A 115,343-nucleotide genomic window follows, 5' to 3' on the forward strand; every position below is an offset into this window, starting at 1 on the left:
GCAGCCCTTTCGCGACACAAGGCCGCTCCTACAGGGACCGCATCAGGCTCTGAATTGGCCAAGGCTAGCCCGCAACTGCGCCGCCAAGTCATCCAGCACCTTGCTACTGGCCGTGGTCTGCATCACCACTTCAGCCGAGCGCTCAGCCTGAGCATGGATAGTCTCCACACGCCCACGCACTGCCTGCGCCCCGCTCGCCTGCTGCTCGGCCGCCCGGGTGGCCAGGCCGATGGCTGCGTGCACCTGCTCCACCGCTGCCTGCACCGACTGCTGGCGGCGCTCGTTGTCACGCAGCACCAGCAAGCCTTCGCTGGCCTTGAGACCCGCCTGGCTGATGGTGGCGACGGCTTCCTTGGCGCCCTTCTGCAGCGCGGCGATATGCGCCTGGATATCACCCGTGGAACTTTGCGTCTTGCTCGCCAGCGCCCGCACCTCATCGGCCACCACGGCAAATCCGCGCCCGGTTTCGCCAGCACGGGCGGCTTCGATGGCCGCGTTCAAGGCCAGCAGGTTGGTCTGTTCGGCGATGCCGTGGATAACCGTCAGCACCACTTCGATCTGCTCGCTCTGCTTGGCTAGGCGCTCGATCACCTGGGAGCCGGCCTCCACCTGCCCGGCCAGGTTCTCGATCAAACCGGCTAGCTGGGTTGATGTGCGGCTGTTCTCGTCAGTTGCCTGGCGGATATCCACCACCTGCTGCAGGGCTGCCTGCATCGCGTGGCTTTCAGCCTGGGCCTCGTCGGCCATGCTTGACAGGTCGCGCAGGCTGGCCGCCACTTCATCGCGTTGCAGCGCAGCGGCAGCATCGGCGCCGGCATTGCGCTGGGCCATTGCGCCAATCTCAACGCCGGTACGCTGCGCCACCTCGCCGGCCTCGCGCACGATGGGCTGCAGCTTGTCGACAAAGCGGTTCACCGCCGAGGCCATGTCGCCGATTTCATCGCGGCTGTCGAGCAGCACGCGCTTGGTCAGGTCGCCTTCACCGGCAGCGAGGTCGTCGAGTGCAGCGATCAGCAGGCGCAGCTTGCTCAACACCCGCCGGCCAAGCACCACGGCTACCACCAGCAGCACCCCTAGGCCGACCAGCACCAGCCCCAGGCCGATGCGCCAACGCAGCTCTGCAGCAGCATCGCGAACCGTCTGCGCTGTATTGGCCTGCATCGCGGCGGCGCTGCCCTGGGCCTTTTCCAAACGCTCGCGCAGGGTGTTGCCACTCTCGGCCGCAGCACCGACCAGGCTGTCACCGACCAGTTGCTCGCCACTGGTGATAAGGGCGGCGAAGCGCTGGTCGAGCGCCTTGAGCTCCTGGTCGATGCCAGCCGTGGAAACACCCATCACCACCTTGCCGATTTCCGCACCATTGGGGCTGATCGAGGCCTCGACGAAGTACACCGCCGGGTCCCGCCGTGCCGCGTCGATCACCTTGTCCAGCGCACGCTCGCCCTGACCTTTTTCCATCAACGCCTGGTTGATCGGGTTCTGCCGGTTCAGGTAGCGGGTAAGGTGCTGGCCCTGAGCGTCGTCGTAAACCACAAACAGCACGTTGGGGTTGCGCTGGGCGCGGCGCGCGAAGTCGGAGAGCACCGGCACATCGTTGTCCCAGATCGCCCGCGGTGCGACCGACGCCAGCAGCTCGGCCATATCGTTGGCGGAGTCCTTGAGGTTCTTCTCCAGCGTGCTGCGCAGCTGCTGCTGCTCGCTTTGCAGGCGTGCCGACAAACCTGCACTCAGGCGCTGGCGGGTGCTGCTGGAGAGGCCGTCGAGGCCTGAGCGCACATCTTGCCCGGCTTGCTCCAACTCACTGGCGAGTTGGCGGCTGTCATTGCCCAGGCGTTCACCCAGGTCGGCTTCCAGGGCGGTGACCGTGCTTCGGGTAAGCGCAACGGCGACCAGCACCTGCACCAAAAGAGCGATACCAAGGGCAACAAACACAGGCCGCAAAAGGCGGCTTCGTAACAGTGAGAGGATGGCAGACACGGTGTAACCCTCGTGTTTTCTGGCGCCACTATTTTGATGGCATCTTCAGAAACTTCTTACAGCAAGGGTTGTGCCGGGGGCAGCAGGGAAATGTGCCAAGGTCTAGCAATGAGGTTGCCCGCACGGGCCTCTTCGCGGGTGAACCCGCTCCCACATGGACCGCGCAGGTCCTGAGGACTGTGCAGGACCTGTGGGAGCGGGTTTACCCGCGAAAGGGCCGGGACAGGCATACCCCACAAATGAAAACGCCGCAGCCCCTTTCAGGGCCACGGCGTCAGATCAGCCTGGAAGGCAGATCAGGCGAACGGATGACGCAGCACGATGGTCTCGTTGCGGTCCGGGCCGGTGGAGATGATGTCGATCGGCGCGCCGATCAGCTCTTCGATGCGCTTGATGTAGGCGCGAGCGTTGGCTGGCAGTTCTTCCAGGGTTTTCACGCCCAGGGTCGACTCGCTCCAGCCTGGCATCTCTTCGTACACCGGCTCAAGGCCGATGTAGCTGTCGGCATCGGAAGGCGCGTCGATGACGGCACCGTTCTCGTTCTTGTAGCCAACGCAGATGTTGATGGTTTCCAGGCCATCCAGTACGTCCAGCTTGGTCAGGCAGATGCCCGAGATGCTGTTGACGTCGATGGCGCGACGCAGGATCACGGCATCGAACCAGCCGCAACGGCGCGCACGGCCGGTGGTGGAGCCGAACTCATGGCCACGCTTGGCCAGGGTAGCGCCAGTCTCGTCGAACAGTTCGGTCGGGAACGGACCGGAACCTACGCGAGTGGTGTAGGCCTTGGTGATACCCAGGATGTAGTCCAGGTACATCGGGCCAACGCCAGAACCAGTGGAGATACCGCCAGCGGTGGTGTTGGAGCTGGTGACGTACGGGTAGGTACCGTGGTCGATGTCCAGCAGCGAGCCCTGGGCACCTTCGAACATGATGTCCTTGCCAGCGCGACGCAGGTTGTGCAGCTCGGCGGTGACGTCGAGCATCATCGGCTTGAGCTGTTCGGCGTAGGCCATGCATTCGTCCAGGGTCTGCTGGAAGTCGATGGCCGGCTCTTTGTAGTAGTTCACCAGCTGGAAGTTGTGGTAGTCCAGCAGCTCACCCAGCTTGGCGGCGAAACGCTCGCGGTGGAACAGGTCGCCCACGCGCAGGCCGCGGCGTGCGACCTTGTCTTCGTAGGCTGGGCCGATACCACGGCCGGTGGTGCCGATCTTGGCTTCGCCGCGGGCTTTTTCGCGGGCCTGGTCCAGGGCAACGTGGTACGACAGGATCAGCGGTGCAGCCGGGCTGATGCGCAGACGCTCGCGCACCGGTACGCCCTTCTCTTCCAGCTTGGTGATTTCACGCATCAGGGCATCCGGGGCAACGACCACGCCGTTGCCGATCAGGCACTGTACGCCTTCACGCAGGATGCCGGACGGAATCAGGTGCAGAACGGTCTTTTCACCGTTGATCACCAGGGTGTGACCCGCGTTGTGGCCACCCTGGTAGCGCACTACGGCGGCAGCATGTTCGGTCAGCAGATCGACGATCTTGCCTTTGCCCTCATCACCCCACTGGGTGCCCAGGACGACGACATTCTTACCCATTACATTGGTCCTCATTCACGCAAACTTGGTTGCCGGCCTACTGCCGGCGCAGAAACTCACTGGGCCAGCGGCAGAACCTGCCAGCGCCCGTCTTGCTGAATCAATTGCCGATCACAATCCGCCTCGAGAGCAGCACTCAACGGCTGGCCAGGCAGGGCCTGGACCACACGCTGGCCCTCGTTGCGCAACTGGCAGACTTGCTGCCAGAGGGCCGCGTCGCCACTGTCCGGCATCCAGATGCCGCCAGTTGGCAATACGACCTCCGCTCGCCCCAGTGTGACCAGGGTCTTCAAATCCGTGGAGAAACCGGTGGCCGGGCGGGCCCGGCCGAAATCGGCGCCGATGTCGTCATAGCGCCCGCCCTGGGCGATCGATTGGCCTTCGCCCGGCACGAACACGGCGAACACCACGCCTGTGTGATAGTGGTAACCGCGCAGCTCGCCGAGGTCGAAGTACAGCGGCAGGTCCGGGAAGCGCGACGCCAGGCGATCGGCGATCGCCAGCAGGTCGTCCAGCGCCGCCAGCACGCTGGCCGGGGCTCGGCCCAGGCGCACGCGGGCTTCGGCCAGCACTTCGCGACCACCGCACAGTTCCACCAGCGCGCGCAGCATATTGCCCAGGTCCTTCGGCAGGTCGGCGGTCAGCACCTGAACCTCATCAACGGCCTTGCGCTGCAGCGCGTCGAACAGCTGCTGCTCGACCGCGCCGGACAGGCCGGCAGCACGGGCCAGGCCGCGGTAGATACCGACGTGGCCCAGGTCCATGTGCACATCCGGCACATCGGTCAGCTGCAGCGTGGCAAGCATCAGGCTGATGACTTCAACATCGCTGGTGGGGCTGGCATCGCCGTACAGCTCGGCACCCAGCTGGATCGGGCTGCGCGAGGTGGACAGGGCACGCGGCTGGGCGTGCAGCACGCTGCCGGCATAGCACAGGCGGCTCGGGCCTTCACGGCGCAGGGTGTGGGCGTCAATGCGCGCCACCTGCGGGGTGAAGTCGGCGCGGAAGCCCATCAGGCGACCGGACTGCGGGTCTACTACCTTGAAGGTGCGCTGATCCAGGTCCTGGCCGGCGCCGGTGAGCAGCGACTCCAGGTACTCGATATGCGGGGTGACGACCAGCTCGTAGCCCCAACTCTGGAACAGGTCCAACACCTGGCGGCGCGCGATCTCGATGCGCGCGGCCTCAGGTGGCAGTACTTCCTCGATGCCATCTGGCAGCAGCCAGCGGTCTACCGTTGCCATTACGCCATTTCCCCTCTGGTCCGGGCGGCTTGCCAGCAGGCGAGCCGTCAGTAAAGCCGGTATCGCGCACAGCAGCGGGCAGCACTGATCCCAGCGCAGCCACCGTACCCGACACCCTCGAATTGCCTTGCGACCTGACCAATCCGCCAACTGGCGGTTTGCCAATCAACCTTGCAGACGCAAAAAAGCCGGGAAATTTCCCGGCTGCCTCATCATACACCCCTTTTCATTCAGGATGCACCCCGCCTGGCGTTTTAGCTGCCAGGCGGGGCGCCGCTGCATGAAAATCAGGGCCTGAGCATCACGGCCTGCTCTTGTCCAGGAAGCGGAAGAACTCGTTCTTCGGATCCAGGACCAGCACGTCGCTCTTGCTCGAGAAGCTCTCGCGGTACGCCTGCAGACTACGGTAGAACGCATAGAAATCAGCGTCCTGGGTGTAGGCCTTGGCGTAGATGGCAGCCGCCTGGGCATCGCCGTCACCGCGGGTTTCCTCTGCTTCGCGATAGGCCTCAGCCAGCAGTACGCGGCGCTGACGATCGGCATCGGCACGGATACCTTCAGCCAGCTCGTTACCCTTGGCGCGGTGCTCACGGGCTTCACGTTCACGCTCGGTGCTCATGCGATCGAACACGCTGCGGTTAACTTCCTTCGGCAGGTCGATGGCCTTGACGCGCACGTCGACCACCTCGATACCCAGCTCCTTGGCGGCCATGCGGTTCAGTGAAGAAGTGATGTCAGCCATCAGCGCGTCACGTTCACCGGAAACCACTTCGTGCAGGGTACGTTTACCGAACTGGTCACGCAGGCCGCTTTCCAGACGACGCGACAGACGCTCGTCGGCGATCTGTTTCATGCCGGATGTGGCGGTGTAGAAACGTTCGGCGTCCTTGACGCGCCACTTGGCGTAGGCGTCGACCATCACCGCTTTCTTCTCCAGAGTCAGGAACCGCTGGGTCGGGGCGTCGAGGGTCATCAGGCGGGCGTCGAACTTGCGCACCTGGTTCACGTACGGAATCTTCACGTGCATGCCCGGCTGTACATCCGCCTGGACTACCTTACCGAAGCGCAGCAATACCGCACGCTCGGTCTGGGACACGATGTAGAAGCTGTTCCAGGCCACGATGGCCAGGACCACGGCGGCGATCAGGGCGATCAGCGATCTGTTGCTCATCAGCGGCTCTCCCTAGTACGCAGCGGCTGCTGTTGCTGTTGCAGGTCCTGCGCCGCACGGGCGGCCGCATCGTTGACCGATGGCGACACGCTGGTGGTCGGCGCGGACGGGTTGCGGCTGCCTTCGACCATCTTGTCCAGCGGCAGGTAGAGCAGGTTGTTCTGCCCGTCCTTGGTTGCCACCATGACCTTGCTCGAATTGCTGTAGACCTCTTGCATGGTCTCCAGGTACAGGCGCTGACGGGTCACGTCAGGTGCCTTGCGGTACTCGGCGACCAGCTTGGTGAAGCGATCGGCCTCACCCTTCGCGCGGGCAATGACTTCGTCGCGGTAACCGTTGGCGTCCTCGATGATGCGCTGGGCCTGACCGCGGGCTTCCGGAACCACGCCATTGGCGTAGGACTCGGCCTGGTTGCGGGCACGCTGCTCGTCTTCACGGGCTCGGATCACGTCGTCGAAGGCTTCCTGCACTTCACGCGGGGCTGCCGCGCTCTGTACGTTGACCTGGGTAACGCTGATACCGGTGCGGTAAGTATCGAGGAAACGCTGCAGACGTTCGCGGATATCCACGGCCATCTGTTCACGGCCTTCGGTCAGCACCTGGTCCATCGAGGTGGAACCCACCACGTGGCGCAAGGCACTGTCGGTCGCGTGCTGCAGGCTGACCTCAGGCTGGTCGACGTTGAGCACGAAGTCCTGCAGGTTGCTGATCTTGTACTGGACGGTCAGCGGTACCTCGACGATGTTCTCGTCTTCGGTCAGCATCTGGCCCTGCTTGGTATAGGCACGCTCGCGCGTGACGTTCTCCATGTACTTGCGATCGATCGGCGGGAAGTAGATGTTCAGGCCGGGACCGACCGTCTCATAGTACTTGCCGAAGCGCAGCACCACGGCCTGCTCCTGCTCGTCCACCACGTACACCGCGCTGTACAGCCAGATTGCAGCCAGCACCGCCAGGCCGATGCCCAGCAAGCCCAGGCCACCGCCCTTGCCGATATTGCGGTCGCTGCCGCCACGTTTCTTGCCGCTGCCGAACATGCCGTTCAGGCTGTCCTGCAATTTGCGGAAGGCCTCGTCCAGGTCCGGTGGACCTTTCTTGTCACCACCGCCGCCACCGCCATTCCGGCGACCGCCCCAGGGATCCTGATTGTTCGAGTTGCCACCCGGCTCGTTCCAAGCCATAGCGCTCTCCATCTGATAAAGCAAAGACGCGCCCACGGCGCGCCGTCCAATGCTACAGAATGCCTGTCACTGCTGCCCGGCGACCTCGACGAGCATTTATTGCAAAGTGTGTTGCTCGACAAACACTTGCGGCTCCATGCCTTCGCGGCTGACCAGGCGATTCAGTTCGACCATGGGCAGTCGCACGCTCAGCAGGCTGCGCCCTTCTTCATCATGCTCTTCACTCTGCACGGCACCCAAGGCAAAGAATTGCGCGCGCAAGCGGGCAAAACGCTGCTCCAGACACAGGGTACCGACAAACAGATCATCCCCCAGCAACTCGGCAATCGCCTGGCCGACCAGCTCCAGGCCACGCCCATCGCGTGCCGATACCCAGACCCGTTCCGGCTTGCCATCGGCATTGCGCTGGATCTGCGGCTCGACATCTTCGAGCAAGTCGAGTTTGTTATACACCTCGAGGATCGGCAACCCTTCGGCACCAATCTCGCCCAACACCGCCAGCACCTGCTCGATCTGCTCCATGCGCTCCGGCTCATGGGCGTCGATCACATGCAGCAACAAGTCGGAGTTGCTCGACTCTTCGAGCGTAGCCCGAAATGCCTCGACCAGCTTGTGCGGCAGGTGGCGAATGAAGCCCACGGTGTCGGCCAGCACGATCGGCCCCAGGTCGTTCAGCTCGAGCCGGCGCAGGGTCGGGTCGAGGGTGGCGAACAGCTGGTCCGCAGCATACACCTCGGATTCTGTCAGGGCGTTGAACAGCGTGGACTTGCCGGCGTTGGTATAACCCACCAGCGATACCGACGGAATGTCCGCACGCTTGCGCCCGCGGCGTGCCTGCTCGCGCTGGCTGCGCACCTTCTCCAGGCGTGACTTGATCTGGCGAATGCGCACCCGCAACAGGCGGCGGTCGGTTTCCAGCTGGGTTTCACCCGGGCCGCGCAGGCCGATACCACCCTTCTGTCGCTCAAGGTGGGTCCAGCCGCGCACCAGCCGCGTGCTCATGTGCTCGAGCTGGGCCAGTTCGACCTGCAGCTTGCCTTCATGGGTACGCGCCCGTTGGGCGAAAATATCGAGGATCAGCCCGGTGCGGTCGAGCACACGACACTCGAACACACGTTCGAGGTTGCGCTCCTGACTGGGCGTGAGGGTGTGATTGAAAATCACCAGGTCTACCTGCTCGGCATGGACCAGGTCGTGCAACTCTTCGACCTTGCCACTGCCAATCAGGTATTTGGCGGAAGGCTGATGCCTTGCCACCGTGACCAGCGAGACGATGTCGGCACCGGCCGACAATGCCAGCTCCTGAAACTCCTGCGGGTCTTCGCGCGCCTCAGGGTTCTGACCTTCCAAGTGAACGAGCAACGCCCGCTCACCACCACCGTGGCGCTCAAAGAACAATGCAGGCTCCTATCAGGCGTTGCCTGGCTCGCTGTCGCCGTGTTCGGAATCGGACGGGCTTGGCAGACGAACCGGACGGGCAGGAACCACGGTCGAAATGGCGTGCTTGTAGACCATCTGGCTGACGGTGTTCTTCAGCAGTACCACGAACTGGTCGAACGACTCGATCGAACCCTGCAGTTTGATGCCGTTGACCAGATAGATGGATACCGGGACCTTTTCTTTTCTCAAGGTGTTCAAGTAAGGGTCTTGTAGCGAATGCCCTTTTGACATATGCCGCACTCCTGTAAGGATAAATAATAGAAAATCAAGAAAATCGATAAATTAGGCCGCCCCTTCGCAAGAATAGACGGCAATCAGCAGGGACTCAGCTCAATATGGAGATGGCCCCAAGGTATTTCAAGGTGCGGGACAGATTGTCGCAGGCCAGGCTGTCAAGCCAGTGTACTTCAGGCCAGCCACGCAACCAGGTGAACTGCCGCTTGGCCAGCTGCCTGGTGGCAATGATACCGCGTTCACGCATCTCATTCTCAGTCAGCTTGCCGTCCAGGTAATCCCAGACCTGCCGATACCCCACTGCCCGTATAGACGGCAGCCCGGCGTGCAAGTCACTTCTGGCTCGCAGCGATCGGACCTCGTCGACGAAGCCCTGTTCCAGCATCTGTGAAAATCGTAACGCAATTCGCTGATGCAAAATGTGACGATCTGTAGGAGCAATCGCCAAACTCGCGACAGTATAGGGCAAATGTCCGCCAGCGCCTGCGTCTGCGCCGCGACTTTCCGCGAATTGACGCTGTCGATGTGCCGTCATGCTCTCGCCACTCACCCGGTAAACCTCCAACGCCCTGATTAATCGCTGCGGGTCGTTGGGGTGGATACGCGCCGCCGACTCAGGGTCAACCTCGGCCAACTGGCGGTGCAACTCGGCCAGCCCCAGCGCTTCGGCCTGGGCTTCCAGCTCGGCACGCACCGCGGCATCGGCCGCCGGCATGTCGGCCAGGCCATCGATCAACGCCTTGTAATAGAGCATGGTGCCGCCCACCAGCAGCGGGATCTTGCCGCGCGCGGTGATCTCGGCCATGGCCTCCAGGGCATCGGCACGGAACTGCGCAGCCGAATAGCTTTCGGCCGGGTCGCGAATGTCGATCAGCCGGTGCGGGTGGGCGGCGAGGATTTCTTTGGAGGGCTTGGCCGAACCGATGTCCATGCCGCGGTAGACCAGCGCCGAATCGACGCTGATCAGCTCGCACGGCAGTACTTTGGTCAGCTCGATGGCCAGGTCGGTCTTGCCGGCCGCCGTCGGGCCCATCAGGAATATTGCAGGGGGCTTGCCGCTCATTTCATCGACCGCGCAGGAAGAGTTTGTCCAGGTCGTCCAGGCCCATCTGGGTCCAGGTGGGGCGACCATGGTTGCACTGGCCGCTGCGCTCGGTGTTTTCCATGTCACGCAGCAGGGCGTTCATCTCGGGGATCGCCAGGCGCCGGTTGGCGCGCACGGCACCGTGACAGGCCATGGTACCGAGCAGCTCGTTGAGGTGCGCCTGGATACGGTCGCTGGTGCCGTATTCCATGAGGTCGGCGAGCACATCCTGCACCAGTCGGTTGGCCTCGGCCTGCTTGAGCAAAGCCGGGATCTGGCGGATAGCCAAGGTCTCGGGGCCCAGACGTTGCAGTTCGAAACCCAGCCGTTGGAACCACTGCGCGTGCTCTTCGGCGCAGTCTGCTTCACGCTGGCTCAGGGCCAGGGTCTCGGGCACCAGCAGCGGCTGGCCGCTGAGGCCCTCGCTGGCCATGGCCACCTTGAGGCGCTCGTACATGATGCGCTCGTGAGCGGCGTGCATGTCTACCAGCACCAGGCCAATGGCATTCTCGGCCAGGATGTAGATACCCTTGAGCTGCGCCAACGCGTAGCCCAGCGGGGGAATGTCGCCCTGGCTTTCAGGCAGCGTCGTCGGCACCGCGCCTTCATCCAGCGGTTTGTAGAACTCGCGATACACCGCCTGCGCCTCGGCGGCCGGCAGCGGCTGCGAGGGGCGCGGCGTGTACTGGTACTGGTAACCCGCACCACTACCACCGCTGGAGAATGACTGCTGCGGGCCACGTGGCTGCTCGAGCACCGGCGAGGCAAGGCGCATTTCGCCCTGGGGGCCGAACTCACCGGCCTGCTGGCCCGTGGCGCGGACCACTTCGGGTACGGCAGCTGGCGCCGCCAACTGGTCTTCCGGACGCACATCGGCCAGGGCGCGATGCAGGGTGCCATACAAGAAGTCGTGCACCGAGCGCCCCTCGCGGAAACGCACTTCGTGCTTGGTCGGGTGCACGTTGACGTCGACGCCGTTGGGCTCCAGCTCCAGGAACAGCACAAAAGTCGGGTGCCGACCATTGAACAGCACGTCGCGGTAGGCCTGGCGCACGGCGTGGGCGACCAGCTTGTCGCGCACCGCACGGCCGTTGACGAAGAAGTACTGCAGGTCTGCCTGGCTGCGCGAGAACGTCGGCAGGCCGACCCAGCCCCAAAGGCGCAGGCCGTTGCGTTCCACGTCGATCGGCAGCGCCTGCTCCATGAAGCCCGGGCCGCAGATGGCGCCCACCCGCCGCGCACGGGCGGTTTCATCGTGGGCCTCGTGCAGGCTGAGGATGCTCTTGCCGTTGTGGCGCAGGTGGAAGCCGACATCGAAGCGCGCCAGCGCCAGGCGCCGTATCACTTCCTGCAGGTGATCGAATTCGGTTTTCTCGGCCTTGAGGAACTTGCGCCGGGCCGGGGTATTGAAGAACAGGTCGCGCACTTCCACCGAAGTACCCACCGGGTGCGCCGCCGGCTGCACCCGCGGGGTCATGTCCCGGCCTTCGGTTTCCACCTGCCAGGCCTCGGTAGCGCTGGCGGTACGCGAGGTCAGGGTCAGGCGCGCCACCGAGCTGATCGAGGCCAGGGCCTCACCACGAAAGCCCAGGCTCAAGACCCCTTCCAGATCCTCCAACTCACGGATCTTGCTGGTGGCGTGACGGGCCAGGGCCAGCGGCAGGTCGTCGGCGGAGATGCCGCTGCCATCGTCTCGCACTCGCAGCAGCTTGACCCCGCCCTGCTCAACTTCCACGTCGATACGCCGGGCGCCGGAGTCCAGGCTGTTCTCCAGCAACTCTTTGGCGACAGAGGCCGGCCGCTCGACAACCTCGCCGGCGGCAATCTGGTTGGCCAGCCGCGGGCTGAGCAGCTGGATGCGCGAACCGCCACTCATTGCGAGGCCAACGTGGTAGCAGGGATATCGAGGCGCTGGCCGACCTTCAGCTCATCGGTCTTGAGGCTGTTGGTGCTGCGCAGGCTGGTGATGCTGACCTGGTAGCGAACGGCAAGCATCGCCAGGGTCTCGCCAGGGCGCACCGTGTGCTCACGCGGGCCAGCGGCGATCTTGCCGGTATCGCGCAGCCAGGCGATGTAGGTGCCTGGCGGCGGGTTCTGCTGGAAGTACTGGCGCACACCGGTATGGATCGAACGGGCCAGGGCCTGCTGATGGCTGGCGGTGGCCAGCTTGGCAGCTTCGTTGTTGTTCGAGATGAACCCGGTTTCAACGAGGATCGACGGAATATCCGGCGACTTCAGCACCATGAAGCCGGCCTGTTCCACCCGCTGCTTGTGCAGGGAGGTAATGCGGCCCATGTTGCCCAGCACCTTCTGCCCGACATTGAGGCTGGAGCTGAGCGTGGCGGTCATCGACAGGTCGAGCAGCACGCCGGCCAGCATGCGGTCCTTGTCGTCGAGGCTGACGTTACCGGCACCACCGATCAGGTCGGAACGGTTTTCAGTGTCGGCCAGCCAGCGCGCGGTCTCGGAGGTAGCGCCGCGGTCGGACAATGCGAACACCGAGGCGCCAAAGGCGGCGCGGGACGGCGCGGCGTCGGCATGGATCGAGATGAACAGGTCGGCGCCCTTCTTGCGGGCGATTTCCGTGCGCTTGCGCAGTGGGATGAAGTAGTCGCCGGTACGGGTCAGCTCGGCCCGGAAGCCTTTTTCGCTGTTGATCTGGCGCTGCAGTTCCTTGGCGATCTGCAGCACGATGTCTTTTTCATGCTGGCCACGCGAGCCGGACGCACCCGGGTCTTCGCCGCCGTGACCGGCGTCGATGGCAACCACGATGTCACGCTTGCCGTTGGGAACCGGCGGCAGCTTGATGGCAGGCTGGGCCGGGGTCACCGGTACTGCTGGCGTGGTTGCAGGCGTTGGTGCCGGAGTCGGGGCCGGAGTCGGCGCGCTGGCCGCGATGGCGTCAGCCTCCTGATCGTACAGGTCGACCACCAGCCGGTTGCCGTACTGGGCATTGGGCGCCAGGGTGAAGCTTTTTGGGGTGACCGACTTTTTCAGGTCGACCACCACGCGCAGGTCGGTCGGGGTGCGCTGAGCCGAACGCACGCTGCTGATCGGCGTATTGGAGGTAGCCACGTTCAGTGGCGCGGCCAAGGTCGCGCCATTGATGTCGATAACCAGGCGATCAGGTGCGCTCAGGGTGAAGACGCTGTGCTGCACGGGGCCAGACAGGTCGAAGACCAGCCGCGTGTTGTCCGGCGCGCGCCACAGGCGCATGCTCTTGACTTGAGTGACGGCCAGAGCGTCAACGGTCACCGTTGTCAGCAGCAGCCCAACGATGGCGACCAGTGCGCGTATGCGCATACCTACCCCACTTACTGTTTATAGTGTTCGGCCAGTGCCACGCACCAGGCCTCGCCGCGAGCCCCCTGCGGCGAAAGGTTCAGCGAGCGTCCGCCCGCTTGGGGGCTTATGGTAATGGTCAGGTCGGGCTTTGGCAAAACGCCCGCACCCTTTTGTGGCCATTCGAACAGGCACAGCGGGTCGCCCTCGAAATAGTCACGAATGCCCATGAACTCCAGCTCTTCCGGATCGACCAGGCGATACAGGTCGAAATGGAACGCCCGCACCTCACCGATCTCGTAAGGCTCGACTACGGTGAAGGTCGGACTTTTCACTGCACCAGTATGGCCCAGGCCACGAATCAGGCCACGCGACAGCGTGGTTTTGCCCGCGCCCAGGTCACCTTCCAGAAAAATCACGCCGTGACCGCTGGTCACCTCGGCCAGTTGTGCGCCGAATTTGACCGTGGCCGCTTCATCGGCCAGAAACAGGTTTAAGCCAGACACGCAGAATGCTCCTCCAACAACTCACGAATGACCGGCGCCAGATCGCTGGCAGCCAGGCCTCTACCTTTTACGCCCAGACGCTCGCCGGCACAGGCGTGCAGCCATACCCCCAGCCCCGCGGCATGCCAGGCATCCAGGCCTTGGGCCAACAGCGCCGCCAGCACGCCGGTCAGCACATCGCCCAGGCCGGCACCGGCCATGGCCGGGTGGCCACGTTCGCACAACAGCAGTTGCCCGGCCGGGTCGGCTACCAGAGTGCCGGCCCCCTTGAGCACGCAGACGCTGTTGTAACGCCGCGCCAGCTTGCGTGCAGCGCCCGGGCGATCCGCCTGTACAGCCTCGGTGGAAATGCCCAGCAGCCGCGCTGCCTCCCCTGGGTGCGGGGTAAGGATGCTGCCACTGGGCAGGGCCAGCGGGGTGCGCGCCAGCAAGTTCAGGGCATCGGCGTCCCACACCTGTGGGCGCTCGGCATTGGCCACCGCCGACAGCAGGCTGCGACCCCAGGCCGCCTGCCCCAGGCCTGGGCCGACCACCAGCACCGAAGCGCGCTCCAGCACGCCCATCAGCTGGTTGGCCGAAGTGGCGCCCAGGCACATGACCTCGGGCAGGCGCGCCAGGCTGGCAGTCACGTGTTCAGGCCGGGTCGCCACGCTGACCAGCCCCGCGCCACAGCGCAGGGCGGCCTCGGCACTGAGCAGCACCGCGCCGCCGGTACCGAGGTCGCCACCGACCACCAGTACATGGCCGAAGTCGCCTTTATGGGCATGCGCATGCCGTGCCGGCAGGTGCGCGACAGTCACGCTGCTGAGCAATTGAGGGGTATGGCTGGGGTGTTTGGTCTGCGGCATGGGGTCAAAGGCTCCAATGTCTGGCAGAATTATACGCACCTGAGCCCGTATTGCCTTGCCCATCCATGTCCGCCTGTACGCCTGACCTCGCCCAACTGGCCCAATCCATCAAGATTTGGGGCCAAGAACTCGGTTTTGCCCATGTTGGCATCGCCGGGGTAGACCTTGGCGAACACGAACACCATTTGCAGCGCTGGCTCGACGCCGGCTACCAGGGCGAGATGGATTACCTGGGTGCCCACGGCAGCAAGCGTGCACACCCAGAGCAACTGATCCCTGGCACGGTACGCGTGGTATCGCTGCGCATGGACTACCTGCCGGGCGACACACAGATGGCGCAGCGCCTGGCACAGCCCGAAAAAGCCTACGTATCGCGCTACGCCCTGGGCCGGGATTACCACAAGCTGGTGCGCAAGCGCGTGCAGTTCCTGGCCGATCGCATTCAGGAAGCCATCGGCCCGTTCGGCTACCGCGCCTTCGTCGACAGCGCTCCTGTGCTGGAAAAGGCCCTGGCCGAGCAGGCCGGGCTGGGCTGGATCGGCAAGAACACCCTGCTGCTCAACCGCAAGGCGGGCAGTTATTTCTTCCTCGCCGAGCTTTTCGTCGACCTGCCGCTGCCGGTGGACGAAGCCACCACCAGCGAACATTGCGGGCGCTGCCAGGCCTGCCTGGACATCTGCCCGACCCAGGCCTTCGTCGGGCCGTACGTGCTGGATGCTCGGCGCTGCATCTCCTACCTGACCATCGAACTGCGGGGGCCGATCCCCGTCGAGTTGCGTTCGAAGATGGGCAACCGGGTGTTCGGTTGCGATGACTGCCAGATCGTCTGCCCGTGGAACCGCTTTGCCAGGCACAGCCAGGAGCAGGACTTCCAGCCACGGCACGGGCTGGAGAATGCCGAGTTGGCGGAGATGTTCCTGTGGGATGAAAGGACCTTCCTGCGCAAGACCGAAGGCGGGCCATTGCGCCGGGCCGGGTATGAGCGCTGGTTGCGCAACCTGGCGGTGGGGCTTGGCAATGCGCCATCGACAATCCCGGTGATCGAAGCGCTGAAGGCGCGGCGCGAGGATGCCTCGGAGCTGGTAAGGGAGCATGTGGAGTGGGCGCTGGCGCAGCACGGCATTTCGTAGCCCCCCTGAGGTAGATTGCCCAGCCCTTTGGGCTGCGTTATCGCACAGATAACTGAATTCGCAAGCGATCCTCGTACCCTGTGGGAGCGGCTTTAGCCGCGAAGAATCCAACGCGGTGCATGGCACCGGCTACGCCGGTGTTCGCGGCTAAAGCCGCTCCCACAGGGGTCGCATGTCAAGGCTACTGCTGGTCGTTGTAGTGGAACTTGGGCATTTCCCAATGGAACCGAATCGCCAGCAACCGCACCAGGAACCCGCCAAACAAGGTCAGCAGCATCGCCTGCTCCGCCGGCACCTTGAAATACACGCACCCCAGGTAGAACCACGCCGCGGCAAACGACACGCTGGCGTACAGCTCGCGGCGGAACACCAAGGGAATGTCGTTGCAGAAGATATCCCGCAGGATCCCGCCGAATACCCCGGTGATCACCCCGCTGATCGACGCCACCAGCATGCCCTGCCCCATCTCCAGCGCAGTCATGCAGCCGATCAGGGTAAAGGCCACCAACCCCAGGGCATCGAGCACCAGGAACAACGAGCGCAGGCGGCGCATCATTGGCGCGATGAAGATGGTCAGCAGCGCCGCACAGCTGGTCAGCACCAGATATTCAGGATGCTTCACCCAGGTCAGCGGGTAATGCCCGAGAAGCACGTCACGCACCGAGCCGCCACCCAGGGCGGTGACGCAGGCAATCAGCACCACGCCGAACCAGTCCATGCCGCGGCGGCCTGCAGACAACGCGCCGGTCATGGCTTCGGCGGTGATGGCGATGAGGTAGAGCATCAACAACATGGTGCGGGGTCCGTGCGGGCGTGCGAGAAAGGCGCGCAGTCTAACCAGTTGCCCATGGCACCAAAAGAGGGCGCAGATACAATATCTGCGCCTTTTCGGCTCACACCTTGATGAAGTGCTCGCGATAGTGGCGCAGTTCGGCGATCGATTCGCGGATGTCGTCCAGCGCCAGGTGGGTGTTGCCCTTCTTGAAGCTGTCGCGCACATCAGGTGCCCAGCGTGCAGCCAGTTCCTTCAGGGTCGAAACATCGAGATTGCGGTAATGGAAGTAGTTTTCCAGGTTGCGCATGTGTCGGTACAGGAAACGGCGGTCCTGGCAGATGCTGTTGCCACAGATCGGGGACTTGCCTTTCGGTACCCACTGCTCGAGGAAGGCAATGGTCTGCGCCTCGGCTTCGGCCATGCCGACCTTGCTCTCGCGAACGCGCTGGGTCAGGCCCGAAGCGCCATGGGTGCGGGTGTTCCACTCGTCCATGCGCGCCAGCACTTCGTCACTGTGGTGGATGGCAATCACCGGCCCTTCGGCCAGGGTGTTCAGTTCGCTATCAGTGACGATGGTGGCCATCTCGATGATGACGTCGCTGTCCGGATCCAGGCCGGTCATTTCCAGGTCGATCCAGATCAGGTTCTGTGGGTTTTGCATGCGGGGGCTCCTCGTATAGGCCGTCATAGTAGCGTAGTGGCCAAGGCACGCCCATTCACAGTGCGAAGGTAAGCCAAATGGTCCGGCGCCTGGCGTGCTAAACTGCCTGCCGTTTTCAACCTGCCCCCACGCACGGAACCTTCATGGCCAAACGCCAGCTCAATCGCCGCCAGAACTGGCGCATCGAAAAAATCCAGAACGAGCGCGCCGCGCGTGCGGCCAAACGTGAACAGCACGTGCTGCAGGAACTGGAGGGTGGCGACCTTGGGCCAGAGCAGTTGGGCCTGGTGATTGCGCACTTCGGTGTGCAGGTAGAAGTGGAAGCCCAGGACGGCGAAGCCGCAGGCCAGGTGTTCCGTTGCCACTTGCGCGCCAACCTGCCGGCGCTGGTTACCGGCGACCGTGTGGTATGGCGGGCGGGCAACCAGGGCATTGGCGTGATCGTCGCGCAGATGCCGCGCAGCACCGAGCTGTGCCGGCCTAACAACCACGGCCAGCTGAAGCCGGTGGCGGCCAACGTCGACCTGATCGTGATCGTCTTTGCCCCCGCGCCCGAACCACACCCCAACCTGATCGACCGTTACCTGGTGGCCGCGGAGCACGCCGGCATTCGCCCGCTGCTGCTGCTGAACAAGGCCGACCTGATCAACGAAGAGAACGGCCCGGGCCTGCATGCGCTGCTGGAGGTTTACCGCGAGCTCGGCTACCCGCTGCTCGAGGTCTCGGCACATCACGGTGACGGCATGCAACGCCTGCAGCAGATGCTCGACGGCCACATCAGCGTGTTCGTCGGCCAGTCGGGGGTGGGCAAGTCGTCGCTGGTCAACAGCCTGCTGCCGGAGGCCGGCACCCGTGTCGGCGACCTGTCGGAATGGTCTGGCCAGGGTACCCACACCACCACCACCGCGCGGCTGTACCACTTCCCCAATGGTGGCGACCTGATCGACTCGCCGGGCATCCGCGAGTTCGGCCTGGGTCATGTCAGCCGCAGTGATGTGGAGGATGGTTTCATCGAGTTCCGCGACCTGTTCGGCACCTGCCGCTTCCGCGACTGCAAGCATGATCGCGAACCAGGCTGTGCGCTGCTCAAGGCGCTGGACGAGGGGCGTATAAAGCAGCAACGGATGAACAGCTACCGCTCGATCATTGCCAGTTTGCCGGAAGACGCTTACTGACCGCTTGCACCCCAGGTTCTGCACAAGACTCGAGGGCTACGCCAATCCTGTGGGAGCGGGCGTGCCCGCGAAGCAGGCACCTCGGTGGTTGGCACGGGCTTCGCCCGTGTTCGCGGGCAAGCCCGCTCCCACAGGGTACGCGCTGGCTTCAGCTACAGCGCGATCCTGCAAGGTTTACTGGTCCTTGGCCTCATCCATCTTCAGCGTCCCCTCTTCGAAGATGTTCAGCTTCTGGCGCAATTCACGCGGCTGCATGGGGGCCTGCCCGGCCTCCCCTGGCGCCGCCGGTGCCGCAGCGGCCGGCGGCGCGGGCTCGGCAGCCGGTGCTTCCGGCGCGCCCTGCTCGCCTTCGATATTGCGCTGGGCTTTTTTGGTCAGCACGATGATGTCGATGCGGCGGTTGACCGGGTTGAACGGGTCCTTGCGGTCGAACAGCGACGACGAGGCATAACCCACCACCCGCGCCACCTGGCCATCCGGGTAGCCGCCGGCCACCAGTGCACGGCGCGCGGCGTTGGCGCGGTTGGCCGACAATTCCCAGTTGCCGAACTCGCCACTGCCGGCATAGGGCTTGGCGTCGGTGTGGCCACTGATGCTGATCTTGTTCGGCACCGCCTTGATGGTGTCTGCCATCGCCAGCAGGATGTCCTCGAAGTACGGCTGCAGGCGCGCGCTGCCAATGTCGAACATCGGCCGGTTCTCGGCGTCCATGATCTGGATCCGCAGGCCGTCCTGGGTGATCTCGAACAGGATCTGGTCCTTGAACTTCTGCAGTTGCGGGTTCTCTTCCACCTTGTTCTGCAGTTCCTGCAGCAGCAACTCCAGACGCTCACGCTCGACCTGCTCGGCCATGGTCTCCACCTGGTCCTTGTCCAGCTGAATGCTGGTATCAGGCGTCGGCTCCGACTTGGCTTCGGGGTTGATGGTCTTTTCCGGCGCCAGCTGAGGCGAGCCGCCCAGGTCGATGACGTAGGGCGTTCCGCTTTCCGAGAAGCCGATCGGGTCCTTGAAGTAGCCGGCAATGGCGATCTTCTGTTCCGGGGTGGCCGTGGACAACAGCCACAGCACCAGGAAGAACGCCATCATCGCCGTGGCGAAGTCGGCGAAGGCGATTTTCCAGGCGCCGCCGTGGTGGCCGCCGCCAAAGCGCTTGACGCGCTTGACGATGATGGGCTGATTGTTCTCCATGACTCAGCGACCGCGAACCGCTTGTTCCAGTTCGGCGAAGCTTGGGCGGTGCTTGGGGTACAGCACCTTGCGCCCGAACTCGACCGCCAGCGAAGGCGGCATGCCCGAGGCCGAGGCCACCAGCGAAGCCTTGATCGATTCGTAGAGGTTCAGCTCTTCCTTGGCATCGTGCTCCAGGCACTTGGCCAACGGGCCGAAGAAACCGTAGGCCGCCAGAATACCGAAGAAGGTACCCACCAGTGCCGCACCCACATGGAGGCCGATGGAGGCCTGGTCGCCATCGCCGAGCGAGGCCATGGTCACCACGATACCCAGTACCGCCGCAACGATACCGAAGCCGGGCATGCCGTCGGCGATGCCGGTCACCGCATGGGACGGGTGCTCCAATTCTTCCTTCATGCTCAGCAGTTCCATGTCGAACAGGCCCTCGAGTTCGTGCGGGGCCATGTTGCCGGTGGACATGATGCGCAGATAGTCGCAGACGAACGCGGTCATGCGCTCATCGGCCAGCACCGTCGGGTACTTGGCGAAGATCGGGCTGGCGGCGGCATCCTCGATATCGGCCTCGATGGCCATCATGCCTTCGCGCCGGCTCTTGTTGAGAATTTCGTACACCAGGCCCAGCACTTCCAGGTAGAAGGCGTGAGTGAAGCGCGAGCCGAACATCTTCATCGACTTCTTGATGACGTGCATGGTCATGTGGCCAGGGTTGGCCTGCAGGAATGCACCAAAGGCCGCACCGCCGATGATCAGTACTTCGAACGGCTGGATCAGTGCCGCGATCTTGCCGTGGGAAAGCACGTATCCGCCGAGCACGCTCGCGAATACGACGATGATGCCGATAATTTTAGCCATAGGTTCAAAGCACTTGCTGTCGTGGTCAGGGGAAGAGACGGGAGCTTTAAAACTCTTCTTCTACTTATCGGCAGAACTGCGCCAGACTATAGCCACTCAATGCGAAAAGCCAGTTCGGACTGATGTCAAAATGCCAATTGAAACCAAGGTGCCCGCTCAGGCTCCACGTACGCTAGAGGCCTGGGTAAAGCTGCTCGAGAGTGTTCGCATCCCCGTGCCGAAGCACAGCTACGACCGGGTCATGGCCGCCATCCACGATAGCCGCCGCTCGCTGCGCGATATCGCCGAACTGATGCAGGATAGCCCGGCGCTGGTGCTGTCGGTGATGCGCGAAGCCAATCACCCCACCAATGCCAGCCTGGCCGAGCCCGCCGAAAGCCTGGAAGTCGCCCTCAACCGCCTGGGCCTGGAGCGCAGCGAACAGCTGCTCAAGCGCCTGCCAGCAGTGCCCGTCGAAGAGATCCCGCCGGTACTGTGCCAGTTCCAGCTGATCAGCCAGCACGCCTCGCAGCAGGCCAACGGCCTGTTCGCAAGCCGCCTGGCACGGCTGTGGCAGGAAATCCACTGGGGCAGCCTGTTGTTCCTGTCGCCACTCTGGCCGCTGGCGCTGGCCTACCCCAAGCTGCTCGATACCTGGGAGCTGCGGGTTATCCACAAGGGCGAAGACGCCGCCCATGTCGAGGAAGAACTGTTTGGCGTGCGCATCATGGAGCTGTGCCAGACCATGGCGGAGTACTGGCGCCTGCCACAATGGGTGACCCAGGGTTACCGCCTACTGCTGGAAGAGCGCGAACAACTGGCCCAGGTGCTCAGTATCGCCCGCGACCCGGACCTGCTCAGCCAGCAACACCGCCTGGACGCCGAGCCTGGCCTGCGCCGCTGGTTCAACCAGCCGGCCAACACCGTGCTGCTGGCAAACAACCTGGCCCTGGCGGCACAAGTGGGCTGGGACAACCCGCACCTGTTGCGCTGGCAGCTGCTGACCGCACTGTACCTGCAGACCTCGCTGGACGACGTGCAGCAGCAGGTGCACCAGCAGGCTGCGGCCAGCGCCCGCCGCCATGCCCAGCATGCCTTGTTCCACCCGGCCGAAGCGCTGATCTGGCCCTGGCACCAGCGCCGTCCGCACCCAGACATGCTGGCTCCGCCACCTCCCACAAGCGACGAACTGGCGCGCTGGCGCAAGCTGTGCCAAGACCTTCTGGCCCAGCCCAGCCCGTTCACCAACAGCGTGCACCTGGCCACGCAGGTTATCGAGGCCCTTCTGGCCTCTGGCATGCAGCGGATACTGCTGCTGAGCCTGGACAAGGCCAACGACCAGCTGCGCGTGCAGCAGATGGCCGGCCTGCCCAAGGAAGCCGGGGCGCTGGTACTGCCGGTGGCGCAGAACAAACTGCTGCAAAAGCTGCTGGCCAAGGCCGGGCAATTGCGTATCACCCCGGAAAACCACAGCCAGTTCTCGGCCCTGCTGCCGGCCCCGCTGCGTGCCTTGTTCCGCAGCGAGCACGTGCTGCTACGCTCGCTGGCGGTGGCGGACCAGGTGCTGATGCTGATGGTGGCTGACCAAGGCTGCCGGCCGCTGGCCGATATCAGCGTGCAAGCCTTCGGCAAGACCGCACAGTGCACCGAACGGGCGCTGTCGGTGTTTGCCAACCGCAAGGCCTGAGCCTTGCGCTACAATCGCCCCTCTTTCCACACTGGAGACCGTGGATGACTGACTTTTCCGGCCTGCCCCTGGTGATCGAAGCCGCGGACCTGCTGCCGCGCCTGGATTCGCCACAGCTGATCCTGGTCGACCTGAGCAGCGCCAACCGCTATGTCAGCGGGCATATCCCCGGCGCACGCTTTGTCGAAGGCAAGCGTACTCAGCTCGGCCAGCCGCCTGCGCCCGGCTTGCTGCCGGCCCAGGCCGATCTGGAGAAGCTGTTCAGTGAACTCGGCCACCGCGAGGATGCGGTGTATGTGGTGTACGACGATGAAGGTGGCGGCTGGGCCGGGCGCTTCATCTGGCTGCTCGATGTGATCGGCCACAAGCGCTATCACTACCTGAACGGCGGCATCCAGGCTTGGCCGGCCGACAAGCTCTCCACCGAAGCGCCCGCCAGAGCTAATACCCCCGTGCAGCTGCGCATCGACACGGCACCCACAGCCACCCGAGAGTACCTGCAAAGCCGCCTGGGCGCGGAAGATCTGGTCATCTGGGATGCTCGTGGCCCGCAGGAATTCCGCGGCGAGAAAGTACTGGCAGCCAGGGGCGGCCACATTCCCGGCGCGATCAACTTCGAGTGGACGTCCGGCATGGACCTCAATGACCACCTGCGCATACGCAAGGACATCGCCGAAGTCCTGCAGAAACTGGGCATCACTCCTGACAAGGAAGTCATTACCCACTGCCAATCCCACCGTCGCTCCGGTTTCACCTACCTGGTGGCCAAGGCCCTCGGCTATCCACGGGTCAAGGCCTACGCCGGCTCGTGGAGCGAATGGGGCAACCACCCGGACACGCCTGTAGAAGTCTAAGGAACCTGCATGAAATCCCGTTTGTTCATCATCAGCCAGTACCTGCTGCCGCACCACTTGCTGTCGCGGCTGGCCGGCTGCATAGCCGAGTGCCGCGTGCGCTGGTTCAAGAATGCCTTCACCGCCTGGTTCGCCAAGCGTTACCAGGTCAACATGAGCGAAGCGCTGGTCGAGGACCTGAGCGCCTACGAGCACTTCAATGCATTCTTCACCCGCGCCCTTAAGCCGGGTGCCCGCCCGCTGGACGAGACTCCGGGCGCCATCCTGTGCCCCGCCGACGGTGCCGTCAGCCAGCTTGGCCCGATCGAGCACGGCCGCATCTTCCAGGCCAAGGGCCACGGTTTCAGCGCGCAGGAGCTGCTGGGCGGTGACCCGGCCATGGCCGCGCCGTTCATGGGCGGCGAGTTCGCCACCATCTACCTGTCGCCCAAGGACTACCACCGCGTGCACATGCCGCTGGCCGGTACCCTGCGTGAAATGGTCTACGTGCCGGGCCGCCTGTTCTCGGTCAACCAGACCACTGCAGAGAACGTCCCCGAGCTGTTCGCCCGCAACGAGCGCGTGGTCTGCCTGTTCGATACCGAGCGCGGGCCGATGGCCGTGGTGCTGGTGGGCGCGATGATCGTCGCTTCGATCGAAACCGTGTGGGCCGGGCTGGTGACGCCACCCAAGCGTGAACTGAAGACCTTCCGCTACGACGAAGCCAGCCGTGCGCCGATCCACCTGGAGAAAGGTGCCGAACTAGGCCGCTTCAAGCTGGGGTCGACTGCTATCGTGCTGTTCGGGCCGGAGCAGGTGAAGTGGGCGGAGAACCTGGGGGCTGGTTCCGCGGTGCGCATGGGCCAGCAGTTGGCGGCGCCTGTGCAGGCTTGATTGCCTGATGGAACCTGGGGCCGCTTTGCGGCCCTTTCGCGACATAAGGCCGCTCCTACAGGAGATATGCGATTCCCTGTAGGAGCGGCCTTGTGTCGCGAAAGGGCTGCGAAGCAGCCCCAAATTTGCAGATCAGCCGCGCGCGTCGCGGTCACGCAGGCCCAGCAGATACAACACCCCATCCAGCCCTAGGGTAGAAATCGCCTGCTTGGCCGACTGGCGCACCAGCGGCTTGGCGCGGAACGCCACTCCCAGGCCGGCCAGCGACAGCATCGGCAGGTCGTTGGCACCGTCACCAACGGCAATGGTCTGCTCCAGCTGCAAGCCTTCTTCGCTGGCCAGCTTCTGCAGCAGCTCGGCCTTGCGCTGGGCATCGACGATCGGCTCCACAGCCACGCCGGTCACCTTGCCATCGACCACTTCCAGCTCGTTGGCGAACACATAGTCGATGCCCAGGCGCGCCTGCACCTGGCGGGCAAAGTAAGTGAAGCCACCGGACAGGATCGCCGTCTTGTAACCCAGGCGCTTGAGCTCGGCAAACAGATTCTCGGCACCTTCAGTCAGACGCAGCGACGCCCCGATCTCATCCAACACGCCCACATCCAGGCCCTTGAGCAGCGCCATGCGCTCCTTGAAGCTGGCGCGGAAGTCCAGCTCGCCGCGCATCGCGCGCTCGGTGATGGCGGCAACCTGCTCACCCACGCCAGCGGCCTTTGCCAGTTCGTCGATGACCTCGGCTTCGATCAGCGTCGAGTCCATGTCGAAGACCGCCAGGCGACGGTTGCGGCGGAACAGGTCGTCCTTCTGGAAGGCAATGTCGATGCTCAGCTCTTCGGCCAGGGCGAAGAAGTCGGCACGCAGAGCCTCGGCATCGCTCGGCACGCCGCGCACAGAGATCTCGATGGCCGCCTTGCCCTTGTCGGTCTCGGCATCCAGCGCCACACGGGCCGACAGGCGCTCGATGCGCTCGATGGTCAGGCCGTACCGGCTGATCACCGCACTCACCCGCTGCAGTTGCTCTGGAGTGATCTTGCGGCTGAGCAAGGTGACGATGTGGCGCGCCTCGCCCTGGCCATCGGCCCAGTGCTGGTAGTCCGCCTCGGAAATCGGCGTGTAGCGGGCCTGCAGGTTCAGTTCGTGGGCCTTGGCCTGCACGCTCTGCAGCAGGGAGGTGGCCACTTCGTTGTCCGGGATATCGACCAGGATGCCGAACGACAAGGTACCGTGCATGACTGCCAGGCCAATGTCGAGGATGCTCACACCGCCCTGCAGCAGGACGCCGGTGATAGCCGCAGTGAGACCGGGACGGTCCTCACCGGTGATGTTGATCAGGACGATTTCGCGCACAACCTGGCTCCGACTTCGATGAAAAATGCGCATTCTACCGATTTTCCGTGACCGTCGGGCGCCAACGATACTTTGCCGACAAAACCCGGCTCGCTATACTGCCCCACACTTTCATGCCATTAAGAGCCGAGCTCAGTGAACCGGCCCACGCCCGTCAAAGCAGACAACTTCTTCCTGATGATCTATCGCGCCCTGAGTCAACGTCGCGTGCCGCTGGCACTACGCATCGCCTGCACCAACATTTTCCTGGTGGCGCTGGCGTTGGTGATCTACGCCTGCGTGATGGGCCTGCAGTTCAAGCAGGCCATGCACGAGCAGGCCGATGCCCTGGGCCAGAGCCTGACCACCCAGACCGCCACCTCGGCGACCGAGTTGCTGGTGGCCAACGACATCCTCAGCCTCAACGTTCTGCTCGGCAACCTGGTGAAAAACCCACTGGTGGCCCATGCGGCGATCTACAGCGTGGACAACCGCATCCTCGCGGAAGCCGGCCAGCGCCCGCGCAACAGCCTGCTGGGCGAGGCCGAAGGCCTGTACCAGACCAAGATCACCTTCCAGGACGTGACCGCCGGGCAACTGCGCATCAGCCTGGACATGAGCCAGTTCCAGCAGCCGATGCTGATCAGTCTGCAGAGCATGGGCATCCTTGCCGCCATCCTGCTGGTGCTGGCGCTGACCCTGAGCCTGCGCCAGGGCCGCTTCATCACCCTGCCGTTGCTGCAGCTGCGGGTGTGGCTGCGCGACCCGCAACCCTATACCCCGGCCACCGACCGCCAGGACGAGATCGGCGACATCGCCCGCCAGCTGCACGCGCGCCTGGCCCCGCCGCCGCCACCTGAGCCGGAGCCCGAAGAAGAAGAAGAAGAAGAAGACGAGCAGTTCGACGACTTGCACGACGCTGCCCCGGCAGTCAAGGTCGCACCGCGCGCCAAGCTTGCCGCCCAGGCGGACGAGGATGACGATGAAGCCTTCGCCGGCCTGCTGGACGACGAAAGCGCGCCCAAGGTTGCCGTGGTCGAATCCGACGAGCCGCAGCACAGCGCCGTGCTTGCCGTGCAACTGGGCTCGCAGGAGCAGCTGCGTCGCCTGCCGCGCACGCGCCTGACCGAACTGACCGAGCGCTACCGCGATTGCCTGGAGCATGCCGCCTCACTCTACGACGGTGAAACTCACACGCTCAACGACGGCAGCACCCTGGTGCTGTTCCACAGCCGCGACTGCGGCGAGGACTACCTGACCAACGCCATCTGCTGCGGCGAGCTGTTGCGCGCCTTGGGCCATGCCCTGCAGATCGAGGTAGCGGACAGCGGCATTACCCTGCAGCTGCAGCTGGGCCTTGCCCTGGGTAACGACCTGCAAGGGCTGGAGCTGGTAGACCTGCTGATGGCCGAAAAGGCCCAGGACGCTCTGGCACTGTCGCAGCACAGTCGCAACTTGTTGCTGGTAGAACGGCAGATCAGCGATGACACGCTGATTCGCCAGCGCGCCCGCATTCGCCCGATTGCCAGCCCCGAGGGTGCCTGCTGCGTGGAGCGCCTGATGGAACCCTACCCGTCGATGCTGGAGCGGCAGTTGGCGCGGATGCACGAACGCCGGGCCTGATACCGGGCTGGCTTCTTCGCGGGTAAACCCGCTCCCACAGGGCCTGCACCAACCTGTGGGAGCGGGTTCACCCGCGAGAGACCAGCACATACAGTACAAAAACTGCAGATACGAAAAAGCCCGCAATGATGCGGGCTTTTTCGTATCTGGCAGTTAGATCAGAACCGGTAGACTTCCATATCGGTTCGAATCGGCGCAGCCATCGGGATCTTGGATTTCTCAGGCGTCTTCTTCACCTGCACCGGAGCAGCCGATTTTTTAGGCGACTCTTCGGCAATCGCCGGCTGGTTAGCCAGAGGCTTGACCGCTGTGCTCAGCTGTTCGGCCAGTTTCTGAAGCAACTGGCCCTGGGCCTGCACCTGCGACGCCTCGCTGCCCGCGTGTGGCTGTTCGAGGTGAACGATGCGGTTGTCACGCACATGGCCACGACGGTCCAACAGGCGCCACTGGGCATCCAGGACGGCCGGCTGGTCCTTGCCCGAGTCCAGGCGAGTGATCGACAGCAGCACTTGTACATCCGGGTTGAACCCGGCAGCCGCCGGGGCCAGCACCACGCGCTGGCTGTCCAGGCGCCAGGCGAGCTGGCGCACCAGCAGCTGGTCGATATCCGACGAAAGGCTGCCGGCCCAACGACCGTCGGTCGCCGAACTCAGGCTGCCATCGGCCTGACGCTGCAGGAACGTCTCACGTTGCAGGTAATCGGCAACCGATACCGGGCCGAGCACCACGGCCATGCCCGCACTCTGCGAAGGCTGGCCAGGATCACCACTGTCGAGCTGGTACAGGGCAACCGGCTGATGCATGGTGCACCCGCCAAGGCCCAGCAGGCCAGTCATCAACAGCGCAAATGGAAGGCGCAGAAATTTCATCATCCCATCCAGGCGGTCGCCAAAAGGCCAACCGCAGTGATACACATAAATTCAAACGGGCACACGGCCACGCCGGCACCGCAAGGGCCATATCATCCGCGAAATAACCGTCCGACTCCAGCATTTCTGCCCGGAACGACGCTGAAATTGCCGCTCCAGACATTTCAACCGCTTACGCCGGCACTTCCACCTGCAACCCATCGACCCGCTGGAACCCGCGTGGCAGCTTGCTGCCGCGCCGTCCGCGCTCGCCCTTGTAATGCTCCAGGTCGTCCGCTTTCAGAGATAGGGTACGCTTGCCGGCTTGCAATACAAGCGTCGCGCCATCTGCAATCACGGCCAGATCGGTAACAAATTCTTCACGGCTCGCCACACGGTCGCCCGGCACCCCGATAATCTTGTTGCCCTTGCCTTTGCCCAACTGAGGTAGGTCGCTGACCTTGAATACCAGCAGACGTCCTTCGGTGGTAACCGCCGCCAGCCAGTCCTGCTCGCGGTTGGCCACCGGCCGCGGGGTCATGACCTTGGCACCGTTGGGCAGGCTGAGCAAGCCCTTGCCGGCCTTGTTCTTGGCCTGCAGGTCTTCACCCTTGACCACGAAGCCATAGCCGGCGTCCGAAGCCACCACGTACAGCGCATCGTCGTCCGGCAACAGCACGCACTCGAAGGTGGCCCCCGGTGGGGGCGTCAGGCGGCCGGTCAGCGGTTCGCCCTGACCACGCGCCGACGGCAGGCTGTGAGCGGCCAGCGAGTAGCTGCGGCCAGTGGAGTCGATAAGCACGGCAAATTGGTTGGAGCGCCCGGCGGCTGCGGCCTTGAAGCCATCGCCGGCCTTGTACGACAGGCCGGTGGCATCAATGTCGTGGCCCTTGGCGCAGCGCACCCAGCCCTTCTCCGACAGCACAACGGTAACCGGCTCGGTCGGCATCAGCTCGTTTTCCGACAGCGCCTTGGCCTCGGCACGCTCGACGATCGGCGAGCGGCGGTCGTCGCCATAGGTTTCAGCATCCTTGATCAGCTCGCTGCGTACCAGCTTGCGCAGCTTGGCATCGCTGCCCAGCAGGGCGAGCAGCTTGGCCTGCTCCTTCAGCAATTCATCCTGCTCGCCGCGGATCTTCATCTCTTCCAGGCGTGCCAGCTGCCGCAGGCGGGTTTCGAGAATGTAGTCGGCCTGGATTTCGGTCAGGTCGAAACGGGCGATCAGGGCCTGCTTGGGCTGGTCTTCGGTACGGATGATGTGGATAACTTCATCCAGGTTGAGGAACGCGGTCAGCAAACCTTCCAACAGGTGCAAGCGCTTCTCCACCTTGTCCAGGCGGTGCTGCAGGCGGCGACGGACGGTAGCGGTACGGAACTCCAGCCATTCCAGCAGCAGCGCTCGCAGGTTCTTCAGCTGTGGCCGGCCGTCCAGGCCGATGATGTTGACGTTGACCCGGTAGCTGCTCTCCAGGTCGGTCGTGGCAAACAGGTGCTGCATCAGCTCATCGGCATCCACACGGTTGGAGCGCGGGATGATGACGATGCGGCACGGGTTCTCGTGGTCCGACTCGTCACGCAGGTCGGCGACCATAGGCAGCTTCTTGGCCTGCATCTGCGCAGCGATCTGCTCCAGCACCTTGGCCCCGGAGACCTGGTGCGGCAGCGCGGTGACGACGATGTCGCCATCCTCGACGCGGTAGACGCCGCGCATACGGATGGAGCCGCGACCGCTTTCGTACATCTTGAGGATTTCTGCCCGCGGTGTGACGATCTCGGCCTCGGTCGGGTAGTCCGGTCCCTGGATGTGCTCGCACAGCTGCTCGATGGTGGCCTTGGGCTCGTCGAGCAGGCGCACACAGGCCGTGGCCACTTCACGCAGGTTGTGCGGCGGTACGTCAGTGGCCATGCCCACGGCGATACCAGTGGTGCCGTTGAGCAGGATGTTGGGCAGGCGCGCAGGCAGCACGGCCGGCTCCTGCAGGGTGCCGTCGAAGTTTGGCACCCAGTCCACGGTGCCCTGGCCGACTTCGCTGAGCAGCACTTCGGCGTAGCGCGAAAGACGCGCTTCGGTATAACGCATGGCGGCGAACGACTTCGGATCGTCTGGCGCACCCCAGTTGCCCTGGCCGTCGACCAGGGTATAGCGGTAGCTGAACGGCTGGGCCATCAGCACCATGGCCTCGTAGCAGGCCGAGTCGCCGTGGGGGTGGAACTTGCCGAGCACGTCACCGACGGTACGCGCCGACTTCTTGTGCTTGGCATCGGCATCGAGCCCCAACTCGCTCATGGCGTAGACGATGCGTCGCTGCACCGGCTTCAGGCCATCGCCGATGTGCGGCAAGGCGCGGTCCATGATCACGTACATGGAGTAGTTGAGGTAGGCCTGTTCGGTGAAGTCAGCCAGCGAGCGGCGTTCTACGCCATCCAGGCTGAGTTCCAGTGAGTCGCTCATGCGGGCCTCGTCATTTCAGGTTCTGGCGCAGCAGCATGGTGCCGCCGCGCTGGGTAAATTCAAGTTGTTTCAGGGCACTCATGCCCAGCAATACGGTCTGCCCGTCCAGGCCCGGCACCACGATGGCGCGCACGTCCCGCAGGTGGATATCCCCCAGCTGCAGGCTGGCCAGGCGCGTGCGGTAGCCTTCGGTACGGCCGTTGGCGGTACTGAGCTGCACCGGGCTGCCACGCTCCAGGCCCAGCTCGCGGCCCAGCGCCTCCGGGATGGCCACGTCGGTGGCACCTGTGTCGAGCATGAAATGCACCACCTGGCCATTGATTGCGCCATCCATCACGAAGTGGCCCTGGCCGTTGCCCAGCAGGCGCACCTCGATAAAGCCTTCGCCATGCGACGACTGCACCTGGGCATTGGGGTTGCGCTGGCTGTCTTCCCATTGGCCGAAGAAACGCGTGGCAAGGAACAGCGCCGCCGCCCAGGCGACGATCATCAATACCTTGCCAGCCCGCTTGCCCGGTGCCTGGCTCATGGCTTGGCGCTCCATCCGCCTTCCGGCGCATCGAAGCGCCAGACGATCGGGCGTGCTTCGCCATCGGCGCGGGCGCCGTTGTTGTTGTCCACGCCTATCCAGGCGCCCTTGGCATCGATCACCAGGGCCTCGGCCAGACCGAACGGCTGCTGGTAGCGACGCGACTCGACCAGGGCATCGGCAGCGAACGACCAGCAGCGCTCGACCATGCCGCTGTCGGTATCCCGACGACAGACGCGGTAGGCATTGCGTTCGAGAGTGAACAGCTTGCCTTCGAACCAGGCCAGGTCGGCGAAGTCGCGCGACAGTGCCTGGGCATTGGGCATCTGTGCCGGTTGCATTTCGACCCCTGCCTCGCTCAGCAACACGCAGCTGCGGCCGCAGGTCCACACCGACTGCTGGCGCTCGATGGCCACCAGGCCACGGCGCTCGCGCTCGGCGGCCAGCCACAGGCGGTCACCCGCCGGGTTGATCGCCAGGCCTTCGAACAAGGCGTTGAAGTTCAGCAGCATGCCGCTGGCCCGGGCCTGACGAACCATGGCCGGGTCGATCTTCAACCAGTCCGCCTCGCCTTCCAGCGGCAGTTGCAGCACAGCGGCATGAGCTTCGCTGACCAGGTACAGGTTGCCCGCCTGGTCACAGCTGATGCCTTCGAAATCCAGCTCGCCACCACGAATATACGACGCCGCCCAGTTGCGCGACTTCAGGCCCCACGGCAGGCCACTTTCCGGCACCGCTGGCGGGGTGAAGGTGAGCGGCTGCGCGCGCCAGGTCGGGTTTTGCTGGTCGAAGCGGTAGATGCGGTCGTCGTCGCGGTCGGATACGCCCCACAGCCCGCCCCGGCATTCCACCAGGCCAGACAGGTTGCCACCGCGCATGCCTTCGATCGGGTGCTCGGCGCTCAGCTTCAACTCTGGCCAGTTGCCCGCCAGGCTCGGCAGGGCAACCAGCGCCAGGCAGGCAGCCAGAAGCCGCCGAATCAAACCATGACCTCGGCCAGGTTGCCCTTGGTTTCCAGCCAGCTCTTGCGGTCGCCCGCGCGCTTCTTGGCCAGCAGCTTGTCCATCAGCTCGCAGGTGGCCTGCACGTCGTCCAGGGTCAGTTGCACCAGGCGCCGGGTATTCGGGTCCATGGTGGTCTCGCGCAGCTGTGGCGGGTTCATCTCGCCCAGGCCCTTGAAGCGGGTGACCTGTGGCTTGCCGCGCTTCTTCTCGGCAACCAGACGATCGAGGATACCGTCACGCTCGGCCTCGTCGAGGGCGTAGTAGATTTCCTTGCCCAGGTCGATGCGGTACAGCGGCGGCATGGCCACGTACACATGCCCGGCCTCGACCAGGGCGCGGAAGTGCTGGACAAACAGTGCGCACAGCAGCGTGGCGATGTGCAGGCCGTCGGAGTCGGCGTCGGCGAGGATGCAGATCTTGCCGTAGCGCAGCTGCGCAAGGTCGGTGGCCCCCGGGTCGACGCCAATGGCCACGGCGATGTTGTGCACTTCCTGGCTGGCCAGGACTTCGCCACCATCCACTTCCCAAGTGTTGAGGATCTTGCCACGCAGCGGCAGGATCGCCTGGAATTCCTTGTCGCGAGCCTGCTTGGCCGAGCCACCGGCCGAGTCACCCTCGACCAGGAACAGTTCGGCGCGCATCGGGTCCTGGCCGGCGCAATCGGCCAGTTTGCCGGGAAGTGCCGGGCCCTGGGTTATGCGCTTGCGCTCGACCTTCTTGCTGGCCTTCAGGCGGCGCCCGGCGTTGCTGATGGCCAGCTCCGCCAGTTGCATGCCCAGCTCGGGGTGGGCGTTGAGCCACAGGCTGAACGCGTCCTTGACCACGCCGGAAACGAAGGCAGCCGCCTCGCGCGACGACAGGCGCTCCTTGGTCTGCCCGGAGAACTGCGGGTCCTGCATCTTCATCGACAGCACGAAGGTGATGCGCTCCCAGACGTCTTCCGGCGCCAGCTTCACGCCGCGCGGCAGCAGGTTGCGGAACTCGCAGAATTCACGCATGGCATCCAGCAGGCCCTGGCGCAGGCCGTTGACATGGGTGCCGCCTTGGGCAGTAGGGATCAGGTTGACGTAGCTTTCCTGGATGCTGTCGCCGCCTTCTGGCAGCCACAGCAAGGCCCAGTCCACCGCCTCCTTGTTACCGGCCAGGCTGCCGCAGAACGGCTCGTCGGGCAGGCGCTGGAACTCATTTACGGAATCGACCAGGTAGGAGCGCAGGCCGTCCTCGTAGTGCCATTCGACCTTCTCGCCGCTGGCCTTGTCCTCGAAGCTGACCAGCAGGCCCGGGCACAGCACGGCCTTGGCCTTGAGCACATGCTTGAGGCGGCTGATGGAGAATTTCGGCGAATCGAAGTACTTGGGGTCGGGGCTAAAGTACACGCTGGTGCCGGTATTGCGCTTGCCAACCGTGCCGACCACTTCCAGCTCGCTGGCCTTGAAGCCATCGGCGAAGGTCATCTGGTATTCGTTGCCGTCACGTTTGACGCGTACGCGCACCTGGGTCGACAGGGCGTTGACCACAGAGATGCCCACGCCGTGAAGGCCACCAGAGAACTGATAGTTCTTGTTGGAGAACTTGCCGCCGGCGTGCAGCTTGGTGAGGATCAGCTCGACCCCGGACACGCCCTCTTCCGGGTGGATGTCCACCGGCATGCCGCGGCCATCATCGCTGACTTCCAGCGAGTGGTCGGCATGGAGGATGACCTGCACCGAACGGGCGTGACCAGCCAGGGCTTCGTCGACACTGTTGTCGATGACTTCCTGGGCCAGGTGGTTGGGGCGGCTGGTATCGGTGTACATGCCCGGCCGCTTGCGGACCGGGTCAAGGCCCGAGAGGACTTCGATGGCGTCTGCGTTATAGGCGCTAGCGCTGGGAGTGGCCATAGGGTCTCGTCGTCAGTCTGGTGAATGCAAAAAAGTCAAAATACAGAAAAATCGAGCGCTGCGTACTGCCCACGGGCAATGCCGGCGAAGGCCAGCAGTGCTGGCAGGCGCTCGGCGAAGCCCTGGAAGCTGTGGTCGCCACCGGCCTGGATGCGCAGGGCACAAGCACGGTAATAGCGCTCGGCATGGCGATAGTCCAGGGTTTCATCGGCGGTCTGCAGCCACACTTGATAGCGGCTGGCATCCACCGGGGCTGGTACCTCAAGCTCGGCCAGGGCCTGCACATGATCGTGGGTCAGCTCCCACGCTTCACCGGTGTAGTGATTGTGCTGGGTGCCCAGGTAGCCGTCGAAATGCTTGTGCGGTGTTACCGCCGGGTTCACCAGCAAGGCCTTGAGGCCGTGGCGCTCGGCCAGATAGGTGGCATAGTAGCCGCCGAGCGAACTACCTACCAACAATGGTGCGCCCAGTTCGGCGATGGCAGCTTCGAGCTGGGCGATGGCCTGCCGTGGGTGGTGGTGCAAGGCGGGCACCCGCAGTTGGGCCGACAGGCCCAGTTGCTGCATCACGGCCTCGAGTTGGCGCGCCTTGGTCGAAAGTGGCGAGCTGTTGAAGCCATGGATATAGAGGATGGAACCCGACATGCTGCCCCCGGAATCTGTGGCTTCGCGCCCGGTGATATGGGCGCAGGGACGCGCAGTGTAGCGCGTTCGCCGGGTTTTGGCGCCGCACAGGGGTTTTAGCAACAAATTCTTCAACAGCTTTGGGAGTGCCGGGGGCGCTTTGCGCCCCTATCGCGACACAAGGCCGCTCCCACAGAAGATCGCGTACCCCTGTGGGAGCGGCCTGGTGTCGCGATAGGGCTGCGCAGCGGCCCCAAAATCCTCAATAACCAGGGCTATCGAAGTCGAGCTTCACTTCGAAGTCCAGCGCCCGCTCCACCCCGGTCTCCAACCGCCCGTCGGCGTGCAGGCGCAGCCAGCGGTATCCAGGCTGCTCCTCACTCACCTTGAAATCCTCGCTGCGCGCCGCGAACTGGATGCAGGTCGACGGAGTGGCCAGCAGGCGACGGCCGTCGCGCACTTCATCCCATTCCTGGTGCACATGCCCCCACAGCAGCGCCCGCACCTGTGGATAACCCTCGACGATATCGAACAGCGCCTGGGCATTGCGCAAGCCGATCGGCGCAATCCAGGCACAGCCGATATCCACCGGCTGATGGTGGAAGCACACCAGGCAATGCCGTTCACCCGCCTCTCGCAAGGCCGTTTCCAGCACTGCCAGCTGGTCATCCTCCAGCAGCCCATGCGTCGCCCCGGGTACGGCCGTGTTGAGCATGACGATGCGCCACGCACCGATATCGGTCACCGCCTGTACCAGCTCCGGTGCCACTTGCGCCATGACTCGGGCCTCGTCATGGTTGCCAGGCAACCAGCGGGTGGGCACGGCAAACGGTGCGGTCAGCTCACGGAATGCTTCATAGGACGCCACACTGGCGTCCTGGGACAGGTCGCCAGTGCACAGCAGCAGGTCGACAAGCGGTTGCTCCCGCCGCACCTGGGCCACTACATGGCGCAGGCTGTCACGGGTCTTGAGGCCCAGCATGCTGCCGGCCGGGTCGGCGAACAGGTGGGCATCGGTCAGTTGCACCACATGCACGGGGCGCGATTGGTCTGGCTGCGGCAACGGCCGTCTCCTCGAACGGATTCAGCGCGAATTATGGCTGTACAACGGGTGCGAGCAAACACCCGTACCCAAACCACGTCACAATTCAGCGAACGCTTGCCAGCTCGTGGCCACAGGCCAGGCAATGGCTCAGCCATTCACCGAGGAACAGGTTGAGCTGGGCCTTTTCGTCCGGCTGGTGCATGGCTTCGTTGGGGTAGGGGTATATGCTGCGCAGGCGTCGGGTGTGTTCGGCACTGACCACTTCGGCCATGCGCGCATCGTGGTACACCTGCACTTCCAGGTGCGGTACCGGCAACCACGGCAGGCTGTGCTCCTGGCGCACGTGCAGGGTGGTGGTGTACGGGCAGGCCAGCACCACGTCGAGCACCAGCACGCCAAGCATCTGGTCGCCCTGGGTCATGCCGATGCGGCGCGAGCTCTGGGTGGTGCGCATGTCGGGCAACAGGCGCATCAGCCGGGCGTAGTTGGCCTCGCAGGCTGCCTGCAGCCCGACCAGGTCGACCCGATAACGCTCGCGCAGCAGGTTCACTTCCACATACCTCGTACTTCATCACGGTTCAGCGCCAGCCATTGCAGGCCGATGATGGTCGCCGCGTTGCAAATGCGCCCGTCGCGCACCGCTTGCATGGCATCCTCGAACGACCACACGCGCACGCGAATGTCCTCGCCCTCTTCTTCCAGGCCATGCAGGCCGCCCGCCCCTTCACTGCTGCAACGGCCGAGGAACAAGTGAACGTATTCGTCACTGCCGCCGGGCGACGGGAAGTAACGGGTCATCGGCCACAGGGCGCTGAAGGCCAGGCCGGCTTCTTCTTCGGCTTCGCGGTGGGCGACTTCCTCGGGTTGTTCGTCCTTGTCGATAAGCCCTGCCACCATCTCGATCAGCCAGGGGTTGTCGACCTTGTCCAGTGCACCGACGCGGAACTGCTCGATCAGCACCACTTCATCGCGCAACGGGTCGTACGGCAGCACGCACACCGCATCATGGCGCACGAACAGTTCGCGGCTGATCTCGCGGCCCATGCCCCCGGCAAACAACTCGTGGCGCAGGCGTACCTTGTCGAGCTTGTAAAAGCCCTGGAAGCAGTTGGCCCGTTCAATGATTTCGAAGCCCTTGGGCACTGAGTTCAACGCGTCTGACATGGAAATCCTCATTACCTCGAATACCGCATCGCGCCATCCTACTCTGCACGCCTGCCGGTTTCACCCCTTTCCGGCAACCGTTCGCGCACTCGGGACAGCGCGCCTTCTCTCTGTTAGCTTAGTGGCGAACTGAAGGCCGCGCAGACGGTCAAAGGCCGACTTTTCCCTGTTCTGCAAGGATCCTCATGACACTTGTCAAACTGACTTCCGTGGCTGTGCTGGCCCTGGCCCTGGGTGCCTGCCAAAGCCTGTTCACGCCCAACTACCGGGCGCCGCTCGAGGTCAAGCGCGATGCCTGGGAGCATGTCAAACCCGGCTGCAGCGAAAGCGACTGCCCGCTGGTGAACATCGACATGATCCACTTCCCGGCCTTGCCCAAGCTCGATGGCATCGTCGAGAAACGCCTGCTGCAACTGACCGAAGACAACCAGCGCGGCAACGCACCGACCACCCTGCAAGCCTACGAGCAGCAGTACCTGGCCAGTGCCGACAAGCGCAACAGCAGCTACCTGCAGGCCAAGGTACGCGAGCAGCATGACGGACTGGTGATCATCGAATTGTCCAGCTACCTGGACAGCGGCGGCGCCCACGGCATGCCCGGGCGTGGCTTCATCAACTATTCGCGCAAGCTGGACAAGGTGCTGACCCTGCAGGACATGCTGGTGCCCGGCCAGGAAGACACCTTCTGGAAAACCGTCGAGGAATCGCACCGCGCCTGGCTGATCAGCGTAGGCATGGACAAGGATGCCGAGTTCATCAAGACCTGGCCGTTCAAGCAGTCGCCGCACGTCGCCCTGACGTACGGCGCGGTGGTGGTCAAGTACGAGGTCTATACCATCGCGCCCTACTCCATGGGCCACGTGGAGTTGAAGATCCCCTACCCGCGCCTGAATGGCGTGCTCAAGCCCGAGCTGTTTCCCGGCCGCGGCTGAAGCTCAGCAGCCCGTGCAGTAGCCCTGCCAGCAGCAATGCCGGCAGGGTCGCACCCAGGTCCGGCGCTTGCGCGGCGATCAGATGGTACGCGGCAACGCCCACCGCCCAGGCCAGCAGTGCCTGCCAGTGCAAGCCATGCACCTGTGCTGGCAAGCGGCGGCGACGGATCACGTAATGGTCCATCAATACCACACCGAACAGCGGTGCAAACACCGAGCCGATCAGCAGCAGGAAGTTCTCGTACTGTGCCAGTGGCGCCAGCAAGGCGATCAGCGTGCACAGCACGCCAATGGCCAGCGCCAGGTGCTCGACCTTCAGGCGCACCAGCACGCCGGTGGAAACGGCCGCCGAGTGAATGTCGGCAAAAGCCTTTTCCGACTCGTCCAGCAGAATCAGCAGCAGTGGAATGCCCATGCCGGCGCCCGCCAGGGCCAGCAGCAGGGCGTTGGCTTCGCCACTGTCGGCAAAGGCCAGGGTGTAACCCACGCCCAGGCTCATCAGCCAGGTGTTGCCGATGAAGTAACCCAGCACCGTACCACCGAATACATGTTTGCCGTTACGGGCAAAACGCGAGTAGTCGGCGATCAGCGGCAACCAGGACAGCGGCATGGCGATGGCGATGTCGAAACCCACAGCCAGCGACATCGATCCGTCGCCGGCGCGGTTCCACAGTGCCGCAAGGTCAGCCTTGGCGAACAGGTTCCAGGTCAGCCACAGGCAAGCGCCCAGCAGCAGCCAGATACCCCAAGTGCGCAGCACCTTGCGCACGAACGCCAGCGGCCCACCGACTGCGAGCAAGGTGGCCAGGGCGCCGAAGCACAGGGTCCAGAGCACAGGGCTGTTCCAGGCGCTGGCTTCGCCGAACGCCCGCGTGCCCAGCAGGCTGGCGGCATCGCGCATGACGATGATCTCGAACGCGCCCCAGCCCACCAGTTGCAGCAGGTTGAGCAGCGCCGGCAAGCGAGCGCCATGGCCACCCAGGCTCAGTTTCAGCGTGCCCATGGCCGACAGGCCGGTATCGCTGCCGATGACACCGGCAGCCCCCAGCAGCAGCACACCCACACCGGTGCCCAGGGCGACGGCCAGCACCGCGCCAGCAAGGCCCAGGCCAGGGGCCAGCATGGCGCCGACCTGCAGCACCATCAGGCCGATGCCGAGGGAGAACCATAGCGAGAACAGGTCGCGGGCGCCGAAGATGCGCTGGGCGGTGGGTACCGGGTGGTCGGGGGAGAATTGGCTGGGGGTGGTCATGCTTTGACACTCGGCAAGGTATTGGATTGGACGCGATCGCTGTAGGAGCGGCCTTGTGTCGCGAAAGGGCCGCAAAGCGGCCCCAGGTTTTCAGCTTCGCGGCTGAAATTTCCGGGGCCGCTTCGTGGCCCATCGCGACACAAGGCCGCTCCTACAGGGGTCAGCGCTGCGACTTAGACTTTGTGATACAGCTGGCTGCCTTCCTGGCGGAACCGCTCGGCCTGCTCACGCATGCCTTGCTCGACCGTCACATCCACGGTTTCGATCTTGGCGGCGTATTCACGCACTTCCTGGGTGATCTTCATCGAGCAGAACTTCGGCCCGCACATCGAGCAGAAGTGCGCGACCTTGGCCGATTCCTTAGGCAGGGTCTCGTCGTGGTAGGCACGGGCAGTGTCCGGGTCCAGGCCGAGGTTGAACTGGTCTTCCCAACGGAACTCGAAGCGTGCCTTGGACAAGGCGTTGTCACGAATCTGCGCACCCGGGTGGCCCTTGGCAAGGTCGGCGGCATGAGCGGCGATCTTGTAGGTGATGATGCCGGTCTTCACGTCATCCTTGTTTGGCAGGCCCAGGTGTTCCTTGGGCGTGACGTAGCAGAGCATCGCGCAACCGAACCAGCCGATCATAGCCGCACCAATGCCCGAGGTGATGTGGTCGTAGCCAGGAGCGATATCGGTGGTCAGCGGGCCGAGGGTGTAGAACGGCGCCTCGTCGCAGCATTCCAGCTGCTTGTCCATGTTCTCCTTGATCAGTTGCATCGGCACGTGGCCGGGGCCTTCGATCATGCACTGCACGTCGTGCTTCCAGGCGATCTTGGTCAGCTCGCCGAGGGTCTCCAGTTCACCGAACTGCGCGGCATCGTTGGCGTCGGCAATCGAGCCGGGGCGCAGGCCGTCGCCCAGCGAGAAGCTGACGTCGTAGGCCTTCATGATTTCGCAGATTTCTTCGAAGTGGGTGTAAAGGAAGTTTTCCTTGTGGTGTGCCAGGCACCACTTGGCCATGATCGAGCCACCACGGCTGACGATACCGGTGACACGCTTGGCAGTCAGCGGCACATAACGCAGCAGTACGCCGGCATGGATGGTGAAGTAGTCCACGCCCTGCTCGGCCTGCTCGATCAGGGTGTCACGGAACAGCTCCCAGGTCAGGTCCTCGGCCACGCCGTTGACTTTTTCCAGGGCCTGGTAGATCGGCACGGTACCAATCGGCACCGGCGAGTTGCGGATGATCCACTCACGGGTTTCGTGAATGTGCTTGCCGGTGGACAGATCCATGACCGTGTCCGAACCCCAGCGGATGCCCCAGGTCAGCTTGGCCACTTCTTCCTCGATCGAGGAACCCAGGGCGCTGTTGCCGATGTTGCCGTTGATCTTCACCAGGAAGTTGCGGCCGATGATCATCGGTTCCACTTCCGGGTGGTTGATGTTGGCTGGGATGATCGCGCGGCCACGGGCGATTTCCTGGCGGACGAACTCAGGAGTGATTTCTTTCGGGATGTTGGCCCCGAAGCTATGGCCGGCGTGCTGCTCGTCAAGCAGACCAGCGGCACGTGCCTCTTGCAGCTTCATGTTTTCGCGGATGGCCACGTACTCCATCTCGGCAGTGATGATGCCTTGGCGGGCATAGTGCATCTGCGAGACGTTGGCACCAGCCTTGGCCCGACGCGGGTTGCGCACGTGGGCGAAACGCAGCTTGGCCAGTTCGGCATCGTTCAGGCGCTGCTGGCCGAAGTCGGAGCTCAGGCCGGCCAGGCGCTCGGTGTCACCGCGTGCCTCGATCCACGCCGAACGCACATCGGCCAGGCCCTTGCGCACGTCGATGACAACGTTGGGGTCGGTGTACGGGCCGGAAGTATCGTAGACCAGCACCGGGGCATTGGACTCGCCACCGAAATCGGTAGGGGTGTCGTCCAGGCTGATTTCACGCATGGGCACGCGGATGTCCGGGCGCGAGCCTTCGACATACACCTTGCGCGAACGCGGGAATGGTTGCACGGACTGCTGATCGACTTGTGCCGATTCGCTGAGGTTGATCGCTTTTTCTTGTTTGGTCATCACAGGCTCTCCAGACGGCTTCCTAGCAGTGGAATGTCGGGGTGAACCTGAAAGGCGCGGACGCACCCTTGATGGGTGCAGTGCCGGATATGGGGGTGCCTGAAGCTGCATGCAGCTGCGACATTCCCGGACCTGGCACAAGAGGCTCCCCGGGAAGGCGAGCAATCTTGTTCCCTACGCAGGCGCTAACCTGATCAGGTTCAACGGGATCCGCAACTTTGCGATCTCAGCCTTTGCTTCAAGGCACCCCGACAAGAACATGCGCAGTCTAGACTGGAGTGGTCGGCAAAGCCAAGCAGGTAAATGCGCGGATGATGAAAGGCACCCCGAGCGATTGTTGCCGGGTGCGCATGGCACTACACTGGCCCGTCGCTCGATACTCAACAGTTCAGTAATTAAATTTCGTACAAGGATTGCCTCTATGCTGCGCAAACTCTCACTGGCAATAGCCGTGTCTTGTGCGTCCAACGGAGTGGTCTGGGCAGCGGACGTGCCCACTACAGTGAAAACCGACCTGGTCAGCGTCTATCAGGAAGCGGTCGACAACAACGCTGACCTGGCTGCGGCCCGCGCCGATTACGGCGCCCGCCGCGAAGTGGTACCGCAGGCTCGCGCCGGGTTGCTGCCTAACCTGTCGGCCGGTGCCGAAATGCTGAACACCCGCACCAAGCTGGACGAACCATCGGCCACCAGCAACCGCAGCGGCAACACCTGGAGCGCAACCCTGGCGCAACCTATATTCCGCGCTGATCGCTGGTTCCAGTTGCAGGCGGCCGAGGCGGTCAACGAACAGGCGGCGCTGGAGCTGTCGGCGACCGAGCAGAACCTGATTCTGCAAACCGCACAGAACTACTTCGCCGTGCTCCGTGCCCAGGACAACCTGGCCGCGACCAAGGCCGAGGAAGCGGCCTTCAAGCGCCAGCTGGACCAGTCCAACGAACGATTCGACGTCGGCCTCTCCGACAAGACCGACGTGCTGCAATCCCAGGCCAGCTACGACACGGCGCGGGCCAACCGAATCATTGCCGAGCGCCAGGTACAGGATGCCTTCGAGGCCCTGGTGACCCTGACCAACCGGGAATACACGTCGATTCAAGGCGTGGTCCATACCTTGCCAGTGCAGGTGCCTACGCCCAACGACGCCAAGGCCTGGGTCGAAACCGCCGGGCGCCAGAACCTCAACCTGCTGGCCACCAACCACGCGGTCGTCGCTGCCGAGGAAACCCTGCGCCAGCGCAAGGCCGGCCACGCGCCGACCCTTGACGCAGTTGCCAAGTACCAGAAGGGTGACAACGACAACTTCGGTTTCACCAACCCCGCGCCGGCCCCCGTTACGCGCTATAGCGGCGACGTCGAGCAGACCAGCATCGGCCTGCAGTTGAACATCCCGATCTACAGCGGCGGCCTGACCAGTTCGCAGGTGCGCGAGGCCTACCAGCGCCTGAGCCAGACCGAGCAGCAGCGTGAAAGCCTGCGCCGCCAGGTGGTGGAAAACACCCGCAACCTGCACCGCGCAGTGAATACCGACGTGGAACAGGTGCAGGCGCGCAAGCAGTCGATCATCTCCAACCAGAGCGCGCTGGAAGCCACCGAGATCGGCTACCAGGTGGGTACCCGCAATATCGTCGACGTGCTTGACGCCCAGCGTCAGCTGTACACCTCGGTGCGCGACTACAACAACAGCCGCTATGACTACATTCTCGACAACCTGAGCCTCAAGCAGGCAGCCGGAACCTTGAGCCCGCAGGACCTGCAGGACCTCAAGCGGTACCTCAAACCGGACTACAACCCGGACAAGGACTTCCTGCCGCCGGACCTGGCGGCTGCAGCGGCGAAGAACTTCGAGCGTCGCCCCTGAGATAGGGATGTATTTTCCGCAGGGTGGGTTGCTTTTGATGGCCTCATCGCCGGCAAGCCAGCTTCCACAGGTTCTCCAATGGCCTTAAGCCTCGTGCAGTACCTGTGGGAGCTGGCTTGCCGGCGATGAGGCCAGAAAATCCAACACCAGACTCAGCGGATAAGTGCACCCAGGCCATCGAGCAAGCGCTGCAATGCCCCTTGATTGGCCCGCATTACCGCCCTGCCCGCCTCGCCCATGCGCTGCGCGTCCTGCGGCAATTCGACCAGCCGCCGCACCGCTTCGGCCAGCCCCTCGGCATCATCCACCTGCTGCAACGCCCCCGCCTCGCGCAGCATCGCGCTGATTTCAAGGAAGTTGAACACATGCGGCCCCATCAGCACCGGCAAGGCCAGCGCCGCGGGCTCCAGCGGGTTGTGCCCGCCGGTCGCCACCAGGCTGCCACCGACAAAGGCAATGTCGGCCAGGGCATAGAGGAACAGCAGTTCGCCCATGGTATCGCCGAGCAATACGCGAGTCTGCGCATCAACCGGCGTGCCGGCAGAGCGCCGCACGGTGGTGAACTGTTCGCTGCACAGCGCATGCACCGCAGCGAATCGCTCGGGGTGGCGCGGCACCAGGATCAGCAGGGCATCACCATGCACCTGCAACAATTGCCGATGTGCCTGCAGGATCAACGCATCTTCACCTTCGTGGGTGCTGGCCGCGATCCACACCGGGCGCTGTGCAGCCCCCCACTGTTCACGCAATGCCTTGGCACGCGGCAACAGTTGCTCATCGATCTTCAGGTCGAACTTGATCGAACCGGTGACCTGTACGCAATCCGGACGCGCGCCCAGGTCACGGAAGCGCTGGGCCTCGGTTTCGGTCTGCACGGCAATCAGGCTCATCTCGGCCAGCATCGGCCGGGTCAGCCTGGCAAAGCGCCCATAGCCACGGGCCGAGCGCTCAGACAAGCGTGCGTTTGCCAGCGCTACCGGAATGCCGCGCTTCGCACACTGGTGGATGTGGTTGGGCCACAGCTCGGTTTCCATGATGATGCCCAGCTTCGGCCGCACATGGTCGAGAAAGCGCCCTGCCGCCCAAGGCAGGTCGTAGGGCAGGTAGCAATGCTGCACGCGTGGTTCGTCGGCGAACATGGCACGAATGCGCTCTGAACCGGTCGGGGTCATGCAGGTAAGCGTGATTGGCATTTCCGGGTAGGCCTTGAGCAAGGCGCGCACCATCGGTGCCGCCGCAATGCTCTCGCCCACCGATACCGCATGCACCCAGATGCCGCCCCGGCGCATGGCCGGCAGCCTGAAAGCAAAGCGCTCGCCAATGCGTTGACCATAGGCCGGCGCCTTGCGCGCGCGCAGGTACAGGCGCAGCGCAACCAGCGGCAGGCCCAGGTGAAACAACAAGGTATAGAGAGTTCTGTTCATGGCCGCGGAGTTTACCCGATCGCGCGCAGGTGCACCGCAAAGCGCTCGGCCAGCCATTGCGCGGCAGGCCCCAGCGGCTCGTCACGACGCCAAGCCAGTTCCACCACCAAGGCCGGTGGCCGCCACTCGCTATCCAGTTCGACCATGTGCGCTTGGTAGGTCGGGTACTGCACCACGTGCCGCGGCAGCCAGGCCCAGCCCAGGCCGCGCATCAGCAGTTCGGCCATGGCGTAGAAGCTGTCGGCGCGCCATACCTGCGGGCTGATCGCTTCGCCGCCGGGGTAGCCGCTTTGCTGCGGGGCAATCAGCAATTGCCGGTGGCGCGCCAGTTGCTGCCGGGTAACCCGGCCTTCGCCGGCGAGCGGGTGACCGACCGCGCACACCGTGACCATTTCCACACTGCCCAGGGCGCGCCGCTCCAGCGAGGCCGGGATGCTCTCGTGGTGGAAGAACAGTCCAAGATCGGCGCGCCGCTCCACCAGCTTGCGCGCCACATCGCCCTGGGCACCGCTGGCCAGCTGCACCTCCAGGAACGGGTAGCGGCTGGCCAGCTCGTCGAGGCTGTCAATGACCGGCTGATAGGGCATGGCTTCGTCCTGGGCGACCCGCAACAAGGCCTCCTGCCCGCGCATCAGCGCCAACGCACGGCCATCCAGGCGCTCGCACTGGCGCAACAGTTCGCGGGTATCTTCCAACAGGGCGCTGCCGTTCTCGGTCAGCTTGGGTTGCCGGCCACTGCTGCGCTCGAACAAGGTTACCCCCAGGTCGGTTTCGAGCAGGGCGATCGCGCTGCTGATTGCCGACTGGGCCTTGCGCTGCTCGCGGGCCACGGCAGAGAACGAGCGCAGTTCTGCAACGCGCAGGAAAGTACGCAACTGGTCAAGATTCCAATGCTCGGCCATCGTCCTATCTCTCATAGTGATAGGTAATGACTTTACCCCATTCGGGGTGGGACTAGAATCTGCGGCCAGTTAACGGAGGATCTCGCCATGAATGCCTACACCTACCTCGCCATCGCCATCTGCGCCGAAGTCATCGCCACCGCTTCCATGAAAGCGGTGAAAGGCTTGAGCACGCCCTTGCCGTTGCTGCTGATGGTGGTTGGTTACGGCATTGCTTTCTGGATGCTGACCCTGGTGGTGCGCAGCATTCCGGTGGGGATCGCCTATGCCATCTGGTCGGGGCTGGGGATTGTGCTGATCAGTGTGGCAGCGCTGGTGATCTATGGGCAGAAGCTGGATGTGCCAGCGATGCTGGGGATGGCCATGATTGTGGGTGGGGTGGTGGTGATTCAGCTGTTTTCGAAGACTGCTGGGCATTGAGTCCGCCTGTACGGGCCTCATCGCCGGCAAGTCAACTCCCACAGAGTTGATGCAGCCGCAGGGTCAACACCATCCCTGTGGGAGCTGGCTTGCCGGCGATAGGGCCATCACAGGTATACCCTGTATACTTGCCAGCTGTCCCAGTCTTCGAGGTACCGCCATGCCATCTGCCATTTCCACTGACGTGCTGATCGTCGGCGCCGGGGTCGCAGGCCTCTGGCTCAATGCCCGCCTGCGCCGGCTGGGCTACTCGACAGTACTGGTGGAACGCGCCAGCCTTGGCGGCGAGCAGACCATCAAGTCTCAGGGCATCATCCATGGCGGCACCAAGTACGCCCTGCATGGCGCCCTCACCGGCGCTTCGGAAGCCATCGCCGACATGCCGCGACGCTGGCGCGAAGCGCTGAGCGGCAGCGGCGAGCTGGACCTGACCCGCACTCGCCTGCTGTCCGACGCCCATTACCTGTGGTCGCCTGGCACCCTGGCCGGCAACCTCACCAGTTTCTTCGCCAGCAAGGCCGTGCGCGGCCGGGTCGACCAGGTGAAGGGCGAGCAACTTCCGCCCGCGCTGCAGGACCGCGCCTTCAAGGGCAAGGTCTATCGCCTGGCCGAGCTGGTCATCGACGTGCCCAGCCTGCTGGCCAACCTGGCCGAGCTGGCAGGCGACAGCCTGCTGGCCGGTGAGCACATCGAGCCGCTGCGCGAGGGTGAAGACCTGGTTGGCCTGCGCGTCGAGGAGCGCGACATCCGCGCCCAGCGTATCGTGCTCAGCGCCGGCGCCGGCACCGAGCAGCTGCTGCATGCCCTGGGCCTGAACCAGCCAGCCATGCAGACACGCCCGCTGCATATGGTGATGGCCAAGGGTGCCAACCTGAAACCGCTTTACGCCCATTGCCTGGGTGGCGGGCCAAAACCACGGGTGACGGTTACCACCCACCCGGCCGCCGATGGCCAGTGGGTCTGGTACCTGGGCGGCGACCTGGCCGAAGCCGAAGGCGTTGCCCGCGAGCCGGCTGCGCAAATCGCCGCGGCACAGAAAGAAATCGCCAGCCTGCTGCCATGGGTCGACCAGAGCCAGGTGCGCTGGGCCACCCTGCGGGTCGACCGAGCGGAACCGGCGCAATCTGGCCTGGTACGCCCGGACAACGCCTTCCTCGCCGACCAGCAACGCCTGCTGGTCGGCTGGCCAACCAAGCTGGCCCTGGCACCGGACTTCAGCGACCGGGTCATCAGCCACCTGGAGCGCGACGGTATCCGCCCACAGGCGCAGGCCGACCTGGCTGACCTGCCACGCCCACCGCTGGGCGTACCGGCCTGGGAGCAACTACTGCCATGAGCCTGCCGACCCTGCACGACTTCCATCGCCCCTTGGGCAGCACCGGCTTCAAGGTTTCGCCGCTCGGCCTGGGCACGGTCAAGCTGGGCCGCGACCAGGGCGTGAAGTACCCTACCGGTTTCACCATCCCCGGCGACGACGAAGCCCGCCTGCTGCTGGCCCAGGCCCGCGAGCTGGGTATCAACCTGATCGACACCGCCCCAGCCTACGGCCGCAGCGAAGAACGCCTGGGCACGCTACTGCGCGGCCAGCGCGATGAATGGGTGATCGTCAGCAAGGTTGGCGAAGAGTTCGACAACGGCCAATCGCACTTCGATTTCAGCGCCGCCCATACCCGCCGCTCGGTGGAGCGAAGCCTGCGGCGCCTGGAAACCGACCGCATCGAATTGGTGCTGGTGCATTCGGACGGCAACGACCTGGCGATCCTCGAACAGCAGGAGGTTTACCAGACCCTTGCCGAGCTCAAGCAGGAGGGCAAGATCCTCGGCTTCGGCCTGTCTGGCAAGACCGTCGCCGGCGGCCTGAAGGCACTGGAGCAAGGCGACTGCGCCATGGTCACCTACAACCTCAACGAACAGGCAGAACGCCCGGTGCTGGACTACGCTGCCGAACACGGCAAGGCCATCCTGGTGAAGAAGGCACTGGCCAGTGGGCATATCTGCCTTGCCCCGGGCGTTGACCCGGTACAAGCCAGTTTCGAGCTGCTGTTCGCCCACCCGGGCGTGAGCAGTGCTATCGTCGGCACCATCAATCCGTTGCACCTGGCCCACAACGTGGCCACCGTCGCCCGTATTCTGGGCCAGCATTGAGTTGCCCCAGGCCCATGGGCCTGGACTGACCCGACGCAAGGAGGAGCCTCGTGGCGCGAACGCTGATCCGCAAGAACCCGAGCAACTTCAAGACACTACCGCTACATGTCGAGGCCACGCCCGAAGGTCTGATTTACCAGAGCATCGGGATGCCGCTGAACTTTGCCCAGATCCAACAACGGCGCAAGGCTATCCAGCTGCCCGACGTGCAGCGCTTCGTGGTCGAACTGGCCAACCTTGGCGTGTCGGTACGGCTGACCCTGCATTGGCAGAACCGCGATTACTGGGTGCTGGTACGTCAGCGCCGGCAAGACCGTGGCGATGTGGTGCTGAAACTGATTTCCGGCTATGTGCCGGCGCAGGAGCTGAACCTGCCATTGCACACGGCCGTGCAGGAAGTGGCCGAGGAATGCTTGCTGGAAACCCCGGAAGGCTGGCTGGGCGGGCGTTTCAACGACACCTGGTTGCCGGTGCCCTACGCTGCCGCCCTGCACTACCGCGAAACGCCGCACTTCGTGCTGGCCCCGGAGTCGGGTGCCGCGCGCCCGGTGCACTGCGGCAAGCTGATGCTGCTGGAACGGCCGCGGGCGTATGTGCACTTGCCCACCGCCTCGCTGCAACTGATCTACGACATGCGCCTGCAAGTACCCCGGGACGCCAAGAAGCTCAGCCTGTTCCACGTTGATGAGCGGCTGGAGGGCGACCAACTGGTGGCGCGGCTAAATCGCAAACGACCAGACCTGTACCTGATGCCATTGAAGGACGGCCAGCCACTGGCTGAGCTGTATACCGTGAAGAAGGACGAACTGGTGCCGGCAAGCACGCGCGGGCTGTACCTGGCCGAAAGTTTTGCCCGGCAGGATGGCTGGGTGGTCACGGACGAGCGGGTGCGCTGGAAGGATTGGGTGAAGCAGCAGGGATTGGTGGAGAACAAGCCGGTGCGGGCTTCACACCTGCAGCGGTTTGGCGACAAGGCGCGAGAACTGCTGGAGCGGGCGCGTACTTCGCTGCACAAGTAAGATTCCGAGGCCTGTGCCGCCCCTGTAGGAGCAGCCTTGTGCTGCGAAGAGGCCGGTAGAGCTAAAGAAATGCTTTGCCCTACCGGCCTCTTCGCAGCACAAGGCTGCTCCTACAGGTAATGAGGCAGCCTCAGAGGCTCGATCAGTTCTTGCGAATCTTCTCGACGATTGCTGTAGTCGAGCTGTTCTCGACCAGCCCCAGCACCTTCACGGTACCGCCATAGGCCTTGACGATATCGGCACCCACCACCTGGTCGATACCATAGTCGCCACCCTTGACCAGCACGTCCGGCTTGACCTGGCTCAGCAGGTTCTCCGGTGTACCCTCGGGGAAGCTGATGACCCAGTCCACCGCCCCCAGCCCGGCCAGTACGGCCATGCGCCGGTCGACGCTGTTGATCGGCCGGCCCGGCCCTTTCAGGCGGCTGACCGAGGCATCGTCGTTGACCGCGACGATCAGGCGATCGCCCTGGGCCCGCGCCTGCTCCAGATAGGTGACATGCCCGGCATGCAGGATGTCGAAGCAGCCGTTGGTGAAGACGATCTTCTCTTTGTGCGCTCGCGCGTCATCAATGGCCAGCAGCAGTTGCTCCAGGCCCAGCACGCCCCGCTCGGAGCCTTCCTCACGCTGGATCGCCCGGCGCAGCTCGGGGGCGCTGATCGCAGCCGTACCCAGCTTGCCGACCACGATGCCCGCTGCCAGATTGGCCAGGGCCACCGCGTGGGGCAGGTCCTCGCCGGCAGCGATGGCCGCGGCGAGTGTGGAAATGACGGTATCACCGGCACCGGTCACATCGAACACTTCACGCGCCCGCGCCGGTAGGTGCAGGGCCGGCTGGCCGCTGCGCAGCAGGGTCATGCCGTGCTCGCCACGTGTCACCAGCAAGGCGCCCAGGTCCAGGTCCTGCAGCAGCTGCAAGCCCTTGGCTACCAGCTCGGCCTCATCGGCGCAACGGCCGACAATGGTCTCGAACTCGCTGAGGTTGGGAGTGATCAGGCTGGCGCCACGGTAGATGGAAAAATCCTTGCCCTTGGGGTCGGCCAGCACCGGAATGCCCTTGGCCCGCGCGGCCTGGATCAGGCTCTGGTGGTTTTTCAGTGCGCCCTTGCCGTAGTCGGACAGGACCAGCACCTTGACGCCCTCGAGCAGGCTGTCGACCTCCGCACCCAGCGACAGCGGGTCGGTGGCGAATGGCTCTTCGAAATCGATGCGCAGCAACTGCTGGTGACGGCTCATGACCCGCAGCTTGACGATGGTCGGCTGATGCGCGATGCGCTGGAACACCGAGCGCACGCCTGCAGCTTGCAGGCTGTTGGCCAGGCTGTCGGCGGCCTCATCCTGGCCGGTGACGCCAATCAGCGAAGCCGGTGCACCCAGGGCGGCGATGTTCAAGGCAACGTTGGCCGCGCCGCCGGGGCGATCCTCGATCTGATCGACCTTGACCACCGGGACTGGCGCTTCAGGCGAGATACGCGAAGTACCGCCATGCCAGTAGCGGTCGAGCATGACATCGCCGACCACCAGTACCGGGGCTTGATCGAAACGCGGCATGGACAACTTCATGGGCAACCCATATGGAAATAATGAACAGGGGCAGGATATTAGCACAGGGTAGACGACGGCTTTATGGCCAGATCACCCCAGGAAAATTCCCGTGACAATCGGGGCCGCGATGGCCCCGATCAACGAGGGTTCAGGTGATATCGGCCTTGGCCGGCTCATCCAGGCCCATGGCATGCAGGCGGGCATAATGGCCATTGGCCGCAAGCAGCTCGGCATGGGTGCCGCGCTCGACCAGGCGCCCCTGGTCCATGACCAGGATCTGGTCAGCTTTCTCGATGGTCGACAGACGGTGGGCGATCACCAGCGTGGTACGGCCCTGCATCACATGGTCCAGGGCAGCCTGGATATGCCGCTCGGACTCGGTATCCAGCGCCGAAGTGGCTTCGTCGAGGATCAGCAGCGGCGCATTCTTCAGCAGTGCCCTGGCAATCGCCAGACGCTGGCGCTGACCGCCGGAGAGCAGTACGCCGTTCTCACCCACTTCGGTATCGAAGCCTTTCGGCAGCCGGTCGACGAACTCCTTGGCATAGGCATCGGCCGCAGCGGCTTCGATGTCGGCGCGCGGGGCGCCGGCCAGGTCGCCATAGGCGATGTTGTTGGCCACGGTATCGTTGAACAGGGTGACATGCTGGGTCACCTGCGAAACGTGGCGACGCAGGTTGCGCAGGCGATAGTTCTCGATCTCCACGCCATCGAGCAGGATCTGCCCCTGGTCGTGGTGATAGAAGCGTGGTATCAGCGCGGCAAGCGTAGACTTGCCACTGCCGGAGCGGCCGACCAGTGCAATCATCTGCCCTGGCTCGGCTACGAAGCTGATATCGCTCAGCACCTCACGCTCGGTACCCGGGTAGGTGAAGCTGAGGTTGCGCACTTCCAGGCGCCCCTCCACCCGCTCCTTCTCGACGGTACCGGTATCCACTTCAGGCTCTTCGTCCAGTTGCTCGAAGATGCTTTCGGCGCCGGCCAGGCCCTTCTGGATGGTCGAGCTGACTTCCGAAAGCTGACGTATCGGCTTGGGCAACAGGCCGGCGGCGGTGATGTAAGCCACCAGATCACCGGCAGTGGAATCACCGCGCAGGAACAGCACCAGGAACATCAGCGCGGCCATGGCGGTGTAGATCACCAGCTGCAGCATCGGCGTGTACAGCGAGCCGGTCTTGGTCATGTGCAACTGCTTGTCGGTATTGCTCTGGCTGGCCTTGCCGAAACGCTGCTCCTCGTAGGCCTCGCCGCCGAAGCTGCGCACCACGCGGTAGCCCTGGATGGTTTCCGAGGCGACATGGGTGACGTCGCCCATGGCTACCTGGATTTTTTTGCTCTGCTTGCGGAATTTCTTGCTGGCGACGCTGACCATCACCGCGATTACCGGCAGGATGGCGACCATCACGAGGGTCAGGTGCCAGTTCATCCACAGCAGGTAACCAAACAGGAACACCACGGTCAGGCCTTCGCGGATCACCACCTTGATCGCATCGGTCGCAGCACCAGTGACCATGGTCACGTTGAAGGTGATGCGCGAGATCAGGTGCCCGGAGTTGTGGTTGTCGAAGTAGCGGTTAGGCAGCACCAGCAGCTTGTTGAACAGTTCCACACGCAGGTCGTGCACCAGGCACAGGGAAACCTTGGCCAGGAAGTAGTTGCCGAGGAACGAGCCCAGGCCCTGCCACGCGGCGATCAGGATGATCAGCAACGGCACCGCCTGCAGCAGTTGCAGGTCGCGCAGGTAGGGGACGTTTGGGAACAACACCGCTTCGGGGTTGCTCAGCCCATCTACGAAATACTTCAGGATCCCGGCCAGCATCGGCTGGGTCGAGGCAAAGATCACGAAACCGATGATGCTCAGCAGGAAAATGCCGACATAGGGTTTCACATAGCTCAGCAGCCGGAAGTAGATCTTCAGGCTGGAGGTGTGTTCCGCCGGTCGCGGTGTTTCGGCCATTATCAAGCTCGCTGTTCAGGTTGAACCGGAAATTTTACCACAGGCATCATTTTCGGCACTCCCCCATGGCAGCAACATGGCCAGGCCCACGGGCAGCCAGCTGATGAACCATTCGGCACGTGGCGTACCAGTGAGGCTGGCGGCATCGAACTGCATGGCCAGGGTGGAGTACACCCAGAAACCGAGCAGGATCTTGCCGAACAACGTGCCACGTGCGCGGACGATTTCGCCCAGGGTGTACAGCCACACCATGACCCACAGCAGCATGCCGGGCAGGCCCAACTCCACTGCGATGTGGGTGAACATGTTGTGGGTGTGGTCGAAGTGCTTGCCCACTGCACTGACGTCGTAGGCAGCGCCCAGGCCAAGGCCGGTCCAGGGATGTGCGGCGATCATGTCGACCACGGCGTGGAAGATTTCCGGCCGGTAGGACGAACCGCGCTGGGCGATCAGGTCGTACACGAGATAGAAGGCCAGGCAGGTGGCAATGGCCGCCAGCACGGCAAAAACCCGGCTGTGGCGGTCACGGAACCACAACGGGGCCAGGATCACGGTGAGCACCAGGGCCAGGATTGCCCCACGGCTCTGGCTGAGCATGGCAAACAAACCCAGACACACCAGCGCCACCAGCCACAACAACTGCAGGCCACGTTGCCGCGGCGGCTCGTAAAGCAGGAAGAGCACGGCCGAACCGATGACATAGGCGCCCAGGATCGGGTGCGATATCTCGCCGATGCCCTCCAGCCGGGCCAGCAATGGCATGCCCAGCACGCCGTAGAAATGGATTACCGAGACCAATGCGGCAACGGCCAGCAAGGCGCTGCCGGCCAGCAACAGTTGACGAATGCGGGCCTGGCCAAGCTGGCCCAGCAGCGGGAACGCCAGCAGGAATACCAGGATGTAGAGCAGGCGCTTGGCCTCGCGCCCCGGGTTTTCTGCGGCCGACCAGACCAGGCTGAGCCCGCTCCACGCCAGCAGCAGCAACACACTCCCCCACAAGGCCGGCTGACGCCGCCAGGCCTGCACTATTACCTGCCTTGCGGACCACGCCATTACCAGCGTCGGCAACCACAGGAACAGCACCAGGCCTTGCTGATAGACCTTGTTGCTCGGTGCCAGGGCAATCGCTGCCAGGAACCAGACCAGACCAAACCCCAACCAGGCTTGCGCCCAGTTTTTTTGATACAACATCCTTTCCCCCGATGAATCAAAGACACCATCCAATGGTGCTACAACATTATTTTCGGCATTATTGCCGGTCATTCTGTTCGCCCGACGACAAGGCTCTATTCATGCAATGCTCCCGGCTCCCCCAGGTCGACTTCGATCAGCTGACACAAGGCGCACAGGTGCTTGAGGCAGATAGCCATGGCGCCAAAGTCTACCTGCTCGCGGATGGTAATTTCCTCAAGGTTTTTCGTAGGAAGCGGCTGATTTCATCTGCACTGCTGCGCCCGTACTCGCAGCGCTTCGTCGACAACGCCGCACGCCTTGCACAGCTGGGCATCCCCACCCTGGAGGTAATCAGCCAGCACAAGCTCGACCTGCCAGGGCGTACCGCCGTGCTGTACCGCCCGCTGCCAGGGCGAACCTTGCTGCAGATGTCGCGCGATGAGGGTTTCAGCTGGGACACCTACCTGCCGCGCCTGATCGAACTGATTCGCCAGTTGCATCGCAGCGGCGTGTACTTCCGCTCGTTGCACCTGGGTAATGTGGTGGTCACCCCCGACCAGCAACTGGGCCTGATCGACGTTGCCGACATGCGCTTCCTGCGCCCGCCGCTGTCGGCGCGCATGATTCGGCGCAATGTGCAGCATATGGTGCGTTATATCGAGCGGGAGAACCTGGGTGACCGGTTCCCCCTTGCCGCCTTCGAGGCAGCCCTGCTGGCACGCTGAGCGTCAACTGCGCAGCAGGCTTTGCGAGCCATTGCAGAATGCTTGCCAGGCCCGCTCCGGGGCCAGCGCCTGGCGCTGCCGGGCAGCTACCGCCGGGGCACCGAGCACCGAGCAACGCTCGATCGCCTCGGCCCAGGCATTTTCATTGGCAACGGGCAGGTAGCCACCGGTGTCCTGCAACTGCTCGCGGAACACCTGCAGGTCGCTGCATACCACCGGCACGTCGGCCATGACCGCCTCCTGCACCACCAGCCCCAGGCCTTCGGAGCGCGAAGGCACCAATAGCCAGTCGAATGCCCGGTACAGCTGCTGCAGGTCGTCTCGGTGACCACTCAGGTGAACACGACCAGCCAGGCCAAGCGCGTCGATACGAGCCTGCAGCACCGCACGCAGAGGGCCTTCGCCGATGATTGCCAATTGCAGGTCCGACTGGCGCGCACTGGCCTTGGCGAACGCCTCGATCAGCATCTCGAAACCTTTGCTCTCCACCAGCCGCCCGACCGCGCCCAGCATTACCCCTGCTACCTGTGGCAACTGCAGGGCCTGCCTGGCTGCGTCCCGACTCAACAACGGTTCGGCGAAAGCCAGCGGGTCAAGGGCCATGCGCAAGGTCCGCACTGGCCTGCCCAGGTCGTGTTCGAGTGACGTGGCAAGTGTCTGTGAAACGGCGGCGATGCTCAGACGCTCGGCCGGAAACATGCGCAGCAGGCGAACATCGCTGGCACTCAGGCGCGTCTTGCCGTGGAACAGCACCTTGGCACGCACCTGCGGAACCTGCTGCAACAACGGCAACACCAACCGCGCCACACCGACACCGTCGAGCAGTACGACTTCAGCCTGGGCCTCGTTCAGCGCCTTGCGCAAGCGCATGCGCAACCATGGGCGCAACAGGCGCCAGAAGTGCCGCCCTTTCAGCGCCCGTGACGGCATATGCCACTCCCGGGTCGAGCCAAGCCCACAGCAAAGCCCGCTACCCAGCAGCAGCCAGTTACTGATCCGGGCATCGGCACCCGCGTGTGACAGCACCTGCCGATGCACCTTGTGGATGGACATGTACGGCGTTCCACCCGCCCACATCACATTGACGATGTTCATGGGCCCTCTCCCGCTCATGTCAGGTGGGACAGCGACTTCACTGAACAAAAATGGTGATTCCCATGCCAATCACGGCACCCGCCACCAGCGTCAATGCCAACTTTATCCGATCACGTTTACGACGTTTGGCCTTGCGTTCCACTTCGATGGGCAAGGTCACGTGATTACCAAATCCAGTGTGCAATACTGCATCACCCTCCAAGGTGACCGCTGTCAGGTTTAACTCAGAATAACGCCGGGAAAGTGCCTTCTCTCCAGCATAGGCGGCAAATGGCGCGCAACGCTGGTAATCGCTCAAACGGCGCAACCCGGGGTTGAGCGAAAACGCCTGCCACTCGGCCTTATCGGACAGCAGTGGGTAGCAAGGCACCCCGGCGATCACCCGGCGATCACCCAGGTGAATGTAAGGGCTGTGGATGGCCAGGTCATGGGCATGGCTGCGCAGCCACACCTGCAACAGATCGGGGCTGACCTCCAGAATGGCCCGGGAGTCTTCGACGAAGCCCTGGCGATAGAAGTGCCAGTCGTCCTCGCAGTGAAAAATGTAGGGCGTCTTGACGTGGCTGTAGGCCAGGTCGATAGACGGCAACTGGCCCAACTTGGGCCGGTTTACGAACACCTTGCAGTGCGGTTTCCAGTGCTCAGGCACAGCGGCATGCACGGCATCGTCACCGGAATCTTCGGTGATGAACACTTCGCGAATGGGCGCGGTATTGTAGCGATCGAAACTCTCAAGGGTATCTTTGAGCAGATCGAACCGCCCACAACTGGTCACGACGAGCGTGACATCACTCTCATTTGAAAAGCGCACCGGACTCCCTCCGCATTGCGACTTCGACTTCCAACGCCCGTTCCACAGGCGCGAAAGTTCTTATGTTAGATGCCCAGCTTCAGGCGCAGCCGCTGCCATGCAGACAACGGCGGATGGGGCCTGAGCGCCGGGCGCATGTGGTCGACGATGCTACGTCCAACAGCCCCGAAACTGAAACGGGAAACCGCCAGGTGGCGACCATTTTCTGCAATCTGCCGGGCCAGTTCAGGGTCCGCGCGCAAACGGCGGAGCTTTTCCTGAAGGGTCGGGATGCTGTCATAGAACACCACGTTGTGCATGTCCTGCAGGCCCAGTGCGCGGTTCTCTTCCTCGCCCTGGTCATACGCCAGCAACACACAGCCACAGGCCATGGCTTCGAAGTTCTTGATCATGTATTCGCCCATGCCGACGTCGGCACTGACGAAGAAGCGGATCCGGTTGAGTGTGTTGCAGTAGTCTTCACCCGATTTGGTACGGGTCACCACCAGGTTCTCGACCCGGCCCAGCTCGTCCAGCAGTGCCTTGCGGCCGCTGTAGGCCACGCTGTTGGTGCTGCCGACGAAGGCCAGTTCGATGTCGCGCTCACGCCCCTGGTCGGCCAGCAACTGCTCGTCGTAGCCCTTGGGCACGAAGACTGCGTCGAAACCTTCCTGACGCAGGCGCTCGCTGACCATGTAGCCGGAGCTGATCACCCGCGCCCAGGGCAGCTTGCGGTAATGGGCGCTGAACTTGCCGGTGTACTTGCACGGGATGTAGTTCTGGTAGGCATCGTGCTCGAGGATGACCAGGTTCGGCACCGTACGGATGAATGCCGCCTGACGGATTTCCTGTTTGAAACGCAGGAAGAAAACAATGCGGTCATAACGCTCGACCTGCACTTCACGCTTGAAATAGCGGCGCAGGTTGCGCTGGTCTTCGCTGGTCAACCAGCGCAGGTCGCACTCGCAGTTGGCCGCGACGCCATCGTACAGGCGGTCGAGAATCGCCCGCTGTTCCTTCTGCACCAGAAATAGGACTTTCATTGGGTTCCTTGGGCGCTCTGCGCCATCGCGGTCAACCATGGGGCGCGGCTACAGCTCACGCCGCCAGAACAGTTCATGTCGGCGCACGGCCTTGCGGAAGAATTCGTTCTCGCCGTAAGGCGACGACCGCCGCCCGGCCAACCAGCGCTGCAACAAGCGGCGCAAGCGGCGTTTGAACGGTGCTGGCGGCTGCAGGTCGTGCATCATGCCCAGGGCCATGGCCTTGTCGCGCTGGGTCGCCAGGTCCAGTACCAGGCTGCAAGGAGCCCAGGCCTGGACAGCGTCCTGCTGTGGCGGCAGGGCCACGCCATCACCACTGTCGCCCATCGGCCAGCGGTCGTTGTCATGCAGGTGGTTGGCGTAGCACAGTAGGGTTTGCGGCTGCCAGGCCAGGCCTTGCAAGGCTTCCAGCACCGCTGCCTGGGCACAGATGTGGTCGGGGTGCGGGTCGAGCTGCGGGTGCGGCATCACCAGCACCTCTGGCCTGGCCATTTCCAGCAAGGCCCGCAGGTCGGCGAGCAGGTTGCGCCAGGTCGGCGCGCCATCGCCATCGGCCGGCAGCGGGAACGGGTTGAATCGGCGGAATACGCGAATGTCGGCGAGGTCGGCCTCGCGAGAAGCGGCCGGCTGGTCTGGCGCAGCCTGCATGGCAGGCAGTTGCAGGCAGAAGTAGCCCAGCTGCACGCAACGCGATTCCGCCACACCGGCCCAGCGTGGCACGGCAACACTATCCCAGGCCCTCAGGCGGCCCTTCAGGCGCGCGGCCTCGGCCTTTGCCAAGCCCATCTGCTGATAGTGCTCGGCCTCGATTTCACCGGCGGTCAGGGTCACTACCCAGGCTTCGTCGGCCTGGCTGTAAAGGCCGTAAGCGGCCAGCTCGGCATCATCGGCATGCGGCGCGATCACCATCACCCGGCGCCGTTGCAGCTCGACCGCCGGGGTTATCCACAAGCGCGGCTGGCCCGCCAGCCGACAATGCCGGCCACGCAGGCGCAACGCGCCAGCCTGCAGAGGTGCGGCGAGGCCGGTGAGGTTGAGGAAGCGCACGCCATCGACACCGCGCTCGAAGGTTTGCCGGTCGGCCTGCTCGCCAGCCACCAGCTCGACCTGCGGGTCTAGGAAGCGCCCCAGCCAGCTGCTTTTTACCCGCAGCTCGAGGACCAGGGTTTCGTTGCCCTGCAGCACGCACTCAGCCTTGAGCAAGCCGCCGCTCAGGCTGGCAGGAGCCTCCCGGGTCTGCTCGCCGAAGTCGTAGGCGTAGTCCTCGCCTGGCGCGTAGAACAGGTGGTCGGCAAACCAGGCCTCGTGGGCCGCCCACAACAGCGGCAACAGCAGCAGTGGCAACCACCACCAGCTGAACGCACCTATGGCCACCAGCGCGACCAGGCCCGCCAACAGGCCCAGGCGCTTGTTGCGCCGGTGGCGCTTGAGCAACTGCTGCTTGCGACTCACGCCTGATACACCGGTACGGGGTTGCACCAGCGGTCCTTGTACTCGCGGTCGGCACGGCCGAACGAGAACCGCAGCGGCTTGTTGCGTGCACGGGCGTCTTCCCAGGCGGCCTGGGTATTGAGGAAGCTCAGCACGCTGCCGGGGCTGAAGGCCTTGGTTTCAGGGTCGACACCGCCATTGATGTACTCGACGCTGATCCATTCCGGCGCTTCGACACGGTATACCAGCTGGATGGCAATCGGCTTGCCGTCCAGCAGCAGCACCGAGCCGATCAGCAGCTCACGCAGGCGTTCCAGCACCTCGGCCATGCGCTCGGCGCCGGTGGCAGGGAAGCCCCAGCGGCGCTGGAACAGGTCGCAGTACATGCTGGCGATTTCCTGCGCGCTGAAGTCGCTGATCGGGCGCACCACACCGCCCGCCTCTTCCAGCAGGCGTAGTTCGCGGCGCTGGTTGTAGCGGAACTTCTTCGACAGGTCTTCATGGGCGCGGGCCATGGCCAGCTGTTCCTTCTGCGCCTTGAGGCCGCTGAAGCGGCCCAGGTTCAGTTCGGACAGGTAGCGCGCGGCATGGCGCAACGGTGCAGCGGCATCGGCCGCCGCCGGCAGGATGATCTCGGCGTTGCCCAGGTCGAACAGGGCCTTTTTGCCGGCACGCTTGAGCACGTCCTTGGACAGCGCAAGGTGGCGCCCCCAGGTGGGGATGGCGGCCTTCAGCTCGCCGGCCTGGTGCCAGCCCAGGTAACGCACAGGGATCTGCGCCAGGTCCGCCAGCTGCTCGACCACCTGGGGATGGGTGGCGACACTGCCACCAAACCGGGCCCATGCCTCGGCATAGGCCTTGCCGTCGATAACTTGCCAACCGCGTTCGCGGAAGGCCTGGATACGGTTGAGCATCAGGCCTGCCCCACCAACGCGCGGACTTGCGGCAGCTGCCAGAATGCTTCGCGCACCGCCTGGTCGGAAAAGCGTTCACGCAGGCGCTGCAGCATGTGCTCGGCACAAGCCTGGCGTTGCTGCCCATCGAGCACAGCCATGTGTTTCAGGCCCTGGGCCAATTGCCCCGCATCGCCCAGAGGGAACAGCACGCCAACACCCTCCACCACTTCGCGGGCACCACCACAGGCCGTGGCCAGTACCGGCACACCGGCGACCATGGCTTCGAGCAGGACCATGCCGAACGGCTCATGGTCGGAGCTCAGTGCGAATACGTCGAATGCCTGGAAGTAACGGCGCGCATCCGGCACCTGGCCAAGGAAGTCCACTTGCCCGGCAATGCCCAGCTCGGCGGCCAGTGCCTTGAGCCTGGCTTCCAGGCGGCCCTTGCCCAGGATTGCCAGGCGGGCGCCAGCCGGCAGCCCCGGTAGCGCTTCGGCAAAGCCACGCAGCAGTGTGGCCTGGTCCTTGTCCGGGTGCAGACGCCCGACGTTACCGACAATCCACGCCTGTGCATCCAGGCCCAAGGCCTGACGGGCCTCGGCGCGTGGAACCAGGGCTGCTTGCAGGGCGTCGATGTCGATGCGGTTATACAAGGTCTGGATACGATCTGCCGGCCACTGCGGCAGACAGCGGCGCATGTCGTCACGCACTGCGTCCGACACGCCCAGCAAGCTCAGACGCTTGCTGAACAGGTTGGCGAAGATGCGTCGCCCCTTGCGCTCGTAGTCACCGAAAGCATGGTGCACGCCGATCACCGGCAAGCCGGTGCCCAGCAACGCCACGTAGATCGGTTTGAAGCGATGGGCAATGCAAAAGGCAAAATTGCGCTCGGCCACGATCCGCCGCAATGCACGGATGGCGCCGAGTTTCAGGCCGCGCACGGCTTTGGAGCTGAACTCCAGGAACAGCACCTCGTCCGAGGCGCAGCCGTTCGCTACCAGCGGGTCGGCGGCGCCGGTGAGGAACACCGTGGTGACCTGGTAGCCACGCCCCTGGAACAGGCTGGCGTACTGACGGGCGCAGTCCAGGAACGGCCCGTCATAGCCATGGCAGAACTGCAGGATGCGCGGTTCAGAGCGGCTGGTCATACGGGGCCGCGCCGTCCTTCACAACCAGGATGTCTTCCATGATCAGGTACTGCAGGTCTGAGCCGAAGAACATGTTCAGGGCATCGGTCGGCGAGCAGATCATCGGTTCACCACGGCGGTTCAGCGAGGTGTTCAGCGACACGCCGTTGCCGGTCAGGTCTTCCAGCGCCTTCATCATGTCGTAGTAGCGCGGGTTGTACTCGCGCTTGAGCACCTGGGCACGCGAAGTGCCGTCTTCGTGGACCACTTCCGGTACGCGGGTCTTCCACTCTTCAGCCACTTCGAAGGTGAAGGTCATGAACGGCGCCGGGTGGTCGACCTTGATCATCTGCGGGGCGACGGTGTCGAGCATCGACGGGCAGAAAGGTCTCCAGCGTTCGCGGAACTTGATCTGCTCGTTGATGCGGTCGGCTACGCCCGGCACGCTCGGGCAACCAATGATCGAACGGCCGCCCAGGGCACGGGGACCGAATTCCATGCGGCCCTGGAACCAGGCCACCGGGTTGCCGTCGACCATGATTTTGGCGATGCGCTGCGGCATGTCGTCGAGCTTGCGCCACTTCGGCGCGTTCGGGTGACGGGCACAGGCAGCGATCACGTCTTCGTTGGAGTACGAAGGGCCGAGGTAGACGTGTTCCATCTTCTCGACCGGTACGCCACGGGCGTGGGAAACGTAGGCGGCAGCACCCACGGCGGTACCGGCGTCACCGGAAGCCGGCTGAACGAACAGCTCTTTCAGGTCTGGGCGGGCAATGATCTTCTGGTTGAGTTTGACGTTTAGCGCGCAACCGCCGGCAAAGGCCAGCTTGCCGGTTTCACGCAGCACGTCGCCCAGGTAGTGGTCGATCATCTGCAGAGCGATCTTTTCGAACAGCGCCTGCATGCTGGCCGCGTAATGGATGTACGGCTCGTCGGCGATGTCGCCTTCGCGCTTGGGGCCCAGCCACTCGATCAGCTTCGGCGAGAAGTAGAAGCCCTTGCCCTTCTCTTTATAGCGACGCAGGCCAATGACGTTGGCGTATTCGGTGTTGATCACCAGTTCGCCGTTTTCGAAGCTGGCCAGGCGCGAGAAGTCGTACTTGCTGGCGTCGCCATACGGCGCCATGCCCATGACCTTGAACTCGCCATCGAGCATCTCGAAGCCGAGGAACTCGGTGATTGCGCCGTACAGGCCGCCCAGCGAGTCCGGGTCGAAGAATTCCTTGATCTTGTGGATCTTGCCGTTTTCGCCGTAGCCAAAGAAGGTGGTGGCGTATTCGCCCTTACCGTCGATGCCGAGGATTGCGGTTTTTTCCTTGAACCCCGAGCAGTGGTAGGCACTGGAGGCATGGGCCAGGTGGTGCTCAACCGGCTCGATCTTGACCTTTTTCGGGTCGAAGCCCAGTTGCTCCAGGCACCAGACGATCTTCTTGCGGTAGCGCTTGTAGCGACGGTTGCCCATAAGAATTGCGTCGAGGGCGCGATCCGGGGCGTACCAGTAGCGCTTGGCATAGTGCCAGCGCGCCTTGCCGAACAGGCTGATCGGGGCGAACGGGATGGCTACCACGTCGACGTCGGATGGCTTGATGCCAGCCTGTTCCAGGCAGAACTTCGCCGACTCGTAGGGCATGCGGTTCTTCGCATGCTTGTCACGCACGAAGCGCTCTTCTTCGGCGGCGGCAATCAGTTTGCCGTCAATGTACAAGGCCGCGGAAGGGTCATGGCTAAGGGCGCCGGACAGGCCAAGAATCGTCAATGCCAAGGGATTAGCCTCTTCATTCGGTAGAAATGCGCCAGCGGCCTCTTGGGCGGGTGGCGGCTAAAGGGCGGGATTATAACGCAAACATGTGCGCAACGCGGCAACCTGTACTGGCCTCATCGCCGGCAAGCCAGCTCCCACGGGTACACCGCCGACTTTGAGGCCCGCGCTGTACCTGTGGGAGCTGGCTTGCCGGCGATGGGGCCGGTACAGGCAAGCAATATTATTCAGCGATCAGCCAGTCCATGCGGAAGCTGCCGGCGGTTTGTGCCAGCTCTTTGGCCAGCCATGGCAGCAGCTCCTTGAGCTCTTCTTCCAACCCCCACGGCGGGTTGGCGATGGCCAGACCGGAGCCGTTGAGCCCCTGCGGGCTGTCCTGGTGGTGCACATACAACTCGACCCGCAGCAGTTTCGGTGCGCCGGTGCTGGTCAGATCTTGGTAGAAGCGGGTCAGCGAACGCTGGTCCTTGATCGGATACCAGATGGCCGCGACGGTCTGGCGCATGCGACTGATCGCCTCTTTCATGGCGGTAGTGCAGCGCTTGAGCTCGTCAGCCTGTTCGAACGGCGGGTCGATCAGCATGATCGCGCGCTTTTCCTGCACGGGCAGCAAGGCCCGCGGCACATGCCAGCCTTCGCCCAGGTGCACGACCACGCGCGGGTCTTTCTTCATGTTCTCTTTGAGCAGCGGCCCGTCCTCGGGATGCTTCTCGTTGAGCAGGGCGCGGTCCTGCTGGCGCATCAGGCGGCGAGCCAGCTCGGGCGAACCGGGGTAGTAGCGCAGCTCGCCATCGGCATTCAGACGCTTGATGATTCGCAAATAGTCGTCGGCCATGGCCGGCAGGTCATCGCGATTCCACAGGCGAGCGACACCTTCCAGGTACTCGCCGGTGCGGGTTGCCTGGTCGCCCTGCAGGTCGTAAAGGCCGAGCCCTGCATGGGTATCGATATAGGCGAACGGCTGCTCCTTGCGCGACATCAGGGCGATGAGGCGGGTCAGCACGATATGTTTGAGGACGTCGGCGTGGTTGCCGGCGTGGAAGGCGTGACGATAGTTCATGGCAACTCCTGCGGGGGTGGCAAGTTTACCTTGCCTTGCAGGCGGAGTCAGGCCTGGCTGCTGATCGGCGGTGACCTCTTCGCGGCTAAACCCGCCCCCACAGGCACCTCACAGAATTTGAGTTCTGTGCAATCCTTGTAGGAGCGGGTTCACCCGCGAAGCAGGCGCCGCCGACTCAACGGGTATTACTTGTCAGCGTGATACGCCGCATCAGCAGCCTCGAAGCGCTTGACCATTGCCTGCGACGGGCTGCCCAGCTTGCTCACCACGACGATGGCGATACTGGCGAACAGGAAGCCCGGGATGATTTCGTACAGCCCGAGGGTGTCGAAGTTCTTCCACAGGATCACGGTCAGTGCGCCCACCACGATACCGGCCAGTGCGCCGTTACGGGTCATGCCTTTCCACAGTACCGAAATCAGCACCACCGGACCAAAGGCAGCACCGAAGCCGGCCCACGCATAAGCTACCAGGCCCAGCACGCGGTTTTCCGGATTGGCGGCCATGGCGATGGCGATCAGGGCGACGGCCAGCACCATCAGGCGGCCGACCCACACCAGTTCGACCTGCGAAGCGTTCTTGCGCAGGAACGCCTTGTAGAAGTCTTCGGTCAGGGCGCTGGAGCACACCAGCAGCTGGCAGCTCAGGGTACTCATCACCGCCGCCAGGATGGCCGACAACAGCACACCGGCGACCCATGGGTTGAACAGGATCTTGGCCAGCTCGATGAATACACGCTCGTGGTTCTCGGTGACCGGGCCTGCCAGCTCAGGATGTGCCGAGAAGTAGGCGATGCCGAAGAAGCCTACGGCGCAGGTACCGGCCAGGCACAGGATCATCCAGGTCATGGAGATGCGGCGGGCTTTGGCGATCGACTTCACCGAGTCGGCAGCCATGAACCGCGCCAGGATGTGCGGCTGGCCGAAGTAGCCCAACCCCCAGCCCATCAGCGAGATGATGCCGATGAAGGTGGCGCCCTTGAACATGTCGAAGTGGGCCGGGTTGACCGCATCGATGGCAGCGAAGGTGGTATCGAAGCCGCCAGTGGAGATCAGCACGATCACCGGAGTGAGGATCAGCGCAAAGATCATCAACGAAGCCTGCACGGTATCGGTCCAGCTCACCGCCAGGAAACCACCGATGAAGGTGTAGGCAATGGTCGCTGCGGCACCGGCCCACAGGGCGGTTTCGTACGGCATGCCGAAGGTGCTTTCGAACAGACGGGCACCGGCAACGATGCCGGAGGCGCAGTAGATGGTGAAGAACACCAGGATCACGATGGCCGAGATGATCCGCAGCAGGCCGCTGTTGTCTTCGAAGCGGCTGGAGAAGTAGTCCGGCAGGGTCAGTGCATCGCCGTTGTGCTCGGTCTGCACGCGCAGACGGCCAGCGACGAACAACCAGTTCAGGTAGGCGCCGACGGTCAGGCCGATGGCAATCCAGGCCTCGGACAAACCGGAGAAGTAAATGGCGCCCGGCAGGCCCATCAGCAGCCAGCCGCTCATGTCGGAAGCGCCGGCGGAAAGCGCGGTGACCACGCTACCCAGGCTGCGACCGCCAAGGATGTAGTCGGAAAGGTTATTGGTGGAGCGATAGGCGGCGAAGCCGATCAGCACCATTGCGGCGATATAGACCACGAAAGTGATCGTTAGTGGATTGCCCATGCGTGTGCCCTGGCGTTTGTTTTTATGTCATGCACAACCGCGGCAATGGCGGTTGCACCCAGGCGGCGAATCGTATGCAACAACGCAAAGCGGGTGCAACCATTTTTCCTTTGCAAGTTGCACCTCCCCGTACATTTTCCGACAAATCTGATTTTTTGCTCCCTTTTGGAGCAAAAAACCCGCTTTTCAGAATAAAACACACCAAAAGCCACCCTTTTCAGGACATGGAAATGGCTGTCGGACGAGTTGCACCTTTCCCATGAAAAATTCGGGTTGCACCTGGTTGCACCCGAATTGTCCTACAGCTACTCTTGGCGTCAGCTTAGGCCACAACCGTGGCAATAACGAGGATAAGAAATGGCGACGACCACCCTTGGGGTCAAACTCGATGACCCGACCCGTGAGCGACTCAAGGCAGCTGCGCAGTCGATTGACCGCACCCCGCACTGGTTGATCAAGCAAGCGATCTTCAACTACCTGGAGAAGCTCGAGGGTGGTGCCACCCTGACCGAACTCAACGGCCATGCCAGCAACCTGGCCGAGGACGCCGGTGAGGTCCAACCCGACCACAGCCATCAGTGCTTCCTCGAGTTCGCCGAGAGCATCCTGCCGCAGTCGGTATTGCGCTCGGCGATCACCGCCGCCTACCGCCGCCCCGAACAGGAAGTGGTACCGATGCTGCTGGAGCAGGCGCGCCTGAGCGCCCCGCTGGCCGAAGCGACCAACAAGATGGCCGCCGGCATCGCCGAAAAACTGCGTAACCAGAAGAGCGCTGGCGGTCGTGCCGGCATCGTTCAGGGCCTGCTGCAGGAATTCTCGCTGTCGTCCCAGGAAGGCGTGGCACTGATGTGCCTGGCCGAAGCCCTGCTGCGCATCCCCGACAAGGGCACCCGTGACGCGCTGATCCGCGACAAGATCAGCACCGGCAACTGGCAGCCGCACCTGGGCAACAGCCCGTCGCTGTTCGTCAACGCCGCCACCTGGGGCCTGCTGCTGACCGGCAAACTGGTGTCTACCCACAACGAATCCGGCCTCACCTCCTCGCTCACCCGCATTATTGGCAAGAGCGGCGAGCCGATGATCCGCAAGGGCGTCGATATGGCCATGCGCCTGATGGGCGAGCAGTTCGTCACTGGCGAAACCATCGCCGAAGCCCTGGCCAATGCCAGCCGCTTCGAGTCCAAGGGCTTCCGCTATTCCTACGACATGCTCGGCGAAGCCGCACTGACCGAGCACGACGCACAGAAGTACCTGGCGTCCTACGAGCAGGCCATCCACTCGATCGGCAAGGCCTCCCATGGCCGTGGCATCTATGAAGGCCCGGGCATCTCGATCAAGCTGTCGGCGCTGCACCCGCGCTACAGCCGCGCCCAGTACGAGCGCGTGATGGAAGAGCTGTACCCGCGCCTGCTGTCGCTGACCCTGCTGGCCAAGCAGTACGACATCGGCCTGAACATCGACGCCGAAGAAGCCGACCGCCTGGAACTGTCGCTCGACCTGCTCGAGCGCCTGTGCTTCGAGCCTTCGCTGGCCGGCTGGAACGGTATCGGCTTCGTTATCCAGGCCTACCAGAAGCGCTGCCCGTATGTGATCGACTATGTCATCGACCTGGCCAAGCGCAGCCGCCACCGCCTGATGATCCGCCTGGTGAAAGGCGCCTACTGGGACAGCGAAATCAAGCGCGCCCAGGTCGAAGGCCTGGAAGGCTACCCGGTCTACACCCGCAAGGTGTACACCGACGTGTCCTACGTCGCCTGCGCCCGCAAGCTGCTGGCCGTGCCAGAAGCCATCTACCCGCAGTTCGCCACCCACAACGCCCACACCCTGTCGGCCATCTACCACATTGCCGGTCAGAACTACTACCCGGGCCAGTACGAGTTCCAGTGCCTGCACGGCATGGGCGAGCCACTGTACGAGCAGGTGGTCGGCAAGATTTCCGAAGGCAAGCTGAACCGTCCGTGCCGCGTCTATGCACCGGTCGGCACCCACGAAACGCTGCTGGCCTACCTGGTGCGTCGCCTGCTGGAAAACGGCGCCAACACCTCGTTCGTCAACCGCATCGCCGACCACTCGATCTCCATCCAGGAACTGGTCGCCGACCCAGTCGCCAGCATCGAGCGCATGGGCACCCAGGAAGGCAGCATCGGCCTGCCGCACCCACGCATCCCGCTGCCGCGTGAGCTGTATGGCAGCGAGCGGGCCAACTCGGCCGGCATCGACATGGCCAACGAACACCGCCTGGCATCGCTGTCCTGCGCCATGCTGGCCACCGCCCACAACGACTGGAAAGCCACGCCACTGCTGGCCTGTGCTGCCAGCGAAGGCACCGCCGCACCGGTCCTGAACCCGGCGGACCACCGCGACGTGGTCGGCCATGTTCAGGAAGCCACTGTCGCCGACGTCGACAACGCCATCCAGTGCGCACTCAATGCTGCACCGATCTGGCAGGCCACCCCGCCGGCCGAGCGCGCCGCCATTCTGGAGCGCACCGCCGACCTGATGGAGGCCGAAATCCAGCCGCTGATGGGCCTGCTCATCCGCGAAGCCGGCAAGACCTTCGCCAACGCCATCGCCGAAGTGCGTGAAGCCGTGGACTTCCTGCGCTACTACGCGGTGCAGGCACGCAACGACTTCAGCAACGACGCCCACCGCCCGCTGGGCCCGGTGGTGTGCATCAGCCCGTGGAACTTCCCGCTGGCGATCTTCACCGGCCAGGTAGCCGCAGCGCTCGCCGCCGGCAACCCCGTACTGGCCAAGCCGGCCGAGCAAACCCCACTTATCGCTGCCCAGGCCGTGCGCCTGCTGCTGGAAGCCGGCATTCCTGAAGGCGTGCTGCAGCTGCTGCCTGGCCGCGGTGAAACCGTCGGTGCCGGCCTGGTGGGTGACGAGCGCGTCAAGGGCGTGATGTTCACCGGTTCCACTGAAGTGGCCCGCCTGCTGCAGCGCAACGTCGCCGGCCGCCTGGACAACCAGGGCCGCCCGATCCCGCTGATCGCCGAAACCGGCGGCCAGAACGCGATGATCGTCGACTCCTCGGCACTGACCGAGCAGGTGGTGATCGATGTGGTGTCCTCGGCCTTCGACAGCGCCGGCCAGCGTTGCTCGGCACTGCGCGTGCTGTGCCTGCAGGAAGACTCCGCCGACCGCGTGATCGAAATGCTCAAGGGCGCAATGGCAGAAAGCCGCCTGGGCTGCCCGGACCGCCTGGCCGTGGACATTGGCCCGGTGATCGACGCCGAAGCCAAAGCCGGCATCGAGAAGCACATCCAGGGCATGCGCGAGAAAGGTCGCTCGGTCTACCAGGTAGCTATTGCCGATGCTGCCGAGCTCAAGCGCGGCACCTTCGTCATGCCGACCCTGATCGAACTGGAAAGCTTTGACGAGCTCAAGCGTGAAATCTTCGGCCCGGTGCTGCACGTGGTGCGCTACAACCGTCGCAACCTGGACCAGCTGATCGAGCAGATCAACAACTCCGGCTACGGCCTGACCCTCGGCGTGCACACCCGCATCGACGAAACCATCGCCAAGGTGGTGGAAACCGCCAACGCCGGCAACATGTACGTCAACCGCAACATCGTCGGTGCAGTGGTGGGTGTGCAGCCGTTCGGTGGTGAAGGCCTGTCCGGCACCGGCCCGAAAGCCGGCGGCCCGCTGTACCTGTACCGCCTGCTGTCGACCCGCCCGGCCGACGCGATTGGCCGCCACTTCCAGCAGCAGGACGGCGAAGGCAAGCCTGACCGCGCCCTGCACGAACAGCTGATCAAGCCACTGCATGGCCTGAAGGCCTGGGCCGAGAGCAACCAGCTGGCCGACCTGGCCGCGCTGTGCAGCCAGTTCGCCAGCCAGTCGCAGAGCGGCATCGCCCGCCTGTTGCCAGGCCCGACCGGCGAGCGCAACAGCTACACCATCCTGCCGCGTGAGCACGTGCTGTGCCTGGCCGACAACGAAGCCGACCTGCTGGCGCAGTTCGCCGCAGTGCTGGCCGTTGGCAGCTCGGCGGTATGGGCGGACGGCGAGCCGGGCAAAGCCCTGCGTGCCCGCCTGCCGCGAGAGCTGCAGGCCAAGGTCAAGCTGGTGGCGGACTGGAACAAGGATGAAGTGGCGTTCGACGCCGTGATCCACCATGGCGACTCGGACCAGCTGCGCGGCGTGTGCCAGCAGGTGGCCAAGCGTGCCGGGGCGATCGTGGGTGTGCACGGGCTGTCCAGCGGCGACCACCAGATTGCGCTGGAGCGCCTGGTGATCGAGCGGGCAGTGAGTGTGAACACTGCTGCTGCCGGTGGTAATGCCAGCCTGATGACCATTGGCTGAGGTTGAGGGTTGTTAACGAAAAAAGGAGAGCTTCGGCTCTCCTTTTTTTATGGGGGCTGGGGTTGGGCTGACAGGTGTTCATTCAATCGGAAGCCAAACCCTCACTGCTTCATCCCCAACTCAGCATCATCCATCAGTGCCTTGGCCATCGCACTCAGGTAATGGGCAGCCCAGATCATCATCGGCTTCTCATCCATCAGCCCGGTAATGGTCAATTCGCGGACATAACCCATCAACTCCGACGACTGCTCACGGGCGTCCCTGCACGGGATGCCAGGCTCGATGCGGCTTGGGTGTCTTCTGTTGTCATTGTTCAACCCCCTGATAATTCTCGAGTGCCTGGCCGGGCCTATTCGCGGGCGCGCCCGCTCCCACAGGATCACCACAGGCTTCATGACTTGCACCGTACCTGTGGGAGCGGGCATGCCCGCGAAAGGGCCGGCTCAGGCGACACATCATTAAGCCTCAGTGCGAAGTTCGCGACCTAGATTAGGATCTTCGAGTGAATCTGCGTTCAGGGGTGGATCAGGAACTATCACCACCTGCTGTCAAACAAGAGGGTGGCAGCTGTGCATGGGTTGACTGACCGGTAGAAAAATCCAAAAAACCCGGCGCACACCGTTACCCGCGCTTTCGCCAGAGCCACAATAGGCACCAGCCTTTCCCAGCCTCCGAAGTCAGCATCAGCCCAATCCACACCGAGTTACTGATACTGGAAGCCAGCATCGGCAACAACAGGATTATGGATATCGACGGAACGATAAAAAAGATGCGAAAGGGGATCTGCACCATCGCCAAGTAGACAGCCAACCGGCAACGCATAAGAAACAACCCGCAGGTCGCTATCAACGAAAGCTGCAGAATCAGGCCTAGCCAGACGATTAGCTCTAGCCCTCCTCCCCAGATCTGCATGTTGCTCAATGCGTCCTTGAAATCCGTCCAGAAAGGTATGGCACCTCGCTCCGTACTGCGGAAAACATAAAGGCAGATGTAGAACGCGTCCATGCCTCCCCAAAACAGGAAAGCGATCGCATGCCAGCTCAAGTTCGAGTTCTTCAATATGCTCCCTCTTCGAACCGCGCAGGAATACCGAGCTTCGCAGGGGCGGCCTTTCGCCGCGAAAGGGCCGCAAAGCGGCCCCGGCAAATTCTGCTGCGACGCTGCTCAAGCCATGGACGAAAGTGTGATCAAAGCAAACAGCTGCGCTGCTGTAATTACGGCAGCCAGCAGCATCCACAACCAATTGGCCAGCGTGAAACGGCTGTTGGCCACTCCTGCCTCATCCCCCGCGCTGAAATTGGCGCCTTTCTGCATGGGCACCAGAATGACCAACCAAGCTGCTTGAATGACTACACCCGCAAAATACGCCGCCCACAACTGATCATCCAGAATCACACTGGCAGCCACCCAGGCAGCACACATACCGTAGTAGCCCAGCGTGAGCCCCAGAATGGACCAAGGGTAGGTTCTGCCTGACTCGCGAATATGATCATTCACCCTTCTCAATAACGGGTAGATGAAGAACACTGCAAAAGCGCTTCGCCAGAATGGGCTGACCTTTTCTCCTGTCCTCACTCCATACAGCTTCCAGCTCTGATAAAAGCAATACAGCCAGTAAAAACCAAGGGTGAAGAAGGTCATTACGCCAAACTTCAGGGGCGAGACTACGAAGAAGGGAAGTTGCTTGCCCTCGAAATCAGTCAAGTCGTTCTTGTGGACATCACTCATCAGAAAAGCCTCATTGCGAACACCAAAGCACACATTCAAGGCCAAATGGCATTCGATCCGCAGTAGTCCAGTTCCACTCTGACTTGTGGGAAACGTCTCTACATTTTCCTGCGCCTGCTCCGGCCCTTTCGCGGGTAAACCCGCTCCTACAGGTGCAGCGTTGATGGCTGGGGCTGCGCAGTACTTGTGGGAGCGGGTTTACCCGCGAAAGGGCCCGAACAGGCAAAACAACAACTGCCCCCACCCCGCGTGATCTGTTCGACCAACCACCAGGCATCCCGGAGTTCTCAACCCATATCACCCAAACCTATTAACCTGTCCCCCACCCCACCACCCTCCTACACTCGCAGCATCCCGCCTCAGGACCGCGACCATGCCCGAGACCCTGCTCAGCCCCCGCAACCTCGCCTTCGAACTCTACGAAGTCCTCGACGCCGAGGCCCTGACCCAGCGCCCACGCTTCGCCGAGCACAGCCGCGAAACCTTCGATGCGGCGCTTTCAACTGCCCGCACCATCGCCGAAAAGTTCTTCGCCCCGCACAACCGCAAGGCCGACGAAAACGAGCCGCGCTACGTGGACGGCCGAGCCGAACTGATCCCTGAAGTGAAACCCGCCGTCGACGCCTTTCTCGAAGCCGGCTTCCTCAACGCCAACCGCGACTTCGAAGTCGGCGGCATGCAGCTGCCGAGCCTGGTTTCGCAGGCCTGCTTCGCCCACTTCCAGGCGGCCAACGCTGGCACCACGGCCTACCCGTTCCTGACCATGGGCGCGGCCAACCTGATCGAGAGCTTCGGTAGCGATGAACAGAAGCGCCTGTTCCTGCAGCCGATGATCGAAGGCCGCTACTTCGGCACCATGGCCCTGACCGAACCCCATGCGGGCTCTTCACTGGCCGATATCCGTACCCGCGCCGAACCTGCCGGTGACGGCAGCTATCGGTTAAAGGGCAACAAGATTTTCATCTCCGGCGGAGATCACGAGCTGTCGGAGAACATCGTGCACATGGTTCTGGCCAAGCTTCCGGATGCTCCGCCCGGCGTGAAGGGCATCTCGCTGTTCATCGTACCCAAGTACCTGGTCAACGAAGATGGCAGCCGTGGCCCGCGCAACGATGTGCTGCTGGCAGGGCTGTTCCACAAGATGGGCTGGCGCGGTACTACCTCCACCGCGCTGAACTTCGGCGACAACGGCCAGTGCGTCGGCTACCTGGTCGGCCAGCCGCACCAGGGCCTGGCCTGCATGTTCCAGATGATGAACGAGGCACGCATCGGTGTCGGCATGGGCGCAGTGATGCTCGGTTACGCCGGCTACCTGTATTCGCTGGAATACGCCCGTCAGCGCCCGCAGGGTCGGTTGCCGGACAACAAAGACCCGCACAGCCCGGCGGTGCCGATCATCGAGCACAGCGATGTGAAACGCATGCTGCTGGCACAGAAGGCCTACGTGGAGGGCGCCTTCGACCTGGGCCTGTATGCCGCGCGCCTGTTCGACGACACCCAGACTGCCAGCGACGGCAGCGCCCGCAAGCAGGCGCAGGAGCTGCTCGACCTGCTGACCCCGATCGTCAAATCCTGGCCCTCGACGTTCTGCCTGAAGGCCAATGAACTGGCGATCCAGATCCTCGGCGGCCACGGCTACACCCGCGAGTACCCGGTTGAACAGTACTACCGCGACAACCGCCTGAACCCGATCCATGAAGGCACCGAGGGCATCCAGTCGCTCGACCTGCTGGGCCGCAAGCTGGCGCAGAACAATGGCGCCGGCCTCAAGCAGTTGATCCGGTCGATCGCTGCCACCGGCGAGCGCGCCAGCCACCATGCGAACCTCGACCCACTGCGCCAGCCGCTGGAGCAACTGGTCAAACGCCTGCAAGGTGTGACGCTGGCGTTGATGGGTGACCTGGCCGAGGGCAAAGTCGCCGGCGCCCTGGCCAACTCGGCCCTCTACCTCAAGGCCTTCGGCCACTGCGTGATTGGCTGGCGCTGGCTGGAACAGGCGATCCATGCCGAACTCGGCCTGCTCAAGGGCAAACCCGCCGACCGGGACTTCTACCTCGGCAAGCTGCAGGCCGCGCGTTATTTCCTGACCTGGGAGGTACCTGGCTGCCATAATGAGCTGGCATTGCTCGAGGCGCGCGACGACACTTGCCTCGCCATGCAGGACGAGTGGTTCTAAGGGGGAGCCACCGTGTACACGGAGGCTTCCACATGTTCGATACCAGCGCCCTGCTGCGCCAGCGCTTTGCCGCGCTGCGCAGTACGGCCGAGCTGTTTTCCCTGCGCCATGTGAAACAGTCGCACCAGGCGCTGTCGGTTCGCCGCAACGTCGCGGAACCACCCTTCTTCAGCCAGGACGAGGGCGCCATGCTCACCGTGCGGGTGAATGGCGTGGAAGCCTATGCCGCCACCGCCGACCTGTCCCAGGCTGGCCTGCAGCGCGCGCTGGAGCAGGCCGAGGCGCTGGTCCGGCAGATCGCCCGGTACAACCTGCTGGACCTGCGCGAGCAACCGGTGACCAGCGCACGCCACGACCACATTTCGCCCAACTTCGACCAACCCGTGCCCAACCTTGCCGACTGCCTTGGCCTGCTCGCTGCCGAATCGGCCAGCGTGCCCAAGGACAGCCGCCTGGTGGACTGGCAGGCCAGCCTGGGCCTGAGCCTGGTCGAGCAGACCTACCTGAACTCGGCCGGCGCCGAGCTGCGCCACGCCCAGCGCTTCCTGTTCCCGGGCCTGGGCGTGACCGCCAGCGATGGCCAGGACAGCCAGAGCCGCAGCCTGGGCCGCGACAACTTTGGCCAACAGGGCGGCTTCGAGGTCATCGAGCGCTGCGGCCTGGTCGGCGCTGCCCGCCGGGTGGCCGACGAGGCGCTGCAGCTGCTGCAGGCACCGAATACCCCCAGCGGCCCGCGCGACCTGCTGTTGATGCCGGACCAGATGATGCTGCAGATTCACGAATCCATCGGCCACCCGCTGGAGATGGACCGCATTCTCGGCGACGAACGCAACTACGCAGGCACCAGCTTCGTCAAAGCCGATGACTTCGGCCACCTGCAGTACGGCTCCACGCTGCTCAACGTGACCTTCGACCCGACCATCGGCGAAGAGCTGGCCAGCTACAGCTTCGATGATGACGGCACCCCGGCCAGCAAGCAGTTCCTGATCCGCGATGGCCTGCTGCTGCGGCCGCTGGGTGGTGCGCTGTCGCAGTTCCGCTCCGGCCTCGACGGCGTGGCCAACAGCCGCGCCTGCGGCTGGAACCGTGCGCCGATCGACCGCATGGCCAACCTCAACATCGAGCCGGGCGACCAGAGCCTGGATCAGCTGGTGAAGGGCATCGAGCACGGCATCCTGATGCGCACCAACCGTTCCTGGTCCATTGATGATGCTCGCAACAAGTTCCAGTTCGGCTGTGAATGGGGCCAACTGATCGAAAACGGTGAGCTCAAGGGCATCGTCAAGAACCCCAACTACCGTGGCATCTCCGCGCAGTTCTGGCGCAACCTGGCGGCGGTCGGCGACAGCAGTACCTTCCAGGTGCTGGGCACGCCCAACTGCGGCAAGGGCGAACCCAACCAGGTGGTACGGGTGGGGCATGCCTCGCCGGCCTGCGTGTTCCGCCAGATCGACGTATTCGGAGGAGACGCCTGATGAAACACGCTTTCGAAACCCTGGTCGGGGATGTGCGCAAAGCCCTGCAGACGGGCGAACAGTTCACCCTCGGCTACAGCGCCGAACAGTCGCAATTCGTGCGTTTCAACCATGCCAAGGTGCGCCAGGCCGGCACCGTGAACCAGGCCGGCGCGCAACTGCGGTTGATCCGCGATGGCCGCCAGGCAGAGCAACAGGTGACCTTGAGTGGTGACACGCAACTGGATAGCCAGCGCCTGTTCACGGCCCTGGAGCAACTGCGCCAGACCTTGCCATTGCTGGCGGTCGATCCGTACTTGCGCCTGGACGAAAGCGCCTGGCACAGCCACAGCCAGCAGGAGCAGCCGCTGCCCGAACTGAGCGATGTGCTGACCTTGCTCGAGCGTGAAGCCGGCGACCTGGACCTTGTCGGCATCTACGCCGCCGGCCCCATCTGCCGGGGCTTCGCCAGCTCGTTCGGGGCCGTCGGCTGGCATCAGGCCAACAGCTTCAACTTCGACTGGAGCCTGTTCCACGAAAACGGCGAGGCGGTGAAGGCCAATTATGCCGGGCAAGTGTGGAGCGCCGACGACTTCACCGCACGCCTGCGCCAGGCGCGGGAACAGCTGGGTTTCCTTGGCCGCCCTGCCGTCACGCTGAAGCCTGGCAGCTACCGCGCCTACCTGGCCCCGGCGGCCATGGACGAAATAGCCGGCATGCTGTGCTGGGGCGGTTTTTCCGCACAGGCCCTGGCCACTGGCAACAGTGCCCTGCAGCGCCTGTACAACGGCGATGCGCGGCTGAGCCCGCTGGTGAGTTTCACCGAGCAGGTCAGCGGTTCGCTGAGCCCTGCGTTTTCCGATGAAGGCTCGCCGCGCCTGGATGTGCCGTTGATCCAGCAAGGCGAGGCCCGGCAGCGATTGATCAGTGCGCGCAGTGCGGCCGAGTTCGAGCTGCTGGCCAATGGCGCCGATAGTTACGAGTCGCCGTGTGCGCTGAGCCTGGCAGCAGGTAGCCTGCCGAGCGAGCAGATTCTGGAGCGGCTCGGTACCGGGCTGTACATCAGCAACCTGTGGTACCTGAACTATTCCGACCTGCCGGCGGCACGCATGACCGGGCTGACCCGCTTCGCCACCTTCTGGGTGGAGAACGGGCAGATCCAGGGCCCGGTGAGCACCATGCGCTTCGATGACAGCCTGTACAGCTTGCTCGGCAGCCAGCTGGAGGACCTGACAAGCGAGCGCGAGATGATCCTGTCGACCAGCACCTATGGACAGCGCAGTACCGGGTCGAGTCATTTGCCGGGGGCACTGGTCAAAGGCCTGACCCTGACATTGTGACTGGACTTACCGGCCCTTTCGCGGCTAAAGCCGCTCCCACAGGGTCTCCACTGCCCTTGAATGTGGTGATATCCCTGTGGGAGCGGGTTCACCCGCGAAGAGGCCGGCACTGACAAACGAGGAAGTCATGCCCGAACGCACCCCGCTGGACCCTGTCACCGCCCGCTGGATCCCTTGGGTGGTGGCCATCGCCTTTTTCATGCAGTCCCTGGACGGCACCATCCTCAACACCGCACTGCCAGCCATGGCCCGGTCGCTGGCAGAAGACCCGCTGCGCATGCAGGGCGTGATCATCGCCTACATGCTCACCGTGGCCCTGCTGATCCCCGCCTCAGGCTGGATCGCCGACCGCTTCGGCACCAAGCGCATCTTCTTCAGCGCCATCCTGCTGTTCAGCTTCGGCTCGCTGCTGTGCGCCGCCGCCAACAGCCTCGGTTTCCTGATCTTTGCCCGTGTCGTGCAAGGGCTGGGCGGTGCGCTGATGCTGCCGGTCGGGCGGCTAGTGGTCCTACGTGCCTACCCGCGCACCGAGCTGGTGCGCATCATGAGCTTCATCACCATCCCCGGCCTGCTCGGGCCGCTACTGGGCCCTACGGTTGGCGGTTGGTTGGTGGAAATACTGAGCTGGCACTGGATCTTCCTGCTCAACCTGCCGGTCGGCCTGATCGGCTGCTACGCCGTTTGGAAGTTCATCCCCGACCTGCGCGGCGCCGAGCGCACCACGTTCGACGGCCCCGGGTTCCTGCTGTTTGGCGCAGCGATGGTATTGATCACCATCGCCATGGAAGGCCTGGGCGAACTGCACCTGCCGCACCTGCGGGTGATGTTGCTGCTGTTCGCCGGCATGGCCTGCCTGGCGGCCTACTGGCTGCGCGCCGGGCGCGACCCGGAGCCGTTGTTCTCACCCAGCCTGTTCCGCGTGCGCACCTTTGCCATCGGTATTCTCGGTAACCTGTTCGCCCGCCTGGGCAGCGGCGCGCTGCCGTTCCTTGTGCCGTTGCTGCTGCAAGTGGCGCTGGGCTACTCGCCGGCCCAGGCCGGCATGAGCATGATCCCGCTGGCGGCTGCGGCGATGCTGGCCAAGTCCATTGCCCGACCACTGATCGAACGCTTTGGCTACCGCATCATCCTCACCGGCAACACCCTGCTGCTGGGCCTGCTGCTGGCCAGCCTCGGGCTGGTCGACGAGCAGACGCCCTATGCCGTGCTGCTGATTCAGCTGGGCCTGCTAGGGGCAGTCAACTCGATGCAGTTCACTGCGATGAACACGGTGACCCTGATCGACCTCGACGACGCCAGCGCCAGCAGCGGCAACAGCCTGCTGTCGGTGGTCGCGCAGCTGGCCCTGAGCCTGGGCGTGGCATGTGCGGGGGCATTGCTCGGCGGCTTTACCGCAGCCGGAAACGCCGACGGCGTGGAAACCACCTTGGGTGCATTCCAGCTGACCTTCGTCACCATCGGCGTGATGGCCATGCTGGCGGCGGCGATCTTCCTGCAGCTGTCGCCGACGGACGGAAGGCGTGCCCGTCGTCCGGAACAACACATGGAGTCGTAGGGCGAATGGCCATGAGGCTGGTAGACTATGCGGCATTTTTCGCTTCGCACCGCAGGCCCGCCTCGTGACCACCGAATCCACCGCCTTTGCCACCTTGCCGCTGTCCACTGCCATGCTGGCCAACCTGGACGCCCTCGGCTATGCCTCGATGACACCGATCCAGGCCCAGAGCCTGCCGGTCATCCTCAAGGGGCAGGACCTGATCGCCCAGGCCAAGACCGGCAGCGGCAAGACCGCCGCCTTCGGCATCGGCCTGCTCAACCCGATCAACCCGCGCTACTTCGGTTGCCAGGCGCTGGTGCTGTGCCCTACCCGCGAGCTCGCCGACCAAGTGGCCAAAGAGCTGCGCCGCCTGGCCCGCGCCGAGGACAACATCAAGATCCTGACCCTGTGCGGCGGCGTTTCGCTGGGCCCGCAGATCGCTTCGCTGGAGCACGGCGCACACATCATCGTCGGCACCCCAGGGCGCATCCAGCAGCACCTGGACAAGGGCACCCTGGTGCTCGACGGGCTGAACACCCTGGTGCTGGACGAGGCCGACCGCATGCTCGACATGGGCTTCTTCGATGCCATCGCCAGCATCATCGGCAAGACCCCGTCGCGCCGCCAGACCCTGCTGTTCTCGGCCACCTACCCGGCCGGCATCAAGCAACTGGCCGCAGACTTCATGCGCAACCCGCAACAGGTCAAGGTCGAGAGCCTGCATGCCGACAATCAGATCGAGCAGCGCTTCATCGAGATCGACCCGCAACAGCGCCTCGAGGCGGTCACCCGCGTGCTCGGCTACTACCGCCCGCAGTCCTGCGTGGCGTTCTGCTTCACCAAGCAGCAGTGCGAGGATGTGGTCGCCCACCTGACCGCCAAGGGCATCGTTGCCCAGGCCCTGCATGGCGACCTGGAGCAGCGCGACCGCGACCAGGTGCTGACCATGTTCGCCAACCGCAGCAGCTCGGTGCTGGTGGCTACCGATGTGGCCGCCCGCGGCCTGGACATCGATGGCCTGGACATGGTCATCAACGTCGAACTGGCGCGTGATGCGGAAATCCATGTGCACCGTGTGGGCCGTACCGGCCGTGCTGGCGAGAAAGGCATTGCGGTCAGCCTGGTGGCACCGGCCGAAGGCCACCGCGCCCAGGCCATCGAAGACCTGCAGAAGAGCCCGCTGCGCTGGGACCAGCTGGACAGCCTGAAGCACAAGGGTGGCGAACCGCTGCTGCCGCTTATGAGCACCCTGTGCATCGCCGCCGGGCGCAAGGACAAGCTGCGCCCGGGTGACATCCTCGGGGCGCTGACCGGTGACGCCGGCATCCCCGGCAAGCAGGTGGGCAAGATTGCGATCTTCGATTTCCAGGCGTTCGTGGCCGTCGAACGGCCGCTGGCCAAGCAGGCCATGCAGCGCTTGAACAGCGGCAAGATCAAGGGGCGCTCCCTGAAAGTCCGCATCGTCTGACCTAATTTTGGGGCCGCTTTGCGGCCCTTTCGCGACACAAGGCCGCTCCTACAGGGGATCGCAAACTCCTGTAGGAGCGGCCTTGTGTCGCGAGAGGGCTGCAAAGCAGCCCCCAGCAATCCTGAAGAGGTAACACCGTGCACTCCACCGACGTGATCATCCTCGGCGCCGGCGCCGCCGGCCTGATGTGCGCACAGCTCAGCGCCCGCCGTGGCCGCCGGGTACTGGTGCTCGACCACGCCAACAAACCGGGCAAGAAAATCCTTATGTCCGGCGGCGGCCGCTGCAACTTCACCAACATGTATACCGAGCCGGGCAACTTCCTCTCGCAGAATGCGCATTTCTGCAAGTCGGCCCTGGCTCGCTACACCCAGTGGGACTTCATCGAGCTGGTGTGCAAGCACGGCGTGGCCTACCACGAGAAGAAACTCGGCCAGCTGTTTTGCGACAACAAGGCCAGTGACATCCTCGACATGCTGCTGGCCGAATGCGATGAGGCCGGCGCCGAGATCCGCATGCACACCAGCATCGAGCAGATCGAGAAGACCGAAGGGGGCTACCTGCTGCAGACCAGCGGCGGCCAGTTCGCCTGCCAGTCGCTGGTGATCGCCACCGGCGGCCTGTCGATCCCGACCCTGGGTGCCACCGGCTTCGGCTACCAGGTGGCCCGCCAGTTCGGCCATACCCTGCTGCCAACCCGCGCCGGGCTGGTGCCGTTCACCATCACCGAGCCCCAACTGAAGGCACTGTGCACCGAGTTGTCCGGCACATCGCTGGATTGCACCGCCAGCTGCAACGGCACCAGCTTCCGCGAGAACCTGCTGTTTACCCACCGCGGCCTCAGCGGCCCGGCGATTTTGCAGATTTCCTCATTCTGGGAAGCAGGCGACACGGTCGAGATCAACCTGCTGCCCGACCGTGATGCACTGACCTGGCTGCAACAGATGCAGGCCGAACGCGCCAACGCCGAGCTGAAAACCGTGCTGGGCGAGGTATTTACCCGCAAGCTGGCCAACCTGCTGGCCGAGCAGTGGTTCGAGTCCCGGCCCATGAAGCAGTACACACCGGCGGAACTGGCACAGATCGCCGAGAAGCTGGCGAACTGGCAAGTGGTACCGGCCGGCACCGAGGGCTATCGCACTGCTGAAGTCACCCTGGGTGGCGTGGATACCCGCGAGGTGTCGTCAAAGACCATGGAATCGCTGAAGAGCCCTGGGTTGTATTTCATTGGTGAAGTGCTGGATGTGACTGGCCATTTGGGCGGTTTCAATTTCCAGTGGGCCTGGGCCTCCGCCAACGCCGCGGCGCAGTTCGTGTAGAGTAGAATCCATTCAGCAGCACGGAATGCTTCTTGCTGGCCCGTGCTGGGAGTGCCGAAATTCGCATGGGGCTGCCATGCAGCCCATTCACGGCACAAGGCCGCTCCTACAGGGGACGCGATCGACTGTAGGAGCGGCCTTGTGCCGCGAATGGGCCGCACAGCGGCCCCAATGACACGGCCTCGAACGGTATTTCTCTGATCACTGCCTAGCAGGCCATCATGTCATCGAGCTCGTTCCGTCAGTCACTGCGTCGCCTGTGGGGTCAAGACAAGTTCAGCTACAGCATCCGGGTCACCATCGCCCTCACCGGCAGCCTGGCCCTGTGCTGGTACCAGAACGAAATGGCCCTGCTGATTCCGCTGTTCCTCGGCATCATCGCCAGCGCCCTGGCCGAAACCGATGACAGCTGGCAGGGCCGCCTCAGCGCCCTGGCCGTCACCCTGGTGTGTTTTGCCATCGCCGCACTGGCGGTCGAACTGCTGTTCCCCTACCCGTGGGTATTCGTCACTGCCCTGGCCTTGGCGGCCTTTGGCCTGACGATGCTCGGTGCCTTGGGCGAACGCTATGGCGCCATCGCTTCAGCGACCCTGATCACTGCGGTGTACACCATGATCGGCGTGGACCAGCGCGGCGGCCAAGTCACCGATTTCTGGCACGAACCGCTGCTGCTGGTGGCGGGCGCAGCCTGGTACGGACTGCTGTCGGTGCTGTGGCAGGCGCTGTTTTCCAACCAGCCGGTGCAGCAGAGCCTGGCCAAGCTGTTCTTCGAGCTGGGCAGCTACCTCAAGCTCAAGGCCAGCCTGTTCGAACCCGTCCGCACCCTAGACGTCGAAGCCCGGCGCCTGGAGCTGGCCCAGCAGAACGGCAAGGTGGTGGCGGCGCTCAACGCGGCCAAGGAAATCATCCTGCACCGGGTGGGCAACAGCCAGCCGAACTCCAAGGTCAGCCGCTACCTCAAGCTGTACTTCCTGGCCCAGGACATCCATGAACGGGTCAGTGCTTCGCATTATCCCTACAACGCCCTGACCGAGGCTTTTTTCCACAGCGACGTGATGTTCCGCTGCCAGCGCCTGCTGCGCAAGCAGGGCTCGTCCTGCCAGGAGCTGGCCCGCTCTATCCGCCTGCGCCAGCCGTTCGTGCTGGCCAGCGGTTACCCCGAAGCCCTCGAAGACCTCAACGCCTCGCTGGAACACCTGCGCATGCAGAACAACCCGGCCTGGCGTAGCCTGCTTCGCTCGCTGCGGGCGCTGGCGGCCAACCTGGCGACGCTCGACCGCCTGCTCAGCGCCGCCAGCAACCCGGACAGCCTGGCCGACACCAGCGATAGTAGCCTGCTCGACCGCTCTCCACGCTCGCTGAAGGACGTGTGGACCCGCCTGCGCACCCAATTGACGCCGACCTCGCTGCTGTTCCGCCATGCCCTGCGCCTACCCCTGGCGTTGTCGATCGGCTATGGCATGGTGCACCTGATCCACCCCACCCAGGGCTACTGGATCATCCTCACCACGCTGTTCGTGTGCCAGCCCAACTACGGTGCGACCCGGCGCAAGCTGGTGCAGCGGATAGCCGGCACCGCCGTCGGCCTGACGGTGGGCTGGGCATTGTTCGACCTGTTCCCCAACCCGGTCATCCAGTCGTTGTTCGCCGTGGTCGCCGGGGTGGTGTTCTTCGTCAACCGCACCACCCGCTACACCTTGGCCACGGCCGCGATCACCCTGATGGTGCTGTTCTGCTTCAACCAGATCGGCGATGGCTATGGCCTGTTCCTGCCGCGCCTGTTCGATACCCTGGTCGGCAGCCTGATCGCCATCCTCGCGGTGTTCCTGTTCCTCCCCGACTGGCAGGGGCGGCGGCTGAACAAGGCGCTGGCCAATACGCTGGCCTGCGCCAGCGTGTACCTGCGGCAGATCATGCAGCAGTATGCCCATGGCAAGCGCGATGATTTGGCATACCGCCTGGCCCGGCGCAACGCCCACAACGCCGACGCGGCGCTGTCCACCACCCTGGCCAACATGCTGATGGAGCCGGGGCATTTCCGGAAGGAGGCCGACGTCGGCTTCCGCTTCCTGGTGCTGTCGCATACCTTGCTCAGCTACCTGTCGGGGCTGGGCGCGCACCGCGACACGGCCCTGCCGGCGGAGGTGCAGGAGCAATTGATCGAAGGTGCCGGGCAAAGCCTGGCCAGCAGCCTGGACGAGATTGCCAACGGCCTGGCCGCGCGGCTACCAGTGGCGATTCACAGTGATGCCGAAGAGGCGCTGGCCAATGCCCTGGAGCAGATGCCGGAAGAGCTGGACGAGCACCAGCGGCTGGTGCAGACACAGTTGGCGTTGATCTGCCGGCAGTTGGGGCCGCTGCGGACCTTGGCAGCGCATTTGATCAAGGAAGGTGCACCGGCCTGAGTTGTATATCGCCTGTGCGGGCCTCTTCGCGGGTAAACCCGCTCCCACAGGAACATCACAAATCTCAAGTCCTGTGAGATACCTGTGGGAGCGGGTTTACCCGCGAAGAGGCCGGCACAGGCGATATAGATCAGAAGCCATGCTGGCGCATGAGCCGCGCATAGCTGCCATCCGCCTTCATCGCCGCAATCGCCTGCTCGAACCGCTCGACGATCCGCGCATGCTCCGGGTTTTTCAGGCTGACCAGGATATGCAGGGTGTTCTCTCCCAACGGCGGCTCCACCAGCATCACCCCATCGCGTACCTCCGGCAGCTCGCGCTGCAAGTTGTAACGAGCCACGTACTCGTCTTCCACCGCCAGGTCCACCCGCCCCGCCGCCAGCATGCGTACCGCAGAGGGAAAGTTGCGCACCGCCACCTTGTGCAGGCGAGTGTCGCGGTCGAACGCGGGGGAATAGGCGTAATCACGCACCACAGCGATGCTGTAGGGGTACAAATCTGACTGGCGCTTGTAGCGAAACGCCTCGCCCTTGCGTTGCAACAGGCGAATGCGGTTGACCAGGTAGGCTTCGGAAAACTGCCCGATGCTGGCGCGCGAGTCGTTGTACCAGGCGTTGATCAGCACGTCGTAACGCCCCTCGCTCACCCCCAGCAGAGCCCGCGCCCAAGGTGCCTCTTCGACCCCACTGGTGTAGCCGGCCCGGGCCAGCGCCGTGGTGACGATGCTGGTCGCCAGGCCACCGCCCGGCATGCTGGCATCGGTGAACGGCGGCCAATTGTCGGCCACCAGACGCAGCTTTTCGCGCCCCAGGGCGGGTGTTGCAAGCATCATTGCCAGCAATCCCAACACACAAAACAGTGGCCGCATGCTCACGTCCTTTCGCAATGGAGGGCACACACTGCCGATGAGATTACACAAAGGCGTCGCCGAGGGCAGCGGCCAATAGTGTCATTTAGCCTCTATTTTGGCCGTGGCACGTGCATCATGCGATGATCGACGGTCCACTCAAGGAGTTCGCACCAATGTCCATCGACTGGCTTTGCAAGCACCACACCGATCTCAGCAAGGACCAGCTCTACGCCATTCTGCAGTTACGCACGGAAGTGTTCGTGGTCGAGCAACGCTGCGCCTACCAGGAAGTCGATGGCCAAGACCTGACCGGCGATACCCTGCACCTGATGGGCTGGCAGGATGACAAGCTGGTGGCCTACCTGCGCCTGCTCGACCCGCAATCCCAAGGAGGGGATGTGGTGATCGGGCGGGTAGTGACTGCACCTGCGGCGCGCGAGCTGAAGCTGGGGCATACCTTGCTGCTCAAGGGGTTGGAGGCAGCGGAGCATTGCTGGCCGGGGGTGCCGGTTTATCTGTCGGCGCAGGCGCATTTGCAGGCGTTCTATGCCCGGCATGGATTCGCTGTGGTGGGCGAGGAATATCTTGAGGACGACATTCCGCATATCGGGATGCGCAAGGGATGAGATCGCCGGGCTGCAAAGCAGCCCGCAGTGGATCAGGGATACCCCAGCACTTCGCGAACCTGCCGCAGGTGCTGGATGATCCACTGTTTGTCGATCGCCCCCCAGTCATGAATGCGGTAATGCCCGGCGTGGTTGCGCGCGCCTTCCTGCTGTTCGAACTCGCAGACGATATCCAGGTCGGCTAGTGCCGCAATGGTGTCCTGGGCGGTGCGCCGGGGCATGCCGGTGGCTTCCATCAGGGCCGGAACGCTGGTCGCGGTCTGGCTGTCGATCAGCCAGGCCACGTACAGGCGGCGGTAGAAGCTACTCTTGGTCTTGCTCACTTCCATGCTGCGTGGTCCTTAACAGTTGCCCGGCAGCTCCCGATAGGTCAGGTAGACGCGCAGGTCGAATTCCAGTTGGTGGTAGTCCGGCTCCATGTGCTGGCAGAGCTGGTAGAACGCCTTGTTGTGGTCGCGCTCGCGCAGGTGTGCCAGTTCGTGCACCACGATCATGCGCAAGAACTGCGGCGCGGCCTCCTTGAACAGCGAGGCAATGCGGATTTCCTTCTTCGCCTTGAGCTTGCCGCCCTGCACCCTTGATATCGCCGTATTCAGGCCCAGGGCCCGATGGGTCAGGTCGAGACGATTGTCGAACAGCACCTTGTCCAGGTTCGGCGCGCTGCGCAGGTATTGCTGGCGCAAATCCTGGGCATAGCCGTACAACGCCTTGTCGTTCTGCACGTCATGGCGGTCGGGGTAGCGGCGCTGCAGGTACTCGCCCAGGCGGTCGCTGTCGATCATCTGCCGCACTTGCTGCTGCAGGTGCGGCGGATAGGCTTGCAAATATCGTAATACGGTCATGGCGCTGCATTCGGTGTAACGAATGCCGATTCTAGCCAATCATGGCCCCGGCCAGGAGAAAATCGCCGGGAAGCTGCTGGCATCCGTAGCGGTCATCGGGTAAGCCACCAGGAACCCCTGCACGTACTCACAGCCATTGGCTTTGAGCCAGGCTGCCTGAGCCGGGGTTTCCACCCCCTCGGCGATCACCGTGATGCTGTAGTCGAGGCATAGGCCGATGACGCTGCGCACCAGCGCGGCATCCACCACCGAGTCGGGCAAGCGCGCCACCAGGTGGCGGTCGAGCTTGAGGGTATCGATCGGCAGGTCGCGCAACATGCGCAACGAACAGTCGCCGGCACCAAAGTCATCCAGCGCCACCCGCACACCCAGTTCGCGCAAGCGGTGTATCTGTTTCACCGCCGCATCGATGTTGTACATCAGCGAGGTTTCCGCCACTTCCACTTCCAGCTGCGCCGGGTCCAGCTGGTAAAGCTGGATGACCCGGTGCAGTTCGTCTACCAGGCTGGGCATGGCGAACTGCGCGCGGCTCAGGCTGATACCCAGCACCAGGTCCGTCGAGAAACGCTGGCACCAGGCCTGGCGCTGGGCCGCGCCCTGGCGGTAGATCCAGCTGGCCAGGCGGTTGATCAAGCGCGCCTCTTCCAGCAACGGGATGAACAGCCCCGGCGGTACGTCGCCAACACTGGGATGCTGCCAGCGCAACAAGGCCTCGAAGCCACGCAGGCGGCCATCGATGAAGCCGACCTGCGGTTGATAAACCAGAGTGAAGTCTTGCTGCTCCACGGCCGTGCGTACGCTGTCCTCGAGCATCAGCCGCGAACGTGCCCTGCCATTGAGTTCCTGATCGTAGAAGCGATACTGCTGGCGCCCGGCCTGCTTGGCTGCGTACATCGCCGCATCGGCCGCGCGCAGCAGGCCTTCGACATTGGCCCCGCAATCCGGATAAGTGGCGATGCCAATGCTCACCCCAAGGCTCACATCCAGCCCTTCCACCTGGTGGCTGATGGAAATGCGTTCCAGCAACCGCTCGGCATAGCGCCCGGCCTGCTCCGGGTAAGGCAGGCTGTCGAACAGTGCAGTGAACTCGTCCCCGCCCATGCGCGCCAGCAGCGCTTCACTGCCCAGGCAATCCTTGAGCTGTTCGGCCACCCAGTGCAGCACCCGGTCGCCCGCGTCGTGGCCGAGCGAGTCGTTTATGCGTTTGAAGCCGTCCAGATCCATGTACATCAGCGCCTGTGCCTTGTCCGAGCGCTCGTTGCGCAGCAGCGCACCTTCGGCGGCCTGGTAGAACCCGCGGCGGTTGAGCAGGCCGGTAAGCGGGTCGGTGACGGCCTGGTACTCCAGCTGCTGGTGCAGGTTGCGCACCACCGACATGTCCAGCACGGTGACTACCATGGCCTGTTGCTCGGCCGGCAGTGGAGCACAGGACAACGCCACCGGCACCAGCTCCCCGCCAAGGGTGCGCAGCTGGGCATCGTGAACACGGAAGATGCGCCCCCCCAGGTAAGCCTGGTAGAACTCCGACTCGTTCCACAAGCAGGCACTGGCCAGTTGCACCAAATCGAGCAGATGGGCGCCCTGCAACTGCTGGACTGGCGCTGACAACAAACGGGAAATGGCCGGGTTGGCAAAGCTGATGATGCCTTGGGCATCCACCACCAGAATGCCTTCGGCAGCATTCTCCAGGATCGACGCGTTGAACGCCCTGGCCGTTTCCAGCTCACGGGTCAGGCGCTGCAGCATGCGCCGATTGCGCTGCTGGTCGAGCAGGGCCTGGACCTTGGGCTTGAGAATTTGCGGGTCGAACGGTTTGAACATGTAGTCCACGGCGCCACTGGCGTAACCCTTGAGCACGGCCGCTTCGGACTGTTCATTGGCGGTGAGGAAAATGATCGGGGTCAGCCGGGTGCGCTGGCTGCCGCGCATCAGTCGGGCGACTTCGAAGCCGTCCATCTCCGGCATCTGTACATCCAGCAGCACCAGGTCGACATCGTGTTCAAGCAAAGCACCCAGGGCTTCCATCCCCGAGTTTGCCGTCAACACCTGCCAATCCTGACGGGCTAGCAATGCCCGCATGCTGATGAGGTTTTCGGGGTAATCGTCTACCACCAGAAGAACCGAGTTGCCATCCAGTGGCTGAGGGTGAGGTTGAGCGCCATCCATGCTGCTTCTCTATTATGTGACCGACTTCAAGATACGGTTGGATCCACTAGTACTCTAGACCTGAGCGGATAACACGCAATGCAATCAGAACGCTATCAGTGCCTCAACTATACGGTAGCCGACTAACGGTCGCTTTGCCGGGAATATGTGCCCGCGCAAAGTTCTAACACCCAAAAATGAAAAAACCCGCATCGCTGCGGGCTTTTTCATCAATACCAGAAGATCAGTTGATCTTGGCGGCCAGCTCACCTTTCAGGTAGCGCTGGTACATGCCTTCCAGGGAGATCGGCTTGATCTTCGAGGCATTGCCAGCGGTGCCGAAGGCTTCGTAACGAGCGATACACACGTCACGCATGGCCTTGATGGTTTCACCGAAGAACTTGCGCGGGTCGAACTCGCTCGGGTTCTGCGCCATCAGGCGGCGCATGGCACCAGTGGAAGCCAGACGCAGGTCGGTGTCGATGTTGACCTTGCGCACGCCGTACTTGATACCTTCGACGATTTCCTCGACCGGTACACCGTAGGTTTCCTTGATGTCGCCGCCGTACTGGTTGATGATCGCCAGCCACTCTTGCGGCACCGAGGACGAACCGTGCATCACCAGGTGGGTGTTGGGGATGCGCTTGTGGATTTCCTTGATGCGGTCGATGGCCAGCACGTCACCGGTTGGTGGCTTGGTGAACTTGTAGGCACCGTGGCTGGTACCGATGGCGATGGCCAGGGCGTCGACCTGGGTCTTCTTGACGAAGTCGGCAGCCTCTTCCGGGTCGGTCAGCATCTGGCTGTGGTCCAGCACGCCTTCGGCGCCGATGCCGTCTTCTTCACCGGCCATGCCGGTTTCCAGCGAACCCAGGCAGCCCAGCTCGCCCTCTACCGAAACACCGCAGGCGTGCGCCATGGCCACGGTCTGCTGGGTAACGCGAACGTTGTACTCGTAGTCGGTCGGGGTCTTGCCATCTTCACCCAGCGAGCCGTCCATCATCACCGAGCTGAAGCCCAGCTGGATCGAGCGCTGGCAGACGTCAGGGCTGGTGCCGTGGTCCTGGTGCATGCACACCGGGATATGCGGGAATTCTTCGATGGCCGCCAGGATCAGGTGACGCAGGAACGGGGCACCGGCGTATTTGCGGGCACCGGCCGAAGCCTGGACGATCACCGGGGAGTCGGTCTTGTCGGCCGCTTCCATGATGGCGCGCATCTGCTCGAGGTTGTTGACGTTGAAAGCTGGTACGCCGTAACCGAACTCGGCGGCGTGGTCCAGCATCTGGCGCATGCTAATGAGTGCCATTGTGTATCTCTCTCCCGACAAGCGTCGTTTGTTTCGTGCAAGCCTGCCGCAGGGGCGGTTGCTGTTCAAGTAGTGTGGGCCACCCTCGCGGCCCGGCCAGTCACGGTGCCTTGCAGCCCCGCCCAATCAGATCGTTGGTTGCCACCCAGTACACCAGGCCTTCTTCGCCCTTGGTATGGAAGGCCAGCATGCCATCGCTGTACAGCGCACCCGAGGCACCCGGCTCGGCCTTGAGCCGGTAGACCTGGTCGCCGCCACCAAGGCGCACATCGACCTGATCGCGCTGCGCATCAGCGAAGCGCCACAGCACTTCAGCCTGAGTGTCGCAGACCCAGCGGGTCCAGTCGTCTGCCGGAGCGGGTTGCGCCGGCTTCAGCAGCGAGCATCCTGCCAGTGTCGCCAGGGCCGTCACGGCCAAAAGCGCTTTCATTACATATCCTCTAGATGACCATGCAGCGGCCGCTTGGTTGCCCGACCCGACGAAATGCCGGTTTCAAGGGCAACCAGGCGCCTTGCGCTGGTGGTCTTCGTCGTACTTTTCCAGGCCCTCCGGGCCCACGCGCTTGCTGATTACCGGCACGGTCTCGGCCTGCCACTCGGACTGGTAGCAACCGCCCTTTGGCGGCTGCGCCGGGTCGGTATCCGAGGCCGGGCTGCCGGCGCATGCGCTCAGCAGGCCAGCCAGCATCATCACAGGCAATTGCTTGACCATCAGGCCGCTCCCTTTGCCAAGCGCCGACGTCATCAGGCCTTGGCCCGCTCTTCCAGGATCGCCACGGCCGGCAGTACCTTGCCCTCGACGAACTCGAGGAAGGCGCCACCGCCGGTAGAAATGTAGGAGATATCGGCGCCAACGCCATATTTGTCGATGGCAGCCAGGGTGTCACCGCCACCTGCGATGGAGAACGCGGCGCTGTCGGCGATGGCCTTGGCCAGCACCTTGGTGCCGTTACCGAACTGGTCGAACTCGAACACGCCGACCGGGCCGTTCCACAGGATGGTCTTCGACGACTTCAGCAGCTCCGCGAAGTGGGCTGCGGTTTGCGGGCCGATGTCCAGGATCATGTCGTCAGCGGCAACGTCGGCAATGGCCTTGACGGTGGCTTCGGCGCTCTCGGCGAACTCCTTGGCAACCACGACATCGACCGGCAGAGGCACGCTGACCTTGGCAGCGATGGCCTTGGCGGTATCGACCAGGTCAGGCTCGTACAGCGACTTGCCTACCGGGTGGCCGGCTGCGGCCAGGAAGGTGTTGGCGATGCCACCACCGACGATCAGCTGGTCGCACACCGAGCTCAGGCTGTTCAGCACATCCAGCTTGGTGGAGACCTTGGAACCGGCAACGATGGCCGCCATCGGCTTGGCCGGGGCCTTCAAGGCCTTGCCCAGGGCATCCAGCTCGGCTGCCAGCAGAGGGCCAGCAGCAGCGACCTTGGCAAACTTGGCAACACCATGGGTCGAACCTTCGGCACGGTGGGCAGTACCGAAAGCGTCCATGACGAACACGTCGCACAGGGCGGCGTATTTCTGCGCCAGCTCGTCGGCGTTCTTCTTCTCGCCCTTGTTGAAGCGCACGTTCTCGAACAGCACCAGGTCACCAGCCTTGACCTCGACACCGTCCAGGTAGTCGGCAACCAGCGGCACGTCGCGGCCCAAGGCCTTGCTCAGGTAGTCGGCGACCGGCTTGAGGCTGTTCTCGGCGGAGAATTCACCCTCGGTCGGGCGGCCCAGGTGCGAGCAGACCATTACCGCTGCACCCTTCTCCAGGGCCAGCTTGATGGTCGGCAGCGCTGCCAGGATACGCGCGTCGCTGGCTACCACACCGTCCTTCACAGGCACGTTGAGGTCTTCGCGGATCAGTACGCGCTTACCTTGCAGGTCGAGGTCGGTCATCTTCAACACGGTCATGAATGCAGTCCTTCAGGGCTGTTTGTTGCGGGTTGGGTGGACGACGTGCAGATAGTGTTCGGCAACGTCGAGCATACGGTTGGCGAACCCCCATTCGTTGTCGAACCAGGCCAGCAGGTTCACCAGGCGAGGGCCGGAAACACGGGTCTGGCTGGCATCGACGATCGCCGAATGCGGGTCATGGTTGAAATCACAGCTGGCGTGGGGCAACTCGGTGTAGGCCAGCAAGCCTTTGAGCGGGCCTTCCAGCGCCGCCTCGCGCAGCACCCGGTTGACTTCGGCCGCGCTGGTATCGCGAGCGGTCTGCAGGGTGATATCCAGGCACGAGACGTTGACGGTCGGTACGCGTACCGCTTTGGCCTGGATTCGCCCGGCAAGTTCCGGAAGCAGGCGCTCGATGCCACGCGCCAGACCAGTGGACACCGGGATCACCGACTGGAAGGCCGAACGCGTGCGGCGCAGGTCTTCGTGGTGGTAGGCGTCGATCACCGGCTGGTCGTTCATCGCCGAGTGGATGGTGGTGATCTGCACGTACTCGATGCCGAATGCCTGGTCCAGCACACGCAGCAGCGGCACGCCGCAGTTGGTGGTGCACGATGCGTTGGACACCAGGCGTTCGTTGCCGGTCAGGCAGGCCTGGTTGACGCCGTAGACCACCGTAGCATCTACGTCGGCCTCGCTGGCCATCGGCTGCGAGAACAGCACCCGAGGCGCGCCGGCGTCGAGGAAGCGCTGGCCATCGGCACGGGTGTGGTAGGCGCCGGAGCACTCCAGCACCAGGTCGATGTCCAGGGCGGCCCAGTCGATGCCTTCGGGGGTGGCACTGCGCATCACCTTCACGCAGTCGCCATTGATATGCAGACAGTCGCCATCGACCTTCACCTCACCGGGGAAGCGCCCATGGGTGGAGTCGAAGCGTGTCAGGTATTCAAGGCTGGCCTGGTCGGCCAGGTCGTTCAGCGCGACGATCTCGAAACCGGCCTTTGCCCCCCGCTCGAACAGCGCGCGCAGGACACAGCGGCCGATACGGCCATAACCGTTGAGTGCAACTTTGTAGGGACGCAGGTGGGGCATAGGTAGCTCTTGAACTCCGGCAGTTGAACGGGGCCGCTGCGCAGCCCATTCGCGGCACAAGGCCGCTCCTACAGGGGACGGCGTACGCAATACCCTGTAGGAGCGGCCTTGTGCCGCGAACGAGGGCCAAAGGCCCTCGCCTTCCTTGTATCAGTCTTCCAGCAGCTCTTCGGCAGTACCGAGGATGTTCTCCAGGGTGAAGCCGAACTCTTCGAACAGTGCCGAAGCCGGCGCCGACTCACCGTAGGTGGTCATGCCGATGATACGACCTTCCAGGCCGACGTACTTGTACCAGAAGTCGGCGTGAGCGGCCTCGATGGCGATACGCGCACCCACTTCCAGCGGCAGCACGGACTGCTTGTAGGCAGCGTCCTGGGCATCGAACACGCTGGTGCACGGCATGGAAACCACGCGCACCTTGCGGCCTTGTTCGGTCAGCTTGGCGTGCGCCTGAACAGCCAGGCCCACTTCGGAACCGGTGGCGATCAGGATCAGCTCAGGCTCGCCGGCGCAGTCCTTGAGCACGTAGCCGCCGCGGCTGATGTCGGCGATCTGCTGGGCGTCGCGGTCCTGGTGCTGCAGATTCTGGCGCGAGAAGATCAGCGCCGAAGGGCCGTCCTTGCGCTCCAAGGCGCTTTTCCAGGACACGGCGGATTCCACCGCGTCGGCTGGGCGCCAGGTGTCCAGGTTCGGCGTGCTGCGCAGGCTGGTCAGCTGCTCGATCGGCTGGTGAGTCGGGCCGTCTTCGCCCAGGCCGATGGAGTCGTGGGTGTAGACGTGGATCACGCGCTGCTTCATCAGTGCCGACATGCGCACGGCGTTGCGGGCGTATTCCATGAACATCAGGAAGGTCGCGCCGTAAGGCACCAGGCCACCGTGCAGGGCAACGCCGTTCATGATGGCGGTCATGCCGAACTCGCGAACGCCGTAGAACACGTAGTTGCCGCTGGCGTCGTTGGCTTCGACACCCTTGCAACCCTTCCACAGGGTCAGGTTGGAACCGGCCAGGTCTGCCGAACCGCCGAGGAACTCCGGCAGCAGCGGGCCGAAGGCATTCAGGGCGTTCTGGCTGGCCTTGCGGCTGGCGATGGTCTCGCCCTTGGCGGCCACTTCGTTGATGTAGGCCTGGGCTTTCTCGCTGAAATCGGCAGGCAGGTCACCGGCGGCTCGGCGCTTGAACTCGGCAGCCAGCTCCGGGTAGGCCTTGGCGTAGGCGTCGAAGCGCTGGTTCCATTCGGCTTCGGCCTTGGCACCGGCAGCCTTGGCGTCCCACTCGGCGTAGATCTCGGCCGGGATTTCGAACGGGCCGTGGTTCCAGTTCAGTTCCTTGCGAGCCAGGGCAATTTCGTCGTTGCCCAGCGGTGCGCCGTGGCAGTCTTCCTTGCCCTGCTTGTTCGGCGAGCCGAAACCAATGATGGTCTTGCAGCAGATCAGGGTCGGGCGATCGCTCTTGCGGGCGGTCTCGATGGCGGTCTTGATCTCGTCGGCGTCATGGCCGTCGACGTTGCGGATCACCTGCCAGTTGTACGCTTCGAAGCGCGCCGGGGTGTTGTCGGTGAACCAGCCGTGCACTTCGCCGTCGATGGAAATGCCGTTGTCGTCGTAGAAGGCGATCAGCTTGTTCAGGCCCAGGGTGCCGGCCAGCGAGGCGACTTCGTGGGAGATACCTTCCATCATGCAGCCGTCGCCGAGGAACACGTAGGTGTTGTGGTCGACGATGTTGTGGCCGTCACGGTTGAACTGGGCAGCGAGCACTTTTTCGGCCAGGGCGAAGCCCACGGCGTTGGCGATACCCTGGCCGAGCGGGCCGGTGGTGGTCTCGACGCCTGGGGTGTAGCCGTATTCCGGGTGGCCCGGGGTGCGGCTGTGCAGCTGGCGGAAGCCTTTGATGTCATCGATGGTGACGTCGTAGCCGGTCAAGTGCAGCAGCGAGTAGATCAGCATCGAACCGTGGCCGTTGGACAGTACGAAGCGGTCACGGTCGGCGAAACTCGGGTTGCTCGGGTTGTGCTTCAGATAGTCGCGCCAAAGCACTTCGGCGATATCCGCCATGCCCATGGGGGCACCTGGGTGGCCGCTGTTGGCCTTTTGCACGGCATCCATGCTGAGGGCACGAATGGCGTTGGCACGTTCACGACGGCTGGGCATCGCTGATCTCCTGGGGGGCTTGAATAGGTGGTGTCACGAAAAAAGGCGGCCATTTTCGCCCACTGGGGGGGCTTGGGGCAATGACGTATGGTCGCAGTCGGGGGATTTTCCTGCGATTGGCATTCAATTCGGGGTAAAACCGGGAGAACCACCCCACTCATCACTCAATATCAAAACTTTTTGATATTGCCCTTGCTAGGGCAACGATGCCTGTCTAGACTGCCGCACCATGAACCTCCGTGCGCAATCGATCCCCGAGCAACGCGAAGCATTGGCTGCCCTGTGCAAAGCCAGTGGCGACGAGTTGCGCCTGAACGTATTGCGCGCCCTGGCCAACGACTCGTTCGGCGTGCTGGAGCTGGCGCAGATCTTCGACGTGGGCCAGTCGGGCATGAGCCACCACCTTAAAGTATTGGCCCAGGCCGAGCTGGTGGCGACCCGCCGCGAGGGCAATGCCATCTTCTACCGCCGCGCCCTGCCCGACAGCTTGCGCCTGGGAGGTCGACTGCACGCGGCGCTGCTCGAAGAGGTGGACGACCTGACTCTTCCGCCTGACGTGCAGGCGCGCATTGCCCAGGTGCAGCAACGCCGCGCAGCCACCAGCCAGGACTTCTTCCTGCGCGTGGAAGAGAAGTTCCGCGCCCAGCAAGACCTGATCGCCGGCCTGCCGCAGTACCGCGAAAGCCTGCTGGCGCTGCTCGACAAACTGAATTTCGACCCGGCCGCCAGCGCCCTGGAGGTCGGCCCCGGTGACGGTGGCTTCCTGCCCGACCTGGCCCGGCGCTTCGCCCAGGTCACCGCCCTGGACAACAGCCCGACCATGCTCGAACTGGCGCGCCAGGTGTGCCAGCGCGAAGGGCTCGACAACGTGAACCTGCAGTTGGCCGATGCACTGGGTGCAACGGATGTGGCCGCCGACTGCGTTGTGCTGAACATGGTGCTGCACCATTTCAGCGACCCGGCCCTGGCCTTGCGCCAGCTGGCCAAACGGGTGAAGGCAGGCGGCAGCCTGCTGGTAACCGAACTGTGCAGCCATGACCAGGGGTGGGCGCGCGAAGCCTGCGGCGACCTGTGGCTTGGCTTCGAACAGGACGACCTGGCCCGTTGGGCCAACGACGCCGGGCTGGCCCCCGGGGACAGCCTGTACGTGGGCTTGCGTAACGGTTTCCAGATCCAGGTCCGCCATTTCCAGCGGACGGCTGGCGACATACACCATCGGTAAATTTCAGGAACCTTCGAGATGAGCGAATACTCCCTTTTCACCTCCGAGTCCGTGTCCGAAGGGCATCCGGACAAGATCGCCGACCAGATTTCGGACGCCGTCCTTGATGCCATCATCGCCCAGGACAAATACGCCCGCGTAGCCTGCGAAACCCTGGTCAAGACCGGCGTCGCCATCATCGCCGGCGAAGTCACCACCTCCGCCTGGGTCGACCTGGAAGAGCTGGTGCGCAAGGTCATCATCGACATCGGCTACAACAGCTCCGACGTCGGTTTCGACGGCGCCACCTGCGCCGTGATGAACATCATCGGCAAACAGTCGGTGGACATCGCCCAGGGCGTCGACCGTTCCCGCCCGGAAGACCAGGGCGCCGGTGACCAGGGCCTGATGTTCGGCTACGCCAGCAACGAAACCGATGTGCTGATGCCGGCACCGATCTGCTTCTCGCACCGTCTGGTCGAGCGCCAGGCCGAGGCGCGCAAATCGAAACTGCTGCCATGGCTGCGTCCGGACGCCAAGTCGCAGGTCACCTGCCGTTACGAAAATGGCAAGGTGGTCGGCATCGACGCCGTGGTGCTGTCGACCCAGCACAACCCTGAGGTTTCGCAGAAAGACCTGCAGGAAGCCGTGATGGAGCTGATCGTCAAGCACACCCTGCCTGCCGAACTGCTGCACAAGGGTACCCAGTACCACATCAACCCGACCGGCAACTTCATCATCGGTGGCCCGGTGGGTGACTGCGGCCTGACCGGGCGCAAGATCATCGTCGACTCCTACGGCGGCATGGCCCGCCATGGTGGTGGCGCGTTCTCCGGCAAGGACCCATCCAAGGTCGACCGTTCCGCCGCCTACGCCGGCCGCTACGTGGCCAAGAACATCGTCGCCGCCGGCCTGGCCGAGCGTTGCGAGATCCAGGTGTCGTACGCCATCGGCGTGGCCCAGCCGACCTCCATCTCGATCAACACCTTCGGTACCGGCAAGGTCTCCGACGACAAGATCATCCAGCTGGTGCGCGAGTGCTTCGACCTGCGTCCTTACGCCATCACCACCATGCTCGACCTGCTGCACCCGATGTACCAGGAAACCGCTGCCTACGGTCACTTCGGCCGTACCCCGCAGCAGAAGACGGTCGGCGACGACACCTTCACCACCTTCACCTGGGAGCGTACCGACCGCGCCCAGTCGCTGCGTGACGCTGCCGGCCTGTAAGTTTCCTACAGCGCCAGGCGAAAGCCCCTGCCGAGCAATCGGCAGGGGCTTTTTTGTGACATATGGGCTGACAAACGCTGCATGGCGACGCGCACGCTACCTGCCTAGGCTGAGGGCTCCCACCTGCCATGCAAGGATGCTGGCCATGCCGCTCATGCTGCTGTTCGCCCTGATGTTGACGTTGAATGCTCCCCTTGTCCGTGCCGCCACATGCCCCACCTGGAACCCGCAACAAGTCGAGGCTGAAGTGAGCCGACTGCGCGCCACGCTTGCCCGCTGGGACGACCATTATCATCGTCAGGGCATCGCATTGGTGGCCGATGAAATATACGACCAGAGCCGCCAGCACCTGGCGCACCTGCAGCAATGCTTTGGCATCACGACTACCACGTCCCCGCTGGCCAGCGCTGGCGGGCCAATTCCGCATCCGGTGCCGCACACCGGCGTCGACAAGCTGGCCGACCGTCAGGCTGTAGAACGCTGGCTGGCCGGCAAGGCAGATGTTTGGGTGCAACCAAAGGTCGATGGCGTAGCAGTCTCCCTCATCTACCGACAGGGCCGGCTGGTGCAGTTGATCAGCCGGGGGGACGGCGTGCAGGGGCACGACTGGAGCCGCCACATCCCCCTGCTCGACGCAATCAACCGGCAGCTGCCCCAGGCCATCGACCTGCAACTCCAGGGCGAACTGTACCTGCGCCTGGACGCGCATGTGCAAGCCCGGGCAGGCAGCGCCAACGCCCGAGGGACGGTAGCCGGGCTGCTGGCTCGCAAACAGCTGGGTCGTGAGCAAGGTGAGCGCATCGGCCTGTTCGTGTGGGACTGGCCGCAAGGCCCCGAACAGCAAGCCGAACGCCTCGCGAAGCTGGCGGAACTGGGCTTTGCGCACAGCCAGGATTACAGCGTCGCCATAGAAACAGCGGACGATGCAGCGCACTGGCGTGAGTACTGGTACCGCTCACCCCTGCCTTTCGCCACCGATGGCGTGGTGTTGCGCCTAGGCGTCCGGCCTCCGTCCGAGCGCTGGCAGGCCAAGGCGCCCTACTGGATCGCGGCGTGGAAGCACCCGTACACGCAGGCCTTGGCCGAAGTGCGCGACGTACGCTTCCGCGTCGGCCGTACCGGCAGGGTTACGCCAGTCTTGCATATACTGCCGGTTACCCTGGATGACCGGCGAATCACCCACGTGAGCCTGGGATCGCTGGCACGTTGGCTCAAGCTCGACATCCGCCCCGGTGACCAGGTGGCCGTCAGCCTTGCCGGGCTGACCATCCCACGCCTGGAGCAAGTGGTGCACCGCGCCGCCGAGCGCCAACCGGTGATCGCACCAGCGCCCGGCCAGCATCATGCCCACAGCTGCTGGCAGATCAGCGAAGGCTGCGAAGAGCAGTTCATTGCTCGTCTCACCTGGCTCAGCGGCAAGCAGGGGCTGGCCCTGCCGCGCACCGGCCCTGGTACCTGGCGCCGACTGGTGGCTGCAGGGCTGGTGACCACGATGACCGACTGGCTGCATCTGGATGCCGAGCGCCTGGCCCAGGTAGCGGGCATCAGTGACACAACGGCTTCGCAGTTGCTGGGCAGTTTCGACCAAGCCCGCTCACGGCCTTTTGCGCAATGGCTTCGCGGACTCGGCGCGCCTACACCCACCGGCATGCAGGTAACAGGCGACTGGCTGGAGCTGGCTGCCCGCACGAATCTTGAATGGCAAGCCATGCCCGGTATCGGCGAAAAGCGCGGGCAACAGCTTGCTGGATTTTTTGCAACCACCGAGGTTCAAGCCATTGCAACGCAACTGGCCACGACAGGGATCGATGGATTCCGGATCGACAGGCAAAGCATCGAGCAATGATTATTTACCAATTTACCTGTAGGAAAATCCCGAGATTAATCCGGAAAACCCCAACAAGGGTTTCTAAATGAGCAAAACCAAGGCAGGATTTCCCCCAACTTTTGCTGCCCCGCCCCCTCAAGGAGGCTTTTCATGAAACGTATTTCGACCCTTTTCCTGATCGCGACACTGGGCCTGCCCGCTGGTGCCGTACAAGCCGCCCAGCCGGACACCGGCCTGACCGGTTGCGCTGCCAAGCGTAGCGCCATCGAGAACCAATTGAAGATTGCCCGTGACCACGGCAACAACGAACAGGCCGCAGGGCTTGAAGAGGCACTGCGAGGGGTCGACAACTGCACCGATGCCAGCCTGCGCAAGGAACGTGAGCAGAAGGTGCTCGACGCACGTCACGAAGTGGCGCAGCGGGAAAAGGATTTGAAGAAAGCCGAGAAGAAAGGCGATTCGGAGAAGATCAACAAGCGCAAGGACAAGCTGGCCGAGTCGCGCAAGGAACTGCAGGAAGCGGTGGAGGATCTGGATCGCTGAGGCCCCGACCGGGCAAACGCGATCATTGTAGGAGCGGCCTTGTGTCGCGATGGGCCGCAAAGCGGCCCCGGCGATTTGTGCATCAGCTGAAATCCTGGGGCCGCTGCGCAGCCCTATCGCGACACAAGGCCGCTCCTACACAGGGCAATGCAGTCCATCAATGATTGCGGAATTCCGTATGACAGGCCTTGCAAGCCGCTTCGACCTTGTCCATCGGTGCCTTCAACTGCGCAGCGTCCAGCGGCTGGCCGCGGGTGACGTCGACCAGTTCGCCAGTAACGCCTTCCAGCTGGCGGGCCAGGTCATGAAAGCGCGTCTGCCGCTCCCATACCTCGGCACGCGCACTACTGTCGCCACTATCACGCGCCTGTGGGAAGTGCTGCCAGGGCTGGTGCGAAAGGTTGTCCAGCTTCAGCGCACCGTCGGCAAACTTCACCCCGTCGAACGGCAACCGCCCACGCAACATACCGCCCAGGTCTTCGCTGGTCTTGAGCATGTCCTTGAAGATCACCTTGCGCTTGCCCAGCGGGGAGTTCGGGTCAACCCGGTCACAACCACCCAGGGCCAGTGCTGCCAGCAGAACAACGGTCAATCGCTTCAACATCACGGTCACTTCGGCCTACGCAAATGGGCGGCCAGTATCGCTGCCAAGCGGCGAAAGACCAATAGCCACATAAAAAACAGGGGCGAATATCCGTGTTCACCCATGACAGGAACGTACTCATGAAATCTGCCCTGCGCCATCTGGCCTGGACACTCCCGGCACTGGCCCTGCTGGCCGGCTGCAACGGTGGCGAAAGCGCCAAACCCGAGCCCCATGCCATCGCCACCTACGCCAATGCCACATGGCAGGACCTGCCTGCCGTCAACGACAGCGACCTGGTGGCTGGCTTCCAGGCCTGGCGCAACGGCTGTGAAAAGCTAAAGCGCGACACCGTCTGGGCCAGCACCTGCGAAGCAGCCGCCAGCGTGCCCGACAATGCCTTGCAGGTGCGTGCCTTCCTGCAACAGAACCTGCAGGTATACGGCCTGCGTTCGGCCGAGAATAACGCCAACGGCCTGATCACCGGTTACTACGAACCGGTCTACCCTGGCAGCCTGAGCCAATCGGCAACCAACCACGTGGCGGTCTACGGCATCCCCGACGACATGATCGTGGTCGACCTGGCCAGCGTGTACCCCGAACTCAAGGGCAAGCGCCTGCGCGGTCGCCTCGATGGCCGGGTGCTCAAGCCCTACGACACCGCCGAGGTGATCAACCGTGACGGCGTCAAGGCGCCGGTGCTGGCCTGGCTGACCGACCCGATGGACCTGCAGTTTCTGCAGATTCAGGGTTCCGGCCGGGTACAACTGGAGGACGGGCGCCAGCTGCGCCTGGGTTACGCCGACCAGAACGGCCACCCCTATCGGCCAATCGGGCGCTGGCTGGTGGAACAGGGCCAGTTGAAGAAGGAAGAAGTGAGCATGGGCGCCATTCATGCCTGGGCCCAGGCCAACCCACAACGGGTGCCGGAACTGCTCGCCAGCAACCCCAGCTACGTGTTCTTCAGCACCCGCCCGGACAGCAACGAAGGGCCACGCGGTTCGTTGAACGTACCGCTGACCGCTGGCTACAGCGTGGCCATCGACCGCAAGGTGATTCCGCTGGGCAGCTTGCTGTGGTTGTCCACCACTCGCCCGGACGGTACGCCGGTGGTACGCCCGGTGGGGGCCCAGGATACCGGCGGGGCAATTACTGGCGAGGTGCGCGCCGACCTGTTCTGGGGCACTGGGCCGGAAGCTGGAGAACTGGCCGGGAACATGAAGCAGCAGGGGCAGATCTGGATGCTGTGGCCTAAGGGCAAGCCGCTGCCCGAGGTGCCGAAAGTACCTTGATCGGCGGTGGATTCTTCGCGGGCGAGCCCGCGAAGAAGGCGACGCGGTATCAGATGGAAACCACGAAGAAAGCCACAATGATCGCCAACCCGGCAAACCACACCAGCGATCGCAGCATGGCCCAGTCGGCCAGGTAACAGATGATGTACAGCAGCCGGCTGGTGATGTACATCACCCCCAGCACATCCTGGGTCACCTGCTCGGCATTGCCGACAATATCCGCCACCAGCACCGCCGCGGCAAATGCCGGGAAGGCCTCGAAACTGTTCTGCTGGGCAGCATGCGCGCGCCGCGGCAGCCCGGACAGGGTATCCAGGAACGCACGCGGGTCGTGGTTGTCGCGCAGTCGGAAGCGGCCACTACCGGCCTTGGCGATCAATGCGCACAGTGGCGGCAAGAGCAGCGCGATCAGGATGCACCACAGGGCAACAGTCATGGACAGGACTCCTTGTTCAGTCTTCGGGTCAAAGCTTCATTACCAGCATGCCGGCCAACACCAGCCCGCAAGCTAGGAGTCTCGGCCCGCCAAAAGGTTCTTTCAGGTAGCGCATGCCCAGCAGCACCACCAGAATCACACTCAACTCGCGCAACGCCGCCGCTTCGGCCACCGACCCCAGGTGCATGGCCCACAGCACCAGCGCGTAACTGAGCAGTACACACAGCCCCACCGCCAGCCCCAGGCGCCACTGAAGGCGCCAGAACAAGATGAATGGCGCACGTCGGGCCACGCTGGCCAGCAACGGGAAGGGCCAGGCACTGAGCAAGGTCAGCCATACCAGGTAATCCCAAGGCTTGCCCCACAAGCGCACGGCCTGGCCGTCGAACCAGGTGTAGCAACCAATACACAGGCCAATCAGGACAACCACCGGCAGCATCGACCAGGGCAGCCGGTCACCGCCACCGCCCTGCCACAACAGGCAGGCCATGCCACAGGGGATCAGCAGGATGCCGATGATCTGCTGCTGGCTCAGCGATTCGCCGGCAAAGGCCAGGGTCAGCCCCAGCACCACCAACGGCGACAGCCCGCGCATCAGAGGATAGACCAGCCCCAGGTCGCCCACGCGGTAAGCCTGGATCAACAGGAAGCGGTACAACTGCTCGGCCAGCGCCGAAGCCAGCAGCCAGGGCCAGATGTTAGTCGGCGGTACCGCGGCGAAGGGCACCGCCAGCACCGCGAAAGCCAACGCCACCGTATCCATGCTGGCGATCACCAGCAGGCGCTCGCCGCTGAATTTGATCAGGGTATTCCACGTCGCATGCAGCAGGGCAGCGACCAACACCAGGGAAGTTGCCAGCACGCGAAATCGTCCTTGCCTTCGAGTCAGATTCGTTTGCAGCACTATACATTGGGTAAAAGGTACGACTAAGGAAAAAGACTACAAACTCTATGGAAGTTTCAATACGCCTTGCAAGCCGGGGCTTACCCCAAAACGCAATACACTCAGCGCTCGCTGTGCCGCATGGAAACGCGTGATACCTCAAGGCGGCCACCCAAACGGAAACACACTCGCTTACGAAACGCGATTGACGCTTCAGGCTTTGCAGGATTAGGATCGCCGTAACGCATGGGGTTACCCGTGCCTACCTTCCGAGGCCCGCGATGCGCAAGCATGCGGGCTTTCGTGTTTCTGGGCCAAGGACACCCAGAAATCATGACGCATTATGTGGCCTACCTCGACGAATTCGGCCATGTCGGGCAATACATCTCGCGCACTCATACCCAGTTCAAGACCAGTCCAGTGTTCGGGCTGGGTGGGGTGCTACTACCTGCAGAAGAAGTACGGGAGTTCGCCATCTTCTTCTATCAGCTGAAATGCCAGTTACTTGCCTGGGATATAAACCATGAAAACCCCAGAAGCCTCCCTCCCTATCAATGGGAAAAGAAGGGCTCAAAGTTATTCACGACACGTAACGTCACACAATATCGATCGTTGAGACAGGCAACGTTTCGCCTGCTCAACCACATCAGAAAGATTGGTGGGTATGTCATTTATGCGGGTGAACATAAGACCGGCCCGGCCAGGCAGCACGACGCGACCAAGACATTCAGACGCCAACTGCTGCATGCGGTGCGAACGATCGATCGTTACTGCACGCAGTCCCGCTCAACCTTCATGCTCCTGCTGGATGAGCAGCGTGCTGGCAACGAGTGGCGTGAGCAAAATGTAGAAGCCTGCACCCTGGCAATGTTCGAGGATCCCGCAGAAAAATGTCGGAGCCTGATAGAGCCGCCGCTGCAGGGCGAAAGCCACCTCTTCCAGACCCTGCAATGCGCAGACTGGATCTGCGGCCTTGTAGGTCGTTTGATGGCAATGGCTGTCTCGCCCGAGGAATATCCCGACTGGGAGCCTTTCGACAGGTACTTCTCGACACGAATCGCCGAGGTCGCCCTACCGGGCTCCGGCTTGCAGCACCAGCCCGTCGAGCCAGAAAGCCATGAGTGCTCGACAGCAAGAACCGAAGCATGATGAAACCCGATGGAAACCTCACAACAGAAACGCGGTCTACCTGCACAGTCAAATAGTGTGTCCCGAACCCCGCGCCAGGTCATCAAAGAACTGCCCGAGCCATTCGGGTTACGACTTGGAAGCCACTGTTACAGGATTCGGGATGCTTGAACTAGTTGCCGCGTTTATCTGCCTCACCACCCTCCTTACCTATGTAAATTACCGTTTCATCGGCCTGCCCCCAGCCATCGGTGTGATGGTCACGGCGCTGCTGTTTTCCCTGATGCTGCAGGGCTTGAGCCTTATCGGCTTCCCTGGCCTGGAAGCTCGCGTCGAAGGTCTGATGAACCAGATCGACTTCAATGACCTGCTGATGCACTGGATGCTGGCGTTTTTGCTGTTCGCCGGCGCCTTGCACGTGAACCTCTCCGACCTGCGCAGCTACCGCTGGCCCATCGGCCTGCTGGCCACCGTCGGCGTACTGATTGCCACCGTCGTCATCGGCTACCTGTCGCACTGGGTGTTCGCCCTGTTCGGCTGGCAAGTGCCGCTGATCTACTGCCTGCTGTTCGGTGCGCTGATCTCGCCCACCGACCCGATCGCCGTGCTTGGCGCGCTACGTACCGCCAACGCCTCCAAACCACTGAAAACCACCATCGTCGGCGAGTCGCTGTTCAATGACGGCACCGCGGTAGTGGTGTTTACCGTGTTGCTGGGCATCATCCAGTTGGGCGAGACGCCGAGCATGACCGACACGGCGCTCCTGTTCGCCCGCGAGGCCATCGGCGGGGTGCTGTTCGGCGGCCTGATCGGCTATGCCACCTACCGCATGATCAAGAGCGTCGAGCAATACCAGGTGGAAGTGATGCTGACCCTGGCGCTGGTCATCGGCGGCTCGGCAATGTGCTACGAACTGCACGTTTCGGCGCCGATCGCCATGGTGGTGGCCGGGCTGATAATCGGCAACCTGGGGCGCAACCTGGCGATGAACGACATGACCCGTCGCTACATGGACGGCTTCTGGGAGCTGATCGACGACATGCTCAACGCCTTGCTGTTCGCGTTGATCGGCCTGGAGCTGTTGCTGCTGCCTTTCAACTGGATGCACATGGTAGCCGGCGGCGTGCTGGCGCTGGCGGTGCTACTGTCGAGGTTGCTGACCGTGGCCCCGGCGATCGTGCTGCTGCGGCGCTGGCGCCCGGTGCCCAAGGGCACGGTACGGGTGCTGACCTGGGGTGGCTTGCGCGGTGGGGTGTCGGTTGCCCTGGCACTGTCGCTGCCACTGGGCGAAGAACGTGACCTGCTGCTGTCGATCACCTACATCGTGGTGCTGTCGTCGATCCTGGTGCAGGGGTTGAGCATCGGGCGGGTGGTGCGCAAAGTCAGCGCTCAGCCTTGAGAAATTGTGCCGGCCTCTTCGCGGGTAAACCCGCTCCCACAGGATCTGCGCTACCTTTCGGACGGTGAAAAACCTGTGGGAGCGGGTTTACCCGCGAAGAGGCCGGCACCGACAACCGAGATCTATTCGACTGCACTGTCCGGGAACTGGTCCTGAATGTACTTGATCTCGGTCCGTCCATGCGCCGCCGGCAACCCATCCTCGCCAAGGTTGACGAAGACCATCTTGTCGACCGTGAGGATGGCCTTGCGGGTGATCTTGTTGCGCACTTCGCACTTGAGGGTGATCGAGGTGCGGCCGAACTCGGTGGCAGTGATGCCCAGCTCGATGATGTCGCCCTGACGCGAGGCACTGACGAAGTTGATTTCCGATATGTACTTGGTCACCACACGCTGGTTGCCCAACTGGACGATGGCGTAGATCGCCGCCTCTTCGTCGATCCAGCGCAACAGGCTGCCACCGAACAAAGTGCCGTTTGGGTTGAGGTCTTCGGGTTTAACCCACTTGCGGGTATGAAAGTTCATCTGTACTCCTGACCTGCCTGGCTAACGTGTAGCAATGATGGCAGAGCGGCCGCTGTCGCTCCATTGAACATCGACTATCGTCGCGATTAATCGACAGAAAACCTTGGGCAAGCCGGCGGGCGCGGCTATAATCTCCGCCGCTTCACATGGCCGCCCTCAGCGGCGCCATGCCCGCCACCCGTCCGAGGGGCGCTGCAGCAGGCTAGGCCTGTCAGGCTCGGATGGGGCGTTGCTCGCTCTCGCGGGCGCTTAACGCACAACGGCGCCCATTCGCACACTACGAATGGAGGCTCTCATGAGCGCTGCAAACATGCCTGCTGGTTTTACCGATTACAAAGTCGCCGACATCTCCCTGGCCGCCTGGGGTCGTCGCGAAACCATCATCGCCGAATCGGAAATGCCTGCACTGATGGGCCTGCGTCGCAAGTACCTGGCCGAGCAACCGCTCAAGGGTGCGAAGATCCTGGGCTGCATCCACATGACCATCCAGACCGCCGTGCTGATCGAAACCCTGGTTGCCCTGGGCGCCGAAGTGCGCTGGTCGTCCTGCAACATCTTCTCCACCCAGGACCAGGCCGCCGCGTCCATCGCCGCCGCCGGTATCCCTGTGTTCGCCTGGAAAGGTGAAACCGAGCAAGAGTACGAGTGGTGCCTGGAGCAGACCATCCTCAAGGATGGCCAGCCATGGGACGCCAACATGGTCCTTGACGACGGTGGCGACCTGACCGAGCTGCTGCACAAGAAATACCCGCAAGTGCTGGAGCGCGTGCACGGTGTGACCGAAGAGACCACCACCGGCGTGCACCGCCTGCTGGACATGCTGGCCAAGGGCGAGCTGAAAGTCCCGGCGATCAACGTCAACGACTCGGTTACCAAGAGCAAGAACGACAACAAATACGGCTGCCGTCACAGCCTGAACGACGCCATCAAGCGTGGTACCGACCACCTGCTGTCGGGCAAGCAGGCCCTGGTGATCGGCTACGGTGACGTGGGCAAGGGCTCGGCCCAGTCCCTGCGCCAGGAAGGCATGATCGTCAAGGTCACCGAAGTCGACCCGATCTGCGCCATGCAGGCCTGCATGGACGGTTTCGAAGTGGTTTCGCCGTTCATCGACGGTATCAACAACGGTACCGAAGCCAGCATCGACAAGGCCCTGCTGGGCAAGATCGACCTGATCGTGACCACCACCGGTAACGTCAACGTCTGCGACGCCAACATGCTCAAGGCGCTGAAGAAGCGTGCCGTGGTGTGCAACATCGGCCACTTCGACAACGAGATCGACACCGCCTTCATGCGCAAGAACTGGGCCTGGGAAGAGGTCAAGCCGCAGGTGCACAAGATCCACCGCACCGGCGCTGGCAGCTTCGACCCGCAGAACGACGACTACCTGATCCTGCTGGCCGAAGGCCGCCTGGTCAACCTGGGTAACGCCACTGGCCACCCAAGCCGCATCATGGACGGTTCGTTCGCCAACCAGGTACTGGCGCAGATCTTCCTGTTCGAGCAGAAGTTCGCCGACCTGCCGGCCGAGAAGAAAGCCGAGCGCCTGACCGTCGAAGTACTGCCGAAGAAGCTCGACGAAGAAGTGGCACTGGAAATGGTGCGCGGCTTCGGTGGCGTGGTCACCCAGCTGACCAAGCAGCAGGCCGACTACATCGGTGTGACCGTCGAAGGCCCGTTCAAGCCACACGCATACCGCTACTAAGCGGCCAGCTTGAAGCTTCAAGCGGCAATCAAAGGCAGACCATGCCGTTGCCGCTTGCAGCTCAAGCATCACGGATCTTGAACGATGCCCAAGCCAGGCCGGCCATAACCGATCTGGCTTTTACTTGCAGCCTGCCGCTTGAAGCTTGCTGCCAGAGGAACGCCCGATGTCCCAGGAACGCCGTTACAGTTTCGAGTTCTTCCCGACCAAGACCGATGCCGGTCACGAAAAGCTGATGGGCGTCGCCCGCCAGCTGGCCGCCTACAACCCGGACTTCTTCTCCTGCACCTACGGTGCCGGTGGCTCGACCCGCGACCGCACGCTGAACACCGTGCTGCAGCTGGAAAGCGAAGTGAAGATACCTGCCGCGCCGCACCTGTCGTGCGTAGGCGACACCAAAGCCGAACTGCGTGCCCTGCTGGCCGAATACAAGGCTGCAGGCATCAAGCGCATCGTCGCCCTGCGTGGCGACCTGCCATCGGGTATGGGCATGGCCAGTGGCGAACTGCGCTACGCCAGCGACCTGGTCGAATTCATTCGCCAGGAAACTGCCGATCACTTCCACCTGGAAGTGGCCGCCTACCCGGAGATGCACCCCCAGGCCCGCAACTTCGAGGCTGACCTGGCCAACTTCGTGCACAAGGTCAAGGCCGGTGCCGACAGCGCCATCACCCAGTACTTCTTCAACGCCGACAGCTACTTCTACTTCGTCGAGCGCGCGCAGAAGCTGGGCGTGGACATCCCGGTGGTACCCGGCATCATGCCGATCACCAACTACAGCAAGCTGGCGCGCTTCTCCGATGCCTGTGGCGCCGAGATTCCTCGCTGGATCCGCAAACAGCTGGAAGCCTATGCCGACGACACCGCCAGCATCCAGGCATTCGGCGAGGAAGTGATCACCCGCATGTGCGAACAGCTGCTGCAAGGCGGCGCACCGGGCCTGCACTTTTACACCTTGAACCAGGCCGAGCCGAGCCTGGCGATCTGGAACAATCTGCAGCTGCCGCGCTGAAATTTTTTGCAAAATCTGTTTAAGATTTGATTAAGGCTTTGGTCATAGACTAAAGCCTTATTCATTTTCCGGTTAAACAGGTCTTGCCTGCCATGCAGCCCCCTCAGCCATTGCGTCCCCAGCTCGTCTACCTGGCTTTTGGCCCGGCAACCTACCATCAGGAAGCCTGCTTCAGCATCATCAGCGCCCTCGCCCATCTGGGCACGGGCGAAGCCATGGACATTCAGGTTTACACCGACAACCCGCAGCCCTATGCCGGTCTGCCGGTCACCGTGCACCTGTTGGACGAAGCCACACGCCAGGCATGGAACGCGCCTCACGGTTATCACTTTCGCAGCAAGCATGTGCTGTTGCGCCAGGTGCTGCAGCAACACCCGCTGGCAGTGCTGATCGACACCGACACCTTCTTCCGCAAGTCGCCGCTGGAGCTGTTCGCTCGGGTAGCCCCTGGCCGCCTGCTGTGCAATGCCATCGGTGCGCGCTACGGCAGCAACCAGAAGTGCCTGCTGTACAAGAACCTGCTGGCCATCCTCGAGTCCAGAGGCCTGGCTGATTGCCAGATGCCACTGGTCAATTCGGGGGTGATCGGCCTCACCGTCGAAGACGCCGGAACCCTGGACCGCTCCATCGCCATGATGGACGAGTTCCACCCCCTGGCTCGCGAGGCCTATACCCTCGAGGAGTTCTGCCTGGCGGTGGCGGCCTACCGCACGCTGGAATTGGCCGAATGCACAGATGTCATCCACCACTACTGGAGCCGCAAGGCGCAGTTCCGCGCCAAGATTCAGGCCTGGCTGCGCAAGCACGGCCACGACCCGCTGAGCCAGGCGGCGCTGGCCGACGTATCCCTGGTCAATGACCAGCTGCCACGGCCGCCGGCCCTGCAACGCCTGGGTTACAAGGCACTGAGCATGACCCTGCCCAGCCACGAGCGCCAGTTCGCCCGCGAGCTGCTTTATGGCTGCTACCCCTACCCCAATGAGTTCGACCGCGCCTGCGCGCCGGCCTGGTGGGACAAGGCCCTGGAAAACCTCAACGCCCGCCATGGCCACGTGGAGCCCGAGCAACTGCGCCAGTGCCTGCGCCACCCGGGGTTGCGCCTGTCGCTGGGCGAGCGGCGCAAGGATATCGAGGCGCACCTGCTGAGGTCATCCCACACTTGAGTGAACCTGTGCCGGCTTCTTCGCGGGTAAAACCGCACAAGTACATCGCGAGCCTGCAAGCCAGCAGAGATCCTGTGGGAGCGGGTTTACCCGCGAAGAGGCCGGCACAGGAGAACATCATCCTCACTGGCCTTGAACAGGCCGAGCGCGTAATCTCCGGGCATGCCACACATCGCCCGACTGTTCTGGATCCTGTTGCTCGCCTGCCTGAGCCCGCTGGCCCTGGGCGAGCGCCTGCGCCTGGTGACCGACGACTGGGCACCTTATGCGTACCAGCACGACGGCCAACCGCGCGGCATCGACTACGAAGTCACCACACGGGTGTTCGAACGCCTTGGCGTCGAGGTGGAGTGGGAGTTCCTGCCGTGGAAGCGCTGCCTGGCAATGATCGAGCAGGGCTTGGCCGACGGCATCATGGATATCTTCCAGAACGAGTCGCGCCAGCACTACCTGGTGTACGCCCCCGAGCCCATGTCGGAAGTAGAGTTCGTCCTGTTCCAGGCCCGCACTCGACGCCATGCCGTCAAGACTCTCGATGACCTTGCCGGCCTCACCGTCGGCACCTCACCCGGCTACGCCTACGGTGCCGCTTTCAACGAGGCTGTACATTTCCGGCGCGAAGCTGCACCTACCCATGAAGCCAACTTCGGCAAGCTGATGCTGGGCCGCATCGACCTGGCAATCACCGACCGCAAGGTCGGCCATTACCAGCTGCGGCATCTGGGCCTCCAACAGCAGGTCGAGGAGCTGCCCCTGGTGATCAGCCGCCAGGCCCAGTACCTGGGGCTGGCGCGCAAGCCGGGGCGGGAAGCACTGGCCCAGGCCTTCGCCGTGGAACTACGGCGCTTCAAGCTGGAACCGGCCTATGCAGCAATCAACAACCGCTACACAGGCGACATCGGAAACATTCTCAACGCCGTTGAGCAGCAGGAAAGCAGCACAGCGCGATAGCTCTGTTATACTCGGGCCTTCCCGCCCGGCTCACGCCCGGACGCTCGGCCTCGCAACAGGCATCCCGATCGGCATCGACGCACTTTCGCGTCCACCCTCTGCTACCCGGATGTGCAGTGAAAGCCCAGCTGGACCGGACGCGATCGCATCCCACCGATGCCCGTCGCGCCAGGCAGAACATCCCAAACGGGCCCAGCCCACACGAGAACAGGATTGCCCATGTCCTTTGCTTCCCTCGGTCTCTCCGAGGCTCTTGTCCGCGCTATCGAGGCTGCGGGCTATACCCAGCCGACCCCCGTGCAACAGCGGGCGATTCCCGCCGTGTTGCAAGGCCGCGACCTGATGGTCGCCGCACAGACAGGTACTGGTAAAACCGGCGGTTTCGCCCTGCCGATCCTCGAGCGCCTGTTCCCGGCCGGCCACCCCGACAAGTCGCAGCGCCATGGCCCGCGCCAACCTCGCGTGCTGGTCCTGACCCCGACCCGCGAACTGGCAGCCCAGGTGCATGACAGCTTCAAGGTCTATGCCCGTGACCTGCCACTGGTCAGCGCCTGCATTTTCGGCGGCGTCGGCATGAACCCGCAGATCCAGGCCATTGCCAAGGGTGTGGACGTGCTGGTCGCCTGCCCTGGCCGCCTGCTCGACCTGGCCGGCCAAGGCAAGGTTGACCTGGCCCACGTGGAAATCCTGGTGCTGGACGAAGCCGACCGCATGCTCGACATGGGCTTCATCCATGACGTCAAGAAGGTCCTCGCTCGCCTGCCGGCCAAGCGCCAGAACCTGTTGTTCTCGGCCACGTTCTCCAAGGACATCACCGACCTCGCCGACAAGCTCCTGCACAACCCGGAGCGTATCGAGGTCACCCCGCCGAACACTACCGTCGAGCGTATCGAGCAGCGCGTCTACCGCCTGCCCGCCAGCCACAAGCGCGCGCTGCTGGCGCACCTGATCACCCAGGGTGCCTGGGAACAGGTACTGGTGTTCACCCGCACCAAGCACGGCGCCAACCGCCTGGCCGAGTACCTGGAAAAGCACGGCCTGACCGCCGCCGCAATTCATGGGAACAAGAGCCAGAACGCCCGCACCAAGGCCCTGGCCGACTTCAAGGCCAACAGCGTGCGCGTACTGGTCGCCACCGACATCGCCGCCCGTGGCCTGGACATCGACCAGTTGCCGCACGTGGTCAACTTCGAGCTGCCGAACGTAGAGGAAGACTACGTCCACCGTATCGGCCGTACCGGCCGTGCCGGGCGTTCGGGCGAGGCCATTTCCATGGTCGCGCCGGATGAAGAGAAACTGCTCAAGAGCATCGAGCGGGTAACCAAGCAGAAGATTCCTGACGGCGACCTGATGGGTTTCGACGCCAGCCAGGTTGAAGCAGAAAAGCCCGAAGTACGCGAACGCCAGCAGAACAATGGCCGTGGTGGCCGTAACCAGCAGGCCCGCGGCGACGGCGGCAAAGACGCCAACGGCGGCCGCAAGGACAAGGGCAAGGATAAAGGCAAGGCCAAGCAACAGGCTGCGGACAAGCCGGCCGACAAGGAAAAGAGCGGCGACAAGCAACAGCAGCAACGCAAGCCGCGTGACAAGAAGCCACGCCAGCAGCAACAGCAGGCCAGCAACAGCAGTGCGCCGAAAGTGCCTGTCGACCGTGATCCGGAAGAGTTCCTGGACGACGATATCGACAACTTCGGCAACCGTGCCGACTATGTCAGCCCGTACCAGGGCAAGAACCAGGGCCGCAATCGCCGCCCGGGTGCCAATGCCGGCCAAGGTCAGGGCCAGGGTAATGGCCGCAGCAACACCGGTGGCCAAGGTCGCAACAGCGGCCAGCAGCGCAACGGCGGTGGCGGCGAGAAACGTCCAGCCCGCGCTAACAACGGTGGCGGTGCCCGTCGTGATGGGGGTGGCCGTGGCCGCCCGGCCCGTGACGATGCTGCCCGGCAAGAGCCGGCCGTGCGCAACCCGCGCCAGCCGGAAAAACAGCCAGTGATCATCCGCAAGGAATCCAAGCTCGACCGTTACCCGACGCCTGAGCAGCTGGATGACCTGCCGAGCCGCCCGCGCGGTGAGCGCCCGGCGCTGCTGACCCGCAAGGGCTGACAGAAGCACCGAGGGGGCTGCTTCGCAGCCCTATCGCGACACAAGGCCGCTCCTACAGGGTTACGTAAATCCCTGTAGGAGCGGCCTTGTGTCGCGATAGGGCCGCAAAGCGGCCCCCTCAGTTTTCAGCAGGTAAGAATCACTTCTGCTTCACACCTTCAACACTGATATCCAGGTCCAGGGTCTGCGAGGTAGCGCCCGGGCCCTTGATGCCGAAGTCGTTCAGGTTCAGCGTGGTGGTAGCGTTGAAACCAGCGCGCTCGCCGCCCCATGGGTCCTTGCCTTCACCGTTGAAAGTGGCCTTGAAGGTGACCGGCTTGGTCACACCGTGCATGGTCAGGTCGCCAGTCACGTCAGCAGTCTTGTCGCCAGTCGGCTTGACGCTGGTGGAGACGAACTTGGCTTCGGGGTACTTCTTCACGTCGAGGAAGTCGGCGCTGGCAATGTGCTTGTCACGCTCGGCGTGGTTCGACCACAGGCTGGCGGTTTTCAGGTCGACGTTGATCTTGCTGGCTTCAGGCTTTGCACTGTCCCAGGTGAAGTTGCCGTCGAAGTCCTTGAAGGTACCGTGAATGAAGCTGTAGCCCAGGTGGCTGATCTTCCAGTCAACGAACGCGTGCTGGCCTTCCTTGTCGATCTTGTACTCGGCAGCCATGGCCTGGCCGGCGGAGAGCAGAGCGGTACCGAGCGCCAGAGCGGCAAAAGTCTTTTTCAACATCCTTACTTCCTTCCTTTGCAATTGAGGTTGAGAGTCAAGCTTTGCGGCCCAGCATGCGGGTCAGGGTCGCGTCACGGTCGATGAAATGGTGCTTGAGCGCTGCCAAGCCATGCAGCACGGCAAAAATCACCAAGCCCCAGGCCAGCCAGAGATGGATCACGCCTGCCAGGTCTGCCTGGTCGGGCAGGTCGCTGACCAGTGCAGGCACTTCGAACAGGCCAAACACCGGAATGCCAACACCATCGGCGGTAGAAATCAGGTAACCGGCAATCATTACCGCGAACAGCCCCAGGTACAGGGCCAGGTGGCCCAACTTGGCTGCCAGGCGGGTAAGTGCGCCGTGGTTGGCCGGTGCCGGTGGTGGCGGGCTGATGAAGCGCCAGACCACCCGCAGCAGCATCACCGCCAGCAGCACCAGGCCGATGCTCTTGTGCAGGTCCGGGCCGGCCTTGCGCCAAGGGCTGTAGTAGTCGAGGCCGACCATCCACAGGCCCAGGCCGAACAGGCCGAAGACTGCCAGAGCCACGCCCCAGTGCAAGACGATGCTGACCACGCCGTAGCGAGAAGGTGAATTGCGCAGTTGCATGTTGACGTGTTTCCCCGTGAAAGCTGTGCACAGACTAACGCGTAACGCATCGAATAAAAGCGTAAAAAACTGCTTTGGATTATCGATAAATACGATATGTATTCTGTAAGCTTCCCATTAAGGAAACATTAACGATAGTTGGGTAATCAGCGGTTGCCAGTGCCGGCCCTGTGGGAGCGGGTTTACCCGCGAAAGGGCCGGCACTGTCAATAAATCAACCGGCCTTGGCTTGGGTATTGGCTACAGCTTTCTTGGCCGGTTCGGACTTGGCAGTCGCTTTCTTGGTCTCGGCAGGCTTGTGGGTCGGTTTGTGCGCCGGTGCATGCTTGCCAGATGCAGCCTTGGTCGCAGCAGGCTTGGCCGCTGCTTCCTTGACCACAGGCGCTGGCGCAACCGGGGCCGGCGCGGCTTGCGGTGTTGGCGCAGGTGCCGGCGCCACTTCCTCGGCCTTGGCAATCGGCTCGGCCTTCACCTCAGGCTTGTCCGCCCCGCCAAACAGGCGCTTGAAGAAGCCCGGCTTATCCTGCTTGGCCTCATCGACCGGCTTCGGCTCGGCCTTGACCGGGGCCTTGTCAGCCTTGTCGCCCTTGTCGGAAGAACCACCGAACATGTTGGAGAAGAACCCGCCCTTGCTCTCCTTGGCCGCCACGGCGCCTGCAGCTGCTGCCGCCGCCACTGGTGCCGCCTTGGCCGGGTCGAACGACTTGCCGGCCAGCAGGTCCTGCACCTGGCTGGCCGCGCGCTGGCCACTGCGCAGGGCGCCTTCCAGGGTGCCTGGGTAGAGGGCGTCGGTATGCTCACCGGCAAAGGTGATGCGCTGCACCGGGCGCTCCCACAGGCGCCAGTACTTGCTGATCTGACCCGGGCCATAGGCCAGGTAGGCGCCGCCGGTACCGGCGTCGGTGCTGTAGCGCTTGACCTCGTAACCGGTGAACGAGCCACGGGCCTGTGGGTAGAACGCATGCAGGCGGATCAGCACCTGATCGACCATCTGCTTGTCGCCGAACGCCTGCAGCAGGCGGGCGTTGTCGCCCGACAGGTTGATCACCACGTTGGCGCCACCCTTGAGCGCGGGTTCGATCCACAGCATGCCCAAACCTGCGTTACTGAAGATTTCGCCCGACATGCGCGCCCGGCTTTCCCACACCGGCTTTTTGAACTTGAGCATCAGCTGGTCGCGCCAGCCATAGTTGGTACCCTTCAACGCCGCCAGGTGCTGGCTGTCCAGGCCCGGAGTCATCTGGATCTTGGCCAGGGCGCGCAGGGGCACGGCCATGACCAGGTAATCCGCCTGGTAGCCGACGCTGCCGACCTTGACCGTGACACCGTCCTTGTCCTGGACGATGGAGGTCACGGGTGAACTGGTCTTGATGGTCTTCAGTTGCTTGACGAACGCTTGGGCCAGTACCGGGCTGCCACCGGGCAGGCGCGCGGCACGCAGGTCACGGTCGCTGACGCCGCGATACACGCGGTTCTGCTGGGCAAAATACAACAGCGACAGGCGCGATGGCTCATCGTAGCGGGTACGGATCTGCTGGTTGACCAGCTGGCGGGCGGTGGTCGGCAGCTGCAGCTTGTCCAGCCAGGTGGAGACGTTGATCTGGTCGAGGGCGAACAGCGTGCTGTTGGCTTGCGGGTTCAGCGGGTCTTCGATCGAACGGGCCAAATCATCGAGGGTTTTCTCGTAACGCTTGAGCGCCTCGGCGGTGGCCGGCTGCTTGGTAGCCAGGTCGGTGGCACTGAAATACTCGCCGTCAATCAGGTAACCGGGGGTACGCACGAACTCCGGTGCCGGCAGTGTTTCAAGTTTGAAACGGTCGAGGTACTGATTGAGCACCGGCTGCGCCTTGGCGTTGCCGATCCACTCACTGGTAGCCAGGCCAGAGCGCCCGCCCATGCCCGGCTTGGCTTCCAGCAGCGTTACCTGCCAGCCTTTGTTCTGCAGCTCGTAGGCGGCCGTCAGGCCCGCCAGGCCGCCACCCACGACGATCGCCGAAGGTGTCTTGTCCTTTGCCAGCGCGGCGCCGCTGGACACACCAATCAATACCAACGCGCACAGGCGCACCCAAGCAGCAGCCATGTCGGCGAACTCCGAGTCAGGGGGTTACAGAAACGTGGAGAGGCAGAAATGCCCCGGGAGAGATGCGTTAAGAATACGTCAGGTCTACCGACCCTGCCAGCGCAGTGACATCAAGTCCTTTTCGCCACTGACATTTTTGCCTACAGCGTTTCCACGCGGTAGCAAGCGTAGCTGGCAACCCGATGAACAGCGGCGGTTGTCCTGCCCTGCGGCATTGCTTAGGCTTACGCGGTCGAACCAAGCCGCAAAGCCAGGAGAAGTGCCCATGGGCCTCAATGATCAGTGGATGCAACGCGACCTCAAGGTCCTGTGGCACCCCTGCACCCAGATGAAAGACCACGAGCAGCTGCCGCTGATCCCGATCAGGCGCGGCGAGGGCGTGTGGCTGGAAGACTTCGAAGGCAAGCGCTACCTGGATGCGGTGAGCAGCTGGTGGGTCAACGTGTTTGGCCACGCCAACCCGCGTATCAACCAGCGCATCAAGGACCAGGTCGACCAGCTGGAGCACGTGATCCTGGCCGGTTTCAGCCACCAGCCGGTGATCGAGCTGTCCGAGCGTCTTGTAGCCATGACCCCGGCCGGCCTCGACCGGGTGTTCTATGCCGACAACGGTTCGTCGTGTATCGAAGTGGCGCTGAAGATGAGCTTCCACTACTGGCAGAACGTCGGCAAGCCGGGCAAGAAGCGCTTCGTCACCCTGACCAACAGCTACCACGGCGAAACCATCGCCGCCATGTCGGTCGGCGATGTGCCGCTGTTCACCGAAACCTACAAGGCGCTGCTGCTCGACACCCTCAAGGTGCCCAGCCCCGACTGCTACCTGCGCCCCGAAGGCACGA

General features: G+C 63.5%; 98 protein-coding genes, 1 pseudogene and 2 riboswitches (1 of these 101 running past the window's edge). Of the genes and pseudogenes, 36 read left to right on the forward strand and 63 right to left on the reverse strand.

Translation table 11 applies throughout. The annotated features are described in order from the left end of the window. Positions 1 to 42: 42 nt before the first annotated feature. From RR51_RS31845 to RR51_RS01660, 13 genes and pseudogenes are all read right to left on the reverse strand, one after another. Positions 43 to 927, reverse strand: a complete 885-nt coding sequence (locus RR51_RS31845) for a methyl-accepting chemotaxis protein (RefSeq protein WP_371034222.1) — start codon at positions 925 to 927, stop codon at positions 43 to 45. A 21-nt stretch (positions 928 to 948) separates the two neighbouring features. Then, positions 949 to 1,641: pseudogene (locus RR51_RS31850) on the reverse strand (methyl-accepting chemotaxis protein); the annotation flags it as partial. A gap of 632 nt (positions 1,642 to 2,273) precedes the next feature. Beyond that, positions 2,274 to 3,566: an adenylosuccinate synthase gene (locus RR51_RS01610; protein ID WP_013974430.1), complete on the reverse strand. Its 1,293-nt coding sequence runs from the start codon at positions 3,564 to 3,566 to the stop codon at positions 2,274 to 2,276. A 56-nt stretch (positions 3,567 to 3,622) separates the two neighbouring features. Continuing rightward, positions 3,623 to 4,810, reverse strand: coding sequence for an ATP phosphoribosyltransferase regulatory subunit (locus tag RR51_RS01615; RefSeq protein WP_013974431.1), 1,188 nt, complete (start codon positions 4,808 to 4,810; stop codon positions 3,623 to 3,625). Positions 4,811 to 5,111: 301 nt separating this feature from the next. Beyond that, positions 5,112 to 5,981, reverse strand: a complete 870-nt coding sequence (hflC, locus tag RR51_RS01620; protein ID WP_039612436.1) for a protease modulator HflC — start codon at positions 5,979 to 5,981, stop codon at positions 5,112 to 5,114. After that, positions 5,981 to 7,162: an FtsH protease activity modulator HflK gene (hflK, locus tag RR51_RS01625; protein WP_039612437.1), complete on the reverse strand. Its 1,182-nt coding sequence runs from the start codon at positions 7,160 to 7,162 to the stop codon at positions 5,981 to 5,983. The genes hflC and hflK overlap by 1 nt, the downstream gene beginning before the upstream one ends. A 96-nt stretch (positions 7,163 to 7,258) precedes the next feature. Further along, entirely contained in the window at positions 7,259 to 8,560 is a 1,302-nt protein-coding gene (hflX, locus tag RR51_RS01630) for a ribosome rescue GTPase HflX (RefSeq protein ID WP_015272005.1), read from the reverse strand. Positions 8,561 to 8,572: 12 nt separating this feature from the next. Then, positions 8,573 to 8,833, reverse strand: coding sequence for an RNA chaperone Hfq (gene hfq, locus RR51_RS01635; protein ID WP_003258160.1), 261 nt, complete (start codon positions 8,831 to 8,833; stop codon positions 8,573 to 8,575). Positions 8,834 to 8,927: 94 nt separating this feature from the next. Beyond that, the gene (gene miaA / locus RR51_RS01640; protein ID WP_013974436.1) at positions 8,928 to 9,899 is read right to left on the reverse strand and encodes a tRNA (adenosine(37)-N6)-dimethylallyltransferase MiaA; all 972 of its coding nucleotides are present in this window, start codon (positions 9,897 to 9,899) and stop codon (positions 8,928 to 8,930) included. 1 nt (position 9,900) lies between these two features. After that, positions 9,901 to 11,796: a DNA mismatch repair endonuclease MutL gene (gene mutL, locus RR51_RS01645; protein ID WP_039612438.1), complete on the reverse strand. Its 1,896-nt coding sequence runs from the start codon at positions 11,794 to 11,796 to the stop codon at positions 9,901 to 9,903. After that, positions 11,793 to 13,223 (reverse strand): N-acetylmuramoyl-L-alanine amidase, encoded by a 1,431-nt coding sequence (locus RR51_RS01650; RefSeq protein WP_039612439.1) that lies wholly within the window; start codon positions 13,221 to 13,223, stop codon positions 11,793 to 11,795. The genes mutL and RR51_RS01650 overlap by 4 nt, the downstream gene beginning before the upstream one ends. Positions 13,224 to 13,234: 11 nt before the next feature. Next, positions 13,235 to 13,687: a tRNA (adenosine(37)-N6)-threonylcarbamoyltransferase complex ATPase subunit type 1 TsaE gene (gene tsaE / locus RR51_RS01655; protein WP_374987852.1), complete on the reverse strand. Its 453-nt coding sequence runs from the start codon at positions 13,685 to 13,687 to the stop codon at positions 13,235 to 13,237. 8 nt (positions 13,688 to 13,695) lie between these two features. Beyond that, on the reverse strand, positions 13,696 to 14,556 hold the full coding sequence (locus RR51_RS01660; protein WP_039612441.1) for an NAD(P)H-hydrate dehydratase: 861 nt from the start codon (positions 14,554 to 14,556) through the stop codon (positions 13,696 to 13,698). 65 nt (positions 14,557 to 14,621) lie between these two features. Between RR51_RS01660 and queG the strand changes: the two genes are divergently transcribed. Next, positions 14,622 to 15,686: a tRNA epoxyqueuosine(34) reductase QueG gene (gene queG, locus RR51_RS01665; protein WP_039612442.1), complete on the forward strand. Its 1,065-nt coding sequence runs from the start codon at positions 14,622 to 14,624 to the stop codon at positions 15,684 to 15,686. Positions 15,687 to 15,867: 181 nt separating this feature from the next. Here queG and RR51_RS01670 read toward each other — a convergent pair whose 3' ends face one another. Together RR51_RS01670 and orn are read right to left on the reverse strand one after the other, a co-directional pair. Further along, a complete protein-coding gene (locus tag RR51_RS01670) occupies positions 15,868 to 16,479 on the reverse strand; it encodes a trimeric intracellular cation channel family protein (protein ID WP_013974442.1) in 612 nt (203 codons plus the stop codon). 100 nt (positions 16,480 to 16,579) lie between these two features. Further along, positions 16,580 to 17,122, reverse strand: coding sequence for an oligoribonuclease (gene orn, locus RR51_RS01675; protein WP_003258152.1), 543 nt, complete (start codon positions 17,120 to 17,122; stop codon positions 16,580 to 16,582). Between the two features lie 143 nt (positions 17,123 to 17,265). On the opposite strand from orn, the gene rsgA reads away from it, so the two are divergent. Next, on the forward strand, positions 17,266 to 18,297 hold the full coding sequence (gene rsgA / locus RR51_RS01680) for a small ribosomal subunit biogenesis GTPase RsgA (RefSeq protein ID WP_013974444.1): 1,032 nt from the start codon (positions 17,266 to 17,268) through the stop codon (positions 18,295 to 18,297). 174 nt (positions 18,298 to 18,471) lie between these two features. On the opposite strand, the gene motB is transcribed toward rsgA, so the two are convergent. Both motB and motA read right to left on the reverse strand, forming a co-directional pair. Further along, a complete protein-coding gene (gene motB / locus RR51_RS01685) occupies positions 18,472 to 19,485 on the reverse strand; it encodes a flagellar motor protein MotB (RefSeq protein WP_013974445.1) in 1,014 nt (337 codons plus the stop codon). A gap of 3 nt (positions 19,486 to 19,488) precedes the next feature. Then, positions 19,489 to 20,340 carry a flagellar motor stator protein MotA gene (gene motA / locus RR51_RS01690; RefSeq protein ID WP_015272014.1) on the reverse strand — a complete coding sequence of 284 codons (852 nt, stop codon included), beginning with the start codon at positions 20,338 to 20,340 and terminating at the stop codon, positions 19,489 to 19,491. Positions 20,341 to 20,470: 130 nt separating this feature from the next. Here motA and RR51_RS01695 point away from each other — a divergent pair, with 130 nt between their 5' ends. From RR51_RS01695 to asd, 3 genes are read left to right on the forward strand one after another with little or no spacing between them, the layout of a single operon-like run. Then, positions 20,471 to 22,006: an HDOD domain-containing protein gene (locus tag RR51_RS01695; protein ID WP_039612443.1), complete on the forward strand. Its 1,536-nt coding sequence runs from the start codon at positions 20,471 to 20,473 to the stop codon at positions 22,004 to 22,006. A 44-nt stretch (positions 22,007 to 22,050) separates the two neighbouring features. After that, positions 22,051 to 22,860: a rhodanese-like domain-containing protein gene (locus RR51_RS01700; RefSeq protein ID WP_039612444.1), complete on the forward strand. Its 810-nt coding sequence runs from the start codon at positions 22,051 to 22,053 to the stop codon at positions 22,858 to 22,860. Positions 22,861 to 22,869: 9 nt separating this feature from the next. After that, entirely contained in the window at positions 22,870 to 23,733 is an 864-nt protein-coding gene (gene asd, locus RR51_RS01705) for an archaetidylserine decarboxylase (protein ID WP_013974449.1), read from the forward strand. A 132-nt stretch (positions 23,734 to 23,865) separates the two neighbouring features. Here asd and serB read toward each other — a convergent pair whose 3' ends face one another. Beyond that, complete coding sequence (serB, locus tag RR51_RS01710; protein WP_015272016.1) at positions 23,866 to 25,080, reverse strand: phosphoserine phosphatase SerB; 1,215 nt, start codon at positions 25,078 to 25,080, stop codon at positions 23,866 to 23,868. Between the two features lie 135 nt (positions 25,081 to 25,215). Here serB and RR51_RS01715 point away from each other — a divergent pair, with 135 nt between their 5' ends. Then, positions 25,216 to 26,682 carry an AhpA/YtjB family protein gene (locus tag RR51_RS01715; RefSeq protein ID WP_039612445.1) on the forward strand — a complete coding sequence of 489 codons (1,467 nt, stop codon included), beginning with the start codon at positions 25,216 to 25,218 and terminating at the stop codon, positions 26,680 to 26,682. Positions 26,683 to 26,840: 158 nt separating this feature from the next. Here RR51_RS01715 and RR51_RS01720 read toward each other — a convergent pair whose 3' ends face one another. The 9 genes from RR51_RS01720 to RR51_RS01760 all read right to left on the reverse strand — a co-directional run bounded on the left by RR51_RS01720 (position 26,841) and on the right by RR51_RS01760 (position 36,227). Beyond that, the gene (locus tag RR51_RS01720; RefSeq protein WP_031324184.1) at positions 26,841 to 27,551 is read right to left on the reverse strand and encodes a PqiC family protein; all 711 of its coding nucleotides are present in this window, start codon (positions 27,549 to 27,551) and stop codon (positions 26,841 to 26,843) included. 172 nt (positions 27,552 to 27,723) lie between these two features. After that, positions 27,724 to 29,982 carry a DNA topoisomerase IV subunit A gene (parC, locus tag RR51_RS01725; protein WP_039612446.1) on the reverse strand — a complete coding sequence of 753 codons (2,259 nt, stop codon included), beginning with the start codon at positions 29,980 to 29,982 and terminating at the stop codon, positions 27,724 to 27,726. A gap of 10 nt (positions 29,983 to 29,992) precedes the next feature. Further along, a complete protein-coding gene (locus RR51_RS01730) occupies positions 29,993 to 30,511 on the reverse strand; it encodes a retropepsin-like aspartic protease family protein (RefSeq protein ID WP_039612563.1) in 519 nt (172 codons plus the stop codon). Continuing rightward, positions 30,508 to 31,494 carry an esterase-like activity of phytase family protein gene (locus RR51_RS01735; RefSeq protein WP_013974455.1) on the reverse strand — a complete coding sequence of 329 codons (987 nt, stop codon included), beginning with the start codon at positions 31,492 to 31,494 and terminating at the stop codon, positions 30,508 to 30,510. The genes RR51_RS01730 and RR51_RS01735 overlap by 4 nt, the downstream gene beginning before the upstream one ends. Next, entirely contained in the window at positions 31,491 to 33,395 is a 1,905-nt protein-coding gene (parE, locus tag RR51_RS01740) for a DNA topoisomerase IV subunit B (protein ID WP_003258137.1), read from the reverse strand. Before parE ends, RR51_RS01735 begins: the two co-directional genes overlap by 4 nt. A gap of 35 nt (positions 33,396 to 33,430) precedes the next feature. Then, a complete protein-coding gene (locus RR51_RS01745; RefSeq protein WP_003258136.1) occupies positions 33,431 to 34,039 on the reverse strand; it encodes a YqiA/YcfP family alpha/beta fold hydrolase in 609 nt (202 codons plus the stop codon). A gap of 241 nt (positions 34,040 to 34,280) precedes the next feature. Continuing rightward, positions 34,281 to 35,081: a 3',5'-cyclic-AMP phosphodiesterase gene (gene cpdA, locus RR51_RS01750; protein WP_039612447.1), complete on the reverse strand. Its 801-nt coding sequence runs from the start codon at positions 35,079 to 35,081 to the stop codon at positions 34,281 to 34,283. An 85-nt stretch (positions 35,082 to 35,166) separates the two neighbouring features. Further along, entirely contained in the window at positions 35,167 to 35,619 is a 453-nt protein-coding gene (locus RR51_RS01755) for a DUF1249 domain-containing protein (RefSeq protein WP_016501905.1), read from the reverse strand. Next, positions 35,610 to 36,227: an NUDIX domain-containing protein gene (locus RR51_RS01760; protein ID WP_039612448.1), complete on the reverse strand. Its 618-nt coding sequence runs from the start codon at positions 36,225 to 36,227 to the stop codon at positions 35,610 to 35,612. The genes RR51_RS01755 and RR51_RS01760 overlap by 10 nt, the downstream gene beginning before the upstream one ends. Positions 36,228 to 36,412: 185 nt before the next feature. Between RR51_RS01760 and RR51_RS01765 the strand changes: the two genes are divergently transcribed. Further along, positions 36,413 to 37,159: an RsiV family protein gene (locus RR51_RS01765; protein WP_039612449.1), complete on the forward strand. Its 747-nt coding sequence runs from the start codon at positions 36,413 to 36,415 to the stop codon at positions 37,157 to 37,159. Here RR51_RS01765 and cytX read toward each other — a convergent pair. After that, entirely contained in the window at positions 37,128 to 38,411 is a 1,284-nt protein-coding gene (gene cytX, locus RR51_RS01770; RefSeq protein WP_039612450.1) for a putative hydroxymethylpyrimidine transporter CytX, read from the reverse strand. The genes RR51_RS01765 and cytX overlap by 32 nt on opposite strands. Before the next feature lie 173 nt (positions 38,412 to 38,584). Continuing rightward, positions 38,585 to 40,465: a phosphomethylpyrimidine synthase ThiC gene (thiC, locus tag RR51_RS01775; RefSeq protein ID WP_015272025.1), complete on the reverse strand. Its 1,881-nt coding sequence runs from the start codon at positions 40,463 to 40,465 to the stop codon at positions 38,585 to 38,587. Positions 40,466 to 40,619: 154 nt separating this feature from the next. Next, positions 40,620 to 40,726: riboswitch (TPP riboswitch) on the reverse strand. A gap of 160 nt (positions 40,727 to 40,886) precedes the next feature. Between thiC and RR51_RS01780 the strand changes: the two genes are divergently transcribed. After that, positions 40,887 to 42,323 (forward strand): TolC family outer membrane protein, encoded by a 1,437-nt coding sequence (locus tag RR51_RS01780; protein ID WP_003258125.1) that lies wholly within the window; start codon positions 40,887 to 40,889, stop codon positions 42,321 to 42,323. Between the two features lie 152 nt (positions 42,324 to 42,475). On the opposite strand, the gene waaA is transcribed toward RR51_RS01780, so the two are convergent. Continuing rightward, a complete protein-coding gene (gene waaA, locus RR51_RS01785) occupies positions 42,476 to 43,747 on the reverse strand; it encodes a lipid IV(A) 3-deoxy-D-manno-octulosonic acid transferase (RefSeq protein WP_039612451.1) in 1,272 nt (423 codons plus the stop codon). 11 nt (positions 43,748 to 43,758) lie between these two features. After that, on the reverse strand, positions 43,759 to 44,649 hold the full coding sequence (locus RR51_RS01790; protein ID WP_039612452.1) for a LysR family transcriptional regulator: 891 nt from the start codon (positions 44,647 to 44,649) through the stop codon (positions 43,759 to 43,761). A gap of 87 nt (positions 44,650 to 44,736) precedes the next feature. Here RR51_RS01790 and RR51_RS01795 point away from each other — a divergent pair, with 87 nt between their 5' ends. The 4 genes from RR51_RS01795 (at position 44,737) to RR51_RS01810 (ending at position 48,233) form a co-directional block, all read left to right on the forward strand. Further along, entirely contained in the window at positions 44,737 to 45,069 is a 333-nt protein-coding gene (locus tag RR51_RS01795; protein ID WP_008095055.1) for a DMT family transporter, read from the forward strand. A 160-nt stretch (positions 45,070 to 45,229) separates the two neighbouring features. Then, on the forward strand, positions 45,230 to 46,405 hold the full coding sequence (locus RR51_RS01800; protein ID WP_039612453.1) for an NAD(P)/FAD-dependent oxidoreductase: 1,176 nt from the start codon (positions 45,230 to 45,232) through the stop codon (positions 46,403 to 46,405). Further along, positions 46,402 to 47,214 (forward strand): aldo/keto reductase, encoded by an 813-nt coding sequence (locus RR51_RS01805; protein ID WP_039612454.1) that lies wholly within the window; start codon positions 46,402 to 46,404, stop codon positions 47,212 to 47,214. Before RR51_RS01800 ends, RR51_RS01805 begins: the two co-directional genes overlap by 4 nt. A gap of 50 nt (positions 47,215 to 47,264) precedes the next feature. Next, positions 47,265 to 48,233, forward strand: coding sequence for a hypothetical protein (locus RR51_RS01810; protein WP_003257020.1), 969 nt, complete (start codon positions 47,265 to 47,267; stop codon positions 48,231 to 48,233). A gap of 142 nt (positions 48,234 to 48,375) precedes the next feature. Here the strand turns inward: RR51_RS01810 and hldE are convergent, their stop codons facing one another. From hldE to RR51_RS01825, 3 genes are all read right to left on the reverse strand, one after another. After that, positions 48,376 to 49,797, reverse strand: a complete 1,422-nt coding sequence (gene hldE, locus RR51_RS01815) for a bifunctional D-glycero-beta-D-manno-heptose-7-phosphate kinase/D-glycero-beta-D-manno-heptose 1-phosphate adenylyltransferase HldE (RefSeq protein ID WP_013974472.1) — start codon at positions 49,795 to 49,797, stop codon at positions 48,376 to 48,378. Between the two features lie 130 nt (positions 49,798 to 49,927). Next, the gene (msbA, locus tag RR51_RS01820; RefSeq protein ID WP_013974473.1) at positions 49,928 to 51,736 is read right to left on the reverse strand and encodes a lipid A export permease/ATP-binding protein MsbA; all 1,809 of its coding nucleotides are present in this window, start codon (positions 51,734 to 51,736) and stop codon (positions 49,928 to 49,930) included. Between the two features lie 15 nt (positions 51,737 to 51,751). Next, positions 51,752 to 52,927: an O-antigen ligase family protein gene (locus tag RR51_RS01825; RefSeq protein WP_039612455.1), complete on the reverse strand. Its 1,176-nt coding sequence runs from the start codon at positions 52,925 to 52,927 to the stop codon at positions 51,752 to 51,754. 101 nt (positions 52,928 to 53,028) lie between these two features. Here RR51_RS01825 and RR51_RS01830 point away from each other — a divergent pair, with 101 nt between their 5' ends. Further along, the gene (locus tag RR51_RS01830; protein WP_015272032.1) at positions 53,029 to 53,634 is read left to right on the forward strand and encodes a toluene tolerance protein Ttg8; all 606 of its coding nucleotides are present in this window, start codon (positions 53,029 to 53,031) and stop codon (positions 53,632 to 53,634) included. Positions 53,635 to 53,637: 3 nt separating this feature from the next. Here RR51_RS01830 and RR51_RS01835 read toward each other — a convergent pair whose 3' ends face one another. The 9 genes from RR51_RS01835 to putP all read right to left on the reverse strand — a co-directional run bounded on the left by RR51_RS01835 (position 53,638) and on the right by putP (position 64,499). Further along, complete coding sequence (locus tag RR51_RS01835) at positions 53,638 to 54,729, reverse strand: glycosyltransferase (RefSeq protein ID WP_039612456.1); 1,092 nt, start codon at positions 54,727 to 54,729, stop codon at positions 53,638 to 53,640. A 37-nt stretch (positions 54,730 to 54,766) separates the two neighbouring features. Continuing rightward, on the reverse strand, positions 54,767 to 55,540 hold the full coding sequence (locus RR51_RS01840; protein WP_039612457.1) for a glycosyltransferase family 2 protein: 774 nt from the start codon (positions 55,538 to 55,540) through the stop codon (positions 54,767 to 54,769). Positions 55,541 to 55,605: 65 nt separating this feature from the next. Next, complete coding sequence (locus tag RR51_RS01845; RefSeq protein WP_015272035.1) at positions 55,606 to 56,562, reverse strand: glycosyltransferase family protein; 957 nt, start codon at positions 56,560 to 56,562, stop codon at positions 55,606 to 55,608. A gap of 48 nt (positions 56,563 to 56,610) precedes the next feature. Further along, on the reverse strand, positions 56,611 to 58,014 hold the full coding sequence (locus RR51_RS01850; RefSeq protein WP_039612458.1) for a PIG-L family deacetylase: 1,404 nt from the start codon (positions 58,012 to 58,014) through the stop codon (positions 56,611 to 56,613). After that, entirely contained in the window at positions 58,011 to 58,907 is an 897-nt protein-coding gene (locus RR51_RS01855; RefSeq protein ID WP_039612459.1) for an antimicrobial resistance protein Mig-14, read from the reverse strand. Before RR51_RS01855 ends, RR51_RS01850 begins: the two co-directional genes overlap by 4 nt. Next, positions 58,907 to 60,037 carry a glycosyltransferase gene (locus tag RR51_RS01860; RefSeq protein ID WP_039612460.1) on the reverse strand — a complete coding sequence of 377 codons (1,131 nt, stop codon included), beginning with the start codon at positions 60,035 to 60,037 and terminating at the stop codon, positions 58,907 to 58,909. The genes RR51_RS01855 and RR51_RS01860 overlap by 1 nt, the downstream gene beginning before the upstream one ends. Continuing rightward, entirely contained in the window at positions 60,021 to 61,778 is a 1,758-nt protein-coding gene (locus RR51_RS01865) for a carbamoyltransferase family protein (protein ID WP_013974482.1), read from the reverse strand. Before RR51_RS01865 ends, RR51_RS01860 begins: the two co-directional genes overlap by 17 nt. Positions 61,779 to 61,998: 220 nt before the next feature. Next, a complete protein-coding gene (locus RR51_RS01870; RefSeq protein WP_025340863.1) occupies positions 61,999 to 62,835 on the reverse strand; it encodes a 23S rRNA (adenine(2030)-N(6))-methyltransferase RlmJ in 837 nt (278 codons plus the stop codon). A gap of 185 nt (positions 62,836 to 63,020) precedes the next feature. Then, complete coding sequence (putP, locus tag RR51_RS01875; RefSeq protein ID WP_039612461.1) at positions 63,021 to 64,499, reverse strand: sodium/proline symporter PutP; 1,479 nt, start codon at positions 64,497 to 64,499, stop codon at positions 63,021 to 63,023. A 74-nt stretch (positions 64,500 to 64,573) separates the two neighbouring features. Between putP and RR51_RS29950 the strand changes: the two genes are divergently transcribed. Both RR51_RS29950 and putA read left to right on the forward strand, forming a co-directional pair. Then, on the forward strand, positions 64,574 to 64,762 hold the full coding sequence (locus tag RR51_RS29950) for a hypothetical protein (RefSeq protein WP_152619849.1): 189 nt from the start codon (positions 64,574 to 64,576) through the stop codon (positions 64,760 to 64,762). A gap of 94 nt (positions 64,763 to 64,856) precedes the next feature. Then, positions 64,857 to 68,810 (forward strand): trifunctional transcriptional regulator/proline dehydrogenase/L-glutamate gamma-semialdehyde dehydrogenase, encoded by a 3,954-nt coding sequence (putA, locus tag RR51_RS01880; RefSeq protein ID WP_039612462.1) that lies wholly within the window; start codon positions 64,857 to 64,859, stop codon positions 68,808 to 68,810. Positions 68,811 to 68,911: 101 nt separating this feature from the next. Here putA and RR51_RS01885 read toward each other — a convergent pair whose 3' ends face one another. From RR51_RS01885 to RR51_RS01895, 3 genes are all read right to left on the reverse strand, one after another. After that, positions 68,912 to 69,127, reverse strand: coding sequence for a DUF3077 domain-containing protein (locus tag RR51_RS01885; RefSeq protein ID WP_152619850.1), 216 nt, complete (start codon positions 69,125 to 69,127; stop codon positions 68,912 to 68,914). 304 nt (positions 69,128 to 69,431) lie between these two features. Next, complete coding sequence (locus tag RR51_RS01890; RefSeq protein ID WP_039612463.1) at positions 69,432 to 69,869, reverse strand: hypothetical protein; 438 nt, start codon at positions 69,867 to 69,869, stop codon at positions 69,432 to 69,434. Between the two features lie 105 nt (positions 69,870 to 69,974). Beyond that, complete coding sequence (locus RR51_RS01895) at positions 69,975 to 70,538, reverse strand: hypothetical protein (protein WP_039612464.1); 564 nt, start codon at positions 70,536 to 70,538, stop codon at positions 69,975 to 69,977. A 373-nt stretch (positions 70,539 to 70,911) separates the two neighbouring features. Between RR51_RS01895 and RR51_RS01900 the strand changes: the two genes are divergently transcribed. From RR51_RS01900 to yccS, 7 genes are all read left to right on the forward strand, one after another. Continuing rightward, a complete protein-coding gene (locus RR51_RS01900; RefSeq protein WP_039612465.1) occupies positions 70,912 to 72,714 on the forward strand; it encodes an acyl-CoA dehydrogenase in 1,803 nt (600 codons plus the stop codon). Positions 72,715 to 72,746: 32 nt separating this feature from the next. After that, entirely contained in the window at positions 72,747 to 74,189 is a 1,443-nt protein-coding gene (locus RR51_RS01905) for a TldD/PmbA family protein (RefSeq protein WP_039612466.1), read from the forward strand. Continuing rightward, positions 74,189 to 75,508, forward strand: a complete 1,320-nt coding sequence (locus RR51_RS01910; protein ID WP_039612467.1) for a TldD/PmbA family protein — start codon at positions 74,189 to 74,191, stop codon at positions 75,506 to 75,508. The genes RR51_RS01905 and RR51_RS01910 overlap by 1 nt, the downstream gene beginning before the upstream one ends. Before the next feature lie 127 nt (positions 75,509 to 75,635). Further along, on the forward strand, positions 75,636 to 77,063 hold the full coding sequence (gene mdtD, locus RR51_RS01915; RefSeq protein WP_015272048.1) for a multidrug transporter subunit MdtD: 1,428 nt from the start codon (positions 75,636 to 75,638) through the stop codon (positions 77,061 to 77,063). 112 nt (positions 77,064 to 77,175) lie between these two features. Further along, entirely contained in the window at positions 77,176 to 78,513 is a 1,338-nt protein-coding gene (gene dbpA / locus RR51_RS01920) for an ATP-dependent RNA helicase DbpA (RefSeq protein WP_236693247.1), read from the forward strand. Positions 78,514 to 78,650: 137 nt separating this feature from the next. After that, positions 78,651 to 79,832 carry an NAD(P)/FAD-dependent oxidoreductase gene (locus RR51_RS01925; protein ID WP_039612469.1) on the forward strand — a complete coding sequence of 394 codons (1,182 nt, stop codon included), beginning with the start codon at positions 78,651 to 78,653 and terminating at the stop codon, positions 79,830 to 79,832. Positions 79,833 to 80,053: 221 nt separating this feature from the next. Then, on the forward strand, positions 80,054 to 82,237 hold the full coding sequence (gene yccS / locus RR51_RS01930; RefSeq protein ID WP_039612470.1) for a YccS family putative transporter: 2,184 nt from the start codon (positions 80,054 to 80,056) through the stop codon (positions 82,235 to 82,237). Positions 82,238 to 82,367: 130 nt separating this feature from the next. Here yccS and RR51_RS01935 read toward each other — a convergent pair whose 3' ends face one another. Continuing rightward, the gene (locus RR51_RS01935) at positions 82,368 to 83,105 is read right to left on the reverse strand and encodes a substrate-binding periplasmic protein (RefSeq protein ID WP_039612471.1); all 738 of its coding nucleotides are present in this window, start codon (positions 83,103 to 83,105) and stop codon (positions 82,368 to 82,370) included. 155 nt (positions 83,106 to 83,260) lie between these two features. Here RR51_RS01935 and RR51_RS01940 point away from each other — a divergent pair, with 155 nt between their 5' ends. Next, complete coding sequence (locus tag RR51_RS01940; RefSeq protein ID WP_039612472.1) at positions 83,261 to 83,713, forward strand: GNAT family N-acetyltransferase; 453 nt, start codon at positions 83,261 to 83,263, stop codon at positions 83,711 to 83,713. A gap of 32 nt (positions 83,714 to 83,745) precedes the next feature. On the opposite strand, the gene RR51_RS01945 is transcribed toward RR51_RS01940, so the two are convergent. From RR51_RS01945 to tkt, 9 genes are all read right to left on the reverse strand, one after another. Continuing rightward, positions 83,746 to 84,042 carry a winged helix-turn-helix domain-containing protein gene (locus RR51_RS01945; protein ID WP_013974495.1) on the reverse strand — a complete coding sequence of 99 codons (297 nt, stop codon included), beginning with the start codon at positions 84,040 to 84,042 and terminating at the stop codon, positions 83,746 to 83,748. Positions 84,043 to 84,054: 12 nt separating this feature from the next. Continuing rightward, positions 84,055 to 84,555: a M48 metallopeptidase family protein gene (locus tag RR51_RS01950; protein WP_003259625.1), complete on the reverse strand. Its 501-nt coding sequence runs from the start codon at positions 84,553 to 84,555 to the stop codon at positions 84,055 to 84,057. Between the two features lie 39 nt (positions 84,556 to 84,594). Further along, positions 84,595 to 86,721, reverse strand: coding sequence for a putative bifunctional diguanylate cyclase/phosphodiesterase (locus RR51_RS01955; RefSeq protein WP_039612473.1), 2,127 nt, complete (start codon positions 86,719 to 86,721; stop codon positions 84,595 to 84,597). Positions 86,722 to 86,944: 223 nt separating this feature from the next. Further along, on the reverse strand, positions 86,945 to 88,009 hold the full coding sequence (gene fba, locus RR51_RS01960) for a class II fructose-bisphosphate aldolase (protein ID WP_003259623.1): 1,065 nt from the start codon (positions 88,007 to 88,009) through the stop codon (positions 86,945 to 86,947). Positions 88,010 to 88,109: 100 nt separating this feature from the next. Further along, positions 88,110 to 88,439, reverse strand: a complete 330-nt coding sequence (locus tag RR51_RS01965) for an MliC family protein (protein WP_013974499.1) — start codon at positions 88,437 to 88,439, stop codon at positions 88,110 to 88,112. Between the two features lie 63 nt (positions 88,440 to 88,502). Further along, a complete protein-coding gene (locus tag RR51_RS01970) occupies positions 88,503 to 88,754 on the reverse strand; it encodes a hypothetical protein (RefSeq protein ID WP_003257743.1) in 252 nt (83 codons plus the stop codon). After that, positions 88,754 to 89,917 (reverse strand): phosphoglycerate kinase, encoded by a 1,164-nt coding sequence (locus RR51_RS01975; protein ID WP_013974501.1) that lies wholly within the window; start codon positions 89,915 to 89,917, stop codon positions 88,754 to 88,756. The genes RR51_RS01970 and RR51_RS01975 overlap by 1 nt, the downstream gene beginning before the upstream one ends. 12 nt (positions 89,918 to 89,929) lie before the next feature. Continuing rightward, positions 89,930 to 90,991 carry an erythrose-4-phosphate dehydrogenase gene (epd, locus tag RR51_RS01980; RefSeq protein ID WP_013974502.1) on the reverse strand — a complete coding sequence of 354 codons (1,062 nt, stop codon included), beginning with the start codon at positions 90,989 to 90,991 and terminating at the stop codon, positions 89,930 to 89,932. 150 nt (positions 90,992 to 91,141) lie between these two features. Further along, positions 91,142 to 93,139 carry a transketolase gene (gene tkt / locus RR51_RS01985; RefSeq protein WP_039612474.1) on the reverse strand — a complete coding sequence of 666 codons (1,998 nt, stop codon included), beginning with the start codon at positions 93,137 to 93,139 and terminating at the stop codon, positions 91,142 to 91,144. A 229-nt stretch (positions 93,140 to 93,368) separates the two neighbouring features. On the opposite strand from tkt, the gene RR51_RS01990 reads away from it, so the two are divergent. The 4 genes from RR51_RS01990 (at position 93,369) to RR51_RS02005 (ending at position 97,941) form a co-directional block, all read left to right on the forward strand. After that, the gene (locus RR51_RS01990; protein ID WP_015272059.1) at positions 93,369 to 94,361 is read left to right on the forward strand and encodes an ArsR/SmtB family transcription factor; all 993 of its coding nucleotides are present in this window, start codon (positions 93,369 to 93,371) and stop codon (positions 94,359 to 94,361) included. A gap of 18 nt (positions 94,362 to 94,379) precedes the next feature. After that, a complete protein-coding gene (gene metK / locus RR51_RS01995) occupies positions 94,380 to 95,570 on the forward strand; it encodes a methionine adenosyltransferase (protein WP_015272060.1) in 1,191 nt (396 codons plus the stop codon). Between the two features lie 145 nt (positions 95,571 to 95,715). Continuing rightward, positions 95,716 to 97,416: an NAD-dependent DNA ligase LigB gene (gene ligB / locus RR51_RS02000; RefSeq protein ID WP_039612475.1), complete on the forward strand. Its 1,701-nt coding sequence runs from the start codon at positions 95,716 to 95,718 to the stop codon at positions 97,414 to 97,416. A gap of 132 nt (positions 97,417 to 97,548) precedes the next feature. Next, positions 97,549 to 97,941, forward strand: a complete 393-nt coding sequence (locus RR51_RS02005; RefSeq protein WP_039612476.1) for a DUF1090 domain-containing protein — start codon at positions 97,549 to 97,551, stop codon at positions 97,939 to 97,941. 157 nt (positions 97,942 to 98,098) lie between these two features. Here RR51_RS02005 and RR51_RS02010 read toward each other — a convergent pair whose 3' ends face one another. Further along, positions 98,099 to 98,545 carry a c-type cytochrome gene (locus RR51_RS02010; RefSeq protein ID WP_039612477.1) on the reverse strand — a complete coding sequence of 149 codons (447 nt, stop codon included), beginning with the start codon at positions 98,543 to 98,545 and terminating at the stop codon, positions 98,099 to 98,101. 119 nt (positions 98,546 to 98,664) lie between these two features. On the opposite strand from RR51_RS02010, the gene mltA reads away from it, so the two are divergent. Next, a complete protein-coding gene (mltA, locus tag RR51_RS02015; protein WP_039612478.1) occupies positions 98,665 to 99,816 on the forward strand; it encodes a murein transglycosylase A in 1,152 nt (383 codons plus the stop codon). 49 nt (positions 99,817 to 99,865) lie between these two features. On the opposite strand, the gene RR51_RS02020 is transcribed toward mltA, so the two are convergent. Next, complete coding sequence (locus tag RR51_RS02020; RefSeq protein WP_024087834.1) at positions 99,866 to 100,252, reverse strand: MAPEG family protein; 387 nt, start codon at positions 100,250 to 100,252, stop codon at positions 99,866 to 99,868. 28 nt (positions 100,253 to 100,280) lie between these two features. Then, on the reverse strand, positions 100,281 to 101,114 hold the full coding sequence (locus tag RR51_RS02025) for an EamA family transporter (RefSeq protein WP_015272066.1): 834 nt from the start codon (positions 101,112 to 101,114) through the stop codon (positions 100,281 to 100,283). A 354-nt stretch (positions 101,115 to 101,468) separates the two neighbouring features. On the opposite strand from RR51_RS02025, the gene RR51_RS02030 reads away from it, so the two are divergent. Continuing rightward, positions 101,469 to 102,284 carry a DUF3800 domain-containing protein gene (locus RR51_RS02030; protein ID WP_015272067.1) on the forward strand — a complete coding sequence of 272 codons (816 nt, stop codon included), beginning with the start codon at positions 101,469 to 101,471 and terminating at the stop codon, positions 102,282 to 102,284. 142 nt (positions 102,285 to 102,426) lie between these two features. After that, positions 102,427 to 103,662, forward strand: a complete 1,236-nt coding sequence (locus RR51_RS02035) for a cation:proton antiporter (RefSeq protein ID WP_003257756.1) — start codon at positions 102,427 to 102,429, stop codon at positions 103,660 to 103,662. A gap of 122 nt (positions 103,663 to 103,784) precedes the next feature. On the opposite strand, the gene RR51_RS02040 is transcribed toward RR51_RS02035, so the two are convergent. Further along, entirely contained in the window at positions 103,785 to 104,186 is a 402-nt protein-coding gene (locus RR51_RS02040; RefSeq protein ID WP_003257757.1) for an acyl-CoA thioesterase, read from the reverse strand. 178 nt (positions 104,187 to 104,364) lie between these two features. After that, a riboswitch (S-adenosyl-L-homocysteine riboswitch) is annotated at positions 104,365 to 104,461 on the forward strand. A gap of 20 nt (positions 104,462 to 104,481) precedes the next feature. Between RR51_RS02040 and ahcY the strand changes: the two genes are divergently transcribed. The 5 genes from ahcY to RR51_RS02065 all read left to right on the forward strand — a co-directional run bounded on the left by ahcY (position 104,482) and on the right by RR51_RS02065 (position 111,120). Next, entirely contained in the window at positions 104,482 to 105,891 is a 1,410-nt protein-coding gene (ahcY, locus tag RR51_RS02045; RefSeq protein ID WP_015272069.1) for an adenosylhomocysteinase, read from the forward strand. 166 nt (positions 105,892 to 106,057) lie between these two features. Then, positions 106,058 to 106,903 (forward strand): methylenetetrahydrofolate reductase [NAD(P)H], encoded by an 846-nt coding sequence (gene metF / locus RR51_RS02050; RefSeq protein WP_039612479.1) that lies wholly within the window; start codon positions 106,058 to 106,060, stop codon positions 106,901 to 106,903. A 92-nt stretch (positions 106,904 to 106,995) separates the two neighbouring features. After that, on the forward strand, positions 106,996 to 108,066 hold the full coding sequence (locus RR51_RS02055; protein ID WP_039612480.1) for a hypothetical protein: 1,071 nt from the start codon (positions 106,996 to 106,998) through the stop codon (positions 108,064 to 108,066). Positions 108,067 to 108,228: 162 nt separating this feature from the next. Beyond that, positions 108,229 to 109,017, forward strand: a complete 789-nt coding sequence (locus RR51_RS02060) for a substrate-binding periplasmic protein (RefSeq protein WP_039612481.1) — start codon at positions 108,229 to 108,231, stop codon at positions 109,015 to 109,017. Between the two features lie 219 nt (positions 109,018 to 109,236). Then, a complete protein-coding gene (locus tag RR51_RS02065) occupies positions 109,237 to 111,120 on the forward strand; it encodes a DEAD/DEAH box helicase (RefSeq protein ID WP_039612482.1) in 1,884 nt (627 codons plus the stop codon). A gap of 139 nt (positions 111,121 to 111,259) precedes the next feature. On the opposite strand, the gene RR51_RS02070 is transcribed toward RR51_RS02065, so the two are convergent. The 3 genes from RR51_RS02070 to RR51_RS02080 form a co-directional block, all read right to left on the reverse strand. Then, complete coding sequence (locus RR51_RS02070) at positions 111,260 to 111,838, reverse strand: YceI family protein (protein ID WP_013974517.1); 579 nt, start codon at positions 111,836 to 111,838, stop codon at positions 111,260 to 111,262. Positions 111,839 to 111,872: 34 nt separating this feature from the next. Next, a complete protein-coding gene (locus RR51_RS02075; RefSeq protein ID WP_039612483.1) occupies positions 111,873 to 112,424 on the reverse strand; it encodes a cytochrome b in 552 nt (183 codons plus the stop codon). A gap of 214 nt (positions 112,425 to 112,638) precedes the next feature. Continuing rightward, the gene (locus tag RR51_RS02080; protein WP_039612484.1) at positions 112,639 to 114,504 is read right to left on the reverse strand and encodes a flavin monoamine oxidase family protein; all 1,866 of its coding nucleotides are present in this window, start codon (positions 114,502 to 114,504) and stop codon (positions 112,639 to 112,641) included. 265 nt (positions 114,505 to 114,769) lie between these two features. Between RR51_RS02080 and RR51_RS02085 the strand changes: the two genes are divergently transcribed. Then, positions 114,770 to 115,343 carry the 5' end (the start) of an adenosylmethionine--8-amino-7-oxononanoate transaminase gene (locus RR51_RS02085; protein ID WP_039612485.1) on the forward strand. The gene runs 833 nt beyond the window's last position, so the window shows 574 of its 1,407 coding nt (coding positions 1-574); the start codon lies at positions 114,770 to 114,772; its stop codon lies beyond the right edge, outside the window.

The sequence above is a fragment of the Pseudomonas sp. C5pp genome, assembly GCF_000814065.1.
Classification (GTDB): Bacteria; Pseudomonadota; Gammaproteobacteria; order Pseudomonadales; family Pseudomonadaceae; genus Aquipseudomonas; species Aquipseudomonas asiatica.

Bases quoted from the DNA above. Each gene is read 5' to 3' on its own strand.
- RR51_RS31845 (WP_371034222.1), bottom strand. From the start codon at position 927: ATGGCCTCGGCGGTGAACCGCTTTGTCGACAAGCTGCAGCCCATCGTG.
- RR51_RS01610 (WP_013974430.1), bottom strand. From the start codon at position 3,566: ATGGGTAAGAATGTCGTCGTCCTGGGCACCCAGTGGGGTGATGAGGGC.
- RR51_RS01615 (WP_013974431.1), bottom strand. From the start codon at position 4,810: ATGGCAACGGTAGACCGCTGGCTGCTGCCAGATGGCATCGAGGAAGTA.
- hflC (WP_039612436.1), bottom strand. From the start codon at position 5,981: ATGAGCAACAGATCGCTGATCGCCCTGATCGCCGCCGTGGTCCTGGCC.
- hflK (WP_039612437.1), bottom strand. From the start codon at position 7,162: ATGGCTTGGAACGAGCCGGGTGGCAACTCGAACAATCAGGATCCCTGG.
- hfq (WP_003258160.1), bottom strand. From the start codon at position 8,833: ATGTCAAAAGGGCATTCGCTACAAGACCCTTACTTGAACACCTTGAGA.
- miaA (WP_013974436.1), bottom strand. From the start codon at position 9,899: ATGAGCGGCAAGCCCCCTGCAATATTCCTGATGGGCCCGACGGCGGCC.
- mutL (WP_039612438.1), bottom strand. From the start codon at position 11,796: ATGAGTGGCGGTTCGCGCATCCAGCTGCTCAGCCCGCGGCTGGCCAAC.
- RR51_RS01650 (WP_039612439.1), bottom strand. From the start codon at position 13,223: ATGCGCATACGCGCACTGGTCGCCATCGTTGGGCTGCTGCTGACAACG.
- RR51_RS01660 (WP_039612441.1), bottom strand. From the start codon at position 14,556: ATGCCGCAGACCAAACACCCCAGCCATACCCCTCAATTGCTCAGCAGC.
- queG (WP_039612442.1), top strand. From the start codon at position 14,622: ATGTCCGCCTGTACGCCTGACCTCGCCCAACTGGCCCAATCCATCAAG.
- RR51_RS01670 (WP_013974442.1), bottom strand. From the start codon at position 16,479: ATGTTGTTGATGCTCTACCTCATCGCCATCACCGCCGAAGCCATGACC.
- orn (WP_003258152.1), bottom strand. From the start codon at position 17,122: ATGCAAAACCCACAGAACCTGATCTGGATCGACCTGGAAATGACCGGC.
- rsgA (WP_013974444.1), top strand. From the start codon at position 17,266: ATGGCCAAACGCCAGCTCAATCGCCGCCAGAACTGGCGCATCGAAAAA.
- motB (WP_013974445.1), bottom strand. From the start codon at position 19,485: ATGGAGAACAATCAGCCCATCATCGTCAAGCGCGTCAAGCGCTTTGGC.
- motA (WP_015272014.1), bottom strand. From the start codon at position 20,340: ATGGCTAAAATTATCGGCATCATCGTCGTATTCGCGAGCGTGCTCGGC.
- RR51_RS01695 (WP_039612443.1), top strand. From the start codon at position 20,471: ATGCCAATTGAAACCAAGGTGCCCGCTCAGGCTCCACGTACGCTAGAG.
- RR51_RS01700 (WP_039612444.1), top strand. From the start codon at position 22,051: ATGACTGACTTTTCCGGCCTGCCCCTGGTGATCGAAGCCGCGGACCTG.
- asd (WP_013974449.1), top strand. From the start codon at position 22,870: ATGAAATCCCGTTTGTTCATCATCAGCCAGTACCTGCTGCCGCACCAC.
- RR51_RS01720 (WP_031324184.1), bottom strand. From the start codon at position 27,551: ATGAAATTTCTGCGCCTTCCATTTGCGCTGTTGATGACTGGCCTGCTG.
- parC (WP_039612446.1), bottom strand. From the start codon at position 29,982: ATGAGCGACTCACTGGAACTCAGCCTGGATGGCGTAGAACGCCGCTCG.
- RR51_RS01730 (WP_039612563.1), bottom strand. From the start codon at position 30,511: ATGAGCCAGGCACCGGGCAAGCGGGCTGGCAAGGTATTGATGATCGTC.
- parE (WP_003258137.1), bottom strand. From the start codon at position 33,395: ATGGCCACTCCCAGCGCTAGCGCCTATAACGCAGACGCCATCGAAGTC.
- RR51_RS01745 (WP_003258136.1), bottom strand. From the start codon at position 34,039: ATGTCGGGTTCCATCCTCTATATCCATGGCTTCAACAGCTCGCCACTT.
- RR51_RS01760 (WP_039612448.1), bottom strand. From the start codon at position 36,227: ATGTCAGACGCGTTGAACTCAGTGCCCAAGGGCTTCGAAATCATTGAA.
- RR51_RS01765 (WP_039612449.1), top strand. From the start codon at position 36,413: ATGACACTTGTCAAACTGACTTCCGTGGCTGTGCTGGCCCTGGCCCTG.
- cytX (WP_039612450.1), bottom strand. From the start codon at position 38,411: ATGACCACCCCCAGCCAATTCTCCCCCGACCACCCGGTACCCACCGCC.
- thiC (WP_015272025.1), bottom strand. From the start codon at position 40,465: ATGACCAAACAAGAAAAAGCGATCAACCTCAGCGAATCGGCACAAGTC.
- RR51_RS01780 (WP_003258125.1), top strand. From the start codon at position 40,887: ATGCTGCGCAAACTCTCACTGGCAATAGCCGTGTCTTGTGCGTCCAAC.
- waaA (WP_039612451.1), bottom strand. From the start codon at position 43,747: ATGAACAGAACTCTCTATACCTTGTTGTTTCACCTGGGCCTGCCGCTG.
- RR51_RS01790 (WP_039612452.1), bottom strand. From the start codon at position 44,649: ATGGCCGAGCATTGGAATCTTGACCAGTTGCGTACTTTCCTGCGCGTT.
- RR51_RS01795 (WP_008095055.1), top strand. From the start codon at position 44,737: ATGAATGCCTACACCTACCTCGCCATCGCCATCTGCGCCGAAGTCATC.
- RR51_RS01800 (WP_039612453.1), top strand. From the start codon at position 45,230: ATGCCATCTGCCATTTCCACTGACGTGCTGATCGTCGGCGCCGGGGTC.
- RR51_RS01805 (WP_039612454.1), top strand. From the start codon at position 46,402: ATGAGCCTGCCGACCCTGCACGACTTCCATCGCCCCTTGGGCAGCACC.
- hldE (WP_013974472.1), bottom strand. From the start codon at position 49,797: ATGAAGTTGTCCATGCCGCGTTTCGATCAAGCCCCGGTACTGGTGGTC.
- msbA (WP_013974473.1), bottom strand. From the start codon at position 51,736: ATGGCCGAAACACCGCGACCGGCGGAACACACCTCCAGCCTGAAGATC.
- RR51_RS01825 (WP_039612455.1), bottom strand. From the start codon at position 52,927: ATGTTGTATCAAAAAAACTGGGCGCAAGCCTGGTTGGGGTTTGGTCTG.
- RR51_RS01830 (WP_015272032.1), top strand. From the start codon at position 53,029: ATGCAATGCTCCCGGCTCCCCCAGGTCGACTTCGATCAGCTGACACAA.
- RR51_RS01835 (WP_039612456.1), bottom strand. From the start codon at position 54,729: ATGAACATCGTCAATGTGATGTGGGCGGGTGGAACGCCGTACATGTCC.
- RR51_RS01845 (WP_015272035.1), bottom strand. From the start codon at position 56,562: ATGAAAGTCCTATTTCTGGTGCAGAAGGAACAGCGGGCGATTCTCGAC.
- RR51_RS01855 (WP_039612459.1), bottom strand. From the start codon at position 58,907: ATGCTCAACCGTATCCAGGCCTTCCGCGAACGCGGTTGGCAAGTTATC.
- RR51_RS01860 (WP_039612460.1), bottom strand. From the start codon at position 60,037: ATGACCAGCCGCTCTGAACCGCGCATCCTGCAGTTCTGCCATGGCTAT.
- RR51_RS01870 (WP_025340863.1), bottom strand. From the start codon at position 62,835: ATGAACTATCGTCACGCCTTCCACGCCGGCAACCACGCCGACGTCCTC.
- putP (WP_039612461.1), bottom strand. From the start codon at position 64,499: ATGGGCAATCCACTAACGATCACTTTCGTGGTCTATATCGCCGCAATG.
- RR51_RS29950 (WP_152619849.1), top strand. From the start codon at position 64,574: ATGCAACAACGCAAAGCGGGTGCAACCATTTTTCCTTTGCAAGTTGCA.
- putA (WP_039612462.1), top strand. From the start codon at position 64,857: ATGGCGACGACCACCCTTGGGGTCAAACTCGATGACCCGACCCGTGAG.
- RR51_RS01895 (WP_039612464.1), bottom strand. From the start codon at position 70,538: ATGAGTGATGTCCACAAGAACGACTTGACTGATTTCGAGGGCAAGCAA.
- RR51_RS01900 (WP_039612465.1), top strand. From the start codon at position 70,912: ATGCCCGAGACCCTGCTCAGCCCCCGCAACCTCGCCTTCGAACTCTAC.
- RR51_RS01905 (WP_039612466.1), top strand. From the start codon at position 72,747: ATGTTCGATACCAGCGCCCTGCTGCGCCAGCGCTTTGCCGCGCTGCGC.
- RR51_RS01910 (WP_039612467.1), top strand. From the start codon at position 74,189: ATGAAACACGCTTTCGAAACCCTGGTCGGGGATGTGCGCAAAGCCCTG.
- mdtD (WP_015272048.1), top strand. From the start codon at position 75,636: ATGCCCGAACGCACCCCGCTGGACCCTGTCACCGCCCGCTGGATCCCT.
- dbpA (WP_236693247.1), top strand. From the start codon at position 77,176: ATGCTGGCCAACCTGGACGCCCTCGGCTATGCCTCGATGACACCGATC.
- yccS (WP_039612470.1), top strand. From the start codon at position 80,054: ATGTCATCGAGCTCGTTCCGTCAGTCACTGCGTCGCCTGTGGGGTCAA.
- RR51_RS01935 (WP_039612471.1), bottom strand. From the start codon at position 83,105: ATGCGGCCACTGTTTTGTGTGTTGGGATTGCTGGCAATGATGCTTGCA.
- RR51_RS01940 (WP_039612472.1), top strand. From the start codon at position 83,261: ATGTCCATCGACTGGCTTTGCAAGCACCACACCGATCTCAGCAAGGAC.
- RR51_RS01945 (WP_013974495.1), bottom strand. From the start codon at position 84,042: ATGGAAGTGAGCAAGACCAAGAGTAGCTTCTACCGCCGCCTGTACGTG.
- RR51_RS01950 (WP_003259625.1), bottom strand. From the start codon at position 84,555: ATGACCGTATTACGATATTTGCAAGCCTATCCGCCGCACCTGCAGCAG.
- RR51_RS01955 (WP_039612473.1), bottom strand. From the start codon at position 86,721: ATGGATGGCGCTCAACCTCACCCTCAGCCACTGGATGGCAACTCGGTT.
- fba (WP_003259623.1), bottom strand. From the start codon at position 88,009: ATGGCACTCATTAGCATGCGCCAGATGCTGGACCACGCCGCCGAGTTC.
- RR51_RS01965 (WP_013974499.1), bottom strand. From the start codon at position 88,439: ATGAAAGCGCTTTTGGCCGTGACGGCCCTGGCGACACTGGCAGGATGC.
- RR51_RS01970 (WP_003257743.1), bottom strand. From the start codon at position 88,754: ATGACGTCGGCGCTTGGCAAAGGGAGCGGCCTGATGGTCAAGCAATTG.
- RR51_RS01975 (WP_013974501.1), bottom strand. From the start codon at position 89,917: ATGACCGTGTTGAAGATGACCGACCTCGACCTGCAAGGTAAGCGCGTA.
- epd (WP_013974502.1), bottom strand. From the start codon at position 90,991: ATGCCCCACCTGCGTCCCTACAAAGTTGCACTCAACGGTTATGGCCGT.
- tkt (WP_039612474.1), bottom strand. From the start codon at position 93,139: ATGCCCAGCCGTCGTGAACGTGCCAACGCCATTCGTGCCCTCAGCATG.
- RR51_RS01990 (WP_015272059.1), top strand. From the start codon at position 93,369: ATGAACCTCCGTGCGCAATCGATCCCCGAGCAACGCGAAGCATTGGCT.
- metK (WP_015272060.1), top strand. From the start codon at position 94,380: ATGAGCGAATACTCCCTTTTCACCTCCGAGTCCGTGTCCGAAGGGCAT.
- ligB (WP_039612475.1), top strand. From the start codon at position 95,716: ATGCCGCTCATGCTGCTGTTCGCCCTGATGTTGACGTTGAATGCTCCC.
- RR51_RS02005 (WP_039612476.1), top strand. From the start codon at position 97,549: ATGAAACGTATTTCGACCCTTTTCCTGATCGCGACACTGGGCCTGCCC.
- RR51_RS02010 (WP_039612477.1), bottom strand. From the start codon at position 98,545: ATGTTGAAGCGATTGACCGTTGTTCTGCTGGCAGCACTGGCCCTGGGT.
- mltA (WP_039612478.1), top strand. From the start codon at position 98,665: ATGAAATCTGCCCTGCGCCATCTGGCCTGGACACTCCCGGCACTGGCC.
- RR51_RS02020 (WP_024087834.1), bottom strand. From the start codon at position 100,252: ATGACTGTTGCCCTGTGGTGCATCCTGATCGCGCTGCTCTTGCCGCCA.
- RR51_RS02030 (WP_015272067.1), top strand. From the start codon at position 101,469: ATGACGCATTATGTGGCCTACCTCGACGAATTCGGCCATGTCGGGCAA.
- RR51_RS02035 (WP_003257756.1), top strand. From the start codon at position 102,427: ATGCTTGAACTAGTTGCCGCGTTTATCTGCCTCACCACCCTCCTTACC.
- RR51_RS02040 (WP_003257757.1), bottom strand. From the start codon at position 104,186: ATGAACTTTCATACCCGCAAGTGGGTTAAACCCGAAGACCTCAACCCA.
- ahcY (WP_015272069.1), top strand. From the start codon at position 104,482: ATGAGCGCTGCAAACATGCCTGCTGGTTTTACCGATTACAAAGTCGCC.
- metF (WP_039612479.1), top strand. From the start codon at position 106,058: ATGTCCCAGGAACGCCGTTACAGTTTCGAGTTCTTCCCGACCAAGACC.
- RR51_RS02055 (WP_039612480.1), top strand. From the start codon at position 106,996: ATGCAGCCCCCTCAGCCATTGCGTCCCCAGCTCGTCTACCTGGCTTTT.
- RR51_RS02060 (WP_039612481.1), top strand. From the start codon at position 108,229: ATGCCACACATCGCCCGACTGTTCTGGATCCTGTTGCTCGCCTGCCTG.
- RR51_RS02065 (WP_039612482.1), top strand. From the start codon at position 109,237: ATGTCCTTTGCTTCCCTCGGTCTCTCCGAGGCTCTTGTCCGCGCTATC.
- RR51_RS02070 (WP_013974517.1), bottom strand. From the start codon at position 111,838: ATGTTGAAAAAGACTTTTGCCGCTCTGGCGCTCGGTACCGCTCTGCTC.
- RR51_RS02075 (WP_039612483.1), bottom strand. From the start codon at position 112,424: ATGCAACTGCGCAATTCACCTTCTCGCTACGGCGTGGTCAGCATCGTC.
- RR51_RS02080 (WP_039612484.1), bottom strand. From the start codon at position 114,504: ATGGCTGCTGCTTGGGTGCGCCTGTGCGCGTTGGTATTGATTGGTGTG.